The sequence below is a fragment of the Microbacterium sp. Root61 genome (genome assembly GCF_001427525.1).
Classification (GTDB): domain Bacteria; phylum Actinomycetota; class Actinomycetes; order Actinomycetales; family Microbacteriaceae; genus Microbacterium.
Genome location: NZ_LMGU01000001.1, coordinates 510,170 through 624,056, shown reverse-complemented (window position 1 = coordinate 624,056; position 113,887 = coordinate 510,170). Strand labels below are relative to the sequence as shown.

Sequence of the window (113,887 nt, the reverse complement as noted above, 5' to 3'; positions counted from 1 at the left end):
CGGCTCAGGGCCTTCACCTGAGGCTTGGCATCGGAGAGCACCTTCGGTGCGTCGGAGCCCATCCAGTCGGCGATCGCGTCCTTCACCTCGTCGGACCAGGTCGCCTCGACCGCGGATGCGAGCGTGGCCAGGCCCACGCGCCGGGGCAATCCGCCCTCGATAGTGAGGTCGAGACCGATCTCGCCGGTCGCGGTGCGGAGCCACTCCCCCAGAGCCGCGGCATCCGCCTCGACAGGAGCCGGCGCGCTGACCGTCGGCGCCGAACTGACGGGTGCCATCGCCTCGTCGACGCCGGTCGCCTCGAACACACGCGGGAGCAGGGTGCGGAACTCGAGACGGGCGAAGATGTCGCGCACCGCCTGCGCGTCGATCGGACGCACCTCGAGATCGGGGGGCGTGACAGGAAGCTCCACGTCGCGCAGCAGCCGGTTCAGGTTGCGGTTGCGGCGCACGGCGTCGATGTGCTCGCGCAGGTTGTTTCCCACCACGCCGGTGACCTTGTCGGCGTTGGCGAGCAGGTCATCGAGCGAACCGAACTGGGTGAGCCACTTGACGGCGGTCTTCTCCCCCACCTTCGGCACACCGGGCAGGTTGTCGCTCGTCTCGCCCACGAGGGCCGCGATGTCGGGGTACTGCCACGGCTCGACGCCGTACTTCTCACGCACGGCGGCGGGGTCGTAGCGCTTCAGCTGCGAAACCCCCTGCACGTTCGGGTAGAGCAGCGTGATGTCGTCGTTGACGAGCTGAATGGTGTCTCGGTCTCCCGAGCACACCAGCACGTGGTACCCGGCCGCTGCGCCTTCGGTCGCCAGCGTGGCGAGGATGTCGTCGGCTTCGAAGTCCTCTTTCTGCAGGACCTGGATGTTCATCGCAGCCAGGCAGTCCTGCAGCAACGGGATCTGGCCCTTGAACTCGCTCGGCGACTCGGAGCGGTTGGCCTTGTACTCGGGGTACTCCCGGGTGCGGAACGACTGCCGCGACGTGTCGAAGGCGACCGCCATGTGCGTCGGCTTCTCCGCCTTGATGAGGTTGATGAGCATCGCGAGGAATCCGTAGATCCCGTTCGTGTGCTGCCCGTCCTTGGTCGTGAAATTATCGACCGGGAGCGCGAAGAACGCCCGATATGCCAGCGAATGGCCGTCGACGACGAGAAGGGTAGGCTTTGCGGAGTCCGTCACCAGACCAGCCTAGCCAGGCTTACCGACACCCTCACGACGCCATTGGAGCACGTATGTCCGACCTCGCCGATCCCACCATGAACGCGATGGAGTGGGCCGTGCAGCGCGGCGCCGGTGCCCTCGCCGACAAGATGGGATTCCAGTGGGTCGAGTTCTCGATCGAACGGTCGGTCGCGACGATGCCGGTCGAGGGGAACACGCAGCCGGTGGGCCTGTTCCACGGTGGCGCGTATGTCGTACTGGGCGAGTCGCTCGGGTCGATGGCGGCCAACCTGTACGCCGGCGCCGGGCGTCTGGCGGTCGGTGTCGACATCAATGCGACTCACACGCGCTCGGCCACCAGCGGCCTCGTGACGGGCGTGTGCACCCCGATCCACCTCGGCCGCAGCATGACCGTCCACGAGATCGTCGTCTCCGACGATCAGGGCCGCCGCTGCTCCACGATCCGCATCACGAACATGATCAAGGACATGCCACGCCCCTGACCGGCCGGCCTTGATCGGCTCAATGAGAATCGGCCCGTCGCACGAGAATCAGTTGATTCTCGGGCGCCGGGCCGATTCTCGCGTCAGAGTCGGGCTCAGTCCTTCTTCGGGGCGAGCTGCTCGATGATCGCCTTGGCGACGTCCTGCATGGTCAGGCGGCGGTCCATGGACGCCTTCTGGATCCAGCGGAACGCCTCGGGCTCGGTGAGGCCCATCTTCTCGTTGAGGAGGCCCTTGGCGCGGTCGACGAGCTTGCGCGTCTCGAACCGCTCGACCATGTCGGCGACCTCGGCCTCGAGCGTGATGATCTGCTCGTAGCGGGCCAGCGCGATCTCGATCGCGGGAAGCAGGTCGTTCGGCGTGAAGGGCTTCACGACGTACGCGAGGGCGCCGGCTTCGCTGGCGCGCTCGACGAGCTCCTTCTGGCTGAACGCGGTCAGCAGCACGACGGGCGCGATGTGGTTCTTGCTCAGCTTCTCGGCGGCGCTGATGCCGTCGAGGCGAGGCATCTTGACGTCCATGATCACCAGATCGGGGCGCAGCTCCGTGGCGAGCTGAACGGCGGTCTCGCCGTCACCTGCTTCACCGACGACATCGAAGCCGTTGTCGCGGAGGATCTCGACGATGTCGAGGCGGATGAGCGACTCATCCTCGGCTACGACGACGCGTCGCGGGGCGGTGGTCGTCGGCTCAGGGGTTTCTTCGTGCTCAGTCACCATTGAATCCTACGGTATCGTCGTTCGCGAACGTGCTGGCCGGTGTGGCGGAATGGCAGACGCGACCGACTCAAAATCGGTTGCCCGTGAGGGCATGTGGGTTCGAGTCCCACCACCGGTACATCAAGAGAGGCTGTCCTCGCCAGAGGGCGGCCTCTGGCACCCCGCAAGCAAGCGGCCGTGTTGCGGCGTTTGCTCGGGGATATCCTCCTCGACCACTCCGGAGGCGGTATCGCCGACAACGCGTCCACCGATCACGTCGCACTGCTCGAGCGCGCTCTGAGGTGAATGCGTTCGCCCTGCTTGCCGAACAAACTGAGGAGCTCGACCGGCCCCGCGCCCGTTGCGCCGAACCAATGTGGATTCTTGGTGTCGAATTCGGCTGCTTCGCCGGTGCCCATGACGATGTCGTGCTCGCCGAGCACCAGTCGTAGTCGTCCTGAAAGCACGTAGATCCACTCGTATCCCGCGTGTGTACGAAGGACGGGAGTGCGGTCTGTAGCGGGGACGGTCATCTTGTAGGCCTGCGGCTCACCGTGATGGCCGGACAGCGGGGTGAAGGTGCGACCATCTGCTCGGGTCGTCTTCCGGGCCACACGCGGGTCCACGATACGGGGAGACATGACGATCTCGTCCAGGGGGAGCGCGAGGGCAGCGACGATGGGGAGCAGCAGTTCCAGACTCGGCTTGCGCTGACCTGACTCGAGGCGTGAGAGGGTGCTCTTCGAGATGCCGGTCGCCTGCGCCAACTGGTCCAGTGTGAGGTCCTTCTTGTGGCGGGCATGCCTCAGCCTCGGTGCGATCTGGCTCAACTCTGTCGCTACTCGTTGTGACGCACTCATGGACACAGGCAATCAGCGAATTCCGTTTTCGGCAACAGGATTCCCAGAACCGCCTCCCCCGGTGGCAACGTGCCTAGAGGAGGCCCGCACCTGCGGCCCATTCAGAGAAGGAGCGACACCATGTCATCGCCAACCGACCCGCCCGCGATCAACCCGCCGTCCATTCATGCTCGAGCGGTGATCACCTGGGTCGCCATCTTCCCGCTGGTCACACTCGGGTTCCTCGTCATGGCACCGTTCGCCGCCGACTGGAACCCCGTTCTACGCGCGTTCGTGCTGTCGGTGATCGTCGTGCCCCTCGCCGTGTACCTCGTCGTTCCGCAGTTGATGCGGATCTACGGCAGGATCCGCGGGGCACGTCGCTGAACCCGAGGCCGTCGACGGAAAAGACGCCCCGTCGGCGTAAAGAGGGACGGGATGCCTCGAATCGAGGCATCCCGTCCCTTCTGCAGTCGGCTACGCGCCGAAGAACTGGTTGCCCAGTGCCTTGCTCTTGAGGGCGTCGAACTCGCCTTGGCTGATGGTGCCGGCGTCCAGGAGCGCCTTGGCCTGCGCGATGTCGTCTGCCGGGCTGGTGGAGGCCTTCGGACGGTAGTCGTCGGCTTCCGCCACGATTCCGCGGTTCGCCCGCGCCCGTTCCGCCATGCCCTTGCCGCGAGCGATCAGGTAGACCAGGGCGGTGAGGAACGGCAGGAACACCAGGAAGATGATCCACAGCGCCTTCAGCCAGCCGTTGAGGGTGTGGTCGCGGAACAGATCCATGATGATCAGCACGACCACGTAGATGTAGGCGACGAAGTAGAACACCAGAAGGGTGTACCAGAGGAGATCCCAGATCATATGCGTCGCCTTTCATGCGAAACGGTCGCGCTCAGCATAGCGAGCGCGACCGTTCGACGGGTGGATCGGAAGCGGACTAGTCGCGCACCTGGTAGATGGGCGCCTTGCCGTGGACGGCGTCGCCGATCTTGTGGATGCGGATGTCGTTCGTCGATCCGATGATTCCTGGAGGGGAACCGGAGATCACCACGACCTTGTCGCCGACCTCTGCCAGGTCGTTGGACAGGAAGTAGTCGTCCACCTGGATGAACATGCGGTCCGTGTGGGCGACGTGCTCGACGAGCGTGGACTGGATGCCCCACGTCAGCGCCATGCGGCGACGGATCGCCGGGTCGGGGGTGAAGCCGACCATGGGGATGCGGGGACGCAGACGCGACATGCGACGCGCGGTGTCACCCGACTCCGTGAAGATGCAGAGATACTTCGCGTCGACGAACTCCGCGACCTCGAGCGCTGCGAGCGTGATCGCACCACCCTGCGTGCGGGGCTTGGTGTGCAGCGGCTGGATGCGCTCCAGGCCGTGCTCCTCGGTCGAGTCCACGATGCGGGCCATGGTCTCCACGACACCCACGGGGAACTTGCCCACGCTGGTCTCGCCGGACAGCATGACCGCGTCGGCGCCGTCGAGCACGGCGTTGGCGACGTCGCTCGTCTCGGCGCGGGTCGGGACCGGGTTCTCGATCATCGACTCGAGCATCTGCGTCGCGACGATGACCGGCTTGGCCATGCGGCGGCACAGTTCGACGGCACGCTTCTGCACGATCGGCACGGCCTCGAGCGGAAGCTCGACACCGAGGTCACCACGGGCGACCATGATGCCGTCGAAGGCGTCGATGATCTCCTCGAGGTTGTCGACGGCCTGCGGCTTCTCGATCTTGGCGATGACCGGCACACGCCGACCCTCTTCGGCCATGATCACGTGGACGCGCTGGACGTCCTTCGCGTCACGGACGAACGACAGCGCGATGATGTCGGCGCCGATCTGCAGACCCCAACGGAGGTCGGCCTCGTCCTTCTCGGACAGGGCAGGCACGTTCACGGCCACACCGGGCAGGTTGATGCCCTTGTTGTTGGACACGAAGCCGCCGACGATGACCTTGGTCGTGACGACGACGCCATCGGTCTCCACGACCTCGACACGGACCTTGCCGTCGTCGATGAGGAGGAAGTCGCCGGGCTTGACGTCGTGCGGAAGACCCTTGAACGTGGTGGAGCAGATCTCCCGCGTGCCCGGGATGTCTTCGACCGTGATCTTGAAGATGTCACCGGGGGCGAGCTCGTGGGGTCCGTCGGCGAACTTGCCGAGGCGGATCTTCGGTCCCTGCAGGTCGACGAGCACCGCCACGGGGCGGCCCGCGTCATCCGCCGCCTTCCGCACGTTCGCGAAGTTGGCCTCGTGCACGGAGTAGTCGCCGTGGCTGAGGTTCAATCGGGCGACATCGACACCTGCATCGATGATCGCGCGGACCATCTCATAGGTCGATGTGGCGGGTCCTAGTGTCGCGACAATTTTTGCGCGTCTCATCCGTATATACTCCGGGGTTTCGGGTCGGAAAGGCCTGGCAAGCCTACGCGTGCTGCAGGCCGATGGCGACATCGGTAGGGCGCACCGGCGCGGGTAGCGCCGTCTTGCCCATGAGGTATTCGTCAACATGTGCTGCGGCCGCGCGTCCTTCGGCGATCGCCCACACGATGAGGGACTGACCGCGGCCCGCATCCCCGGCGACGAAGACGCCGGAAGCGGTCGCCTGGTAATCGTCTGCGCGCTGGAGGTTGCCGCGGTCGGTGAACTGGGTGCCCAGCTGGTCAAGCACCGTCGTCTGCTCCGGGCCGGTGAAGCCCATCGCGATCAGCACGAGATCCGCGGGGATCTCGCGCTCGGTGCCGCTCTTCGGAACGCGACGACCGTCGACGTACTCGGTCTCGGCCACGCGCAGTGCGCGCACCTCCCCCACGTCGTTCGAGAGGAACTCGACGGTCGAGGCGAGGAATTCGCGCTCTCCGCCTTCTTCGTGGGCGGAGGACACCTCGAACAGGAGGGGCATCATCGGCCACGGCTGCGCCTCGGGACGTGTCCCGGGGGGCTGCTTGCCGATGGCGAGGTTGGTCACGCTGAGCGCGCCCTGGCGGTGCGCGGTGCCGATGCAGTCGGCACCGGTGTCGCCGCCGCCGATGACGATAACGTGCTTGCCCTCGGCCGAGATCTGGTGCGGCACGCGGTCGCCCGCGGTCGCCTTGTTCGACTCGACGAGGTACTCCATGGCGAAGTGCACGCCGGCGAGGTCGCGGCCGGGGATGGCGAGGTCGCGCGGCACTGTCGATCCAGTGGCGATCACGACGGCGTCGTACCGGTTGTGCAGGTCGTCCCACGTGATGTCGACGCCGATCTCGACACCGGCGCGGAACCGGGTTCCTTCGTCGCGCATCTGGCGCAGTCGCGCCTCGAGGTGGCGCTTCTCCATCTTGAAGTCGGGGATGCCGTACCGCAGCAGGCCGCCGATGCGGTCGTCCCGCTCGAACACGGCGACGGTGTGGCCGGCGCGCGTGAGCTGCTGTGCGGCCGCGAGGCCGGCAGGGCCGGAGCCGACGACTGCGACGGTCTTGCCGGTCAGACGGGCCGGGGGCTCAGGCTCGACCCATCCGTTGCCGAATGCGTCATCGACGATCGACACCTCGATCTGCTTGATCGTGACGGCCGGCTGGTTGATGCCGAGCACGCACGAGCTCTCGCAGGGAGCCGGGCACAGGCGCCCGGTGAACTCGGGGAAGTTGTTGGTCGCGTGCAGGCGCTCGATCGCCGAGCGGCCCTCGCCGCGCCAGGTCAGGTCGTTCCACTCCGGAATGAGGTTGCCGAGCGGGCAGCCCTGGTGGCAGAACGGCACACCGCAGTCCATGCAGCGGCCGGCCTGGCGGCGGAGCACGGCGGTGTCGCCGGGCTCGTAGACCTCTTTCCAGTCCATGATCCGCACGGGTACGGGACGACGGGCGGGAAGCTCGCGCTCCGTCACCTTCATGAAGCCCTTGGGGTCAGCCACCGGTCACCTCCAGGATGCGGGTCCAGACGACGTCGCCGTCGGGGTCGAGCCCCTCCGCGACCGCATCTTGACGGGTCTGCAGCACCGCCGCGTAGTCACGCGGCAGCACTCGGACGAAGTTGAGTGATTCGTTCTCGAAGTCGGCCAGCATGCGCCCAGCCAATGCCGAACCGGTCTCGGCGGCATGCTGCTCGAGCAGGTCGCGCAGGATCTCGACATCGCCCGAGCCGAGCTCGCCGAGTTCGAGTTCACCGGCCGCCAGCGCCTCGCGATTGACCAGCGCACGATCCAGCTTGTAGATGTACGCCGAGCCACCGCTCATGCCGGCACCGAGGTTGCGCCCCGTCTCGCCGAGGATGACCGCGAGCCCGCCGGTCATGTATTCCAGCGCGTGGTCGCCCACGCCCTCCACCACCGCGGTGGCGCCGGAGTTGCGGACGAAGAAGCGCTCGCCCACGACGCCGCCGAGGAACATCGTCCCCTGCGTCGCGCCGTAGCCGATCACGTTGCCCGCGATGACGTTCTGCGACGGGTCGAAGGTCGCCGTGCGCGGCGGCCGGATGACGATCTGGCCGCCCGACAGCCCCTTACCCACGTAGTCGTTCGAGTCGCCTTCGAGCCGCAGTGTGATGCCCGCGGGCATGAACGCGCCGAAGGACTGGCCCGCCGAACCCGTCAGGTTCAGTGTGATCGACCCGGACGGCAGGCCGTTCTCGCCGTGCACCTTGGTGACCCGGTTGCCGAGCATCGTGCCGACGGCGCGCGCCGTGTTGCGGATGGGTAGATCGAGGACGATCTGGCCGCCGTGTTCGATGACGCTCTGCGCCTGCGCGATGACCGGCACATCGAAGTGCTCGTCGAGCTCGTGGTCCTGCGCGCGGAAGTTGCGGCGCGGCTCGTCCTCGGAGAAGGCCGGGCCCTCCAGGATCGGCGTCAGGTCCAAGCCGTTCGCCTTCCAGTGGTCGACCGCACCGTTCACGTCGAGCAGCTCGTGGTGACCGACCGCCTCGTCCAGCGTACGGAAGCCCAGCTCGGCGAGGTACTCGCGCACCTCTTCGGCGATGAACTCCATGAAGTTGACGACGAACTCGGGCTTGCCGCTGAACCGCTCGCGCAGCACCGGGTTCTGGGTAGCCACGCCGACCGGGCAGGTGTCGAGGTGGCAGACGCGCATCATGATGCAGCCGGACACCACCAGCGGAGCGGTGGCGAAGCCGAACTCCTCGGCACCCAGCAGCGCGCCGATGACGACGTCGCGGCCGGTCTTGAGCTGCCCGTCGACCTGCACGACCACGCGGTCGCGCATGTTGTTGAGCATGAGGGTCTGCTGCGTCTCGGCCAGGCCGAGCTCCCACGGCGTACCTGCGTGCTTGAGCGAGTTCAGCGGGCTCGCGCCCGTGCCGCCATCGTGTCCGGAGACCAGGATGACGTCGCTCAGCGCCTTCGCAACGCCGGCGGCCACCGCACCGATGCCCGACTGGCTGACGAGCTTCGTGTGGATGCGTGCTTCGGGGTTGGAGCGCTTCAGGTCGAAGATGAGCTGCTTGAGGTCTTCGATCGAGTAGATGTCGTGGTGCGGCGGCGGCGAGATCAGCCCGACGCCCGCGGTCGCGTGGCGCGTCCGCGCGACCCAGGGGTACACCTTGGTGGGCGGCAGCTGACCGCCCTCCCCCGGCTTGGCACCCTGGGCGAGCTTGATCTGGATGTCGTCGGACTGCGTCAGGTAGAGGCTCGTGACGCCGAACCGACCCGATGCGACCTGCTTGATCGAGCTGCGACGCTGCGGGTCCAGCAGACGGTCGACGTCTTCGCCGCCCTCCCCCGTGTTGGACTTGGCGCCGATCGAGTTCATCGCGATGGCGAGCGTCTCGTGGGCTTCCTTGGAGATCGAGCCGTAGCTCATCGCTCCGGTGGAGAAGCGCTTCACGATCGACGACACCGGCTCGACCTCGTCCAGGGGCACCGGAGTGCGACCCGCGGTGCGCAGCGTGAACAGGCCGCGGAGGGTCTTCAGCTCGGCAGCCTGGTCGTCCACGAGCTTCGTGTACTCGCGGAAGATGTCGTAGCGCCGGGTGCGGGTGGAGTGCTGCAGCCGGAACACGGTGTCGGGGTTGAAGAGGTGCGGGGAGCCGTCGCGGCGCCACTGGTACTCGCCGCCGGTCCACAGCCGCTCGTGCGCACGTGCCGCGCCGTCCTCCGGGTAGGCGAAGTCGTGGCGGGCCTGGTTCTCGGCCGCGATCTGCTCGATGTCGATGCCGCCGAGCTTGGTCTCGGTGCCGGTGAAGTACGCGTCGATGAACTGCTGTCCGAGACCGATCGCCTCGAACACCTGGGCGCCCGCGTACGACCCCACCGTGGAGATACCCATCTTCGACATGATCTTCAGAACGCCCTTGCCGAGCGCGTAGATCAGGTTCTTGACAGCCTTCTCCGGCGTGATCCCGGTGATGTACCCCGCGCGGGCGAGGTACTCGACGGTCTCCATCGCCAGGTACGGGTTGACGGCGGATGCGCCGTAGCCGATCAGTGTCGCGACGTGGTGGACCTCGCGGACGTCACCCGCCTCGACGATCAGGCCGACCTTCATGCGGTTCTGCTGCCGGATCAGGTGGTGGTGGATGGCCGAGACCATCAGCAGCGACGGGATCGGGACGAGGTCCTTGTTCGAGTCGCGGTCGGACAGGATGATGAACTCCGCGCCGCCGGCGATCGCCTGATCGACCTCGGCGCACATCTCCGTGATGCGCTCCTTCATCGTGTGCGGGCCGGCGTCGAAGTGATAGAGCCCGCGGATGGTGACACTGGAGCGGTCAGGCAGCGCACGGTGGATGTGCTGGATCTTCGCGAGCTCGTCGTTGTCGATCACCGGGAAGTCGAGCGTCACCGACCGGGCGTGGTCCGGGCCCCACTCGAGGAGGTTGCGCTCAGGCCCGAGTCCGAGCTTCAGACTCGTGACGACCTCTTCGCGGATCGCATCCAGCGGCGGGTTGGTGACCTGCGCGAACTGCTGCGTGAAGTAGTCGAACAGCAGTCGCGGGCGCTCGCTGAGCACGGCGATCGGGGTGTCGCTGCCCATGGCGCCGAGCGGCTCCGCACCGTTCTGGCCCATCGGGGTCAGGAGGATGCGGACCTCCTCCTCGGTGTAGCCGAAGGTGCGCTGGCGACGTGTGATCGAGGCGATCGGGTGCACGATGTGCTCGCGCTCGGGGAGGTCGGCCAGACGCACTGTGCCCCGGTCGAGCCATTCCTGCCACGGCTCCATCTCGGAGAGCTGGGTCTTGATCTCGTCGTCCTCGATGATCCGGCCGGCGGCCGTGTCGACGAGGAACATCCGACCGGGACGCAGACGTCCGCGGCGCTTGATGCGCTCCGGAGCGAAGTCGAGCACACCGGTCTCGCTGCCGATGACGACGAGTCCGTCGGTGGTCTCGGTCCAGCGACCGGGGCGCAGGCCGTTGCGGTCCAGCGTCGCACCGACGAGCGTGCCGTCGGTGAAGATGAGGGCGGCCGGGCCATCCCACGGCTCCATCTGGAGCGAGTGGTAGTCGTAGAACGAGCGCAGCTTCGGCGCGATGTCGGCCTGCTTCTCGTATGCCTCCGGCACCATCATCATGATCGCGTGAGGCAGGCTGCGGCCGGTGAGGGTGAGCAGCTCGAGGACCTCGTCGAAGGAGGCGGAGTCGCTGGCGCCCACCGTGCAGATCGGCAACAGCGGACCGAGATCGCCGATGAGTTCGGACTCGAGCTGCGACTGGCGCGCCCGCATCCAGTTGCGGTTGCCGTTGACCGTGTTGATCTCGCCGTTGTGCGCGAGCATGCGCAGCGGCTGCGCGAGCGGCCAGGACGGGAACGTGTTGGTGGAGTAGCGCGAGTGCACGACGGCGAGCTCGGACGCGAAGCGCTCGTCCTGCAGATCGGGGAAGAACGGCTCCAGCTGCAGCGTGGTGACCATGCCCTTGTAACCGAGCGTGCGCGCGGACAGCGACACGAAGTACGCGTCCAGTTCGCGGCGCGCGCGCTTGCTCAAGCGATAGACGCGGCGGTCGAGGGCGATGCCCGACAGCACGGCCTGCCCCGGCGCTGCCGGAACCGACACGAACAGCTGCTCGAAGGCGGGGCGGGCGTCGAAGGCGAGTTTGCCGAGGTGCTCCGGCGCGGTCGGCACGTGGCGCCATCCGTGGATGAGGACACCCTCGGATGCCGCGATCCGCTCGATGCCGGCCTTCTGCTCAGCACGTGCGGCGTCATCCAGCGGCAGGAAGATCATGCCCGCGGCGTACTCCCCCACCGGCGGCAGGTCGAAGTCGACGACGGCACGCAGGAACGCGTCCGGCATCTGCGTCAGGATGCCGGCGCCATCGCCGGTTCCGGCGTCAGAGCCGATCGCACCACGGTGCTCGAGGTTGCGCAGCGCGGTCAGCGCGAGGTCGATGATGTCGTGCCCCGGCTCACCCCGCAGGGTCGCGACCATGGCCAGGCCACAGGCGTCCTTCTCGAAGGCGGGGTTGTACATCCCCTGCTTCGCGGGAAAATCACCGGGCGCCGGCATACCGACGGCGCTGTGACGGGGGGTCGATGACATTCCTACCGTCCTCACATTGATACTCAAGATGGGACGACGTCGGCCCTGTGCTAGCTGAAGTGCTCTCGCTACTTCGTGACGACGGTGCTTGTGGCGGTGCCCTCGATGGCTTCGGAGGTGGGCGGCTCGCTCACATCGACGAAGTCAGTGGTGTCTTGCGATTGTACAGTGTCGCCGCCCTTCCACTCGCGTCCCGTCATATACGGCGAAGGCTCGAATCCCGGGTGGCGGCGCTTCTGCACGAAGAAGATCACGAGGCCGACGATCACGCCGACGATCGCAGCCCACACGTTGGTGCGCAGACCGAAGTAGATCTCGCTCGGATCGATGCGGATCGACTCCCAGACGATGCGGCCGGAGCAGTACCAGATGAGGTAGATCGCGAACTGGCGGCCCCACTGCAGGCGGAACTTGTTGCCCACCCAGATGATGACGACGGCGCCGAGCAGGTTCCAGATCACCTCGTAGAGGAAGGTGGGGTGGAACAGCGTGCCGGCCTCGAGTCCGGGAGGGAAGGCGGAGTTGTCGCTGTCGATCTCCAGGCCCCAGGGCAGGTCGGTGGGCAGACCGAACAGCTCACTGTTGAACCAGTTGCCGAAGCGCCCGAGCGCCTGCGCGATGATCAGACCTGGCGCCAATGCGTCGGCGAATGTCCAGAATCGGATGCCGGTCCACTTGCAGCCGAGCCATGCACCCACGGCACCGCCGATGAGCGCACCGAAGATCGCGATGCCGCCCTCCCAGATGAAGAACACCGCCCAGGGGTTGGCTCCTTCGCCGAAGTAGAACCCAGGGTGCGTCAGCACGTGGAAGATGCGCGCGCCGATGATGCCGAAGGGCACGGCGATCAGCGAGATGTCGATGACCACCCACGGCTCGGCGCCGCGCTTGGTCAGGCGGTGATTCGTCAGCAGGACCGCGACGATGATGCCCGCGATGATGCACAGGGCGTAGAAGTGGATGCGCAGGGGACCGATGTCGATGTAGCTGACCGACGGGCTCGGGATACTGGCCACGACGCTGAGGGCGGCGTTCATCATGAAGGGATCATCCTTGCTGAGGGGGATGCCGGCGTGTGACCGACGAAGAGAGTCTAGTTCTGTGCGCCGAGAGACGTTCCCGCGGCAAGCGCGCGGGTCGTGGCGGCGAGTTCTTCGAGGCCGCCGTCACGCAGCGCGCGCACCAGTGCGGTGCCGACGATCGCGCCGTCGGCGTACTCGAGCACGCCGGCGATCTGTTCGGCGTTGGAGATGCCGATGCCGACGCACGCGTGCTCGACGCCGCGGGCGCGCAGCCGTCCGACAAGAGTGCGGGCGGCGGCATCCAACTCGGCCCTTTCCCCCGTGATGCCCATGGTCGACACGGTGTACACGAAGCCGGTCGAGTTCTGGATCACGAGATCCAGGCGCTCGTCGGTCGAGGTCGGCGCGGCGAGGAACACGCGGTCCAGGCCGGTGCGGATGCTTGCGTCGATCCAGTCCTGCGCGGCCTCGGGCGTGATGTCGGGCGTGATGAGCCCGGCGCCGCCGGCGGCGAGGAGGTCGTCGGCATACCGGTCGACGCCGTACTGCATGACCGGGTTCCAGTACGTCATGACCAGGACGGGCACGTCCACGCGGCGGGTGATCTCACGGACGGCGGTGAACAGGTCGCGCTGCCGGAACCCGGCCGCCAGGGCGGCCTGCGTGGCCTCCTGGATGATCACGCCGTCCATCACCGGGTCGGAGTACGGCGGGCCGAGCTCGATGATGTCGGCGCCGTTCTCCGCAAGGGTGACGGCGGCGTCGATGCTCGTCTGCAGGTCGGGGAACCCGACCGGCAAGTAGCCCACCAGGACGCCGCGCCCTTCGGCGCGTGCGGCGGCGATCGCCGCGGAGACCCGAGAGCTCATCGCTGGTCCTGCCCGTCGTAGAGGTGGAAGTACTGCGCAGCCGTGTCCATGTCCTTGTCGCCGCGGCCGGAGAGGCACACCGCGATCAGGGCGTCCGCACCCATCTCGCGGCCCATGCGGATCGCGCCGGCCAACGCGTGCGCGGACTCGATCGCGGGGATGATGCCCTCGGTCTCGGACAGCAGGCGCAGCGCCTGCATGGCCTCGTCGTCGGTCGCGGGGATGTACTCCGCGCGCCCGATCGAGGCGAGCCAGGAGTGCTCGGGGCCGACGCCCGGGTAGTCCAGGCCGGCGGAGATCGAGTGCGACTCGATCGTCTGCCCGTCCTCGTCCTGGAGCACGTAGGTCTTCGCACCGTGCAGGACACCGGGACGGCCGCGCTCGATGGATGCCGCGTGCCGGTCGGTGTCGACGCCGTCGCCGGCCGCCTCCACGCCGTAGAGCTTGACGCCCGCGTCATCCAGGAACGCGTCGAACATGCCGATCGCGTTGGAGCCGCCGCCCACGCACGCCACGACGGCGTCGGGCAGGCGTCCGGCCTCGGTCAGGAGCTGACCGCGGGCCTCCTCGCCGATGATCTTCTGGAAGTCGCGCACCATCGCCGGGAACGGGTGCGGGCCGGCCGCGGTGCCGAAGATGTAGTTGGTCGTCTCGACGCTGGCGACCCAGTCGCGGTACGCGTCGTTGATCGCGTCCTTGAGCGTGCGGGAGCCGGTCTTGACCGGGATGACCTCGGCGCCGAGGAGCCGCATCCGGGCGACGTTGAGCGCTTGGCGCTGCGTGTCGACCTCGCCCATGTAGATCGTGCACTCGAAGCCGAACAGGGCCGCCGCGGTCGCGGTGGCGACGCCGTGCTGCCCCGCACCGGTTTCGGCGATCACGCGCGTCTTGCCGAGCCGCTTGGTCAGCAGCGCCTGGCCGAGCACGTTGTTGATCTTGTGCGAACCCGTGTGGTTCAGATCCTCGCGCTTGAGGAAGATACGGGCACCGCCGGCGTGCTCGGCGAAGCGCTTCACCTCGGTGATGGCGGACGGACGGCCGGCGTAGCTGTGCAGGAGGCGTGCGAGCTCGGCCTGGAATGACGGGTCGACGATCGCGGTCTCGTAGACGGCGGTGAGCTCGTCGATGGCGGCGATGAGCGATTCGGGCATGTACCGTCCGCCGAATTCGCCGAAGAACGGCCCCTTGGCGTCGCGGAGGTTGGTCATGATGCTTCTCCCAGGAATGAGCGCAGGGTGGCGACCGGGTCGCCGGTCACCAGCGCCTCGCCGATGAGGACGACGTCGGCACCGGCTTCGCGATAGTGCGTCACGTCGGCGGGCGTGAGCACGGCCGATTCGGCGACCTTGATGGCGCCGGCGGGGATCAGATCCGCCACACGGCCGAACAGGTCGCGATCGAGCTCGAACGTCGACAGGTTGCGGGCGTTGACACCGATGAGCGTCGCGCCGATGTCGGCGGCACGCGCCACTTCTTCGGCCGAGTGGGTCTCGACGAGCGGCGTCATGCCCAGCTCGCGCACCAGCGCGTGCAGCTCGGCGAGCAGCGGCTGCTCGAGCGCCGCCACGATGAGCAGCACGAGGTCGGCTCCGGCCGCGCGGGCTTCGAGCACCTGGTACGGCGTGGCGATGAAGTCCTTGCGCAGCACGGGCAGACTCACGCCGGCGCGGACGGCTTCGAGGTCGGCCAGGCTTCCCTTGAACTTCCGGCCCTCGGTGAGCACCGAGATCGCCGAGGCGCCCCCCTGCTCGTACAGGCGGGCCTGCAGAGCGGGATCGGGAATGGTGGCGAGGTCGCCGCGCGAGGGGCTGGCCCGCTTGACCTCGGCGATGATCTTGACGCGGTCCGAGGGTGCCAGAGCGGCCCACGCATCACGCGCGGGCGCCTGGGCGAGTGCGAGCTTCTCGACGACCTCGAGGGGTCGTTCGGAGGCGCGTGTCTCTGCGTCCTCTACCGCGCCGGCCGTGAGGTCGGCGAGCATGTCAGTGCTCTTTCGCGATGTACTTGTCGCCGCCGACGCCGTAACCGGCCTTGGCCATGCCCCAACCGACCAGCAGACCGACGATCACGAGACCGGCAGAGGCCCAGACGAGCCAGGGCAGGTCGAGGAAGAAGGCCGTCGTGCCGATCGTGAACGCGACGAGCATGATGATCACGGCCGTCCAGGCAGCCGGCGAGTGACCGTGGCCGGGGTCGCCGATGGGGTTGCTCATGGGTCTCCTTGGGTGTGCAGGCGCGGCGAACCGCGCGCGGGGTCAGTCTAGCGGGGGTCAGCTCGTGGGGTCGTCGCCGCGCGACAGGTCGTCCCACGAATCGATCGCGTCGCGGGGGCGGGATGCCGCTGCCGACGTGGTGTCCGCGTCGGTCTGGTAGCGGCGACCGCTGCTGCGCCACGACCGCGCGGTGAAGAGGGTGAAGATGCCCGCGGCCAGCAGAACGAGCCAGCCGACGAGGGTGACATACGGCCAGGCCGTCGCGGTGATGGTCGCGATGAGGCCGCCGACCGCCTCCACACCGGCGATGCCGGTCGCCGCCGTCACGGTGGACGCCACGGCGGAGACAGGATGGGCGAAGGCGACCTGCGCGGTGAGCACGCCGAGCGTGGCCGCGATGGTGACCGTCATCGCGCCGAAGACCCAGCGCAGTACAGGTCCGACGATGGACAGTGCGGCGCCGAGCGCGAGCACGGCGAGGCTCAGCGCGGTCAATACCGGCACCGCTGCCGCACCCGGGATCGGGAGCGCCTGGTCCGGCGCCTCGGCGAGCGTGACGTTCAACCAGGTCTGCGTGGACGAGATCACGCCCAGCGCACCCGTGGCGACCGTCGCGACGACGGCGACCAGGCGCGCCCGGGCAGTGAGGGAACTCATGGCTGCGGCCCTTCCACAGGAGCGAGGTCGTCGGCGTCGAAGCATGTGCGGGTGCCGGTGTGGCAGGCCGGCCCGACCTGATCCACCTGCACCAGGATGGCGTCGCCGTCGCAGTCCAGCCGCGCACCGCGCACCAGCTGGATGTTGCCGGACGTGTCGCCCTTGCGCCAGTACTCCTGCCGCGACCGCGACCAGAAGGTGACGCGACCGCTGGTCAGCGTGCGGCGCAGGGCCTCGGCATCCATCCATCCGAGCATGAGGACCTCCTGCGTGTCCCACTGCTGGATGATGGCCGCGACGAGTCCGTGCTCGTTGAATGCGACCCGGGCGATCCGTTCGTCCACCGTCTCGGTCATCTGCGCACCTCGATGCCATCCGCGGCCATGGCCGCCTTCACGTCGCCGATCGACAGCTGACGGGAGTGGAACACGCTCGCCGCCAGGACGGCATCCGCACCGGCGTGGATGGCAGGAGCGAAGTCCTCCACCCGTCCCGCGCCGCCGGAGGCGATCACCGGCACGCTGGAGACCTCGCGCATCAGCGACACCAGCTCGAGGTCGAAGCCCTCCTTGGTGCCGTCGGCGTCGATCGAGTTGACCAGAAGCTCTCCGGCGCCGCGCTCGATGGCCTCGCGCGCCCACGCGAGGGCGTCCAGGGCGGTTTCGGTGCGCCCGCCGTGGGTGGTGACGACGAAACCCGAGGATGTCGCGGCAGAGCGCTTCACATCGAGCGAGAGCACGAGCACCTGTGCCCCGAAGCGGTCGGCGATGTCGTCGATGAGTGCGGGGCGCGCGATCGCCGCGGAGTTCACACCGACCTTGTCGGCGCCGACTCCGAGCAGCCGGGCAACGTCCTCGGCGGAACGCACTCCCCCGCCCACTGTCAGCGGGATGAAGACTTCCTCGGCAGTGCGGCGCACGACGTCATAGGTCGTGGCGCGCTCGTCCACGGTGGCAGTCACATCCAGGAAGGTCAGCTCGTCGGCGCCCTGGGCGAAGTACTCGCGCGCCAGCTCGACGGGATCGCCCATGTCGCGCAGATTCGCGAAGTTCACACCCTTCACGACGCGGCCGTCGGCGACGTCGAGGCACGGGATGACGCGGCGTGCGAGGCTCATCAGAGTCTCGCTGCGTGGATCTCGGTCACGAGGATCGCGCGGGCGCCGATCGCGTACAGCGCGTCCATGACCAGGTTGACGTTCTGGCGCGGGCTCATCACCCGGACCGCGACCCAGGCGGGATCGCGCAGCGGGGAGATGGTCGGCGACTCGATGCCCGGGGCCACGGCGATCGCATCGTCGATGAGCTCGGCCGGCAGGTCGTAGTCGATGAGCACGTACTGGCGGGCCACGAGCACGCCGCGCAGGCGGCGCAGCAGCGTGTCCAGCCCGTCCGGCTCCTGCACACCCGTGATCAGGACGGCATCGGACTCCAGCAGCACGGGGCCGAAGATCTCGAGTCCGGCCTGTCGCAGCGTCGTACCGGTCGAGACGACGTCGGCCACGGCATCCGCCACGCCCAGCTCGACGGCCGATTCGACCGCACCGTCCAGCGGCACCAGGTCCACGGCGATGCCGTGCTCGTCCAGGTACGCGTCCACCAGTCCGGGGTACGCGGTGGCCACGCGGTGGCCGTGCAGGTCCTTCAGCTCGGTGAACTTCCCCGGAGGGCCCGCGAAGCGGAACGTGGAGCCGCCGAACCCGAGGGCCTCGATCTCGCGGGCGCCCGGCATCCGCGCGTCCAGCAGCAGGTCGCGTCCGGTGATGCCCACGTCGAGAGCGCCGGAGCCGACGTACGTCGCGATGTCCTTGGGGCGGAGGTAGAAGAACTCGACGTCGTTGACCGGGTCGATGACGTGCAGGTCTTTGGGGTCGCGACGCCCCGTGTAGCCCGCCTCGGCGAGCATGGCGTGGGACGTCTCAGCCAGGGAGCCCTTGTTGGGCACGGCGATTCTCAGCATGGAGGAGTGTTCTTTCGGGTGAAGGGCTTCGGGTGGCACGAACCGATCACAGATGTCGGTAGACGTCTTCGAGCGTCAGGCCCTTGGCGAGCATCATCACCTGCAGGTGGTACAACAGCTGCGAGATCTCCTCGGCCGCGGCATCCGTCGACTCGTACTCGGCGGCCATCCAGACTTCGGCGGCTTCCTCGACGATCTTCTTGCCGATCGTGTGGACCCCTGCGTCGAGTTCGGCGATGGTGCCCGAACCCTCGGGCCGCTCGACCGCCTTGGCGGTGAGCTCGGCGAACAATCCGTCGAACGTCTTCACAATGCCAGGGTACCGAACTGACGGGCGCCCCAAGTGCCGAGTGACGCTCGCGCGATCAGTGCGCGTGCTGCTGAGCGGTCGAACGCAGGGCCGCAATGGCCGCGTCCGGGTCGTGGGCGCCGAACACGGCGGACCCGGCGACGAAGGTGTCGGCACCGGCTTCGGCGGCCTGCGCGATGGTGGACTCGCTGATTCCGCCGTCCACCTGCAGCCACACGGCCGAGCCGCGCCGCCGCGCTTCGGCGGACAGCAGTGCGAGCTTCGGCATGGTCTCGGGCATGAACGACTGCCCGCCGAAGCCCGGTTCCACGGTCATCACGAGGATCTGGTCGAACTCGTCGAGCACGTCGAACAGCGACTCGACCGGGGTGCCCGGCTTCACCGCGACGCCGGCGCGGGCTCCGATGGCGCGCAGGGCGCGGGCCAGGGCGACCGGTTCGGTGGCCGCCTCGAGATGGAAGGTGACCGATGCCGCGCCCAGCTCGGCGTAGCCCGGTGCCCAACGTGCGGGGTCATCGATCATGAGGTGGACATCGAGCGGCACCGGGCTGGTCGCCTGCACCCGTTCGACCATCTGCAGGCCGAACGTCAGGTTGGGCACGAAATGGTTGTCCATCACATCGACGTGCGCGAAGTCGGCCGTGCCGATCCGCGCGAGGTCCGCCTGCATGTTGACGAAGTCGGCGGCGAGGATGCTCGGGTTGATGCGGATGTCGGATGCGGGGCGGAACGCGTCGCTGAGGGTCACGAGTCCCATTATGGACGAGCCCGCTCCCCCGGCCGGAGCACCGTCAGACGCGGCGCAGGAGCGTGATCGACATGGCGTCGGTCCCGTGACGGTGCGGCCACAGCTGGGCGCGTCCGGACTCCTCCTTGGGGTCCGGCAGGTCGATCGAGTCGCCGGCGATCTCGCGCAGGACGGCGCGGGCATCGAGCTCTTCGAGGGCGTCGCCGTACTCACGACGGATGTCGGCGACCACGCCCGCGGTCTCCGCGAGGTGCGGCGAGCAGGTCACGTAGGCCACGATGCCGCCGCGCTTGAGCGCCGGGATCGTCGCCGCCAGCAGTCCGCGCTGCAGCTCCGTGAGTTCGGGTACGTCCGCCGGCGACTTGCGCCAGCGCGCCTCCGGGCGGCGGCGCAGCGCACCGAGGCCTGTGCAGGGCGCGTCCACGAGGATGCGGTCGTACGTGTCCGGCGATTCGGCCGCGCGCACCCGCCCGTCCTCCTCGGACACCGGGATCGTCCCGGGGATGCCCGCGATCGCGCGGCGGACGAGCCCGGCGCGGGTGGGCGAGATCTCGTTCGCCTCCAGCTGTGCTCCGTGCAGGAGCGCCTCCGCGCCCAGGATCGCGGTCTTGCCGCCCGGGCCCGCACACAGATCGAGCCAGCGCTCACCGGCGATGACCGGCGTGGCGCGGGTGAGTACGAGTGCGGCGAGCTGCGACCCTTCGTCCTGGACACGCAGTCGGCCTTCGGACGAGGTGATCATCGACTCCGGGTCTCCCCCGGGGAAGCGGAAGCCCACGGGCGAGTACGGCGTGCGACGTGCGTCTTCGGGCACCTCGGCGAGGCCGGGCAGGGCCGCCATGGTGACCCGCGGTGAAGCGTTGTCGGCCTCGAGCAGGGCTTCGAGCTCCGAGGCGCGCCCTTCGGCGGCCAGCGCACGGCGGAAGGCCCGCACGATCCACACCGGGTGCGAGGTGACCAGGCCGAGCCGCTCGTCGTCGGAGCGCGCGGACTCCTCGATGCGCGTCATCCACTCCCCCGGCGTGTCGCGCGAGACGCGCCGCAGCACCGCGTTCGTGAAGCCGGCGGCGCCACGGCTGCCCGCCTGCCGAGCGAGCTCGACGGACTCGTTCACGGCCGCATGGGAGGCGACGCGCGTGGACAGGAGCTGATGCACGCCGAGGCGGAGCGCGTCCAGGACGGGCGGATCGATCTCATCCACGGGCCGGTCCGCGGCTGCGGCGATGATGGCGTCGTAGGTGCCCTGACGGCGCAGCGTGCCGTAGGTCAGCTCGGTGGCGAGACCCGCGTCGGCCGTGTTGAGCCCGGCGCGTTCGATCGCGCGCGGGAGCAGCAGGTTCGCGTACGCATCCGACTCGTGCACCGCACGGAGGGTGTCGTACGCGACACGACGGGAGGATTGAACGACACTCATGAAGCCACCGGATTCTCGATGCGCAGACCCCGCCACCAGTCACCGGCCGCCATCGGCCCCTTGCCTGCGGGTTGAACTCGTAGCAGCGCGACAGGCGCCGTGGATGTGCCGACCAGGACGCGACGGTCGACGAAGGCGAGATGGCCCGGTGCGAGGACGGGAGCGTCCTGCGGGGCGGCTGCGGCCTCGAGGATCTTGACCCGCGCACCGTCGACGCTCGTGTGGGCGCCGGGTTCGGGCGTGACGCCGCGCACCCGCGCGAGCACGGTGCGGGCATCCTCCTCCCAGCGGATGCGACCGTCCTCGGCCGTGAGCTTCGCGGCGAAGGTCGGCTCGCCCTGCTGGGGCACCGCGACAGCAGTGCCGGCCGCGATGGCGTCGACGACGCTCAGGAGCAGGTCGGCGCCGGAGAAGGAGAGGTCGCTCAGCACGTCCGCCGCGGTGGCGCCGTCCGGGACGGGGTAGGTGGATTCGGCGAACAGGTCGCCCGCATCCAACTCGGGAACGAGCTGGAAGACGCTGGCGCCGGTGACCTCGTCCCCGGCGATCAGGGCACGCTGCACCGGAGCGGCACCGCGCCAAGCCGGCAGCAGCGAGAAGTGCAGGTTGATCCAGCCGTGGGCCGGCGCCGACAGCAGCGGTTCCCGCACCAGTCCGCCGTAGGCGACGATGACGCCGAGGTCGGGCTCCAGCGCCCGCACCGCGGCGGTGGCGTCCGCATCCAATCGGTCGGTCTTGATGACGGGGATGCCGAGCTCGTCGGCCAGGCGCGCCACCGGCGACGGCGTCAGCTCGCGCCGGCGGCCGAACGGCGCATCGCGGCGCGTCACGACACCGACGATGTCGTGAACGGATGCCGCGAGGGTCCGGAGTGAGGGGACGGCGGCATCGGGGGTGCCGGCGAAGACGAGACGCATCGGAGAGTTCCTCACAGATCGAGGTCGGGCAGGTCGACCCGGACTTTGAGTGTATTGCGGGGGCCCGGCGGGCGCCCCTTCGGGGCCTTGCGGGAGCGCCCGGCCTCGGCGACGACGGAGGCCCGCAGCGAGCCGGCGACGGCGCGGCCGAGCGCATAGTCGAACCGCACGAATGCGCGGGCGAGCGGCGCGGCCCCGACGACCGGCACGGCGACCGGACCGAGGATGGCGTCGTCGACGAGTTCGGGGACCGCGGTGCGCAGCTCCGCCAGGGCGGCGTCGACGGCACGGGGGACGCCCTCCACGGAGGCGACGCGCACCGTCGGCGGCATCCGCAGCGGCGCGCGGTCGGCGAGCTCACTGCGGGCGTAGGCGGACTGCGTCCAGGTCGCGAGGGCGCGCGCCACGGACCCCGTGACGCCGACGAGATGCACGGGCGAGCCGGGCGCGGCCAACGCCGCCGCGTTCGACCACCAGCGCAGGCATGATTCGCCGATGCGCAGGTCGTCGGCCATCAGCATCCGGTCGCCGTCGAGCAGGATCACGGTGCGGTAGCCGCCGATCGCGTGCGGTTCGGCACCGCGGGTCGCCACCACGAGCGCTGGACGACCGTCGACCTGGGAGACGGGGTGCTCGCCGTCCGCGACGATGATGCGGACGCCCGGGAACGCGCGGCCCAGTTCGTCGGCGGTGCGCTCGCTGCCGGCGGAGGCCATGCGCACGCGGACGGACTCGCAGTGCGGGCACTTCCACCCGTGCGCGGCGCGTCCGCACCAGCCGCAGTCCGGCACGGCACCGGGTCGACGAGCACGCAACGGGCCGGCGCAGTGCACACAGCGGGCCGGCCGTCGGCAGTCGGCGCACACCAGTACCGGTGCGTAGCCGGGGCGGGCCACCTGAACGAGCACCGGCCCTGTCTTGAGGGCCTCGCGCGCCGAGGCGAACGCCGCCGACGGGACGCGGGCAGACCGCGCCTCCCCCTCGTGCGTCGCGCTCAACACGACCCGCGGCGACTCACGACGGGTGGACGGCACCTCGCGAACCCAGCCCACCGCGACCAGCCGCTCGACGTCGGTGGTGCGCGTGTGGCCGGCGAAGACCACCCCGCATCCATCGAGCTCCTGGCGCACGAGCGCGGCGTCGCGGGCATGGACGCCGGGACTCAGCGGCTCCCCCAGCAGCGGATCGCCGTCGTCCCACATCGCGATGACACCGAGGTCATGCACGGGGGCGTATACGGCTGAACGGTTACCCACCACGATGCACGGGTCGGACGAGAGCGTGCGCAGGAACGACGCGTACCGGTCCGGACCGCTCTGCCGCGCATCCACGCGCACGACAGCGTCCGCGAGCCCGCGCGCCTCGAGCATGGCCTCGAGCTGGGCCTGGTCGCGATAGTCGGGGACGACGAGGATGGCGCTGCGCCCGCGGACGAGCGCCTGGGCGCCGACCGCGGCGAGCATCTCCGCCCACGCGCCGACCTCGACCGCCTCGGCGATCCGCACGGTGCGCGGCGGGGCATCCAGCGCCAGCCGTTCGCGCGCGTCGATGGCGTCCGCGAGACCGGGGTATGCGTCCAGCGTCGAGCCGATCCACGGCACCGCGCTGTCCGGGACGGCCGCCGGCTCCGCCGCCCCACGCGCCAGCCAGGCCTTCTCCGCACGCACCATCCGCTTCGGGATCGCCAGACGCAGGATGTCGCCGGCCGAGCCCGCGGCCCGATCGGCGGCCCGCCGGGCCAGGGCGTACAGCCCGGGAGTCAGGACCGGGACGGGCGAGACGACGGCCTCGAGCTCGGACAACGGACGCTCGGTCTCCACGGCATCCGCCACCTCGACGAGGTACGCGTCGACCATCCGTCCGGCGGACCGCAGCGGCACGCGCACACGGACGCCGGGCAGCGCCTCGTCCGCGAGCGACGGCGGGATCGCGTAGTCGAACAGACGATCCAGCTGCGGGAGCGGCGAGTCGATGAGGACGCGCGCGATGCGCCCCGCGGGCATGTCAGAGTCCGGCAGCGGCGCGGAGCTCTTCGACGCGGTCCAGACGCTCCCACGTGAAGTCCGGCAACTCACGGCCGAAGTGACCGTAGGACGCCGTCTGCGCGTAGATCGGGCGGAGCAGGTCGAGGTTGTCGATGATCGCCTTGGGGCGCAGATCGAAGACGGAGCGGATGGCGCGCTGGATGACGTCGTCATCCACGTGTCCCGTTCCGAACGACTCGACGTACACGCCGACCGGCTTGGCCTTGCCGATCGCGTACGCGACCTGCACCTCGAGGCGGTCGGCGAGTCCGGCTGCGACCGCGTTCTTGGCGACCCAGCGCATCGCGTACGCGGCGGAGCGGTCGACCTTCGACGGGTCCTTGCCGCTGAACGCACCACCACCGTGACGTGCGGCTCCGCCGTACGTGTCGATGATGATCTTGCGGCCGGTCAGACCGGCATCGCCCTTCGGCCCACCCGTGACGAACGGGCCGGCCGGGTTGATGTAGTACTTCACGTCGGGGAAGTCCAGGCCGGTCGTGGCGAGCACCGGATCGATGATCTCGGCCCGCACGAGGGCGCGCAGCTCGGTCTGGGAGATGTCGGGGTGGTGCTGCGTGGACAGCACGACGGATTCGACCGTCTTGGGCACGTTGCCGTCGTAGCCGAGCGTCACCTGGGTCTTGCCGTCGGGCCGAAGGAACGCGAGCTGACCCGACTTGCGCACCTCGGCGAGGCGCTCGGCCATGCGGTGCGCGGTCCAGCTCGCCATCGGCATGAGCTGCGGGGTCTCGGTGGTGGCGTACCCGAACATGATGCCCTGGTCGCCGGCGCCCTGAAGGTCGCGGGGGTCGATCGAGCCGTCCTCGCGGCGCTCGAACGCCTTGTTGACGCCGGCGGCGATGTCGGAGGACTGCGCGCCGATCGACACGCTCACTCCGCACGAGTCGCCGTCGAAGCCGGTCTCACTGGACGTGTAGCCGATGCGGTTCACGACGTCGCGGACGATCGCGGGGATCTCGACGTAGGCGCTCGTGGAGACCTCGCCCGCCACGTGCACGAGGCCGGTCGTCACGAGAGTCTCGACGGCGACGCGACCGACGGGGTCGTCGGTGAGGATCGCATCGAGGATGCTGTCCGAGATCTGGTCGCAGATCTTGTCGGGGTGTCCCTCGGTGACGGACTCGGACGTGAACAGACGCAGCTCGGTCATCGGTGCTCCAGGTCGGGTGTAATGGCTCCACAGTGTGACTGAGGCCCCGGACACGTCATGTCACGGGGCCTCAGACGCGCAGCGATCTACTCTGCGCGACGCAGGCGGAGCTTGTCCTCGTGGATCTCGTGCAGCGCGATGGTCAGCGGCTTGTCCTCGACGGTCGAGTCGACCAGCGGGCCGACGTTGTCGAAGAGGTTGCCCTCGTGCAGGTCGGAGTAATAGTCGTTGATCTGACGGGCCCGCTTGGACGCGTAGATGACGAGCTGGTACTTGGAATCGACCTTCTCGAGAAGCGAGTCGATGGGGGGATCAATGATGCCCTGGTTCGTTCCGGCCACGGAATAACCTCCTGGTTCGGCGACGGATGTCGATGGAAAGAAAGGTGGCGCAAGTCAGGCGCGCGAAAGCGGACGCGCAGGCGCCTGAGCCAATTCTACGACCTCTTGAGCGGCCGAGGCGACGTTGTCGTTCACAACGCGGTAGTCGAACTCGTTCTGCGCCGCCAATTCGACCTTCGCGGTGCGCAACCGGCGGGCGCGCTCCTCGGGTCCTTCGGTGCCACGACCGACCAGGCGCTGCACCAATTCGTCCCAGCTGGGCGGGAGCAGGAAGACGAGTGTGGCGGACGGTTCGGCGGCGCGCACCTGGCGGGCACCCTGCAGATCGATCTCCAGCAGTACGGTGCGCCCCTGCTCGAGAGCCTTCATGATCGGCCCGCGCGGCGTGCCGTAGCGGAACTTGTTGTGCACCGTGGCGTACTCCAGCAGCTCGCCGCCTGCGATCATCCGATCGAACTCGGCGTCGTCCACGAAGTAGTAGTGCTCACCGTCGACCTCGCCGGGTCGCGGCGCGCGCGTCGTCGCCGAGACCGACAGCAGGATCTCCGGGTGGTGCTCCTTGATATACGTCGCGACGGTGCCCTTGCCGACCGCGGTGGGCCCGGCCAGCACCACGAGGCTGCTGCGTCCGCCGCGCGGCTCCTGCTCCGGGAACCGGTCATCCAGGAACCGTTCCAGCGCGCGACGCTGGCGTGCGCCGAGGCCGCCGAGACGCTTCACGGGCGAGATGCCCAGCTCCGCGAGGATGCGGTCGCGTTTGCCCTCGCCGATGGCGGGGATGCTCGTGAGGAATTCGGTCACCCGCATGGCGCCGGCGGGCGCGGCGGGATCTGCCAGCGCGCGGCGGAGCAGCTCCTGCGGCGTGATCACGCGCATGGTGACATCGCGCTTGAGCGCGGCCCGCTCGCGACGTGCGGCGACGGCGCGGCGCGAGGCGGCGACCCGGTCGACCTCGGGAGGAGTCTGGCGGTCAGGCATGCGTCCCCGCGAACTGCGCGGCGTGCACGCGGATAGTGGCGGCGATATCGTCCGGACCGGCGGACAGGATGCTGCGGCTCTCGCTCGCGATCACCGTCGCCGCCGCCGCACCGAAACGGGCGGTGAGCTCACCGGCGCCCGCGCCCTGGAAGCCGAAGCCCGGGGCGAGGATCGGCGCCGGAGGCGTGAACGCTGTGAGGCCGGCCTCCACCCAGTCCACGGTGGCACCGATGACGAAGCCGAGGCTCCCCCACTCCCCCGCAGCGGTTGTTCCCGCGTTGCGGGCGGACACTTCGGACACGATGCCGGCCGAGACCGTCCCGCCAGTGGCGAGCGTCGCACGCTGGGTCTCGAACGCGTCGGCGTTGCTTGTCGCGGCGAGCACGAACACGCCCTTGCCGTGCTGCTCGGCGAGGGCGAAGGTGCCCTCCAGCGACCCGAGTCCGAGGAACGGGTTCGCGGTCATCGCGTCCGCCTCCAAGGGCGACCCGGGGGTCAGCCACGCCTCGGCGTAGGCGTCCATCGTCGATCCGATGTCACCGCGCTTCGCGTCGGCGATCACGAGCAGCCCCGCGGCGCGCCCCGCGGCCAGGACGTCCTCGAGCGCCGCGAAACCGGCCGAGCCGTACCGTTCGAAGAACGACACCTGCGGTTTGACGATCCCGACCTTGCCCGCGGAGGCCTCGACCACGCGCAGGCCGAACTCACGCGCACCGGCGGCCGAGGCATCCAGTCCCCAATCCCCGAGCAGCGACGGATGCGGATCGATGCCGACGCACAAGTGGCCGTAGGCATCGATCGCGCCGCGTGCGCGCTCCCCGAACCCGGTCATCCGCGCTGTTCCCTGTCGATCGCGTACTCCTGCAGGCTGCGCACCTGGAACCCGTCCTTCAGCACGCCCAGCGCGCTCACCGCGGCACCGAGCACGGCCATCGTGGTGAACAGCGCCTTGTCGCCGGCGACGGCCGCCGCGCGGATCTCGTAGCCATCGGCGCGCGCCATGCCGCCGCTGGGTGTGTTCACGACGATGTCGATCTCGCCCGCGTTGATGAGGTCGACGATGTTGGTCTCGCCGCTCTCCTGGGTCGCGGAGTACTTGTTCACGACGCGCACCTTGATGCCGTTGCGGGCCAGGATCTCTGCAGTGCCCTCGGTCGCGACCAGGTCGTAGCCGAGCTCTTGCAGGCGGTGTGCCGGAAGGATGACGGCGCGCTTGTCGCTGTCGGCGACCGAGATGAACACGGTGCCCGAGGTCGGCATGCCGCCGTACGCGGCATCCTGGCTCTTGGCGAACGCGGTCGGGAAGTCGCGGTCGATGCCCATGACCTCGCCGGTGGAGCGCATCTCCGGGCCGAGCACGGAGTCGACGATGCGGCCGTCCTTGGTGCGGAACCGCTTGAACGGCAGCACGGCCTCCTTGACGGCGACAGGGGCGTCCAGCGGAACGCGGGACCCGTCGCCTTCGGGCAGCATCCCCTCGACGATCAGATCGGCGATGGACGTGCCGGCCATGATGCGGCTCGCGGCCTTGGCGAGTGGGATGCCGAGCGCCTTGGACACGAACGGCACCGTGCGGCTGGCGCGCGGGTTGGCCTCGATGACGTAGAGCACGCCGGCGCTGATGGCGAACTGGACGTTCAGCAGCCCGCGCACACCGACGCCCTGCGCGATGGCAAGCGTCGCGACGCGGACGCGGTCGATGTCGGCACGTCCGAGCGAGACCGGCGGGAGGGTGCAGCTCGAGTCGCCCGAGTGGATGCCGGCCTCTTCGAGGTGCTCCATGACGCCGCCGATGTACAGCTGCTCGCCGTCGTAGAGAGCGTCGACGTCGATCTCGATCGCGTCGTCGAGGAAGCGGTCCACCAGGAGCGGCATGCCTTCGCCGATGATGACCTCACCCGCGGTGCGCACGAAGTAGTCGCGCAGGCTGGCGGTGTCGTAGACGATCTCCATGCCGCGGCCGCCGAGCACGAAGCTCGGGCGGACCAGCACCGGGAATCCGATGTCCTCGGCCACCGCGACGGCGCCGTCGACGTCGATCGCCGTGCCGTGGCGCGGCGCGATCAGGCCGGCCTCGTCGAGGATGTCGCTGAAGAGCTGACGCTCCTCGGCGAGGTCGATGGCCTCGGGGCTGGTACCCAGGATGTTGTAGCCCGCCTCCTGGATGCCCTTCGCGAGGCCGAGGGGCGTCTGACCGCCGAGCTGGCAGATCACGCCGAGGATCTCGCCGGACTGCGCTTCGGCGTGCAGGACCTCCAGCACGTCCTCGAGCGTGAGCGGCTCGAAGTAGAGCCGGTCACTCGTGTCGTAGTCGGTGGAGACCGTCTCGGGGTTGCAGTTGACCATGACGGTCTCGTAACCCGCGTCGGACAGCGCGAAGGACGCGTGCACGCACGAGTAGTCGAACTCGACGCCCTGGCCGATACGGTTCGGCCCAGAGCCGATGATGACGACCTTGGTGCGCTCGGAGGGCTGCACCTCGGTCTCGAAGTCGTAGCTCGAGTAGTGGTACGGCGTGAGCGCCGGGAACTCCCCCGCGCACGTGTCGACCGTCTTGTACACCGGGCGCAGGCTGAGCGCGTGGCGGATGCCGCGCACCTCACTCTCCGGGATCCCCCGGAGCTGCCCGATCTGCACGTCGCTGAAGCCGTGCTCCTTGGCGAGGCGGATCGTGTCGGCGTCGAGCTCGGCCGCGGCGTGCACGGTGTCGGCGACCTCGTTGATCAGCACGATCTGGTCGATGAACCACGGGTCGATCGCCGTCGCCTCGAACGCTTCGGCGGGCGTCGCGCCGAACCGCAGCGCCTGCTGCAGCACGACGATGCGTCCGTCGGTCGGGGTCTGGGAGACCTCGAGCAGCTCGTCCTTGGTGCGGGACTCCTCGCCCCAGTGGAAGCTCGAGCCGCGCTTCTCCAGCGACCGCAGGGCCTTCTGGAGCGCGGTGGAGTAGTTGCGGCCGATGGCCATCGCTTCGCCGACCGACTTCATGGTGGTCGTGAGGGTCGTGTCCGCCGCCGGGAACTTCTCGAAGTTGAACCGGGGCACCTTGACGACGACGTAGTCCAGCGTCGGCTCGAAGCTGGCCGGCGTCACCTTGGTGATGTCGTTCGGGATCTCGTCGAGGCGGTAGCCGATGGCGAGCTTCGCGGCGATCTTCGCGATCGGGAAGCCCGTCGCCTTGGACGCCAGGGCGGACGACCGCGACACACGGGGGTTCATCTCGATGACGATGATGCGCCCATTGGACGGATCGATGGCGAACTGGATGTTGCAGCCGCCGGTGTCCACGCCCACGGCGCGGATGATGTCGATGCCGATGTCGCGGAGCTTCTGGTACTCGCGGTCGGTGAGGGTCAGCGCCGGTGCGACGGTGATCGAGTCACCGGTGTGGACGCCCACGGGGTCGACGTTCTCGATGGAGCACACCACGACGGTGTTGTCCGCCGTGTCGCGCATGAGCTCGAGCTCGTACTCCTTCCAGCCGAGGATGGACTCCTCCAGGAGCACCTCGCTGGTCGGCGAGTCGTGCAGGCCGGCTCCGGCGATGCGACGCAGGTCGCGCTCGTCGTAGGCGAAGCCCGAGCCGAGGCCGCCCATGGTGAAGCTCGGGCGCACCACCAGCGGGTAGCCGAGCTCATCGGCGGCGGCGAGCACCTCGTCCATCGTGTGGGCGATGCGGGATGCCGCGACCTCCGCGCCGGCGTCCAGCACCAGCTGCTTGAAGATCTGGCGGTCCTCGCCCTTGTTGATGGCCTCGAAGTTGGCACCGATGAGCTCGATGTCGTACTTCTCGAGGATGCCGTGGTTGTGCAGGTCGATGGCGGCATTCAGCGCCGTCTGACCGCCCAGTGTCGGCAGAATCGCGTCCGGACGCTCCTTGGCGATGATCGTCTCGATGACCTGCCACGTGATCGGCTCGATGTAGGTCGCGTCGGCGAAGTCGGGGTCGGTCATGATCGTGGCCGGGTTGGAGTTGACCAGGATGACGCGGACGCCCTCCTCGCGCAGCACGCGGCACGCCTGGGTTCCGGAGTAGTCGAACTCGCAGGCCTGGCCGATGACGATCGGGCCGGAGCCGATGACGAGGACGCTCTTGATGTCGTCGCGCTTGGGCATCAGTTGTTGTCCTTCTGGGTTGCGATGACCATGTCCCTGAACCGGTCGAAGAGGTAGTTGGCGTCGTGCGGGCCGGCGGCCGCCTCCGGGTGGTACTGCACCGAGAAGGCCGGGATGTCGAGGGCGCGCAGGCCCTCGACCACGTTGTCGTTGAGGCCGACGTGGCTGACCTCGATCGCGCCGTAACCGTTCGGGCTGTCGAAGCTGCCCTCCAGCGGTGCCTCCACGGCGAAGCCGTGGTTGTGCGCGGTGATCTCGACGCGACCGGTGGTCTTGTCCATCACGGGCTGGTTGATGCCGCGGTGGCCGAACGGCAGCTTGTAGGTGCCGAGGCCCAGGGCGCGGCCGAGCAGCTGATTGCCGAAGCAGATGCCGAAGAACGGCAGGCGCTCGTCGAGGATCTCGCGCAGCAGGGCGACGTGGTCGCCGGAAGCGGCAGGGTCGCCGGGACCGTTCGAGTAGAAGACGGCGACAGGGTCGATCGCCTGGATCTGTGCGAACGAGACGTCCTGCGGCAGCACGTGCACATCGAATCCGCGGGCGGCGAGGTTCTCGATCGTGGCCTGCTTGACGCCGAGGTCGAGAACGGCGAGGTTGCCGATGCGCTCGCCTGTGGCCGGGGTGATCTCGGCCGAGGCGACGGAGACCTCCGCGGAGAGGTTCAGACCGGCCATCTGCGGGGCGTCCCCGACGATCCGGAGCTGCTCCTCGGCGTCGAGCGCCGCGGCCTCACCGGAGAAGATCCCGCCGCGCATGCTGCCGGCCGAGCGGATGTGACGGGTCACGGCGCGGGTGTCGATGCCGGAGATCCCGATGATGCCGTCGTTCACGAGGGCGTCGTCGAGCGACTCGTCGGCCCGCCAGTTGGATACGACGCGGGAGGGGTCGCGCACGATGTAGCCGGCGACCCAGATGCGGCGCGATTCGGGGTCTTCGTCGTTCATGCCGGTGTTGCCGACGTGCGGCGCGGTCTGCAACACGATCTGGCCGGCGTAGGACGGGTCGGTGAGGGTCTCCTGGTAGCCGGTCATGCCGGTGGCGAAGACCACCTCGCCGATCGTGGTGCCGCGGGCGCCGTAGGCGCGTCCGACATAGCGTGAGCCGTCTTCGAGAACGAGAACGGCGGGCTCTTTCGTGAGCAGCGAAGTCATGCGTCGCTTCCTGTCTGCGCCGGGCTGGAAGCCGGCGACGAGGTCGGGATGAGGGGAAGGATGGCGTCGGCCAGCGCACGGGCCGAGGCATCCTGAGGACGGAAGTAGGTGTCGACGATCGTGTCGGCGTCGATGTGCCAGGTGAGGCGGGTCAGCCCGTCGGGTTCGACCACTCGGTCGATCGCGACCGTGGACTGCCCGGCCGCGACGAGAACGTGCACCGGCAGGAACAGCCGCGGCGTGCCGGCCAGATCGAGCACGACCCCGGCGTCGGTCACGGTGACGACTCCGCGCGAGCGGAAGCCGAGGCCCTTGATGGCGAGACGCTCGAGCGGCTCGTCGTGCCGGGTCGTGGCGACGTAGAGCCCGGGGAACGCACAGAGGACGGTCGCGCCCGCGGGCGCTTCACCGATCGGAGCGGTCAGCCCCGCGTCGCGCTTCGTGCGTCGGCGCCATGCCCAGGCGAGCAGAACCAGCAGCAGCACCGCGACGAGGATCATCACGACCAGGGCGCCCTCGCGGGTCATGCGCGCACCTCGGCGGCGTCGCGGAGTGCCCCGTCGGCGACCGTGGGGCGACCGCGGAACAGCGTCCAACGCACCTCGCCGGGCAGTTCGCGCCCGAGGTACGGCGAGTTCACGCTGCGACCGTGCAGGTCCTCCGTGGAGAACGCGCGCACTGGCGCGGGGTCGTAGAGGGTGAAGGATGCCGGCATCCCGACCGCGATCGGGGTGCCGTGATCGTCCAGCCGACCGATGCGGGCGGGTGTCCGCGACATCACGCGCGCCACGTCCGACCAAGACAGCAGCCCGGTCTGCACCATGGCTTCGTGCACGACGCGCAGGGCGCTCTCGAGTCCGACCATGCCGTTGGCGGCCGCCTGCCATTCGCACGCCTTCGCCTCGGCGGGGTGCGGGGCGTGGTCGGTCGCGACGATGTCGATCGTGCCGTCGGCCAGGCCTGCGCGGACCGCCATCACGTCCTCTTCGCGACGCAGCGGTGGGTTGACCTTGAACCGGGCGTCGTAGCCGCGGGCGAGCTCCTCGGTGAGGAGCAAGTGGTGCGGGGTGACCTCGGCGGTGACGTTGACGCCGCGCTTCTTGGCCCAGCGGATGATGTCTACCGAGCCCGCCGTGGACAGGTGGCAGACGTGCAGCCGCGAGCCGACGTGCTCGGCCAGGAGCACATCGCGCGCGATGATCGACTCCTCGGCGACCGCGGGCCAGCCGGTGAGGCCGAGCTCCGCGGAGATCGTGCCTTCGTTGAGCTGGGCGCCTTCGGTGAGGCGCGGGTCCTGGGCGTGCTGGGCGATGACGCCGTCGAACGCCTTCACGTATTCGAGGGCGCGCCGCATGATCAGCGGATCCCAGACGCAGAAGCCGTCGTCGCTGAAGACGCGGACCTGGGCGCGGGAGGAGGCCATGGCGCCGAGCTCGGCGAGACGCTCGCCCTTCTGCCCGACGGTGACGGCGCCGATCGGCTGCACGTGCACGTAGCCGGCATCCTCGCCCAGCGCGAGCTCCTGCTCGACGACGCCCGCGGTGTCGGCCACCGGCGAGGTGTTGGGCATCGCGAACACGGCGGTGAATCCGCCCGCGGCCGCGGCGCGCGAGCCGGTGAGGATCGTCTCGGATGCTTCGTACCCGGGCTCGCGGAGGTGCGTGTGCAGATCGACCAGGCCGGGGAGGGCGATCAGCCCATCCGCGTCGATGACGGTCGCGCCGGCACGGCTGAGGCCGGAGCCGACCTCTTCGATGCGACCGTTCGCGACGACCAGGTCAGCACGGTCGGTGCCTTCGACGAGTGCCCCGCGGATGATGAGGACCTCGGCCTCTGACGAATGCGTCACAGCACGTTCTCCTTCTCTGTTTCTGCGCCTTGCCCGGCACGTTCACCGGCCAGCAGCAGATAGAGCACCGCCATCCGTACCGAGACGCCGTTGGTCACCTGTTCGAGCACTGTGGATCGCGGCGAGTCAGCAGCCTCTGCCGAGATCTCCAGACCGCGGTTCATCGGTCCGGGGTGCATCACCATGCTACCCGCCGGGAGGGCGTGAAGCCGACCCGGATGCAGCCCCCACCGGCGGGAATACTCCCGTTCAGTGGGGAAATATGCGGCGTTCATGCGTTCGAGCTGGATCCGCAGCATCATGAGTGCGTCGGGCTCCGCCGCGATGGCCTCGTCGAGGTCGTAGAGGATGCGCGCCGGCCAGGCCGAGACATCCTGCGGCACCAGTGTCGGCGGTGCGACCAGCGTCACGGAGGCGCCCAGGGTCGTGAGCAGCCACACGTTGGACCGCGCGACGCGCGAGTGCAGGATGTCTCCGACGATCGTGACCTTCAGACCGGCCAGGTCGCGCCCGCGGCTGTCGTCGCCGAACCGGCGCTTCCGGATCGTGAAGGCGTCCAGCAGCGCCTGCGTCGGGTGCTCGTGCGTGCCGTCGCCGGCGTTGACGACACCGGCGGTGATCCAGCCGCTCGTCGCCAGGGTGCGCGGCGCACCGGACGCTCCGTGGCGGATGACCACGGCATCCGCCCCCATCGCCTGGAGGGTCTGGGCGGTGTCCTGCAGGCTCTCGCCCTTCGAGACGCTCGAGCCCTTCGCTGAGAAGTTGATGACGTCGGCGCTGAGCCGCTTGGCAGCGGCCTCGAACGAGATGCGCGTCCGCGTGGAGTCCTCGAAGAAGAGGTTGACGACGGTCTTGCCGCGCAGCGTCGGGAGCTTCTTGATCTCGCGCTGCTGGGTGTCGGCCATGTCTTCGGCGACGTCGAGGATTCGCAGCGCGTCCTCGCGGGTCAGGGACTTGGTGTCGAGGAGGTGCCTCATGACTCGATCGTCACTCCTTCGATGCCGTCGACTTCGGCGAGGCGCACGTTGACGCGCTCGTCCCGGGCGCTGGGCAGGTTCTTGCCGACGAAGTCGGGGCGGATCGGGAGCTCGCGGTGTCCGCGGTCCACCAGCGTCGCGAGGCGCACGGCCGCAGGGCGGCCGATGTCCTGCAGCGCGTCCAGAGCGGCACGGATGCTGCGTCCGGAGAACAGCACGTCGTCCACCAGCACGACGACCTTGCCGTCGATGCCCCCCGCGGGGATCTGGGTGGGCTGCGGCGCCCGCGTCGGATTGCGGTGCAGGTCGTCGCGGTACATCGTGACATCGAGCGCCCCGACCGGGACGCTCATGCCGCCGAACTCGGTGACGAGCGAGCCGATCCGCTGGGCGAGTGTGACGCCGCGGGTCGGGATGCCCAGAAGCACCAGATTCTCGGGGCCCTTGTTGGACTCCAGGATCTCGTGAGAGATCCGAGTCAGGGCTCGGGCTATGTCCGCTTCATGCAGCACGGTGCGCGTGCTCATCCGCGCTCCCTTCTCCGTCTCACAGGACGGCGTTAAAGGTTGCTGAGGTTTGACTCCAGCCTACCGGACCCCGCGACCGCCGGTCCGCCCGGCCGCTCAGACCGCGGCGGGCGCGGTGGCCTCCGCGTGCAGCTCGTCCTCGACGGCGTGGGCACGGATCGGGTGGCCTTGTGTGGAGAGGCACTTGCCGGAGGCGAGGTCCCACTTCCAGTCGTGCAGACTGCAGGTCAGCACGCCGTCCTCGACCTTGGCGGTCTTGGACAGGTCGGCGCGCAGGTGCGGGCAGCGGCGCTGCACGATCCAGTCGCCCAGCTGCACGTCCTCGGTGACATCGGTCTGCTCGCCGTACCAGTTCTCGACGTACTCGATCCGGTCGCGCGAGAGGCACTTCATGAACGTGTAGATGAACTCGTTGAACTTGCCGACACGGCCCGCGGCGAACTGCATCGACAGGAAGATCGAGTTGGACCAATCGATCTCGTGGTCGCGGATGTTGGTCGAGACGAGATCGGCCGGGATGGTGAACCAATAACTGGTCTCCTCCCCCGCGTACTCGCGGACCTTGGCCTTCGGGAAGTCCACGACCATGTCGAGGTCGCCGATCGTGTAGCGCACGGGCCCGCCGACGCCGTCGCGGAAGATGCGGCCACGACGCAGCAGCGGCTCCCACCATTCCTTGATCGCGGCCAGCATCTCGGCCGGCGGGAGGATCGGGGCACGGGATGCCTCTTCCTCGGCGATCTCGGCCTGGCGCGTCGCGCGCTGCTGCTCGAGGTAGCCCCATTTGTCGTCGAACATCGCCTGGATCTCGGCATCCGTGAACAGCGTCTGCTCGACCGTCTGTTCGCCGTGCTCGATCGTGACAACGGTGCCCGGGATGAAGACGTGCCCAGTGTGCTGCGGCGATTCCTCGTGCAGACGCGCGATGAACTCGGCCTGGTCCGTGAAGATCGAGTCGTTCTCCTGGCCGAGGCCGTTGTAGCGGAACAGCTCGTCGCGGAGGAACATCGGCGGGCCGGCCATCGGGAACACGTGCGGCGCACCGACCTTCTCGATGTAGTACATCGCGCGCTTGTGCTGCGCTTCGCGCTTGAGGTGGGCGAAGTTGCGCTTGGCGTCCTCGGGCAGGTCGTAGACCATGGGCCACCAGATCGCACCGGAGAACTGCGTGAAGTACGCCTCCGGCTTCGAGAACGACAGCAGCGCCTCCAGATCCAGCGGGTGCGAGTCGTTCTGGTTCAGGATGCTGGCGGTGCCGTCGTCGATGGACAGGCTGGAATCGCCGATCGGTCCGTCGGAGGGGGCGCGCAGCGGCGTCACCATCATCCGCAGCGAACCGCGCTCGATGATCTCGCCCGCGGTCGTGTACGTGATGTTCGTGTATCCGAGGGCGCGCAGGTCAGTCTCGAGGTCATCCGTCGGGTAGTCCGGCAGCAGCACCTCGATGTCCTTCGGCACGTAGGTCTCCAGCAGCCACGGGTCGAAGTGGTCACGGTGACGGTGCGAGATGTAGAGGAAGTCGGCCTTGCCGTACGTCTCCCAGTCGAGAGCCCGGTTGTCGGGGAAGGGGAACCATGAGCCGTAGAAGGCCGACTTCACCCAGGGGTCGCACAGAATGCTTCCGCCGGTCGTTTCGATGAACATCCCGGCATGGCCGAGCCCAGTGATCCGCATGCGTCGATTCTACGTGAGGGGCGGTGGCGACCCCTGAGGGTGGGCCGTGCATAACCGCACCGATGGGGCGCCGTCGGTATCACCCGCCGCGCCGCCGCCTCCACCTTTGCGAGCATCTACAGCACGGGAAAGGACCGCGATGCGGAGCCTGCGCAGCCTGATCGGATCGGTGAACGCTCCCCGCGCGAGCAGATGGCTGCTCGCGACTGCGACGGTGCTGCTGACGGCCTGGTTGCAGGCGCACATCCTCCTCGCCGCCGTGCATGACGACGGGTCCACGGCCCGCCACGCGATCGCGGTCTACAACAGCGGGGACGTACGCGACCAGGTCTCCGGCGTCGTGGACTGGGCCCTGCAGACCGGTGGCGAGCTCAGCGGGTCCGGCGCAGCGCTGGCGCCCGCGCAGGCGGCCATCGCGACCGTCCTGGACTCCGGCCAGATCTCGGCGCCGGTCGCCGACGCGCTGGTGGGGGCGCTCATCCTGCTGCGCGACGATGCCCTGACCCAGTTCGCGACGGATGCCCCGACCCTGAGGGAACGACGTCGCGCCACGGCATCCGGAATCGCATCCGTGCCGACGGACGATCAGCCGGAGCGGACGACCCGTCCGAGCACGCCGTGGACGAACGAGCCCGAGTCGTCCGTGGAGAACTCCTTGGCCAGCTCGACGGCCTCGTCGATCGCGACACCCGAGGGCACCTCGTCGTTGTAGAGCAGCTCCCAGACGCCCATGCGCAGGATCGCGCGATCGACCGCGGGCATGCGGGCCAGCGACCAGTCCTTGGCGAAGGTGGTGATCTGCTCGTCGATCGCGTCGCGGTTGTCGATGACGCCGTCGACGATCTCCCGGGCATAGAGCCAGGAGGCCTCACGCGAGGGTTCGTTCACGGCGCGCTTGGCTTCGGCGGCGAGGATCTGCGAGAGATCGTCGCCACGGACGTCGGCCTGGAAAAGGATGTCGAGCGCGCGTTTGCGCGCCTTCGTGCGGGCGCTCAAAGGATCAGTTCACACGCCCGAGGTAGTCACCGGTGCGCGTGTCGACCTTGACCTTGGTGCCGGTCTCGAGGAACAGCGGCACCTGGATCTCGTAGCCGGTCTCGACGGTCGCGGGCTTGGTGCCGGCCGACGAGCGGTCGCCCTGCAGGCCGGGCTCGGTGTAGGTGATCTCCAGAACCACGGATGCCGGGAGCTCGACGTAGAGCGGGTTGCCGTTGTTCAGCGCGATCTGGACCTGCTGGTTCTCCAGGAGGAAGTTGGCGGCGTCGCCGACGACCGTGCCCGGAACGGTGAGCTGGTCGTAGTCCTCGACATCCATGAAGACGAAGGCGTCTCCGTCGTTGTACAGGTACGTGAAGTCACGGCGGTCGACGTTCTCGATCTCGATCTTCGCGCCGGCGTTGTACGTGCGGTCGACGGTCTTGCCCGAGACGACGTTCTTGAGCTTGGTGCGCACGAATGCACCGCCCTTGCCCGGCTTGACGTGCTGGAACTCGATGACGTTCCAGAGCTGACCGTCGATGCTGAGGACGACGCCGTTCTTGATGTCTGCGGTGGATGCCATGGGAGTGGGAGGTCCGTTCGTGTGGAGGTGGTGTCGGTGCTCGTGACTGTCGGAGCGCGATACCGACGGTCCATTCTACGGGATGCTGCGATGCGTCCCCTGGACGGCCGCCGCTAGTCGGTCGCCGTGCCGGTGATGAGGCTGATCAGCCGGTTCGTCGCGACGGCGTAGCCGGGCACGCCTTCGCCGATCACGTGCACGATGGCGACGTCCTTGACGTACGAGAAGTGCCGGAACTCCTCGCGCGCCATCACGTCGGAGATGTGCACCTCGGCCACCGGGAGCGCGACGCCGGACAGCGCGTCGCGCAGCACGACGGAGGTGTGCGTCAGCCCCCCGGGGTTGATCACGATGCCCGCGCACGTCTCGCGCGCCGCGTGGATCGCATCGATCAGCACGCCTTCGTGGTTGCTCTGGACCGCGTCGACCTCGAACCCGTGCGCGGCGGCGGTGCGCGTGACGAGTGCTTCGACATCCTGCAGCGTCTCGGAGCCGTAGATATCGGGCTCACGGATGCCGAGCAGATTGAGGTTGGGCCCGTTCACGAGCAGCAGGCGGCGAAGCACGGTCATGCTCGCACGATATCAGCGAGTGGCGGATGCCTCGGCTCAGGCCAGTCGCTTCGCCATCACGAGTTCCGGGCCGATCGGTCCGGTGAGCGTCTCGCCGGTCGGCGCGAACCCTGCACGACGGTAGGCGCCCTGCGCGCGGAGATTGTCGCGGTGCACGTCGAGATGGATCTCGCGCAACCCCAGAGTCGCAACCCAGGCGCCCGCCGCGGCGAGCAGGGCATCGATCGCTCCGGTACCGCGACCGGCCGGGTCCACGTAGACGCCGACGACGTCGGCGCGGCGGTCGTCGACGATCCGCCCGAGGTGGTCGCGCTGGCCCGTCGCCCGCACCAGCACGGACGCGGTGCCCACGACGTCGCCGTCGCTCACGGCGAGGAACTGCGCGACCGTCTCGCTCAGGGCGGCGTCCTCGGTGCGGGTGACCCAGAACTCCTCGGGATGCGCCGATGCGGATTCGTGGGTCTCCAGGAATGCGATTCCCGCGTCCGGGTCGGCGGTCGCCGCGAGGCGCAGCGACCTCACGAGCTCCCACTCGTCCGCGCGGATGCGCCGGACGGTGAGACTGGACTCCGGTGAATCGGTCATGCCACGCGGGTCAGCCCGCGATCTCCTGGTACGCCGCGAACAGCAGCGACTCGTCCGGCGCCTGGAGCACGGTCGGACGCGCGATGTCATCCAGGACGATGAAACGCAGCATCGCGCCCCGTGTCTTCTTGTCGCGCTTGATCGTCGCCAGGAGTTGCGGCCAGGCACCGCCGCGGTAGGTGGTGGGCAGCCCGAGGGTGGTCAGGATGTCGCGATGACGCTGGACCCCCTCATCCGAGAGCCGACCGGCCAGACGCGACAGTTCGGCGGCGAACATCATGCCCACCGAGATCGCCGCGCCGTGGCGCCACCGGTACCGCTCGGCGTGCTCGATCGCGTGCCCGACCGTGTGACCGTAGTTCAGGATCTCGCGGAGCCCCGCCTCGCGCAGGTCCTCCCCCACGACGCGGGCCTTCATCTCGATCGCGAGCTCGATGCAGCGTCGGAACGCCGGGCTGCGCGGATCGACCGCCGCCTCGGGATCGGCCTCGATGAGATCGAGGATCTCGGGTGCCCAGATGAAGCCCGCCTTGACGACCTCGGCGAACCCCGCCACGCGCTCGTTCGCGGAGAGCGAGTCGAGCACGTCCAGATCGCACAGCACGATGCGCGGCGCCCAGAAGGCGCCGACGAGGTTCTTGCCCTCGGCGGTGTTGACGCCGGTCTTGCCGCCGACGGCCGCATCGACCATGCCGAGCACCGTCGTGGGTACCTGGACGACCTCGATGCCGCGCAGCCAGGTCGCCGCGACGAACCCGGCGAGGTCGGTGACCGCTCCCCCGCCGAACCCGACGACGACGTCGGTGCGCGTGAAGTCGGCCTGACCCAGCACCTGCCAGCAGAACGCCGCGACTTCGATGCGCTTGCCCTGCTCGGCGTCGGGGATCTCGGCCAGCAGCACCTCGCGCTCGCCCATCAGGGACTCGCGAAGCTTCGCCGCCTCCGCGGCCAGGGTCGGCGGGTGCACGACGAGCACCTTGCGCGCTCCCGGCGGCAGAGCGGAACCCAGGTCGGCGAGCAGGCCTCGACCCACCAGGATGTCGTAGCTCGCGTCTCCTGCCACCGAGATGGTCGTGGTCTCGCTCATTCGCTTTCCTCCTGCTGCGGGCCGTGCGCCCATGCTGTGTTCGCCCAGTGGACGATCGCTTCGGTCACCGACTGCAGCGGACCGCTCGATGTATCGAAGGTCACATCGGCGAGTTCTTCGTAGATCGGGCGTCGTGCCTGCAGGATCTCGGTCCAGCGCGCCATCGCGTCGTCGGATTGCAGCAGCGGACGGTTGGTGTCGCGGATGCGGGAGGCGACGACGCGCGGCTGCACTGTCAAGAGCACGACATGGTGTTCGGCGAGGGCCGTTCGAGTCAGCGGGTCCAGGACTGCTCCCCCGCCCAGCGCCACGATGCCGCGACGCGAGAGTCCTTCGAGCACCGCTTCGCGCTCCCACTCGCGGAACTGCTCCTCGCCGTGCTCGGCGAAGATCTGCTCGATCGGACCATGAGCGCGTACGACGGCGATGTCCGAGTCGTAGAACTCGACGCCCAGAGCCTTCGCCGCGCGTCGGCCGATGCTCGTCTTGCCCGCACCCATGGGGCCGATCAGGACGATGGCGCGCCGTGGGGCTGTCATGCCCCCGCGAGAGCGATGTCGCTCTCGGCGGTCGTCTGCAGCGTCGCGGGGATGGCCGCGAGGTACGACTCCAGGTTGCGCCGCGTCTCGCCGACGCTGTCGCCGCCGAACTTCTCCAGCACGACCTCGGCCAGGACGATCGCGACCATGGCCTCTGCAACGACGCCTGCGGCCGGGACGGCGCAGACGTCGGAACGCTGGTGGTGCGCGGCGGCGGTCTCGCCCGTCACGACGTCGACCGTGCGCAGCGCGTGCGGGATCGTCGCGATGGGCTTCATGCCGGCGCGGACGCGCAGGACCGTGCCCGTGGACATGCCGCCCTCGGTGCCGCCGGCGCGGTCGCTGGAGCGCGTGATTCCGGATGCGGTGGCGAAGAGCTCGTCGTGCGCCTCGGAGCCGCGGCGGGTCGTGGTGACGAAGCCGTCGCCCACCTCCACGCCCTTGATGGCCTGGATGCTCATCAGCGCCTGTGCGAGCTTGCCGTCGAGGCGGCGGTCCCACTGCACGTGGGACCCGAGCCCGGGCGGCAGACCGTAGGCGAGCACCTCGACCACACCGCCGAGGGTGTCGCCGTCCTTGCGCGCGTCATCCACCTCGGCGACCATGCGGGCCGACGTGGCCGCGTCGAAGCAGCGGAGCGGATCGGCGTCCAGCAGCTCGACGTCGTCGGGCGACGGAAGCGCGGCGTCCTCGGGGACGCGCACCGGACCGATCGACAGCGTGTGGCTGACGAGACGGATGCCGAGCTCGGACAGGAACGCACGGGCGACGGCGCCGAGGGCGACGCGTGCCGCCGTTTCACGGGCACTCGCGCGCTCGAGGATGGGGCGCGCCTCGTCGAAGTCGTACTTCTGCATGCCGACCAGGTCGGCATGGCCGGGGCGCGGGCGCGTCAGCGCCGCACCGCGACCACGGGACTTCTCGGTCAGCTCGATGGGCTCCGGCGACATCACCTCGACCCACTTGGGCCATTCGGTGTTGCCGATGCGCAGCGCGATCGGGCTGCCCAGGCTGAAGCCGTGGCGCACGCCCGAGGAGATCGTGAGTTCGTCCTCCTCGAACTTCATCCGCGAACCGCGGCCGTAGCCGAGCTTGCGGCGCGCCAGATCAGCACGGATGTCGACAGAGGAGATCGGCACACCGGAGGGCAGGCCCTCCATGATGGCGACGAGTTCTGGGCCGTGCGATTCGCCGGCCGTGAGCACGCGGAGCATTCGACTAGTCTCCCACGACCGCAGAACGCATCGCGGCGAGCACGGCGCGTTCGTCGGTCAATTCGGTGTTGGGATCTCCCGAAACGAAGACCCGCACTTGCAGAACGGCCTGATGCAGCAGCATCCCGAGGCCGGAGATGGCGGTACCGCCGGTTCGCTGCCAGGCATCGGCCAGCGCCGTGGGCCATGTCCCGTAGACGACATCCAGCAGCGGGCCACCGGATGCGGCGAGTGATTCATTGACAGCCTCGGGCAGCGCGGTGTCCCCCGGCAGCGTGGCGATCGACAGCGCCACGGCGGTGAAGGCTCGGGCGGCGAGCGGGATGGCGACAACGGTGACGCCGAGGCGCTCCCCTAGGTCGATCAGCGGCGCGACGGCTTCGGGGCGCCGGGCGGCGACCTCGACCCGGCGCGCACCCAATTCGCTCAGCGCGACCAGCGCAGACGTCGCCGTCGCGCCGGCGCCGATGATGCGGGCGTCCGGCACCTCCGCGAGCCCGTGCTCCTGCAGGCTGCGCGTGATGCCACCGACGTCGGTGTTGAAGCCACGCGGACCGGGGGCCTCCAGGAGCAGTGTGTTGACGGCGCCGGTGAGCTCCGCGCGACGGTCCAGCGTTCTCGCCGCCGAGAACGCCTCCGCCTTGAGCGGGAACGTCACCGACAGGCCGCGCCATCCGTCATCCAGGGATGCGAGCGCGTCCGAGAACTCGGATGCCGCGACTCGGCGTCGATCGTACGTCCAGTCGAGTCCGAGCACGCCGTAGGCCGCCGCGTGCAGCTGCGGAGAACGACTGTGGGCGATCGGATCGCCCCAGACGGTCAGCCGCGTGCGGTCGGTCAGCACCCCGAGTCCGGGTGGTCGGAACACCAGGTCTGCATCTGCTTCACGTACTTCAGGTGCTCGGCGTAGGTGCTCGTGAAGATCGTCTCCCCGGTATCGAGGTTGACCGTGACGAAGTACAGCCACGGGCCGTCCGCCGGGTGCATCGCCGCGTCGATCGCGACGTCTCCGGGGTTCGCGATCGGGCCGATCGGCAATCCCGTGTGCACGTAGGTGTTCCACAGGTTCGGGTCGTTCAGTGCTTCCTCGGACGAACTGGCCGTGCCGTCGTGGATCTCGCCGTAGCCGTACTGGGCCGTCGAGTCCATCTGCAGCTTGCCGAAGGTCTCCTGGTTGCTCGGATCGAGACGGTTCTCGATCACCCGGGACACCTTGTAGAAGTCCTCCTCGAACCGCGCCTCGCGTTGGATGATCGAGGCGACGGTGAGGATGCGCTGGCGGTCATCCACCGGCACTCCTGCCGAGTCCAGAGACTGCACGGTGCGATCCACGAGCGTCTGGATGACCTGCGGGGCTGTCACGCCCGGGTCGAAGGTGTACGTGGCGGGGAACAGCCACCCCTCCAGGCTGTCGGCCGGCACGCCGTAGTCGGCAGGGTTCGCCACAGCCGCCTGGAAGTCCTCGAGCGGCAGCCCGGTACCCTCGGCCAGCTTGGGCAGCGACTGCTCGACCGTGAGGCCCTCGCGCAGCTGCGCGGTGTTCTCCAGCTTGTTCGCGGGGTCCAGCAGCGCGTTCAGCGCCGCCTCCGACGTCATCTGCTTCTGCAGCTTGAACGCGCCGGGTACGAACGGAGGGTTCAGCGAGTTGTCGATCAGGTAGTCGTAGAACGCGTCCGGCGTCTTCGTCACGCCCGCGTCGTAGAGGGTCTGCGAAATGGGGCCCCCGGTGTCGCCGGAAAGGACCGTCACGACCACCTCGCCGTTGGCGAGCCCGGCCTCGTAGTCCTTGGGCTCTTCCCAGCCCATCACCTCGCGGATCTTGTCCTCGTAGGTGTTCCACACCCACAAGCCGCCGGCGGCAGCGCCGCCGAGCAGCACCAGGATGATGCCGAGCGCGATCCAGCCGCCCTTGCGACGCTTGCGCTTGCTGGGAGGCGGGGGCGGCGCGCCCAGGTCATCGGTCGTGTGCGAGCCCGTGAACAGGTCCTCCAGCGACGCGGACGACACAGGCGTCGCGGAACGGGGCTCCGCGGGGCGCGGCGCCGGCGCAGCGGCCTGCGCGGGCGTTGCGGTCGGCGGGACGGGTGTCGGTGCCGGTGCTGCAGGTGCCGCAGCCTCGGTGGGCGCTCCGGCGGCTTCGGGCGCGGTCTCGGGGGCGCCGGCCCGCTCACTCGCCTCGCGGGCGGCGCGTCGCGACAGGGGCGCCGCGTGGTCGCCCTCCTCCGGCACGGACGGACCGGTGGCACCGGAGGCCGGAGACTCCGTCGCCGCCGCACGCGTGCTCATGGTGCGCGGATCAGGGAGTTTTCCGAAGAGATCCGCGAACGGATCATCGAACGGCGAGGAGGACTCGGGCATGATTCAGGCGGGCTCCTGGGCCGGGGGGACGGGGGTTCCGGGAGGTCGCCCGCTGTTCTTCTCCACGTCGAGAGCTTGCTGCAGCAGGACGACCGCGGCGACTTGATCCACAATGCTACGAGATGAACGCTGGGATCTGCCCGATTCGCGCAATGCCGCGTGTGCGGAGACCGTGCTCAGACGCTCGTCGACGAGCCTCACGGGCAGAGCGGATGCCGCGGCCAGCGCCGCGGCGAACTCCCGTGCGTCCCCGGTCGAGGCCGAGTCGCCGCCGCTCAGGCTGAGCGGCAGTCCTACGAGGATCTCCACGGCCGTGTGCTCCTCGGCCAGCACCAGGATGCGCGCCACGGAGTCGTCGTTGCGCGGCACCGTCTCCACCGGCGTCGCCAGCAGGCCGTCCGGGTCGGACCGGGCGACGCCGACGCGTGCCTTGCCCACGTCGATGCCGAGCCGGACCCCGCGACGGAAGCCGGTCACGCGCCTGTCGCCTCCAGGGCGCTGCGCACCGCAGTGAGCGCTGCGGGCAGTGCCGAGGCATCCGCTCCGCCGCCCTGCGCGACGTCGTCGCGCCCGCCGCCGCCGCCGCCGAGCACACCGGCGGCGATCTTCGCCAGGGCCCCGGCCTTGGCTCCCGCGGCGCGGGCACCCTCGTTGGTCGCAATGATGACGACCGGGCGTCCGCCCACGTCCGCGCCGAGCGCGACCACGGCCGGAGCCGAACCGAGCCGGTCACGCACCTGCAGCGCCAGAGTGCGTACGTCGTCGCCCGACCCGGCGGTGCCGATCGATGTCGCCACCAGGCGGTGCGGGCCGACGGTGGTCGCGGTCTCCGCCAGGGCGGGGGCGCGATCGGCCATCGCACGGGCTTCGAACGCGGCGATCTTCTTCTCGGCGGCCTTGAGGCTGGCTGCCAGTTCGGCGATACGGGCCGGAAGCTGCTCTCGCGGTGTCTTGAGAGTCGAGGTGAGCTGCGAGACGATCGCGCGCTCGGCAGCAAGGTCGCGGAAGGCGTCCAGGCCGACGAGCGCCTCGACGCGGCGGTTGGACGCGCCGACGGAGGATTCGCCGACGAGGTTGATCAGGCCGATCTCGGCGCTGGAGGACACGTGCGTGCCACCGCAGAGCTCGCGCGACCACGGCCCGCCGATGTCGACCATCCGTACGGTGTCGCCGTACTTCTCGCCGAACAGCGCCATGGCACCGGCCGCCTTCGCATCGTCGAGCGACATCACGCGCGTGGTGACCTCGAGGTTGTCGCGGACCGCGTTGTTGGAGATCTCCTCGATCTCGGTCCGCGTCTCGGGCGAGAGCGCCTGGCCCCACGTGAAGTCGAACCGCAGGTAGCCGGCACGGTTGAGCGAGCCCGCCTGGGCGGCGCTCTTGCCCAGCGTGTCGCGCAGCGCGGCGTGCACGAGGTGGGTCGCGGAGTGCGCCTGCCGGGCGGAGCGCCGGTTGGCGGCATCCACCACCGTCGTGGCGGGCGCGCCGATGCCGACTTCGCCGGCGGTGACCTCGACCGTGTGGCTGATGAGCCCCGCGACGGGGCGCTGCACGTCGATGACCTCGAGCTCGTAGCCTGGGCCGACGATGATGCCCTTGTCGGCGACCTGACCGCCGGACTCGGCGTACAGCGCGGTCTCGGCGAGGATGACCTCGACGATCTGGCCCTGGTGCGCGCGGTCGACCGACAGGCCGTCGACGAGCAGACCGAGGACGGATGACTCGGTCTCCAGGTCGGTGTAGCCGGTGAAGGTCGTCTCCCCCAGCGCGCGGAACTCGCGGTACACGCTGGTGTCGGCGAGGGCGCGCTTGCGGGCCTTCGCGTCGGTCTTGGCGCGCGTGCGCTGCTCGAGCATCAGGGTGTCGAACGCCGCACGGTCGACCGAGAGGCCGGCCTCTTCGGCGATCTCGAGCGTGAGATCGATCGGGAAGCCGTAGGTGTCGTGCAGGAGGAACGCCTCAGATCCGGAGAGCGTCGTGCCCCCGGCATCCTTCGTCTGCGTCACCGACTGGTCGAGGATCGTGGAGCCCGACGCGAGCGTGCGCAGGAAGGTCTCCTCCTCGGCGTACGCGTACGCCGAGAGCCGCGTGTACTCGGTCGCCAGCTCGGGGTAGGCGTCCTTCATCGCATCGCGCGAGGCGGGGAACAGCTCGGGGAACGTCGGACCGTCCACGCCCAGCAGGCGCATGGAGCGGATGGCGCGGCGCATCAGACGGCGCAGGATGTACCCGCGGCCCTCGTTGGACGGCGTGACGCCGTCCGCGAGCAGCATCAGCGAGGAGCGCACGTGGTCGGCGACGATGCGGAACCGCACGTCGTCCTCGTGCACGGCGCCGTAGCGGCGTCCGCTCAGCTCCACGGCACGGTCCAGGACCGGACGCACCTGGTCGGTCTCGTACATGTTGTCGACGCCCTGCTTGATGAACGCGATGCGTTCCAGGCCCATGCCGGTGTCGATGTTCTTCGCGGGCAGCTCGCCCACGATGTCGAAGTCGTATTTGGACCGCACGTTCGTGATCTCGTACTGCATGAACACGAGGTTCCAGATCTCGACGTAGCGGTCGTCGTCGGTGGCAGGGCCGCCGTCGATCCCGTACGCGGGACCACGGTCGAAGAAGATCTCCGAACAGGGTCCTGCGGGGCCCGGAAGACCGGTGCTCCAGTAGTTGGTGTCCTTGCCGAGGCGCTGAATGCGCTCTTCGGGCAGCCCGGCGATCTCGCGCCACAGGTCGAACGCCTCATCGTCGTCTTCGTAGACCGTGACCCACAGGTCCTTCGGGTCGAACGCGAGCCCGCCGTCCGCCTCCGCAGTGGTCAGCAGCTCCCACGCGTAGCGGATGGCGCCTTCCTTGAAGTAGTCGCCGAACGACCAGTTGCCCAGCATCTGGAAGAACGTGCCGTGGCGCGGCGTCTTGCCGACCTCTTCGATGTCGTTGGTGCGGATGCACTTCTGATTGTCCGCGGCACGCTTGTAGGGCGCCGGCACATCGCCGCTCAGGTACGGGATGAACGGCACCATCCCGGCCACCGTGAACAGGAGCGCCGGGTCATCCGTGACCAGCGAGGCCGAGGGGACGATGGTGTGCTCCCGCTTCTGGAAGAAGTCCAGGTAGCGGGCGGCGATATCAGCGGTCTTCATGCGTGAGGGTCCTCGTGCGGGCGAGCGGGACTCCCCCGGTGTCGGGGTCGTCGATGAGCGGTTTCTAGTCGGCGAGCTTCTTCGCCGCGTCGGAGGCGGCGTCCACGGCGTCGGATGCAGCGTCCTTGACGCCGTCCACGAGCTCGGTGAGACGCGACTCCTGGGAGTGATAGGCGTCACTCATGCGGTCGGTGAACTCCGCGATGCGGGCGTCGACCTCGGCGAGTACTTCGTGTCCGCGCGGGTCCTTGTTGACGAGGTGGGCCGCGACGAATCCACCGGCGATACCGAGCACGAACCAGAACAGGCTCTTCACAGTGACACTTCCTCGGAGATGGGGCCGCGGACGCGGCATCCTCCATCGTATGCGGAAACGACGAAGGGCGCCGGGATGAACCCGACGCCCTTCGTTTCGCTCGATGGAGTATTAGCGCGCTGCGTAATACTCAACGACGAGCTGGACTTCACAGGTCACGGGGACCTCGGCGCGCTTCGGGCGACGCACGAGGCGTGCCTGCAGCTTGTCGAGCTCGACCTCGAGGTAGCCCGGAACCGGGGGCAGGACCTCGGCGTGACCGCCGGCGGCTGCAACCTGGAACGGCTCGATGCCTTCGCTCTTCGCCTTGACGTGAATGACCTGGCCGGGCTTGACGCGGAACGACGGGCGGTCCACGGTCTGGCCGTCGACCAGGATGTGGCGGTGCACGACGAGCTGGCGAGCCTGAGCGGTGGTGCGGGCGAAGCCGGCACGCAGCACGAGGGCATCCAGACGCATTTCGAGCAGCTCGACCAGGTTCTCACCGGTCAGGCCATCCTTGCGACGGGCCTCGTTGAACGTGTTGCGCATCTGCTTCTCGCGGATGCCGTACTGCTCGCGCAGACGCTGCTTCTCGCGCAGACGGACGGCGTAGTCGCTGTCCTGCTTGCGCTTGGTGCGGCCGTGCTCACCCGGAGCGTAGGGACGCTTCTCGAGGTAGCGGGCGGCCTTCGGGGTCAGGGCGATACCGAGTGCGCGTGAGAGGCGGACCTTACGGCGGTCCTGGGACTTCGTGGTCACGAAGTTTTCCTTCCGATGACGCGGCCGTGACTTTCACGGCCTGCGGACGTATCTCCCCCGCCCTGCTCTCGAAGCGCACGCCGGGGCGCTGCGAAAGTGTGGTGTGGATGAGGGGATGCCCGAAAACTGGGTTTCGAGCCGATTCAGCTTACCAGGTCTCCCCTGGGCCACCTGTGCGGGCGCCGCATCGCCGGCCTCCACTCAACCGGAGACCTCGTGGGTCGTTCCGCTGGCGCCGATTGCCCGGCCTGGCGCCGACCGTTCCGTCGGAGATCACCACACCGGCGGATCGCACCGCGGCGCGTCGGCCCTTCGAAGTGGTGATCTCCGACGTTGTGGCGCGAAGCGCACGCCACCCGAGGGTGTCGCGCAGCACGCGGCAACAGACAGACCGGCCGACTACTTCCCGTCGAGGATGCGGCGGATCTTCTCGAGCCGCGCGGAGACGTCGCGCTCCTGCCCGTGGTTGGTCGGCGTGTAGTAACGCCGCCCCTTGAGCTCGTCGGGAAGGTGCTGCTGTGCCACGATCCCGATCTCGGTGTCGTGCGGATACCGGTAGCCCTTGCCGTGGCCGAGACGCTTGGCGCCCGGATAGTGCGCGTCGCGCAGGGGCGCCGGCACCCGGCCGAATCCTCCGGCGCGCACGTCGGCGATCGCCTGGTCGATCGCGAGGTAAGCGGCGTTGGATTTGGCGGTGGTGGCCAGATAGGCGGTCGCCTCGGCGAGCGGGATGCGGCCTTCGGGCATGCCGATGAACGCGACGGCGTCCGCGGCGGCGACCGCGATGACGAGCGCCTGCGGGTCGGCCAGGCCGATGTCCTCGGAGGCCGAGATGACCAGGCGCCGCGCGATGAAGCGAGGGTCTTCCCCGGCCTCGACCATGCGGGCCAGGTAGTGCATCGCCGCGTCGACGTCGGACCCGCGGATCGACTTGATGAAGGCGCTGATGACGTCGTAGTGCTCGTCACCCTGCCGGTCGTAGCGCAGCAGAGCGCGGTCGACCGCCTGTGCGATGAGCTCGGCGGTGATCACTCCGGGCGCGTCCTCGGCCGGCTCCGACATGGATGCCGCGGCCTCCAGCGCCGTGAGCGCGCGACGCGCATCACCCGAGGCCAGCCGGATCACCGCCGCGCGCGCGTCCGGCTCGAGCGTCGCCGCACCGGCGAGTCCGCGCGGATCCGTGACCGCACGGTCGATCAGCGAGCCGAGGTCGTCGTCGCTGAGCGAGCGGAGGGTCAGCAGCAGCGACCGGGACAGCAACGGCGAGATGACCGAGAACGAGGGGTTCTCCGTGGTCGCGGCGATGAGGATGACCCAGCCGTTCTCCACGCCGGGCAGCAGCGCGTCCTGCTGCGCCTTCGTGAACCGGTGGATCTCGTCGAGGAAGAGGATGGTCGACTGCCCGTACAGGTCGCGCTGCGTGAGCGCCTCCTGCATGACCTCCCGGACGTCCTTCACGCCCGCTGTCACGGCCGACAGTTCGACGAAGCGGCGGCCGGAGGAGCGCGCGATCGCCTGGGCGAGCGTGGTCTTGCCGGTGCCCGGCGGGCCCCACAGGATCACGGAGACGGCAGTGGTCGCGGCATCCGGATTCGCCAGAGCCACCAAGGGAGACCCCGGACGCAGCAGATGCCCCTGCCCCGCGACCTCGTCGAGCGAGATCGGCCGCATACGCACCGCGAGGGGCGTCTGCCCTTGGAAGAGCGCGGCGGAGGAGGTCACCCCTCCAGGCTAGTCGTGGGCTCCGACGCCACGGCCCGCGCAGTTTGGGCACACGTGCCCCGCGGCCATAGGATCGCGGGATCGATGCGGTCCAGCATCCGCTGACGAAGGAGGCCCCGTGGCTACGGGTGGTAAAGATCGCAGCACTCGCGAGGACCGCGAACGCGCCCGGGTCTACCAAGCGCGGGTGACCCTGCACGATGACCAGCAGCGTCGCCGTTCACGCGACAACCTGCTGGCCGGCATCGTCGGTGGCGTGCTCATCCTTGCCGTGGTGGGCGGTCAGATCGCCTATTACACGATGGGTCCCGGCGTTCCTGCTCCGAGCCCCTCGCCGACTTCGACCTCCACGCCCAGCCCGTCGCCGACCACATCGACGACCCCCACCCCTGAACCGTCCACAACGCCGTAGGCCGGTGCGGCAGACGCTGAGGCGCTGCGCGTATTAGGCTCAAAGCCGTCCATCCCCCACAGGCGGCGAGAGCCGCGATGAGGTGCATCACGTGACTGCCGACGCAGATTCCACTCCCGAACCCACCGAGACGCCGGCCGACCAGGCCGCGCCCGAGGTGGAGACCGCCGCGCTCCCGAGCGCCCCGACCCCGAGCCCTGCTCCGAGTCCACGACCGCCGATGCCGCGTGCGCCGTCCGCGCCCGTGCGTCCCGCCGCCGCTCCTGCGGCTCCTGAGGAGCCCTGGGGCCGGGTAGAGGATGACGGCACCGTCTCCGTGCGCGAAGGCGACGAGTGGCGCGTCGTCGGGCAGTATCCCGACGGAACGCCGGCCGAGGCCCTGGCCTACTTCGAGCGCAAGTTCTCCGATCTCGCCAGCGAGGTGACGCTCCTCGAGGTGCGTCACCGCCGTGGTGGCGCATCGGCCTCCGACCTGCGCGGCACGGCCAAGACGATCCAGGGCAAGATCGACGGCGCAGCCGCGGTCGGCGACCTGGCCCGCCTGAGCGCCCGCGTCGATGCCCTCACCGAGGAGCTCGCCGCAGAGTCCGAGACCGAGGCCGCTGCCGCGCGTGAAGCCGTCGACGAGGCCGTGCGCGTGCGCACCGAGCTCGTCGAGAAGGCCGAAGCCCTGGCGGCTCGCGATCCGCGCAGCATCCAGTGGAAGCAGACCTCCGCGGACATCGCGGAACTGTTCGACCAGTGGCAGTCGCAGCAGCAGAACGGTCCGCGCCTGCCCAAGGCTGCCGGTCAGCAGCTGTGGAAGCGATTCCGCGACGCCCGCTCGATCCTCGACAAGCACCGCCGTGAGTTCTACGCCGGTCTGGACGAGGAGCACAAGTCCGTGCGCGATCGCAAGACCCGTCTGGTCGAGAAGGCCGAAGCCCTCGCCCCGAAGGGCGAGGACGGCATCAACGCCTACCGCGAGCTGCTCGACCAGTGGAAGACCGCTGGGCGCGCCGGGAAGAAGGCCGATGACGCCCTGTGGGCTCGATTCAAGGCTGCCGGTGACGCGCTGTACTCCGCACGCGGCGAGCGTGAAGCAGCCGATGCCGAGGCATCCCGCGAGAAGATCGACGCGAAGCGCGAGCTGCTCGTCGAGGCGCGCAAGGTGTCCGACGTCACGGACACGGCCAAGGCTCGTGCCCAGCTGACCGCGATCCAGCGTCAGTGGGATGACATCGGCCGCATCTTCCCCCGCGACAAGGAGCGGGCGCTCGATGACGAACTGCGCAAGATCGAGCAGGGTGTCCGTTCGCGTGAAGACGTCGACTGGAAGCAGAACAACCCGGAGACCAAGGCGCGCACCAACGACATGACGCGTCAGCTCACGGACGCCATCGAGAAGCTCGAACAGGAGCTCGCAGCGGCCGAAGCATCCGGCGACAAGAAGGCGGCGGCCGAGACGGCCGAGGCGCTCGAAGCCCGCAAGGCGTGGCTGCGCGCCGTCGGCGGCTGAGCACTCCACACCAGCGCACCAGGGCGCGGTTGTCCACAGAAGTGGATGCCGCGCCCTCGGCGTATTCCGGCTGGGGCACGATGACTCCCATGCCTTCGCCGTACCTCTACTTCGCCGGTGGCCGCCTCTCGCAGGCGGAGCTGTCCGCGGCACGTCTCGACGGGCACGTCGTCGAGCTCGGCGAGGGCTACATCCCGGCGGACGCGATCGAGACGCGCGGACTGCGCGCCGCATCCCTCTCCGGGCTCCTCGGCGAGACGCTCGCAGCGACGCATCTGAGCGCCGCGTGGGTGCACGGGGCGCTGCCTGAGCCGCCCCTGCGGCACACTGTGCAGCGGGCGGTGGAGCGGCGTCTGCACCACGTGCTCGGGCGGCGCTTCGTCTACCGCGACCTGCAGGTCGACGAAGACGACCTGCAGCGCATCGGCGGGGTCCGCGTCACCTCCCCCGAGCGCACGCTCGCCGACCTGTCACGGATTCCCGACGACGAGTACGCGGCGGCCGCACGGCTGATGGCCGATCTGACTCCCGATCTCGCCTTCGATGCCGTGGCGTGGCTCGAGGGGCATGGTGCGCTCCCCCACAAACGTTCTGCTCTGGCGTTCCTGCGAGGCCTGGCGGCGCGGAATCAGGACGAGGTGACGCGGTACACGTCGTAGACCGCATCGATGCGCCGTACGGCGTTCAGCACGCGGTCCAAGTGGACGATGTCGCCCATCTCGAACACGAACCGGCTGAGAGCCAGGCGATCGTTCGTCGTGGACACTGTCGCCGACAGGATGTTGACGTGATGCTCGCTGAGCACGCGCGTGACATCGCTCAGCAGGCCCGAGCGGTCGAGGGCCTCGACCTGGATCTGCACGAGGAAGATGCTCTTGGTCGTCGGCGCCCACTCGACGTCGATGAGGCGCTGCGGGTCATCCATCAACGACTTGACGTTCGTGCAGTCGCTGCGGTGGACAGACACGCCGCTGCCGCGCGTCACGAAGCCGATGATCTCGTCACCCGGCACCGGCGTGCAGCACTTGGCGAGCTTGACCAGGATGTCTGGCGCCCCGCGCACGAGGATGCCCGAGTCGCCGTCGCGCGGACGGCGTGCCCGCCCGATCTGCGGCAGATCGATCGGACCGGTCGCGGTGTCGTTGGCGCTGACGAGCGAGGTGACCTTCTCGATCACGGACTGGGTGGAGACATGGCCCTCGCCGACGGCGGCGTAGAGGGCGGAGACGTCCTCGTACTTCAGCTGATGGGCGACCTCGGAGAAGGAGTCCTGGCTCATCAGGCGCTGCAGCGGCAGGTTCTGGCGGCGCATCGCGCGGGCGATGGCCTCCTTGCCCTGCTCGACGGCCTCTTCGCGGCGCTCCTTCGTGAACCAGCCCCGGATCTTGCTGCGGGCGCGCGTGCTCTTGACGAAGCTCAGCCAGTCCTGGCTGGGTCCGGCATCCGGGTTCTTGGAGGTGAACACCTCGACGACATCGCCGCTGGTCAGCTCGGACTCGAGCGGCACCAGGCGGCCGTTGACCTTCGCGCCCATGGTGCGGTGGCCGACCTCGGTGTGCACGGCGTAGGCGAAGTCGACGGGGGTCGCGCCGGCCGGAAGGCCGATGACACGACCCTTGGGCGTGAAGACGTAGACCTCCTTCGCGCCGATCTCGAAGCGCAGCGAGTCGAGGAACTCGCCCGGGTCTGCGGTTTCTGCCTGCCAGTCCGAGATGTGCGCGAGCCAGGCCATGTCGGCATCGAGCGACTTCGCGTCTGCCTTGCCGCTGCCGATCCGCTCCTTGTACTTCCAATGCGCCGCCACGCCGTACTCGGCCTGCTGGTGCATCTCGTTGGTGCGGATCTGGATCTCGACCGTGCGCCCGCCGGGACCGATCACGGTCGTGTGCAGCGACTGGTAGAGGTTGAACTTCGGCGTCGCGATGTAGTCCTTGAACCGACCGGGAAGCGGCGTCCAACGGGCGTGGATCGCCCCCAGCACCGCGTAGCAGTCGCGCACCGTGTTGACGAGCACACGGATGCCGATGAGGTCGTAGATGTCGTCGAACTCGCGGCCTCGCACGACCATCTTCTGGTACACGGAGTACAGCTGCTTGGGCCGGCCCTCGACGCGGCCGCGGATGCGCAGCTCGCGCAGATCCGACTCCACGGATTCGATGACGTTCTGCACGTACTGCTCGCGCTGCGGGGTGCGCTGCTTGACCAGGCTCTCGATCTCGACGTAGAGCTTCGGGTGCAGCACAGCGAACGAGAGCTCCTCGAGCTCGGACTTGATGGTCTGGATGCCCAGACGGTGCGCGAGCGGGGCGTAGATCTCGAGCGTCTCGGTCGCCTTGCGGCGGGACTTCTCCGGGGCGACGAAGCCCCACGTACGGGCGTTGTGCAGACGGTCGGCGAGCTTGATGAGCAGAACGCGGATGTCGCGGGACATCGCCACGATCATCTTGCGGACGGTCTCGGCCTGGGCGCTCTCGCCGTACTTGACCTTGTCCAGCTTCGTGACGCCGTCCACGAGCATCGCGACCTCGTCGCCGAACTCGGCGGTCAGCGTGTCGAGCCGATACTCGGTGTCTTCGACGGTGTCGTGCAGCAGCGCGGCGGCGATCGCCTTCGGGCCCAGCCCGAGGTCGGCGAGGATCTGCGCGACTGCGAGCGGGTGCGTGATGTACGGCTCGCCGCTCTGGCGCTTCTGTCCCTCGTGCGCACGATCCGCGACCGCGTATGCGCGCTCGATGATCGACAGATCACCCTTGGGGTGATGCGTGCGCACCGTGCGGAGCAGCAGCTCCATTCCGTCGCGACGGCCGGACCGCGAGAAGATGCGCGGAACGAGTCGCCGCAGCGAGGAAGATTGCGCGACAGGAGTGGTCTCGGTCACCCGCTGGCCCTCCCCTCCGCTGGATCAGTCAATCCTACGCCCGGGCGCCGGGCGGCCCCGCCGTCAGGCGGGGACGCCGGCGCGGACGCGGGCAGCCAGCACCCGCTCATCGCGCACCTTGAGGTCGGGCTCGCTCTCCCGAAGGAACGAGTACAACGGTGCGGCGACGAACAGCGTCGAGTACGCGGCGACGATGATTCCGACGAAGATCGACAGCGAGATGTCACTGAGGGTCTGGGCGCCGAAGGCGAACGCACCGATGAAGAGGATCGCACCGACCGGCAGGATCGCCACGACCGTCGTGTTGATAGACCGGATCAACGTCTGGTTGACGGCGAGGTTGACCGACTCTCCGAATGTTCGGCCCGACACTTCGCCGTCTTCGTGGGTATTCTCTCGAATCTTGTCGAAGACGACGGTGGTGTCATAGAGCGAGTACGACAAGATCGTCAGGAAGCCGATGACGGCGGCCGGAGAGATCTCGAAGCCGGCGAGAGCGTAGACGCCGATCGTGATGATCAGCACGTCGATGACGCCGACGATGGCCGCCGCGGACATCTTCCAGGTGCGGAAGTACAGCCCGAGGATGATGAAGGTCAGGGCGAGGAAGATCGCCAGTCCCCACAGCGATTGGCGCGTGACGTCGGCACCCCAGCTGGGGCCGATGAAGGACGCCGTCACCTCGCTCGTATCCACCTTGTACGCGTCGGCGAGTGCCGCGGTGACCAGCTGGGTCTCTTCGGGGCTCATCTGATCGGTCTGCACGCGCACCGCGCTGCTGCCGATGGTGGTGACCTTCGTTGCCACGCCCGGGACGACCGAATGCACGGCATCCGTCGCCTGCGACTGGTCGGGGTTGCTGAGCCCCGAGACCGTGAACTGCGATCCGCCCGTGAACTCGATCGAGAACTGCACGGGGCGCACGAGCGGCACCAGCACCGAAGCCAGCACCAGCACTGCGGCCAGGATGAACCACAGGCGGCGGCGACCGACGAACGGGAAGGATGTCTTGCCCGAGTAGAGGTCGTTTCCGAGTTGACTCATGGAGCGCATCAGTCGTCTCCCTCCTTGCGGGTGCCGGGTTGGGAGGCGTCGGTCTTGCTTGCGGACGTGAGTTCAGCGGCCTTGCGTTCGGCGATGGTCTGCCGTCGTTCCGCCTCACCGCGCGAGCGTGCGGTCTTGCGTCCCTGCGGCCCCTTGGCGGCGGCGACGGCGGGAGCGCGGAACTGTGCGCGCCCGCGGTAGACCGCACCGAGCGCCTCGGGGTCGAGTCCGGAGAGCGGATGCCCCGACCCGAAGAATTTCGTGCGTGCCAGCAGCTGCATCACCGGGTGGGTGAACAGGATGAAGATGAGCACGTCGATCACAGTGGTGAGCCCCAGGGTGAAGGCGAATCCCTTCACCGTGGAGTCCGCGAGGATGTACAGCACCACCGCGGCGAGGATGTTGATCGACTTCGAGATATAGATCGTCCGTTTGGCACGACCCCAGCCGTCCTCCACCGCACCGGTGATCGACTTGCCGTCGCGCAACTCGTCACGTATTCGTTCGAAGTACACGATGAACGAGTCGGCCGTGAAGCCGATCGAGACGATCAGACCTGCGACGCCGGCGAGCGACAGGCGGAAGCCCATGCGCCACGCCAGGATGCAGAGTGCGAGGTAGGTCAGCACACCCATCACGACCAGCGACGCGATGATCACGAACCCGAGGGCGCGGTAGGTGATGAGCGAGTAGATCGCCACGAGCACGAGACCGATGAGGCCGGTGATCAGACCGATCTGCAGCTGCTGGGACCCGAGGGTCGCCGAAATCGTGTCGGAGCTGACGACCTCGAAGCTCAGCGGCAGCGCGCCGTACTTGAGCTGGTCCGCCAGGGTCTTGGAGCTCTCCTGGGTGAAGCTGCCGGTGATGCTCGGGTTGCCGTCGAGGATGATCGCGTTCATCGACGGTGCGGAGAGCACGAGTCCGTCCAGGACGAAGGCGAACTGGTTCAACGGCGCCGTCGCACCGTAGAGGCGCTGGCTGATGTCGCCGAAGGTCTTCGTGCCCTCATCGTCGAACTTGAGGTTGACGGCCCACTGCCCGTTGTTGGACTGCAACCCGAAGGTGGCGTCCGAGATCGAGGAGCCGTCCAGTTCCACGGGTCCCAGGATGTACTTCGCCTGGTTGTTCGCGTCACACGTGATCAGCGGCTCGTCCTTGGGCGCGGACGCCGGGTCGTTCGCCGGATCGTTGCAGTCGTACGCCAGGAACTCGGCCTGCAGCTTGGGCGTGATCCACGACATGTCGCTGCCGCTGGTGGGCGACGCGGTCGGCGTGGCCAGCAGCGATGGGTCCGGAGTCGGGAACGGCGTCTCCTTGCCGTCCTCACCCACGTAGCTGGTGACCGGCTGACCCGTGAACAGCACCGCGCGCAGCTGCAGCTGAGCGGATGCCTGGATCCGCTGGCGCGTCTCCTCGTCCGCCTCGCCCGGAATCTGGACGACGATGTTCTTGCCGCCCTCGGTAGTGACATCCGCCTCGCCGACACCGGAGGCATCGACGCGCTGACGGATGATCGTCACGGCCTGATTCATCTGCTCGGTGGTCGGGTCGGCGCCATCGGTCGTCTGCGCCTGCAGGATGATCTGCGTACCGCCCTGCAGATCCAACGCGAGCTCAGGGCTCCACGAGCTCTGCTTGAACACGTAGACGCCGAGGGCGTTGATGCCGAACATGAGGGCGGTGATGACCAGAAGGCCGGTCAGCGCGCGCCAGGCATGACGGACGGGAGTGGAAGTCGCCAAGGAGAGTCAGCTTTCTCGGTCGCCCGCGAACGGGCGGTGATTTCAGGCTTGGGGCTTGCTGCCGGGCTCGGCGTCGGGATCGGTCGACTGCTCGAGGCTCTCGTCGACCTTGGTGACTTCGTGCTCGGCCTCATCGATCGACTCGATGGCGGGAGCGTCTGTGCCGGTGAACTCGTCCTCGGTCTCGACCGTGGGGGTCACGACGCGCAGGATGGCCTGGCTGTGGACCTTGATGTCGACGCCCGGGGCGATCTCGACAACGGCGGGCTGGTCGAGGTTCTCGGGGTCGAACTCGACGATCGTGCCGTAGAGCCCACCCTGGAGCAGGACTTCGGCGCCGGGGATGGTCTGACGGGCCTTGGCCTCCTGCTCGGTCTTCTGCTTGGCCATGCGGCGGCGCGAGCTCCAGAACATGAAGACGAGGAGGACGACCAGCAGGATGATCAGGCCGTAGTTTGCGAAGAAGTCCGCGATATTCATGGAGGTGTGGGCACCTTTCGAGTCAGGCGCGCCAGGCGGCACTGCCATGCATGAGGGGGTTCGGTCGAAGCCTTCAGCGATTATAGGTCATCGAGTCGGAGCGCATTCTCTGGGTGTGCCACACCCAGGTGCGCGTACGCCTCGGGCATCGCGATCCGGCCGCGCGGCGTGCGTCCCATGAATCCGATCCGAACGAGGTACGGCTCGACCACGGACTCGATGGTCTCGGGCTCTTCGCCGACCGCCACCGCGAGGGTGTTGAGTCCGACGGGTCCGCCGCGGAAGCGGCGCACGAGCAGTTCGAGGACGGCCTTGTCCAGGCGATCCAGCCCGATGGAGTCGACGTCGTAGAGGTCGAGGGCCGCATCCACGGTCGAGACGGCGACGGTATTGCCGAGACCGCTCGAATGCACGATGACATAGTCGCGGACCCGGCGCAGCAGTCGGTTCGCGATACGCGGTGTCCCCCGCGACCGACGGGCGATCTCGGAGCGCGCGGCTCGGGGCAGATCCACCCCGAGCATGCCGGCGGAGCGCTGGATGACGAGTTCGAGTTCGGCGGGGTCGTAGTACTCCAGGTGGGCGGTGAACCCGAAGCGGTCGCGCAGCGGGTTCGGCAGCAGCCCGGAGCGGGTCGTGGCGCCCACCAGCGTGAACGGCGCGAGCTCCAGCGGGATGCTGGTGGCGCCGGCCCCCTTGCCGACCATGATGTCGATGCGGAAGTCCTCCATGGCGAGGTACAGCATCTCCTCGGCCGAGCGCGCCATCCGGTGCACCTCGTCGATGAAGAGCACCTCCCCCGGCGTCAGGCTCGACAGCAGCGCGGCCAGATCTCCGGCGTGCTGGATAGCGGGCCCGCTGCTCAGCCGCAGCGGGCGCCCGCTCTCGTGCGCCACGATCATCGCCAAGGTGGTCTTGCCGAGCCCTGGAGGGCCCGACAGCAGGATGTGGTCGGGCGAGCGCTGCTGGATGCGGGCGGCGTCCAGGAGCAGCTGCAGCTGCCCACGCACCTTCTGCTGCCCGACGAACTCTGCCAGCGAACTCGGCCGCAGCGCGCCTTCGATCGCGAGTTCGGTCTCATCGACGGGTTCGTCGACTTCGCGCAGGTCATCCACCGATGGGCTCCTTGCGCGCGGGGCCGAGTACCGACAGCGTGAGGCGCAGCAGCGCGGGCACGGACGCACGGTCAGCCTCGGAGGCAGCGGCCGCGACATCCGCCACGGCTTCGGCCGCGATCCGCTCGGACCAGCCGAGCCCCATCAGCGCCTGCGCCACCTGCGCGGTGACATCGGGCACGGCGGACGGCCCGGTCGACACCCGGGAGCGCACGACGTCGAGCTTGCCCGCGAGCTGCACCACGATGAGCTTCGCGGTCTTGGGGCCGATGCCCGAGACCCGGCGGAACGGTGCGTCGTCGTCGGCGTCGACGGCATCCGCGATCTGCCCGATCGTCAGTGTCGAGAGCGTGCCGAGCGCCGCCTTCGGGCCGACGCCGGAGACGCTGAGCAGCTGCGTGAATACCGACAGCTCGTCGCGGGTCTCGAACCCGAACAGCGCGAGCGCGTCCTCGCGGACGATCAGGTACGTGTGCAGCAGGATCGTCTCTCCCAAGCGCGCGGTGCGCGCGACCTGTGAGGTCACCGCGACGTGGAAGCCCACGCCGCCGACATCGATGACGATCGCGTCCGAGTCCAGATGGACGGCGGTGCCGCGCAGCGAAGAGATCATGCGTCGAGCCTACGGAGTGTTTCGCAGTTTTGTTCTACCGACACACTCAACGTCGCGTGGCGCGTTCGGCATCGGCCCACGCGCGCTGCGCGGGGGTCAGCGCGCCGGCGGTCGCCGGGGTGCGCGGACCACCACGCCACGCGTGGCAGACGGCGATGGCGAGAGCATCCGCGGCATCCGCGGGCTGCGGCAGGGCGTCCAGGCGCAGGATGCGGGCGATCATCGTCTGCACCTGGCGCTTGTCGGCCGAGCCGTAGCCGGTGATCGCGGCCTTCACCTCGCTCGGAGTGTGCGTGGCCGTCGGCAGCCCGTTCTCACCCGCGACGAGTAGGGCCACTCCGCTGGCCTGCGCGGTACCCATGACGGAGTGGAGGTTCTGCTGGGCGAAGACACGCTCGACCGCCACGATGTCGGGGCGGTGCGCCGCGATCACCTCGCGGATTCCCGCGGCCAGGATCGCGAGCCGCTGCTCGATGGGAGCGTCGGGGCTGGATCGGATGACCCCGACGTGCACCAGCGAAGCGGATCGATCCCGCGTCACGTCGACCACACCGACACCGCACCGCGTCAGGCCCGGGTCGATGCCGAGCACGCGCAGTCGTCCGTCACGAGGGGTGGTCACTCCCCCACGCTACGCGCGGGGGCCGACGTCACTGGGCAGGCGCGCCCCGAGGGGGAACGCCTATTCGTCGTTCTCGAGCTCGGCCTGCACATCGGCGGTGAGGTCGAAGTTGCTGTAGACGTTCTGCACGTCGTCGCTGTCCTCGAGCGCGTCGATGAGGCGGAAGACCTTCCGCGCGGTGTCGGCGTCGACCTCCACCTTCAGGCTCGGCACGAACTCCACGTCGGCGGACTCGTAGTCGATGCCCGCCTCCTGCAGCGCAGTGCGCACCGTGACGAGGTCGCTCGGGTCGGTGATGACCTCGAACCCCTGCGCGTGGGGCAGGATCTCCTCCCCGCCGGCGTCGAGCACCGCGAGCATGACGTCGTCCTCGCTCACGCCTTCGCCGACGACGATGACGCCCTTGCGGTGGAAGTTGTACGCCACGCTGCCCGGGTCGCCCATCGTGCCGCCGTTGCGGGACATCGTCGTGCGGACCTCGGCGGCCGCGCGGTTCTTGTTGTCCGTGAGGCACTCGATGAGCAGCGCGACGCCGTTGGGGCCGTAACCCTCGTACATGATCGTCGCGTAATCGACGGACTCACCCGTGAGCCCGGCGCCGCGCTTGACGGCGCGGTTGATGTTGTCGATGGGGACCGACGTCTTCTTCGCCTTCTGGATGGCGTCGACCAGCGTCGGGTTACCCGAGAGATCAGCACCGCCCATCTTGGCGGCGACTTCGATGTTCTTGATGAGCTTGGCGAACGACTTGGCACGTCGCGAATCGATGATCGCTTTCTTGTGCTTGGTCGTCGCCCACTTGGAGTGGCCGGACATAAATTCCAGTGTAAGGGCCGCGCGGCGGCTCGACCGAGATCTACGACCCGGATGCGGCGATCTTCACCAGTGTCCGCAGGTTCCGGTTGGTCGTGGCGGCCTTGTACCGGGCCTTCGCGAGCACCTTCGCGAACGGCGTGTCGGTGGTCCTCCCCTTCGGCGGATTCCAGTAGACGACGTTCTCACCGGACGCGACAGGGTCGAGCTCCGAGGCGACGGATGCCGCCGCATCCGTCAATTCATCACGTGTCGCCTCGTCCACGCAGAAGAGCACCCACGGCTGCCGTGTCGCATCGGCGGCGTCGAACGGGAACGCGTCGATCGCCGCGCACAGCTCATCGAGGGTGACGAGCAGGATCCATGCCTCGTAGCCGAACCGCTCGCGCAGGCCCGCCTCGATGCGCGATTTCAGCGCCGCCCGGGTCTCGGCGGTGTCCGCGGCGGTGAAGCGGACGTTGCCGCTGGCGAGGTAGGTCGTGACCTCGTCCAGACCGAGTCCACGGAACACCTCGGCGAGGTCGACGGAACGGATGGTGATCCCGCCTACGTTGACTCCGCGCAGCAGTGCGACCCACTCGGTCATGTCAGGAATCTATCCGGTGCATCGCAAGTGTCAGGCCGCGCGGACCGTGTCGAGGAAGCGTTCGTGGAATCGGTGCTCCCCCGTGACCTCGGGGTGGAACGCGGTTCCCAACAGAACACCGCTCTGCACGGCGACGACGCGCCCGTCGGCGAGCGAGGCGATGCTCTCCACATCCGGCCCGACGCGCTCCACGAGCGGCGCCCGGATGAACACGGCATGCACGGCGGGTGCGCCGAGCAGGGGAACATCGAGGTCCGTCTCGAACGAGTCCACCTGGCTGCCGAACGCGTTGCGGCGCACCGTGATATCGAGGCCGCCGAACGTCTCCTGCCCCTCGATGCCGTCGGTGATCTCGTCCGCCAGCAGGATCAGGCCGGCGCACGTCCCGTACACCGGCATCCCCGCGGCGATCGCGGCACGCACGGGCTCGCGCATGCCGAAGGCGCGCGCGAGCTTGTCGATGACGCTGGACTCGCCGCCCGGGAGCACGAGGCCCTGCACGGACCTGAGCTCCTCGGGGCGGCGCACCAGCTGCACGTCGGCGCCCAGGGCCGTCAGGACTCGGGCGTGCTCGCGCACGTCGCCCTGCAGCGCGAGGACGCCGACGCGCGGCCGTGTCGCCATGCAGGTGCTACCAGCCGCGCTCGGAGAGGCGGTGCGGCGCGGGCAGGTCGGACACGTTGATGCCGACCATGGCCTCGCCGAGGCCGCGCGAGACGTCCGCGATGACCTTGGCGTCGTCGTAGAACGTGGTCGCCTTGACGATGGCCGCCGCACGCTCGGCAGGGTTGCCCGACTTGAAGATGCCCGAGCCGACGAAGACGCCGTCGGCGCCCAGCTGCATCATCATGGCTGCGTCGGCCGGGGTGGCCACGCCGCCCGCGACGAACAGCACGACCGGGAGCTTGCCGGTCTCGGCGATCTCGGCGACGAGGTCGTACGGCGCCTGCAGCTCCTTGGCCGCGACGTACAGCTCGTCCTTGGTCATGGAGCGCAGCACGTTGATCTCGCTGTGGATCTTGCGGATGTGCTTGGTCGCCTCGGAGACGTCGCCGGTGCCGGCCTCGCCCTTGGAGCGGATCATCGCCGCACCCTCGTTGATGCGACGCAGGGCCTCACCCAGGTTCGTGGCACCGCAGACGAACGGCACCGTGAAGCCCCACTTGTCGATGTGGTTGACGTAGTCGGCCGGCGACAGAACCTCGGACTCGTCGATGTAGTCGACGCCGAGCTCCTGCAGCACCTGCGCCTCGACGAAGTGCCCGATGCGCGCCTTGGCCATGACCGGGATCGAGACCGCCGCGATGATGCCGTCGATCATGTCGGGGTCGCTCATACGCGACACGCCGCCCTGTGCACGGATGTCGGCCGGCACGCGCTCAAGGGCCATGACGGCGACCGCGCCGGCATCCTCTGCGATCTTGGCCTGCTCGACGGTGACGACGTCCATGATGACGCCGCCCTTGAGCATCTCGGCGAGGCCGCGCTTGACGCGACCGGTTCCCGTGTCGACGCTGCTCATGGGGGTTCCCTTCGATGGGTCGCGGGATGAACCGCGACAGAGAGTGACAGGCCAACACTTTGACCTAGGCCAAAAGATAGCATGTACCGCACCGTAGGATCGGCACGATGAAGGACGGTGACATGGACCTCGAGATCAGCGGCGGATCGGCGTCGGAGATCGCCGACAGCCTGCGGGCGCTCGTGGAGCGCGGCACCCTCCGCCCGGGTGAGCCACTCCCCTCCGTGCGCGCGCTCGCCGAGACGCTCGGCGTGAACCGCAACACGGTCGTCGCGGCCTACCGCGAGCTCGCCCGCGTCGGGATGGTCGTCACGCGCGGCCGGGGCGGCACGCATGTCGCCGACCGGGCCGCGGTGGCTCAGGAGGGCTTCGCGATCGACAGCGTGCTGCGCGACGTGGGAACGGGCAATCCCGATCCCCATCTCATCCCCGATCCCCTGCGCGCCCTGGCGGGCATGGCGGGCAGGCCCGTCCTGTACGGCGAGCCCGTCATCGATCCCGGGCTCGAGGCCTGGGCGCGCGAATGGATGGCCCGGGACCTGGCTCCCGCCGCATCCATGCGCCTGACCATCACCAGCGGTGCGGCCGACGCGGTCGAGCGCCTGTTCTCCGATGTGCTGACGCGCGGCGATGCCGTCGCCCTCGAAGACCCCTGCTTCCTCACCAGCATCCACACCGTGCGCCTGGGCGGCTATCGCCCCGTGGCGGTACCGGTCGATGACGAGGGGATGACGGTGGCCGGGCTCCGCGCCGCGCTCGAGCAGGGCGTGCGGGCGGTCGTGTGCACGCCGCGCGCGCAGAATCCGACGGGCGCGAGCCTCACGGCGACGCGCGCGGCCGAGTTGCGCGCACTGTTGGCGGAGCATCCGTACGTCCTCGTGATCGAGGACGATCACTTCTCGATGCTCTCGCAGGCGCCGTTCCACTCGCTGATCGGCCCGGACCACCGCCGCTGGGCGCTCATCCGCTCCGTGTCGAAGTTCCTCGGCCCCGACATGTGCCTGGCGGTCACGTCCTCCGACCCCGAGACCGCCGACCGGCTCGCGATGCGCCTCACGCCGGGGACGACGTGGGTCAGCCATCTGCTGCAGCGTCTGACTCTCAGCCTCGTCACCGACCCGGACGTGACGGCGGGCATCGCCGCGGCGGGTGCACACTATGCCGCGCGCAATGCCGCGTTCGCCGCGCGCCTCACCGCACACGGTCTCCCGGCCACCGCCGGCGACGGCCTCAGTCTCTGGGTCGCGCTGACGGCGCCCGCCCGCCCCGTGACCGAGCAGCTGATGCGGCGCGGCTGGCTGGCGCGCAGCGGCGAGGACTTCCTGCTCGTCGACGAGGACTCCACCCAGCGCCTTCGCCTCACCGTCCACGATCTCGACGACACGGATGCGGAGCAGCTCGCCGTCGATATCGCCGCCGCGGTGCAGACCGTGCGCGCACGGCTCGCCGTGCGGGAAGTGGGATGATCGAAAAGTGAAGATCCTCTCGATCCAGTCCGCCGTCGCCTACGGACACGTGGGCAACTCCGCCGCCGTGTTCCCGCTCCAGCGCATCGGCGTCGAGGTCCTCCCGGTGTACACCGTGAACTTCTCCAACCACACCGGGTACGGCGCGTGGCGCGGTCCCCTGATCAGCCCCGACGACGTCCGGGAGGTCATCCTCGGCATCGAGGAGCGCGGCGTCTTCCCCCAGATCGACGTCATCCTCTCCGGTTACCAGGGCGGTGAGGGCGTCGCGGACGTGATCCTCGAGACGGTGGCGCGCGTGAAGGCCGCGAACCCCGCCGCGATCTACTCGTGCGATCCCGTGATGGGAAATGCGAAGTCCGGATGCTTCGTGGCACCCGCGATCCCCGTGCTGCTGCGCGATCGGGTCGTGCCCGCCGCCGACATCATCACGCCGAACCAGTTCGAGCTCGGGTTCCTCACGGACACACAGCCCGACACCCTGGAATCCACCCTGGCCTCGGTCGATCTGGTGCGCGCGACCGGCCCGCAGACGGTCCTCGTCACGAGCGTCGAGCGACCCGACCGCGAGGACGACTCGATCGAGATGCTCGCCGTCGACGACAGCGGCGCCTGGATCGTGCAGACCCCATACATCCCGATGAAGGCGAACGGCTCCGGCGACGTGACGGCCGCGCTCTTCACGGCCCACTACCGTAGTACCGGCGACCTCGCGGAGTCGCTGGCCCGCACGACCTCGAGCGTGTTCGACCTGCTCACCCGCACCCACGCGTCGGGCGAGCGCGAACTGCAGCTCATCGAGTCGCAGGAGGCGTACGCGCACCCGCGGATGCAGTTCACCGCGCGCCAGGTGCGCTGAGCCGAGCTACTGACCCCAGGCGTCGGCCACGGCGCGGCGCACGTCGCCGAGCAGCTGCGGCAGGGCCTTGGTCTTGGCGATGATCGGGAAGAAGTTCGCGTCCGACGCCCAGCGCGGCACGATGTGCTGGTGCAGGTGTGCGTCGACCCCGGCTCCCGCGATCGCGCCCTGGTTCATGCCCAGGTTGAAGCCGTCGCACCGTGACACCGTGCGCAGCACCCGCATCGCCTGCTGGGTGAGGGCGCCGATCTCGGCGACCTCCTCAGGCGTGGCCTCGTCGTAGGTCGAGATGTGGCGGTACGGGCACACCAGGAGGTGGCCGGAGTTGTACGGGAACAGGTTCAGCAGCACATAGGCGGTCTTGCCTCGCGCCACGATGAGTCCGTCTTCGTCCGACTTCTCCGGCGCCGCGCAGAACGGGCACACCTCGCGCAGCGGCTCTGGGCCGGCCTGGATGTACGCCATCCGGTGCGGCGTCCAGAGCCGCTGGAACTCGTCGGGGACGCCGGCCAGCGTGGCGGCGTCCTCCAACGAGTTCTCGGCATCCATCAGTCGAAGTCCTCGGCCGTGTGCACGAGCGCGTGCGTGTCGATGCTGGCACGGATGCGGCGCACGGCGTCGGCGATCGGCACACCGTTCTCCTGGGTGCCGTCGCGGAACCGGAACGAGACCGTGCCGGCGTTGCGGTCCTGCTCCCCCGCGATGAGGATGAGCGGCACCTTGCCGGTGGTGTGGTTGCGGATCTTCTTCTGCATCCGGTCGTCCGAGTGGTCGACCTCCGCGCGCACGTCGGCGGCGCGCAGCGTCGCGACGACCTCGTCGAGGTAGTCACCGAAGTCTTCGGCGACCGGCACGCCCATCACCTGGACGGGCGAGAGCCAGACCGGGAAGTCGCCGGCGTAGTGCTCGAGCAGGATCGCGAAGAACCGCTCGATCGAGCCGAAGAGGGCACGGTGGATCATGATCGGCCGCTTCTTCTGGCCGTCACGGTCGGTGTACTCGAGCTCGAACCGCTCGGGCAGGTTGGGGTCGACCTGGACCGTGGAGAGCTGCCAGACGCGTCCGATCGCGTCCTTCGTCTTGAGGTCGATCTTCGGCCCGTAGAACGCGGCCTCGCCGGGAACCTCGGTGAGCTTCAGCCCGCTCGCGACCGCGACGTTGCGCAGCGCGTTGGTGGAGTACTCCCAGAACTCCTCGGAGCCGATCCACTTGTCCTTCTCGTCATCGCGCATCGACAGCTCGAGCTCGAAGTCGCTCAGGCCGAAGTCGCGCAGCATCGAGATGACGAACTCGAGGACGTTGGTCGCCTCCTGCTCGAGCTGCTCCGGCGTGACGAACAGGTGCGAGTCGTCCTGGGTGAAACCGCGCACGCGGGTGAGGCCGTGCAGGGCACCGGAGAGCTCATTGCGATAGACGGTGCCGTTCTCGGCCAGACGCATCGGCAGGTCCCGGTAGCTGCGCGCACGCTCCTTGTAGATGAGGATGTGCATCGGGCAGTTCATCGGCTTCAGGTAGTAGTCCTGGCCGTGCTTGGTGATCTCGCCGTGCTCGTCGCGCTCCTCGTCCATCACGATCGGCGGGAACATGCCCTCCTTGTACGTGACGAGGTGGTTCGAGGTGAGGAACAGGTCCTCCTTCGAGATGTGCGGCGTGTACACGTAGGTGTAGCCGGCGGCCTTGTGGCGCCGCAGCGCGTGCTGCTCCATCTCCTGGCGCACCACGCCACCGCGCGGGTGCCAGACCGACAGGCCGGAACCGATCTCCTCGGGGAACGAGAAGAGGTCCAGCTCCTTGCCGAGCTTGCGGTGGTCGCGCTTGGCCGCCTCGGCCAGACGCTCCTGGTAGGCGCGGAGCTCGTCCTTCGTGGGCCACGCGGTGCCGTAGATGCGCTGCAGCTGGGGGTTCTTCTCGCTCCCCCGCCAGTACGCGGCGGCGATGCGGGTGAGGTCCCAACCGTTGCCGATCATGCGGGTGCTCGGCACGTGGGGGCCGCGGCAGAGGTCCTTCCAGACCGTTTCGCCGTCCTTGTTGACGTTGTCATAGATCGTGAGCTCGCCCGCGCCGACCTCGACCGAGGCGCCTTCGGCTGCTTCCTTGCCGCCCTTGAGCCCGATGAGCTCGAGCTTGAACGGCTCGTCCGCAAGTTCGACGCGCGCTTCGTCGTCGGTCACGACACGGCGGGTGAAGCGCTGGCCCTCGCGGACGATGCGCTCCATCTCCTTCTTGATGAGCTTCAGCGTCTCCGGGGTGAACGGCTCGTCGACGCCGAAGTCGTAGTAGAAGCCGTCGGTGATCGGCGGGCCGATGCCGAGGTTGGCCTGCGGGTTGATGCGCTGCACGGCCTGCGCGAGCACGTGCGCCGTCGAGTGGCGCAGGATGGCGAGACCGTCCGGGCTGCCGATCGTGACCGGCTCGACAGCATCCGTCGCCTGCACGGTCGTGGCGAGGTCTTTCAACTCGCCGTTGACGCGCAACGCGACGACGGTTCGATCGGGGAACAGGGCGAAACCGTCGGCGGGGTACGACACGTCCGACGGAAGGATGACGTCAGTCAAGGGAACTCTCCAAGAGTGTGGGTCTGGTCAAAGGCTACTCAGCTTCGGACGCAGCCCGCGTCCTGCCCGCTCAGGCCTGAGGCGTTCGCGTGCCGGCATCGTCGAGGAACGACCCGGCCGGGGTCGCCTGCTCGATGCGCACGACGAGTTCCATGGCGCCAGTCTATCGCCCACGCGCGCTGCCCCCACCGTCGCTCAGGCGAGGTGTTTGAGGGCCTCCCGACGGCTCAAGGGGCTCAGCTCGCAGGCGGCGACGAATGATCGCACCCAGTCCGGTTCCACACGCGCGTATTCGCGCAGCGCCCAGCCGATCGACTTGCGGATGAAGAACTCCGGGTCCGAGGCGTTGGCCTCGATCACGTACGTCAGCAGCCGGCGATCCACACGGATGCCGCGACCGAGCTGGGCGATGATGGCGATTCGGCGCATCCACATGTCCGCGTCCGTCGCCCACCCGCGCAGCAGGTCCGCCGTCGGCACCGGTCGCACGTCGAGCGCCTCCGCCAGGCGATGGGCCAGCTCGTCGGCGTAGTCCCACCAGCGTCCCGTCCGCACCATGTGCTCGACGAGCGGGATGACGTCGGGATCGGCCCGCAGACCCCGCACGCGCAGAAGCGCCATCGCCGCGTAGCGCTCTTCGCGATGGGATGCCTCGTCCCACAGCGTCGTGGCCGCCGCCAGCAGGGTCGCGGCATCCACCTCACCCTTCGCCGCCTGCCGCGCGATCCGTCGGGACTCGGGCACCGCCGCCCCGAGGAAAGGCATCTCCGACTTCATGTACGCCTGCTGGCCGGCGGCGCGCGCGGGGTCGGCGGCCGCGCGGAGTTGTGCGTGGACCGCGGCGACGATGTCACTCACGCGACGCCCGCGCGAGGACGCGATCGAGCTGCGCGGACAGAGTGCGCCACGCGCCGAGTTCGTACGAGAGCACCACCGACACCGGTGAGGCCAGCACCACGAGCAGGCAGGCCCACAGCGGACCGCCGACGGCGGCGAGACCGACCGCGACGACCGGCAGAAGCATGGTGGCCAACTGCATGACGCTGTTGCGCGGCAGCGTCGCGACGAGCCAGGCGTGCAGGAGGTAGAGCGAGACCATGAAGATCAGCACAGGGATCGCGATCGCCAGGATCGCGGTGAGCGTCGTCACCTCGTAGTGATCGTCATAGACGTAGCCGATGACGTGGAGTCCCGCGCCGACGGCGGCGATAGAGGCGAAGACGAAAAAATGGCCGTAGCCCCACGGGAAGGAGCGGTTGCGGCGCACCGCGAGGACCGGAGCCGACGGAACGAGGAAGTACGCCCACCACAGCGCGAACGTCAGCGCGATCCCCGCGCCGATGACCACGACGGTGTCGATCGTCCAGCCCTCGGCGGCCGAGATGGACTGCGCGGCCGCCAGCGTTCCCAGGACGGTTTCGCCGAGCGCGATGATCGCCAGCAGGCCGTAGCGCTCGGCGATGTGATGCGGGTGCCACGGCGTCATACCGCCGCCGCCGTGGGTGGCGCCCTTGACCTCCGCGACGACGGGACCGGCGAGTTCGAGGATCCAGAGGAACACCGCCGCCAGGAGGGTCCAGCCCACGTCGAGCGGCAGGACGGCGGTGAGGATCCACCCGGCCTGCGCGATGCTGACGAAGAAGGCGTACGTCAGCGCAACGGAGCGGTACTGCGGATCGCTGTACGCCGCGCGCAGCCACTGCGCGACCATGGCCAGCCTCATGACGACGTAGCCCGCGACCAGCAGCCCGTTGTCCAGCGGTTCGCCGCGATCGATCGAGGCGAACATCGGAGGGATGCCGATCGCCAGGACGATCACGCCCGTCATCTGCAGCATCGTCAGGAGCCGGAAGAGCCAGTCGTCCGTGTCGAAGGCCGAGGCGAACCACGAGTAGTTGATCCACGCCCAGATGATCGCACCCATCGCGAAGGCGAAGCCGCCGGTCGCGGCCAGTGGATGCCCGACCGCGATGCCGTGCGCGAGCTCACTGCCAGCCACCCCGAACGCCGCAACGAAGGTCAGGTCGAAGAGCAGTTCGAGGGGCGTCGCGGCACGGTGGTCCCCGTCGATGGTGCGGCCCGTCATCCTGCGCAGACCGTGGCGATAGTACGCGGCGGCGCGGTCCGAGGATTCTGCGTGTGTCACAGGCGCGCTCCCTTGATCCGAGGCATCCCCGCTCGTCCGGCGGTCCTCGACATCATGGCACCACGAACGGGTGCCGGGGCCGCTCATTTCCGGCCGGGCGTCCCGCGGTCTACCCCGGTACAGCCGCTCCCGGCAGAGCATCCACGAGAAGCTCTCCGTCGCGCACGACTGCTGTTCCCCCGACGAAGAGATGCTGGACACCCTCACTGGCGGCGGGCTGAAGGACGGTCCCCCGCTCACGTACCCGTGCCGGGTCGAACACGACGATGTCCGCGTCGGAGCCCACCTCGAGCCGACCCTTGCGACGGAATGCCGGAACGCTGCCCTCGAGGATCTGTGCCGGAAGGAGACTGGCCTTGCGGACGAATTCCGTGAGCGGGATGTCCTCCGCCGTGAGCAGCCGCTGGGCCTTGGCGAAGCATCCGGCACCCCGCGGATGCGAGCTGAGGCCGTCGGGAGCGGGCCACTCGTCGCCGCCGGGGTCGGGCACTCCCCTGACTCCGACGAGCGTGTCCGAGTCGGAGGCGATGGCCGTCTCGGGCGCCGCGACGGCGCGCATCAGCGCGGCGAGGTCTTCGGGTCGATCCTCATCGAGGAAGTCGATGGTGCAGAGCGCAGACGGATCCTCGGCCCGCAGCGCGGCGAGGTCGGCGAAGTCGCGGACCTTCCGGCCGTGTCCGAGGTGATGGATCGAGTCCGGGCGCAGGCCCTGATCGGCGAGCACCTCGGGCGCGAGGAACGCCGCCCCGATGTCGGTGCAGCCGTAGCCGAAGGGATAGACCTCGGTCGTGACACGGGTCCCCGCGGCCGCAGCCACCCGGATGCGCTCGATGACCTGCGCGATGCGCGCGTGCGAGGTGCTGTTCAGGTGGCACAGATGCACGTGCACGCCGGTGTCCTCGGCCAGTCCGATCAGCTCGTCCACCGCATCGAGGATGGTCGGCGGCGTCTCGGGGCTCATGGAGCGGGAGTGCACGAACAAGGGGACCTGCAGTCGCGCCGCGAGTTCGGCCACCGCGCGTACCTCCTCCGGCGGCGTCTGCGGCGCATAGCCGAGCAGCATCCCGATCCCGATCGCGCCGTGAGCCACCGCATCCTCCAGCAACGCGAGGATCCGGGCATGCTGCTCGGCTGTCGCCGCCTGCCCCCAGCGCTCGCCAGTGTGGTGGTCGCTGAACATCTTGAGACCCGACGCCGGGCCCGCGGGGTGGGCCTCATCGCGCAGTGGGGCGCCGTCGAGCACGTGCATGCGCGCCGCCGACCACGAGGCCGAGAAGCCGAAGTTCAGTGGCATCCCGTGCGCCGCCATCTTCGCGAGCAGCGGGCGCACCGGCAGCGCGCCGGCCTCGAGATCGAGCGCGGTCGTCACTCCGTCCAGCGCCTGCAGCCGCAGCCCCAGACGCGTCTGCGCGTGCGAGTGCAGGTCGATGAAGCCGGGCGCCACGACCAGGCCGGTGGCGTCCACGACCAGGTCCGCGTCGTCGGGGACCTGGCCGATGTGGGTGATCGTCCCGTCCTCGAACCGCAGGGCGATGACTTCGTTGCGTCCTGAGGCGGGGTCGATGACCCGCCCGCCGAGCACGTTGACGCGGGCGTGAGGCATGGTGATCTTCCCTAGAAATAGGTGCGGATGGCGCCGACGACGAGGTAGTGATCGTCGACCTCGGGGATGAGGCGCCATTTGTCGAAGGCCGTACACGGATGCGAGATCCCGAGACAGACGAGGTCGCCGACGTCCAGTGCCTCTGCCCTGTCGAGTGCGGCATACAAGTGCTGGTCGTTCATGCCGGTCACCCGCACGCCCGTCAACGGCGATTCGACGCCGTCCACGCGCCGGCGCAGCGCGACGGGGAACCCGGAATCGTGCGGTGCATCGCGCTTCCCGGCGCCCAGGATCGCGAGTTTGGGTTCGGGGCGCGAGAGGACGCGCGCCCACAGTTCGAGGGCCGGCTCCAGCGTGGCGCCGTTGAGGTCCGCCGTGGTGCCCGCGTACAGACCGTGGTCGTGGGTCAGATAGCACCCGCTGCGCAGCAGGATGCGCAGCGGCAGCCCGCGGACCTCGCTGCTCATCCGCAGGGCGTCCACCACGAGGTCGGGATACATCGACCCGCCGAACGACGCGATCGGCGACTCGGTGACGAGTCCGTCGCGAACGAACGCCGCCAGCGTGGACACGGCACCGTCGAGGTAGCGACGCACGGCCTCGCGACGGATTTCCTCGTCCTCGCCGGGCATGACGCCCTCGAACCCTTCGACGCCGCGGAGGGTCACCCCGGGGCTGGCATGCGCGCTGCGCGCCAGAGCGAGCGCGTGACTGGCCGAGCGCACCCCGGCGCGGCCGCCCGGATAGCCGAGCTCGATGAGCACATCGATCGGTCCGGCCTCGGGGTCGGCGGCGACGGCCGCCTCCGCCACGGCGATGCCGGTGAACGAGTCGATCACGATCGTGATGACGACACCGGCGGCCCGCGTCCGCTGGATCCAAGCCAGATCGTGCAGGTCGATGACTTCATTCGCGATCAGGATGGCGGTGGCCCCGGTCTCCGCGAACACGCGGGCCTGCGAGACATGCGCGACTGTCACCGCAGTGGCTCCGCTCGCGCGCTGGCGATCCCACAGCTGAGGACTCATGTGCGTCTTGCCGTGCGGAGCCAGCTCGACGCCCTCGTCGCGGCAGAATGCCGCCATCACGGCCAGGTTGTGCTCCAGGGCCGAACGACGCAGGGCGAGCACCGGGAAGGCGAAGTCCCCGTTCAGCAGGTTCCACTGCTGATCGGCGATGGTATCGACGGTGACACCGGCCACGGAGGGGAAGGATTTGTCCCTCCAGCCGACGACGTCATCGGTCGTGTCTGCGTGACCGTTCATCCTCGACGCTCCCTCCGTGACAGGTACCGCGACCAGCGTATTCAGCCGAATCTCCGGTCGTATAGTCAGAGCAGACGAACCAGGCATCCGAGTGTTGACCGATCGGACAAAGAGACCGCTCTTCGGCTAGGGCAGTCTGTGGGAAACGCTCGGAAGGAAGCCCAACGTGCACGTTTACATCTCGGTGGACATGGAGGGAATTGGCGGAATCGCCACTCTCAACCAGACCATTCGCGGCAACTCAGGCTATCCACGCGCCCAGACGCTCATGACCCTCGAGACCAACGCGGCGGTGCAGGGCGCGTACGACGCAGGCGCCACCCGTGTCACGGTGAACGACAGCCACGGCACGATGGACAATCTGCTGCACGAGGAGCTGGACCCGCGGGTCCGATTGGTGTTCGGCTCGCCCAAGGCCCAGTGCATGGCCGAAGGCCTGGACGAATCGGTGGATGTGGCCCTGTTCGTGGGCTATCACGCACCCGCCGGCCACGAGGGCGTCCTCGCCCACACCTTCTCCGGCCTCTTCACCCAGGTCCGGATCAACGGTCGCCCGGCTTCGGAGATGACCGTCAACGCCTTGTGGGCCGCATCCATGGGCGTGCCCGTCGGCCTGGTCACCGGGGACGACGTCATCTGCGGTCTCGCCGAGCAGGAGATGCCCGGCGTCGAGGTCGTCTCGGTCAAGGTGGCGCACGGTTGGACCGCCGCCGACGCCGTCGCGCCTTCGGTGGCCCGCGACGCGATCCGCGATGGCGCTTTCCGCGCCGTCACCCGGGCGGCGGAATTCACCCCGGTCGAACTGCCGGCCAACCTCCGCCTCGAGATCGACATGCCCACGCCGCTCGCCGCAGATCTGGCCGCGATGATGCCCCTCGTGGAGCGGGTGTCCGGTCGCGCCATCGGCGTCGACCTCACCGACCCGGCCGACGTCATCGGCGTGATCGTGGTCTGCTACGAACTCGCCTCCTCGGCCCAGCGCACCCTTTCATCCGTGCTCACGCGCGTGTGAAGGTCCGGCTGCGCCCGCGCAGCCGGACATCCTGCGGTCACGCCGGCCGTGACCTTCGACCCGAACGACGGCACCACCCGAACACCGAGCGTCACTCACACCCACACAGCACCACTGAGACCGGGAGCACCCCATGAAGCGCACAGGAAGAGCCACCGCAGTCGTCATCGCCCTCAGTACCGCCCTCGTTTTCACGGGTTGCTCGGCGAGCACCCCCGAGACCGGTGACGCGGAGAGCATCGTCACCGTCGCCCGTGCCGGTGATGTGACCACCCTCAACGCCGACGCGGTGGCCTCGAGCAAAGAAGGCTGGGAGACGCTGATGCTCGTGGCCAACTCGCTGTTCGCCTTCGACTCCGAGGGCACCATCCAGCCGCGCATCGCCGAGGGCTTCGAGTACAACGCCGACAACACGGTACTGACGGTCACCCTCCGTGATGACGTCACCTTCTCCGACGGGACGCCGGTCACCTCGGCGGACGTCGCCTTCACGATCGAGAACGCCAAAGAGGGCGAACTCCAGGGTGCGCTCTACCAGCGCATCGTGAACATCGAGACGCCCGACGACCAGACGATCGAGCTCACGTTCGAGGCTCCGTCATCCGCCGCGATCTTCAGTCTGGCCAGCTATGCCGTCGCGATCATCCCCGAGGACTTCGGCGGCAAGACCGAAGACGAGTTCTGGCAGGAGCCGGTCGCGGTCGGCCCGTACAAGGTCGCGGACTGGGAGCAGGGGGTGGGCATCACCCTCGTCCGCAACGACGAGTACTTCGGTGAGCCGGCGAGCATCGACCGCATCGAGTTCCTGACGGTGCCGGACGCGAACACCCGCCTGCTCCAGCTGCAGAACGGAACCGCGGACATCATCGACGCCGTCACGACGGCGCAGATCGATCAGATCACGCAGACCGACGGACTCAGCGTCGAGGAGTTCACCGCGGGCCAGAACTACTTCTTCACGATGAACACGACGGGTGAACCGTTCTCCTCGCCGGAGGCACGGCGCGCCGTCTCGCTCGGTATCGACCGCGAGTCGGTCGTCGAGGCGGCACTGGGCGGCCACGGCGTCCCCGGGGCATCCTTCGTGGTCCCGACCGCGGTGGGCGGGTTCGCTCCCGCTTTCGGCGCACTGTACGACCCCGCAGCCGCGAAGAAGGAGATGGCGGCGGCGGGCCTGGAGGGCGGGTTCTCGTTCGAGCTGATGTACACGAGCGGCGACCCGACAGTCGAGACCGCGCTGCAGGTCGTGCAGCAGAACCTCGCAGAGATCGGGATCACCGTCACCCTCGCAGGACTCGACAACGACGCCATCGCGGCGAAGGTCGAGGCCAACGACTGGGACGCGTACGTCGTGAACATCATCAGCGAAGCGGATGCGGGTGAGGTGCTGCAGTACTACGGCGCCACGAACGGCTTCTACGCCGGTGAGCAGGACATCATGGCCCAGATCGAGGCGTACAACGCGCAGGCGGATGCGGACTTCAGTGGCCAGGACGGCCGCAACGCGATCTTCGCCGACGCCCTCGACCTCATCGCCGACACCGCCGTGCAGGTCTCGATCATGGATCCTGCCCGTCTGTGGGGCGTGTCCGACGCAGTCAGCGATGTTCAGGCCCTCAACACGACCGGCGCTCTGGACTTCACGCGGCTCACGCTCGCGAAGTGACCCGATGATCGTGCTCGGGAGTCGTGAGGCAGGTTCGTGGAACGCCTGACCTATCTTCTCCGTCGGCTGGGGTATGCACTCCTCACGCTGATCGGAGTGGGCATCCTCCTCTTCTTCCTCATCCGGCTGATGCCCGGCAGCGCCGCACGGGCGATGCTGGGCGTCACCGCGACTCCCGAGCAGATCGCGGCGTTCGAGCACACGCTCGGGCTCGACCGGCCCGTCGTGGTTCAACTCGCCGACTACATCGGCGGGCTGTTCAGCGGAGACCTCGGCACCTCGCTGCTCTATCGCAAGCCCGTGTCGGACGTCATCGCCGGCGCATTGCCGGTCACGATCCAGCTCACCGTCTACGTGCTGGTGCTCAGCATCATCACGACGGTGACCCTGGCCTGGATCGCGGCAGCGAACCGGGGCGGAGCGGTGGACCAGATGATCCGCGCCATCCCCCTGATCGGGATCGGGATGCCGTCGTTCTGGATCGGCGCGATGCTGCTGTTCATCTTCGCCCTCACCCTGCGGTGGTTCCCCGTCGGCGGGTACGTGTCCGAGTTCCCCGGCAACCTGGTCACTTTGTTCCTGCCCGCGCTGACGATCACCATCGCCGTGTCCGCCATCCTCATCCGCAGCCTGCGCCTCGGCCTCATCGGCGTCCTGGAATCCGACCACGTCCTCACCGCGCGGGCCAAGGGAATGAGCGGGTTCCGCCTGATGATCTCGCACGTGCTTCCGAACGCGGCCATCCCGACCATCACCGTGCTCACCCTCGTGTTCGCAAGCCTCATCGGCGGCGCGCTCGTGGTCGAACAGGTGTTCGCGCTCCCGGGCCTCGGGTCGCTGATCATCGCCGGGTTCCGAGCCCACGACCTGCCACTGGTCATGGGCATCGCGCTCATCACCGCCGCGTTCGTGCTCGTGGCCAACGTCGCCGCCGACCTGGCGTACGTCCTCATCGATCCTCGGGTGGCCCTGCGATGACCGCGCTGACACGCCCCGCCGTGCTCACCCCCACCGCCCGCCGCAGGGGCCACCGACGCGGCCCCGGGCTCTGGATCGGCGTGGGCATCGCGGCCGTCTACGTCCTCGCCGCGATCGGCGCCCCGTGGCTGGCACCGTACGATCCGCTCGCCCAGGACATCCCCGCCGCCCTCTCCCCGCCCAGCGCCGCGCACCTGTTCGGCACGGACAACCTCGGTCGCGACGCGTTCTCCCGCGTACTGTTCGCCGCCCAGCTCGATCTGTTCATCGGCCTGACCGCGGCATCCCTCGCCTTCGTGATCGGCAGCTCAATCGGCCTCGCCGCCGGGTATGCCCGGGGCTGGGCGGATGTCGTACTCACGCGCGTGATGGATCTCGTCCAGGTCATCCCCGGCATCGTCATCCTGATCATGCTGCTGCTGATCTTCGGGGCCGGCACGGGCGGCATCATCTTCGCGCTCGCGGTGACCGGATGGGTCGCGTACGCCCGCCTGGTGCGCTCCGAGGTGTTCGTCGTCGAGGGTCAGGACTTCGTCCTGGCCGCCCGCCTCGCGGGGTTCTCCCCGATGCGTGTCGCCGTGCGGCACGTGCTTCCCAACGTCTGGCTGCAGGCCGTCGTCTACCTCACCTCCGACATCGTCCTGGCGATCGGCGCGGTCACCGCCCTCGGCTACCTCGGCATCGGCATCCAGCCGCCCACCCCGGAGTGGGGCGCGATGATCGCGGGCGGCCAACCGTACCTGCAGTCGGCGCCTTGGCTGACCGTCATCCCGGGCATCGTGGTCGCCGTCCTCGGACTCGGACTCGCGCTCATCTCGGACAACCTCACACACCGGACGGGAGGCCGACGATGAGTGAGCCGCTTCTGCAGGTCGAGAACCTCACCGTCACCCTGCATACCCCGCAGGGCGACCTGGTCGCGGCCGAGAACGTCAGCTTCGATGTGCTGCCCGGCGAGATGATGGGCCTGGTCGGCGAATCCGGCTCGGGCAAGAGCATCATCCTCCGCGCGATCATGGGGCTCCTCCCCCGCGAGGCGAGCGTGACCGGCCATGTGCGCTGGCGCGGCGTCGACTACATCGGTGCACCCGAGCGCCTGTGGAAGGCCCTGCGCGGTCGCCATATCGGCATGGTGTTCCAGGACCCGATGACGGCCCTCAACCCGATCCGTCGCATCGGCCCCCAGCTCGTCGAAGGCCCGCAGCGCATTCTCGGCTGGAGCCGTCGCGAAGCGGCCCGTCACGCCGTCGAGCTGCTCGAGTCCGTCCGCATCCCCGACCCGCAGCGCGTCCTGCGTCAGTATCCGCACGAGCTCTCCGGCGGGATGCGGCAGCGCGTCGTGATCGCCATGGCGATGGCCTGCGAGCCCGAGCTCATCCTGTGCGACGAGCCGACGACCGCGCTGGATGTCACAGTGCAGGCCAAGGTGCTGGATCTCATCGGCGAGCGGACCCGCACGATGGGCTCGGCCGTGATCCTGGTCAGCCACGACCTCGCCGTCGTCGCGCAGCTGTGCTCGTCCGTCCAGGTCATGTACGCGGGGCAGCTGGTCGAACGCGGACCGATCGACGACGTCTTCGCCGACCCGCGGCACGCCTACACCGCTGCGCTGCTCGGGTCCCTTCCCGACATCGACGCGGAGCGGCGCCGGCCGGTGTCGATCCCGGGTGAGCTGCCCGACAGGTTCCTGCGTCCGAGCGGATGCCGCTTCCACCTGCGCTGCAACGTCGCCGGCGAGGTGTGCCCAGACGAGGACTACGCGCTCCGGCAGGTCGGCGTCGACGCGCTCCTGTCCGCCGCACCCGGGCGCGGCGCGGACGACGCGCTCGAACGCGGCAGCGCGTGCTTCTACGACCTCGGGATCCCGGATGCGATCGCCGAACCCGCGATGGGAGGACGGCGATCATGACCCTGCCCATACTCGAGGTCGAGCACCTGAGCATGCGATTCCCGGTCAAGGGCGTCGCGCGGTGGCCGTGGCATCCGCGCCCGACCCGCACGGTCCTGGACGACGTGTCGCTCGTCGTCGAGCGCGGGGAGATCCTCGGCCTGGTCGGTGAGTCCGGCAGCGGCAAGTCCACGCTCGCGCGCTGCATCGTGGGCGTGTACAAGAGCGAGGGCAGCATCCGCATCGACGGGGAGAGCCTCCCCGCCCGCCCGAAGCCGGCCCAGCGCCGTCGCGTGCAGATGGTCTTCCAAGACCCGTACGCCGCGCTCAACCCCGCGCTCAAGGTCGGGCAGATCCTCGAAGAGCTGCTCGTGGTGCACTCGCTCGCGACCACGCGCACGGCCCCCGGCCGCGCGGAGGAGCTGCTCAGCTGGGTCGGGCTCGGCACGGACGTCATCGGCGTCCACCCCGGCGCCCTCTCCGGTGGCCAGCGTCAACGCGTCAACATCGCGCGCGCACTCGCCCTCGAACCCGAGCTGCTGATCGCCGACGAAGTGGTCTCCGCCCTCGACGCCTCGGTACAGGCCAGCGTGCTGAACCTGCTCCTGGACCTCCGCGACCGACTGAACCTGTCGATGGTCTTCATCAGCCACAACCTGGCCATCGTGCGCCAGGTGTGCGACCGGGTCGCCGTCATGCAGGACGGCCGGCTCGTGGAGACCGCCTCCACCGAACAACTCTTCACCGCAGCATCCCACCCGTACACGCAAGAACTGCTCGCCGCTGTTCCGCGCCTGCGCATCGCGCGCGGCGCCCAGAAAGGAATGTCATCGTGATCGATCTTCAGAAGTTCCTCGACAGCGGGATCGCCCGAAACGGCGTACCCGGGGCTGCCTTGGCCGTACTCACGCCGAACGGCGTCGAGGTCGCCGTGGCCGGCGTCATCAACGCCCGCACCGGTGTGCCCGTGCAGGAGGACACCCTGTTCCAGATCGGGTCGATCACGAAGGTGTGGACCTCGACGATCGCGATGCAGCTGGCCGCCGAAGGACTCCTCGACATCGACCAGCCGATCGTCGAGATCGATCCCTCCCTCGCCGTCGGCGGAGCGCCGGGCGCCGCGATCACGATGCGGCACCTGCTCTCGCACACGAGCGGCCTGGAGTGCGACCTGCTCCTGGACACCGGCCGCGGCGACGACGTCCTGGAGCGCTACGTCGAGCAGGTGCGCGATGAGCCGCTGATGCACGAGCCGGGCGAACTGTGGAGCTACTGCAACACCGGGTTCATCATCGCGGGCCGCGCGCTCGAGCTCGTCTCGGGCAAGACATGGGATCAGCTCGTGCAGGAGCGCATCATCTCGCCGCTCGGTCTGGAGCGCTCCGGCACACTGCCAGAGCAGGCGCTGCTGCACAGCGCGGCGGTCGGGCACGTGCACGCGCTCGGCGAGCCCTACCGGCCCGCCGACGCCTGGTTCTTCCCCCGCGCCGTGGGTCCCGCCGGCAGCGTCTTCACGAGCGTGCGCGACCTCGCTGCCTTCGGACGCCTCCACCTCGCCCCCTCCGACGTCCTGGCCGAGGAGGGCCTCGTCGCCATGCGCACCGAGGTGATCGCCTCGGAGGAACTCGTCCCCGGACTCACGGGCTGGGGCATCGGATGGGGTCGATTCCAGTGGGGCGAGGACACCGTCTACATCCACACCGGCGGCACCATCGGCCAGTACGCCTTCGTGGTGGTGCACCCCGGCAGCGGCTCGGTGATCGCCCTCCTCACCAACGGCGGCAACGCCGATGCACTGTCCTCCGAGGTGTACAACGCCATCGCGCCCGAGCTGTTCGGACTGCAGCCCGCGGGGCCCCGTGCGCCCGGGGTCACCCCCGCCGTCGACGCACCGTTCGGGGAGTACCTCCGCTACGGGTCCTCGATCGTGCTGCGCACCGGTGCCGATGGTCCCGAAGTCGAGCTCATCGAGGGCGAGGTGGAGACCGGCGACGGCGAGCACCGCGCGACCTTCCCCCTCCTCACCGACGCCGACGGCACCCTCACGGTCATCCCGCCGGGCTCCCCCGGCGCCACGCTGCTGCTCCCGTTCACCCTGCGCAACGGCAAGTCGGCGATCCTGGTCGGCACCCGGCTGTACGTCGCTGCGGCGGCGTGAGTCACGCCATGCAGGAGTTCGACCTCGCGCAGATGACGCGCGACCTGAAGGCGCTCGTCGAGACGGAGTCGCCGTCGAGCGACTTCGATGCACTCGCGCGCGGAGCCGCGACGGTGAGCGAAATCGGCACGAGGCTGTTCGGCGTGGCGCCGGTCGTCGTCGTCAACGACGGACGTCCCGAGGTCTCGTGGAGCTTCGGTGCGCCGACGGCGCGCACGGTGCTGGTCCTCGGCCACCTCGACACGGTGTGGCCGGTCGGCTCGCTCGCGGCGGAGCCCTGGCGGGTCGAGGACGGGCGTGCGTACGGGCCCGGCTGCTTCGACATGAAGGCAGGGCTGGTGCAGGCGCTGCACGCCGTGGCGAGCGTCCGCGACCGGGATGGCATCACCGTCCTGGTCACGTCGGACGAGGAGATCGGCGCGCCAAGTTCCGGCACGCGGATCGCCGCGGAGGCGGGCACCCACCGACGCACGCTGGTCTTCGAGGGCAGCGCGGACGGCGGTCGCATCAAGACCGCGCGGCGTGGCGTCTCGATGTACCGCGTGCATGTCACGGGTCGCGCGGCGCACGCCGGTCTCGAGCCATGGGCGGGGATCAACGCGACGGTCGAGCTCGCGGCGCAGGTGGCCGCCATCGCCGCGTTCGACCAGTCCCCCGATGGACCGTCCGTCACGCCGACGCTCGCTGCCGCGGGCTCGAGCAGCAACACCGTGCCGCAGAACGCCTGGGTGGATGTCGATGCCCGCTGCGTGACCGCGGACCAGCAGCGGGAGCTTCACGCGCGCATGCTGGCGCTGCGGCCCACGCTCCCGGGCGCCGGCATTCGCATCGACGGCGGGCCGCGGCATCCGCCCCTCGAAGAGTCCCAGACGCTCGAGGGCTATGCCGAGCTGGTCGAAGCGGCGGGGCGGCTGGGAGTTCCTGCTCCCGGGACCGCCCATGTCGGCGGCGCCTCGGACGGCAACCTCGCCGCAGCGATGGGTTCCATCGTCGTCGACGGTTTCGGGGCGGTGGGCGGCAACGCCCATGCGCCCGGCGAATGGGTCGTGCTCGAGGAGATGCCGCTGCGCGCGGCACTGGCCGCGGAGCTGATCCGCGGCATCCTCACAGATCGCGCACCAGACGGCGACGAGGTGTGATGACCACGCCGTCCTTCGTCCTCGTCGATGCGGCCAAGGCCGCGTCGGTCGCCCGCGTGCGGATCGAGAGTCTCAGCACGATGGCCGAGCTCAAGCAGGCGGATGCCGTGCTGCGCGAGATCTGGCGGGACGACAGCGCCCAGGCCGGCCCGATGCCGATCGCCGTCATGCGTGCGCTCGAGCACGCCGGATCGTATGTGCACGGTGCCTTCGACGCCGACGACGGACGGATGCTGGGGGCCTCCATCGGCTTCTTCTCGACGCCCGAGCAGCGCAGTCTGCACTCGCACATCACGGGCGTCCTGGCATCCGCCCACCGGGGCGGCATCGGGTACGCACTCAAGCTCCACCAGCGCGAGTGGTGCATCGCGCGCGGGGCACGCGAGATGACCTGGACCTTCGATCCGCTGGTCGCCCGCAACGCCTACTTCAACATCGTCAAGCTCGGCGCCGACATCGCCGAGTACCTCGACGACTTCTACGGGCAGATGGACGACCAGATCAACCGAGACGACCCGACCGACCGCGTGCTCGCGCGATGGCGATTCGACGTCCCCGCGCGAACGCTGCGTGCGCTGCCGCCCTACCGACGCCTCCTGACCTCCGGCGCGGATGGTGCACCTGTGCCCGTCTCGGACGAGACCCGCGGCGCGGCGATCATCGAAGTACCCGTCGACATCGAGGGGCTGCGTCTGATCAACCCCGCAGTGGCAGCCGATTGGCGCGCCGAAGTGCGTGCCGCATTCGCCCGCGCCGACGTGGAGGGCCTCGTCGTGGACGGGTTCGTCCGCGGCGTCGGTTACACCCTGGCCCCTCATTCCCCCTCCCGACCGACGAAGGACGGCTCCCCATGAAGATCGATCTCATCCGACTGCACCACGTGAAGCTGCCGCTGAAGGCCCCGTTCACGACCTCGTTCGCCACGCAGACCGAGCGCGACACGATGCTCGTCGAGGTCGTCTCCGACGGCGTCTCGGGCTGGGGCGAGTGCGTGACCATGGAGCATCCGTACTACTCCTCGGAGTACTCGGCAGGTGCGGTCGCCCTCATGACGGAGTACCTCGCCCCCCGCACACTGGGTGTCGACGTGCAGGCCGAGAGCGTGGCGGCCCTGTGGGAGAAGGTCGTCGGCCACCGGATGGCGAAGGCCGCGCTGGAGACCGCCATCCTGGATGCCCAGCTGCGCCAGACCGGCCGAAGCCTCGCCCACTATCTCGGGGCGACGGTGGACCGCGTGCCCTCCGGGGTGTCCGTCGGGATCCAGGACAGCATCCCGGAGTTGATCGACATCGTCGAGGAGTTCGTCGAGGCCGGCTACGTGCGGATCAAGATCAAGATCAAGCCCGGCTGGGACATCGAGCCGGTGCGCGCGCTGCGCGAGCGGTTCGGCGTCGGCCTGCCGCTGCAGGTCGACGCGAACTCGGCCTACACGCTGGCGGATGCCGGACACCTGCGTCAGCTCGACGAGTACGGCCTCATCCTGATCGAGCAGCCCCTCTACGAAGACGACATCCGCCTTCACGGCCGGCTCGCCGAGATGATGTCGACCCCGATCTGCCTGGACGAGTCGATCGTCTCAGCCCGCTCCGCGGCCGACGCCATCGCGCTCCGAGCCATGAGTATCGTCAACATCAAGCCGGGACGCGTCGGCGGCTATCTCGAGGCGCGCCGCATCCACGACATCGCTCAGGCGAACGGCATCGGCGCCTGGTGCGGCGGCATGCTGGAGAGCGGGCTGGGACGCGCAGCCAACGCCGCGCTCGCGGCCCTTCCGGGCTTCACGCTGCCCGGCGACATCTCCGCGTCCGACCGCTTCTACGCGCGCGACATCACCGAGCCGTTCGTGCTCGAGGACGGCTACATCCGCGTGCCTACAGGACCTGGCCTGGGCGTGGAGCCCATCCCGGAGCTGCTGGCCGCGGTGACGGCGCACGTCGACACGCTCGTCGGCTGATCCACCGCCACGTCTAGCATCAGAGAATGCTCGCCATGCCCCCGCTGTCGCGTTCCACTTTGGGACGGATGCTCGACGACCTAGGGCTGACGCTGTTGGACGTCGTCGTCGGCAGGGTCGATCCCGCCGTCGAGGTGCGGGCAGTGGTGATCCACGATCCGCTCGATCCGCCGGTGTACGGCCCCGGCGACGTCGTGCTCGGGGTCGGTCTGGCCGACCCCGAGCAGATCGTCGCCACCGCGCACGCACTCGGCGCCGCCGGCGGGGTCGCGCTGCTGCTCAAGCAGCCGGTGGAAGCGGATGACGCACTCGCCCGAGCCGCCGAAGAGCACCGCCTCGTCGTGCTCGGCGTGACGCACGGCGCATCGTGGTCGCGGGTATCGGCGATGCTCGCGTCCTCCCTGGGCATCGGCGAGAATCCGGGCGGCACATTCGTCGAGGTCGACGACCGCACGGATCTCTTCTCGCTCGCCAACTCGATCGCCGCCCTCATCGACGCACCCGTCACGATCGAGGATCTCAACTCGCGGGTACTGGCGTTCTCGGCCGATCAGGGTCAGGCCGATGAGTACCGCAAGAACGCCGTGCTCGGCCGGCAGGTGCCGGAGGACATCACCCTGTCGCTGAAGCGCGCCGGCCTCTTCGACCGTATCTACGCATCCGACCGCCCGGTGATGGTCAACGCGTCCGACATCGGGCTCGGCGACGAGCTGACCCCCCGTGCGGTGATGGCCGTCCGTGCCGGCAGCGAGCTGCTCGGCACGATCTGGGCGAGCATCTCGGAACCGCTGACGGCAGAGCGGGAGCAGGCGCTGACGGATGTCGCCAAGCCGGCCGCCCTGCTGATGCTCCGATCGCGGTTCCTGGTGCGTGGTCAGGATCGCGCACGCACCGAGACTGTCGAGAAACTTCTGGCCGGCGGCATCCCGGCGCGCGAACATGCCGCACGATTCGGCCGCGTCAGCGGTGCCTCCAGCGTCGTGGCGACCATGATCCGCAGCGGCGACGCCATGCTCGGCGGGGCGGAGGCCTCCGCCGCCACTCATTCCGAGATGCACCGCCTCGCCAGCGCGTTCGCGCTGCACGTCGGGGCGATGCATCCCCATGCCGTCACCGCGCTGCTCGGCAACACGGTCTACGCCGTGCTGCCCGTCTCGCCGGCCGACTCCCCCGCCGGACCCGACGCCCGCGGCACGATCGTGACCTCCATGCGCGAGTTCATCTCGCGCATCGGCACCCGCAGCGACGTGATCGTCGGCATCGGCAGCGCGGTGAGCGACCCGACGCAGCTCGCCGCGTCGCGAGCCGACGCCGATCGCGCGCTGCGCGTGGCGCGGGCGCGCGACCCGCGGGGTGTGAATTCCCGCGTGGCGTTCATCGAGGACGTGCAGGCCGCTGCCCTCATCGATCAGCTCGGCGACCTGATCGTCGCCGAGAACCGCTCACTCTCCGGTCCGCTCGCACGGATCACCGCGCACGATGCCGAGGGCGACGGCAAGCTGGTCGCCACGCTCCGCGCCTGGCTGGACGCCTTCGGCGACGTCGCCAAGGCATCGGGCGAGATGTACGTGCACCCCAACACCCTCCGCTACCGCCTGAAGCGCATCTCCCAGGTCGGCGGCATCGATCTCGACGATCCCGAGACGAGATTCGAGCTGATGCTGCAGATGCGGGTGTTCGGCACCTGATCGGCGGCGGCACTTCCTGGCCGCAGCGCGCGGGTGGACAATCGGTGCATGTCCGCCCGGTGGACTGATCGGTTTCGGCGGCAGCCGCAAGAATCGGATGCCGCGCTCGCTCGACGCGCCCAGATCCTTGCGACGGAGCATTGGGGATTGCTCGCCGCCCGCGGCACCGCGCAGAGCGAGGTGCTCACCAGGATCACGATCTACCTCACGCTCGTGTCCGCGGGACTCGTCACGATCGGCCTTCTCGGGCAGGCCTCCGGATTCCAGGGCTGGTTCGCGGCGTCGGCGCTTTCGATCCTCGGGTTCCTCTCCCTGATCGGGGTCCTGACCCAGATCCGCGTGATGAACGTCGGCGAAGAAGACATGATGTACGTCGTCGCGATGAACCGGTTGCGTGTGGCGTACAACGACCTCGACCCGGTGGTGGCCCACTACTTCCTTGCCGCATCTTCGGATGATCGAGAGGGGATGGAACGCACCTACTCATTTCTCCGCAGGCGATCCGCCAGCCATCTGATCGGGAGCTCCAACACGCTGATGATGGTCGTGAACGCTGTGGTCGTCGGGCTCACGGCCGGATCGCTCACCGCCGTGACGACAGGATCTCTCGCCGCTTCGATCGCCGTCGGCACCGCCGTCGGCGTCCTCCTCTTCGGCGGCAGCTTCTGGTACAGCGTCGCGACATTCCTTTCGACCTGGCGCAGGTACGAACCACTCAGGCGGAGTCCGGGTCCGTCGCCGAACTGGTGACAAAGCACCCGCTCGAATTCCTGTGCGGATCAGGGGGCGGCAGGGGTGAGGTCGGCCATCAGCTCCGGCGCGACCGACAGAGCGCGGAAGTCTGGCCCGAAGACGCGGCGGCAACCGTCGAGCTCGACGGTGAAGGGAGCCGTCGGCACACCCGCGACGACGGGATGGGCTTGGACGAACAGCGTGGCGCTGGCGCTGCAGGCAGGGTCTGCCGCAGAGGCCGTCCGGAGCGGGTCCACAATCGCGGCGGCTCTCACCGCATCGAGCTCGAACACTCGGGTGAACGCTCCCCCGTCGGTGAGCTGACCCAAGGTTGAGTCCGCAGGTTCCGCGGCGTAGACACACACACGCAGCCCCTCGACATCCGTTGGCTCGGGCAGTCGCGGCGGCTCCCAGGGGATGGTCGCTGTCTCGTTCGGCATCATGCCCGCCGGCGAGCCCTTGGCAGATTCGTCGCGCGGGGTGACGGCCGCGATCGTCATGACGGTGGCGCGCGTCGCGCACCCGGCCGCAGTCGCGACGGGCGAATCCGCCAACGAGACCGGGGTGAACCCGGCCTCGACGACATCGAGCCCCGCGAGTGCTGCGGCGACGGCCTCCGGCTTCGGCTGTGCGCACGCGGTGGCGGGGTATGACAGCCGGATGAAGTCGCCGCTGCCGCCTTCGGCCCACAGCTCGGGAACCACGACCAACATCGCGGGGCACGGACCGGGCCACGTCGGATCATTGTCCGCGTTGATTGCGGCAGTGAACTCGTCGAGGTTGCCTTCCATCTTCTCCAGGAGCGTGCCGGACCAGATCGTCCCGTCCGGGTGCTCCTGCGACGCCCAGATATCGCAGCGATACACGGCCACGGCATTGAACCCCGCCGGAATCGCTCCAGGTGCCGGTGCTTCGGTCGCATCCGTCGGGTCACCGCAGATCATGGAGTCCACCGGCGTCGCTTCGAGCCTCGGTACCGGAACGCCAGGGATTCCGCCGCACGCCGCCAGAGCCAGGACAGCGCCCAATGCGAGAACGACGCCGAAGAATCGGGGAATCCTCATCTCAACCGCCGTGCCCGTTGCCGCTCATCGCGGGCGTGCTCTCCTGGCTCCCGGCGGTCAGCGCTGCATGGAGCAAGGCCGCCCGCGCAGGGAGCGACGCGTGACGCGCAACCGTCCGTCGTGAAGCCATCGTGGATCCCCCATGCAAGGTGTCGGATTCACACTATGTCAGCGCCCCGTATTCGGTCGGCAACGAAAAGTGCTTGCGTCACCGCCGCCGTGACTCCCCCGTCACCCCAAATGTCGGGCGAAGAACCGTGCCGCGTCCTCCGCTCCGAATGATGGGATGCCGGTATGCCCGCCCATGTTGGCCTGCAGCGTCTTCTCCTGCGAGCCGAGCGCATCGAACAGGTCCAGCGCCATCCCGCGATCGTTCCCCTCGTCGTCCCATTGCAGCAGAACGTGGACTGGGACGGTGACACGGCGGGCGTCGTCGAACGTGGCTTGTGGAACGTAGCTGCCCGCGAACAGCCCCGCGGCGGCGATGCGGGGTTCGACCGCCGCCAGCCGGATCCCGATGGCGATGACTCCGCCCGAGTACCCGACCGGCCCCGTGATCTCGGGCAGTCCCAGGAGCGCGTCGAGGGCGGCCTGCGCCTCGGGGACTGCTTGCTTGACCAGCGGCAGGACCAGCCTCTCGACGATCTCGTCGACCGGCTCGCCTGCGGTCAGCGCCCGCTGCAGATCGGCACGAGCACGCTCGACGTCGGGCAGTGGCGGCCGTTCACCACCGCCGGGGAGTTCGATCGCGGCGGCGGCGAAGCCTTCCGCGACCGTGCTGCGGGCCCTGCCGGCCAGACGGGCGTACATCCGACGCAGCCCCCCGGGATGGCCCATGAGGATGAGCGGCGCAGGGGCGGATGCCGGTGTCCAGAGGATGCCTGGGATGTCGCCGAGGAGGAATTCGCGCTCGAGAATGTCGTCGTCGAGGCGTCGTTCGGAGGTGACGTACATGGTCGTGCCTTTCGGGAGTGCTCTGTGAGGGGCGCTCCCGGACGACCTACCGTCCGACCGTGACTCCAGGAAGGAGCACCCACGTCGATTCGTTCACGGGGACCACCTCCACTTCGCTCGCACGGACACCGTGGAGCCTAGCAAGCGCGCCGGGGTTCCGGCATCCCTCTGGCTGCGCTCTCCAGCCTTGGTCGGCAGGTGGGCCTCCCCGCTCAGCGCGCCACGCCGAGGTAGTCGAGGACGGGCTCCAGCCCCGCTGTGTCGTCCGCGTAGTGATCGATGAGGACGGCGCTCATCCCGGCCGCGAGTGCACCGGCGATGTCCTGCTCGGGGTGGTCGCCGACGAACAGGCACTCGTCTGGAGCCGCTCCGAACTGCCCGGCCAGCGCGTCGAAAGCACTGCGGTCCGGCTTCCACACGCCCAGCGCCTCCGCGGTGAGGACGAAGTCGATCTGCTCGTATAACCCGATCGCCCGCAGCTTCGCGACTTGCTGTCCTTGACGGCCATTGGTCAGAATTCCCACCTGCACGCCTCTGCTGCGAAGCTCGGTGAGCACTCGCGCGGCATCCGAGAATGCCCGCCACGCCCCGCGATACTCGCGCAGGTACTCCTCGAAGAGCCGATCGAGATCGTCGGCACCGTCCGGGAGTGCGACGCCGAGAGCAGGCAGAACCGTCTCGAGTCGATACCGGCGCTGCTCCTGGAAACTGATCTGACCGGTCCGCCACCGCTCGAAGCCGGTCTCCTCAGCCGCGAACCAGACCGCCCGCACGGCGTCCGACGGCTCGACCCCCAGATACCGAAGGAACACGTTCACTCCATCGGTGGCCGATCCCAGATGGTCGAAGAGCGTTCCATCGAGATCGAATCCGACCGCGCGAATCTCCGTCACAAGTGTGATGCTACGGGTCCCGCACATCTGGCGACGATCCGATTCGCCGAACAGCACGCAGCCGGCTCAGTCAGGCAACTGGTCATCGATCGTCGTGATGTGGTCTGGGCAGAGGAACTTCACCGACAGCAGAGCGTGCGCGCCCGTCTCATCCTCGAAACCGGGGTGAGCCGTCTCGTAGTCGAGACTGAGATTGACGATGTTCCCGCCGGCATCCAATGCCACGCAGTAGCCGTAGCCGTCGTCGATGAGCACGGTCGTCGTGCGCTCCTCGAGCAGCCGTGGCGCGTGTATCCTCATCTGCGCGATGAACCCGTCCTCGTCCACACCGAGCACCCCGGCCGCCGCGACCCCGCCGTTCATGGCCGGTGCGGCTGCTTCCCGATGCGGCGGCGTCGCGCTGCACGACGCCAGCAAACCGGCAACGCACAGCGCTGCCAGCGCATGGAACCATCGGGGGGGATGCCACGAGCGTCAAGATATCAGGCGCCGGGGACACCCTCGGCGAAACTGAACACGCCGTCTCGATCCAACTCGGTTCCAGCGGGCGAGATATGCGGGATTGCTGGCCACAAACGCAGAAAACCCCCGGAATTCCGGGGGTTTTGTCTGTGCGCGATACTGGGATCGAACCAGTGACCTCTTCCGTGTCAGGGAAGCGCGCTACCGCTGCGCCAATCGCGCCCGTAAGGGCTATTCACTTTTCCAACCTAAGTCGGGAGTGGAGGTGGCGACGGGATTCGAACCCGTGTAAACGGCTTTGCAGGCCGGTGCCTAGCCGCTCGGCCACGCCACCACGTGTGTTTGGAACCCACGTGCTTTCATGTCTCCGAGAAGACATACTGCACTCGAGCGGATGACGAGACTCGAACTCGCGACCCCAACCTTGGCAAGGTTGTGCGCTACCAACTGCGCTACATCCGCATGTTCCCGAATCGCTCCGGGCACTTGAATGACTTTAGCCGATCCTGGGCCACGTGCAAAACCAGCGGACGCCCGAGCGTGTCGCGCCACCCTGGTTCGTGGCATCCAGTTCCATCCGGTAATATCGGTAACCGGCCCACGGGCCATTGGGCGATTGGCGCAGTTGGTAGCGCGCTTCCTTCACACGGAAGAGGTCGTGGGTTCGAGTCCCGCATCGCCCACCGCAGAACCCCGGGAAATCACGAGATCCCGGGGTTTTCCCGTTCCTCCGTGGCCGCGAGCAGCGCGGCGAGCGGTGCCGGTATCCGATCCAATCGGACCGCAGCCGCCATGAGGCGCGCGTAACGAAGTTTGTTACCACTGCGACCGCCGAAGAATCGTGCGAGCTGCTGCTCCGGGGCACGACCGCGTTGAGCGGGTTGCTGCTGGAGTCGGCGGAACGATTCGAGTTCGGATTCTCCATCGATCAGCGCCTCGACGGCCTTCAGTCCGAGCGCACGCACGAACTCGGCCTCCAGATCGGGGTCGCAGACGAACACCTCGTCGAGGACCCGCGCGAAGTCCCCGCGTTCGGCGCGATCCACCAGCCCGAGCAGGCGCAACCCTGGCAGTGCGCGTACGGCGCGCTGAGCACCTTTGGAGCCGCCGACCGCCACGACCCGCGGTGCGGGCATCCCGAGCCGTTCAGCGAGCGTCTCGACCGCCACGCGATCGCTGTCGCCCTCGACCAGGATCACCGGTGCCGGCATTGAGATTCCATCGGCGTCAGGGGGCTCAGCGCCCGACGGCCCACCCGTAGCGCTTGTGCAGCGCGTCCGCGACGCGCACGAAGCGGTCCAGATCCAGAGCGGATGCCTCGCGCCGCAGGCCGTCGACGTGCACGCTGTAAACCTGTTCGATGTCGATCCACGACGGTCGCCCCTGCACGTCCCAGGGACCGGAGCCGATCGACAGGAAGTCGCGGTCGCCGTCGTGCGCCTTGCTGGTCAGACGGACCGCGAAGACGCGTTCGGCCGACTCGCGACCGATGACCAGCACCGGGCGGTCCTTGCCGCGGCCGTCGTTCTCGGCGTAGGGCACCCACGTCCACACGATCTCCCCCGCATCCGGGTCACCGTCTTTGTCGGGCGCGTAGGTGATCGTGACGCCGTTCCGGCCGGGCGGGGCGATCTCGATCGTCGCCGTCCCGGCATCATGGCCCGGCGCGTGCACGGGCGCGACCGTCGTCGTCGCGCGGGGCTTCGAACCGAACAGCCGGGACACGAAGCCGAGGAAGGAGGAGGTCTGTGCCACAGGGTCACACTAACCTCGCACACGCCACAGGGGCGCCACGGTTTCCCGTGACGCCCCTGTGGGGTGGAATGCGAGTCGTCAGACCCGCTCGGCGAGGAGGTAGCCCTCTTCGCCGTGGACGACGGTGTCGACACCGGCGATCTCGTCCTCGTTCTTGATGCGGAATCCGATCGTCTTCTCGATCGCGAAGCCGATGGCGTAGGCCAGGACGAAGGAGTAGATCAGGACGCCGAAGGCGGCGATCGCCTGGAGGATGAGCTGCTCCGCGTTGCCGCCGACGAACAGGCCGGTCTCGGTGGCGAAGAAGCCGAGGTAGAGCGTTCCGATGAGACCACCGACCAGGTGGACGCCGACGACGTCGAGCGAGTCGTCGAAGCCGAGCTTCCACTTCAGCTCCACCGCGAGGGCGCAGACGACACCGGCGACGACACCGAGCAGCAAGGCCCAGCCGGGCGTCAGGTTGGCGCAGGCCGGGGTGATGGCGACCAGGCCCGCGACGGCACCCGTGGCGGCGCCGACCGACGTGGCCTTGCCGTCCTTGAGCTTCTCGACGACGAGCCAGCCGATGATGGCGGCAGCCGTGGCACCCAGCGTGTTGACGATGATGAGGCCGACCGAGGAGTCCTCGGTGCCCAGTAGGCCGAAGGTGCCCTCAGCGCCGGCGTTGAAGCCGAACCAACCGAACCACAGCAGCGCCGCACCGAGCATCACCAGCGGCACGTTGTGGGGCTTCTGGATGCCCTTCTGGAAGCCGATGCGCTTGCCGAGCACCAGCGCGAGCGCCAGGGCCGCCGCACCGGCGTTGATGTGCACCGCGGTGCCACCGGCGTAGTCGATGACGTTGGTCGAGAAGCCGAAGGTCTCGCCCAGGCTCATGATCCAGCCGCCGCCCCAGACCCACGCCGCGACGGGGAAGTAGACGAGCGTCGACCACACGAACGCGAAGATCATCCAGGAGCCGAACTTCGCGCGGTCCGCGATGGCGCCGGAGATCAGGGCGACGGTGATGATCGCGAAGGTGGCGCCGAAGGTGGCGCCGACGAGCGTGTCGTTGTCGGCGTTGGCCAGGCCGAAGTCAGAGAACGGGTTGCCGGCGAACGCCCACGTGCTGTCGACCGCGCTCATGTTGAATCCGTACAGGATCCACAGAACGCTGACGAGCCCGAGCGCACCGAAGCTCATCATCATCATGCTGACGACGCTCTTCGCCTTGACGAGGCCGCCATAGAAGAACGCCACTCCCGGCGTCATAAGTAGAACCAGAGCCGTCGCTGTGACGGACCAGGCGAGATTTCCGCTGTCCATGAGAATCCTCATCCATGTGTCGTGTGACTAGACCCCGTGATGCCGCGACTCGGGTGGCGGCTTGTTCGGGCGAGGCCAGTCTCGCGACTGAGGATTACCGGCGGCGTGCAGGTCGTGTTTCGCTCCGGTTACGTCGAGGCGTCCCGGGTAAACATCACGTTTCCGGATGCCGGGGAGTGAGCGTGGATTCGCTCCATCACTCGTGTGTGAGGGCGACCAATCGCGAGATGGCGCGGAGGTACTTCTTGCGGTATCCGCCGGAGAGCATCTCGTCGCCGAAGACCTGGTCCAGCGAGACGCCGGTCGAACGCAGCGGAATCTGCTCGTCGTAGGCACGGTCGATGAATGCCACGAAGCGCAGCGCCGAGGACTGGTCCTCCAGCTGCACCACGTCGCGGATGCCGATGACGGCAAGGCCCTCGATCAAGCGGATGTAGCGGCTCGGGTGCACCTTCGCGAGGTGCTCGACGAGGGTGAGGAAGGCGTCGTCGGACACAACCGCGGTGGTCGCGGCTTCCGAGAGCACACGCTCGTACTCGGCGTCGGTCAGCACGGCGGCGTGCCCGTCGATCGCACGCTGGCGGTAGTCCGTGCCGTCGATGCGGATCGTCTCGAAGCTGGCGCTCATCGCGTGGATCTCGCGGAGGAAGTCCTGCGCGGCGAACCGGCCCTCGCCGAGGGCGTTGGGCGGGGTGTTGGATGTCGCGGCCAGGCGGGTGCCGGAGGCGACCAGCTCGCCGAGCAGCCGGGTCATGACCATCGTGTCGCCCGGGTCGTCCAGCTCGAACTCGTCGATGCAGATGAGGTCCGACCCGCGGAACAGCTCGACCGTCTTCTGGTAGCCGAGCGCGCCGACCAGGGCCGTGTACTCGATGAACGAGCCGAAGTACTTCCGTCGCGCCGGCATCGCGTGGTAGATCGAGGCCAGGAGGTGGGTCTTGCCCACGCCGAACCCGCCGTCCAGGTACACGCCGGGCTTGAGCTCGGGAGTCTTCTTCGCCCGGCGGAACAGCCCGCCACCGCGCGTCGGTGCGGCAGAGGCCCCGGCGAACGCCATCAGCGTCTCCTTCGCCTCCTGCTGCGACGGATAGGCGGAGTCGACGCGGTACGACTCGAACGTCGCCCCGTCGAACTGCGGCGGCGGAACGAGTGCGGCGACCATCTCGGCGCCGGACACCTGTGGGAGGAGATCGCCGATGTGGACGATCCCGGAGCGTACCGAGGTCGAGGTCATAGCGGCATCCTGTGTCGGTGTCTTACGGAAAGGGAGTGGGGCCCGCCCGCAGAATCTAGGCTGGAGGGGACGGTGTCCACCCTACGCCGTCGTGATCCGTGTCCTGATTCCGGGGCAAGACCAGAGGAGCGCCCGTGAGCGTCGAATTCGACACCTCATCCGCCAAGTTCGCCGACTACGCCGAACCGGGTCGCCTGGTCACCGGACAGTGGCTGCAGGATCGTCTCGGCCAGCCCGGACTCGTCGTCGTCGAATCCGATGAGGACGTCCTGCTTTACGAGACCGGCCACATTCCGGGCGCGGTCAAGGTCGACTGGCACACCGAGCTGAACGACCCGGTCGTGCGCGACTACGTCGACGGCGCGGGCTTCGCCGAGCTGCTCAGCCGGAAGGGCATCTCCCGCGACGACACGGTCGTCATCTACGGCGACAAGAACAACTGGTGGGCCGCCTACGCCCTGTGGGTCTTCTCGCTCTTCGGTCACGAAGACGTGCGCCTGCTGGACGGCGGACGCGACAAGTGGATCGCCGAGGGCCGTCCGCTGACGACGGATGCCACGCCCGTGACGCCGACCGATTACCCGGTCATCGAGCGCGACGACTCCGTGCTGCGCGCGTACAAAGACGACGTGCTCGCGCACCTGGGCAATCCCCTGATCGACGTGCGCTCGCCCGAGGAGTACTCCGGTGAGCGCACGACCGCTCCCGCCTACCCCGAAGAGGGCGCACTGCGCGCCGGGCACATCCCCTCGGCGCAGAGCGTGCCATGGGCCCGTGCGGTGGCCGAGGACGGCGGCTTCAAGCCGCGCGCCGAGCTGGACGCCATCTACCGCGACGGCGCCGGACTGCGCGACGGCGACCAGATCGTCGCCTACTGCCGCATCGGTGAGCGCTCCAGCCACACCTGGTTCGTGCTGCAGCACCTGCTCGGCTTCGAGAACGTCCGCAACTACGACGGCTCCTGGACCGAATGGGGCAGCGCCGTGCGCGTGCCGATCGTCACGGGCACCGAGCCGGGCGCGGTGCCCACGGGCCGATAGCAGCGCCATCCAGGCTGCGGTCGACGCGGTCGTGGGAGAATGGTCGGGATGACTGAGACGACTCTTCCCGACACGCTCGCCGAGATCCGTGCGGACTTCCTCGAGCTGCCGGAGGCCGACCGGCTGCAGCTGCTGCTGGAGTTCGCGTACGAGCTGCCCGCGGTGCCCGCCGAGTACGAGGGGCATCCGGAGCTGCAGGAGCGCGTCGTGGAGTGCCAGTCGCCGGTGTACATCATCGTCGAGGTCGACGCGGAGGGCATCGTCGCGATGCACGCGACCGCACCGATGGAGGCTCCGACCACCCGCGGGTTCGCCAGCATCCTGGTCCAGGGCATCAGCGGACTGACGGCCGACGAGGTCCTCGCGATCCCCGACGACTACCCGCAGAGCATCGGGCTCACGCGCGCGGTCTCCCCGATGCGCATCGCCGGCATGACCGGCATGCTGATGCGCGCCAAACGCCAGGTGCGCGCCAAGCTCGCCGTCTGAGTCCGCTCAGCCTTCGGCAGCAGTGCGCTCCGGGGCGAGGCCGTGTGCGGCCACCCACGTGCGGATGCGGGAGTTCCACCGCTCCTGGTCGTAGTTCCACAGCTTGGTGTGCCGCGCCACGTCGAACACTTCGAGCTCGACGAGGTCGGGGCGCTCCCGCAGTAGCGCGTGCGAGGCATCCGACGGCACGAATCCATCGTCGTCGCTGTGCAGGATGAGGATCGGATGCTGCAGCTCGGCCGCGCGCGCCACCACATCCAGGCGGTCGAAGGGAATGCGTCCGCCGACGCCGGTCACCGTGCCGGCCCACTCGGAGTCCAGAGCGCCCATCGCCAGGCCCGTCACGGGACGTGGCAGGTGCAGCTGCTTGGCCTGGTAGTCCAGCACGACGCGCCAGTCCACGACCGGCGAATCCAGCACGAGACCGACGATCATGTCGCGGTGCGGCGAGTTGAGATCGAGCTGCAGCGTGATCGCGCCGCCCATCGACCAGCCCATCAGGATGACCCGGCGGGCGCCCCGGCGGCGGGCGAAGCCGACGGCAGCATCGACATCGCGCCATTCCGTCGCGCCGAGCGCGTAGGTGCCGGCGCGACTGCGCGGCGCTTCGCCGTCGTTGCGGTAGGAGACCACCAGCGACGTGATGCCCAGGTCGTGGAACACCGGGACCGCGCGCAGGCACTCGGAGCGGGTGGTGCCGCGCCCATGGACCTGGATGACCCAGACGTCCGTCTCCTCGGGGGCCGGGAACAGCCAGGCGGGACACGGTCCGACTGTCGAGCCGATCAACTCGGACGTGAACGGCAGATGCAGTTCTTCGGGGCGGGAGAAGTACCAGCCGCTGAAGGCAGCCTGGGGTGCGAGCGTAGAGCCCTCCGCGATGTGGGTGAGCAGCTTTCGCTTCACGCTCTTGCCGTCTTCGGCGAGCACCGATCCGAGCTTGACGTACTGCTCGGTGCCGCTGGTGAACAGGCCGTAGCGCCCCGGGAGCTCGGTGTCGGCGGAGCGCGCCAGAGTGATCGTCTGCGCGGCGGTGTCGAGTCCGAGGATGCGGGTGTCTGCTTCGCGCACCGCGGGGGTGACGACGCGTCGGGCGATCTTCAGCGACGCGAATCCGAGCACGGCCAGCACCGCGACCAGAGCAGTGCTGAGCACGGTGAGCGCGGCCTTTATGCCGGCTATTGCAACGGGAGTGGCGCCGCGTCCTGCGGCGCGCCTGGGGGCGAGCATCGAGGCATCAGCCTAGTCTGTCGACGTGGCTGAGCATCGTCGACCGATGACTCCTCTGACTTTCGCGCGTGCGGAGCACGAGGTGCGGAACACGGCGTTCCGCGATGACATCGTCGTGCGCGAGATTCCTGCGCCGACCGGGCTCGCCCCGGACACGCTCGCTCTCGCCGGCGACATCCGCCCGGAGGTGGAGGGCATCGACTCTCCGTACGGATCGGGCCGGTTCATCCTCCTGCACGACGCGGAAGAGCCCGCGCAGTGGGAGGGGGCGTGGCGGATCGTGTGCTTCGCGCAGGCCCCGCTCGAGTCCGAGATCGGCACCGATCCCCTGTTGGCGGATGTCGCGTGGTCCTGGCTGATGGATGCCCTGGACTCGCGCGGCGCGCTCTATCACTCGGTGTCGGGCACAGCCACGAAAACTCTGTCCAAAGGATTCGGCTCGCTGGCCGACGAGGGCGACGGTGCACAGATCGAGTTGCGGGCCTCCTGGTCCCCCTCGGGCAGCATCGTGCCGCACGTCGAAGCCTGGGCCGAACTCGTCTGCATGCTGGCGGGTCTCCCGCCCGGATCTGAAGGGATCGCCGTGCTTGGAGCGCGAAGGTCACCGCGTGGTTGATTACATCGTCATCGAGGATGCCGCATCCCTCGAGGAAGCCGCCCGCGCGCTCGCCGCAGGGACGGGTCCCGTGGCGGTGGACGTGGAACGGGCATCCGGATTCCGCTACTCGCAGCGTGCCTATCTGATCCAGATGTTCCGGCGCGGCGCGGGCGTCTTCCTGTTCGACCCGCCCGCCATCGGGGATGTCAGCGCCTTGCAGCGCGCCGTCGGGGATGTCGAGTGGGTGCTGCACGCGGCAAGTCAGGATCTCCCGTCGCTCCGCGAACTCGACCTCGTCCCCACGACGATCTTCGACACGGAGCTGGCAGCGCGTCTGCTCGGCCACGAGCGCGTCGGGCTCGGCGCAGTGGTCGAGGACACGCTCGGCATCACCCTCGCCAAGGAGCACTCGGCGTCGGACTGGTCGACCCGGCCGCTCCCCCAGTCGTGGCTGGAATACGCGGCACTCGATGTCGAGCACCTCATCGACGTGCGCGACGTCCTCGTCGAGGAACTCGCCGAGCAGGGCAAGACCGAACTCGCCGCCGAGGAGTTCGAGGCTGTGCGCGTGCGTGAGCCCCGCCCGCCGCGCGAGGACCCGTGGCGCCGGCTGAGCGGCCTGCACACCGTCCGTGGCCGCCGGTCGCTCGCGATCGCCCGTGCACTCTGGACCGCTCGCGAGGAGTACGCCCGGGAGCAGGACGTCTCCCCCGGCCGACTCGTCCCCGACCGCGCGCTGGTGGCCGCCGTGCAGGCGGATCCGCAGTCCAAGGCCGATCTGGCCCGTATCAAGGAGTTCAACGGTCGCGCGAGTCGCACTCAGCTGGACCGCTGGTGGGCCGCCATCGAAGCGGGCCGCGCCTCGAGCGAGCTGCCTCCTGAGCGCGCTCCGGGCAGTGGCGAGAGCATCCCCCCGCCCCGGGCATGGGTCGATCGCAACCCCGCTGCGGATGCCCGGCTCAAGGCGGCACGCCCCGTGGTGGAGGCGCATGCCGAGACCATGAACATGCCGACGGAGAATCTGCTCACCCCCGAGCTGCTGCGTCGCGTCGCGTGGGCGCCGCCCGCCGAGATTTCGGCAGAGACCATCGGCGACGCGTTGGCGGATCTGGGCGCTCGTCGCTGGCAGATTGCAGAAACTGCACAGCTGATCGCTGATGCCTTTGTGGGATCCGTGCAAACCCCTCCGACGACGGCGGAAGAGGCTTCGTAGGTTCACCCCAACCGATTCCCGGCCGCTCCCACGCGAATCTAGGCTGGTGTCATCCCTATTTTTGGAGGCAGAGTGGCCGAGATCTCGGACGTCTTCTTCGTCGATGGAATGCGTACGCCCTTCGGGCGTGCCGGCGAAAAAGGCCAGTACTGGAACACCCGATCCGACGACCTGGCGGTCAAGGCGACCATCGGTCTGATGGAGCGCAACCCGAAGGTCCCCGCCGACCGCATCGACGACTTCGCGCTGGCCGCGACGTCGCAGACCGGCGATCAGGGCCTCACCCTCGGACGCTCGGTGGCCATCCTCTCCGGATTGCCGCAGACCGTCCCCGGCTTCGCGATCGACCGCATGTGCGCGGGTGCGATGACCAGCGTCACGACCATGGCGGGCGCGATCGGCATCGGCATGTACGACTTCGCCCTCGCGGGCGGCGTCGAGCACATGGGCCGCCACCCGCTCGACGGCAGCAACATCGATCCGAACCCGCGGTTCGTGACCGAGAAGCTCGTGAGCGCCGACGCGCTGAACATGGGCATGACGGCCGAGCGGCTGCACGACCGGTTCCCCGAGCTGACGAAGGAGCGCGCCGACCGGTTCGGCATGCTGAGCCAGCACAAGGCGCAGGCCGCGTACGACGCGGGCAAGTTCCAGCCCGACCTCGTGTCCGTCGCCGTCAAGGGCGCGGATGGCGCCTGGGGCCTCGCGACCGAGGACGAAGGACGCCGCCCCCAGACCACGATGGAAGGTCTGGCCGCGCTGAAGACCCCATTCCGCCCGCACGGTCGCGTGACCGCCGGTACCTCCTCGCCGCTGACCGACGGCGCGACCGTCAGCCTGCTGGCCGGCGGCGGTGCCGTCAAGGAATTCGGTCTCGAGCCGAAGATGAAGCTCGTCTCCTTCGCCTTCGCCGGCGTCCAGCCCGAGGTCATGGGCATCGGCCCGATCCCCTCCACGGAGAAGGCGCTGAAGAAGGCCGGTCTGACGATCAAGGACATCGGGCTCTTCGAGCTCAATGAGGCCTTCGCCATTCAGGTGATCTCGCTGCTGGATCACTTCGGCATCGCCGACGACGACCCGCGCGTGAACCAGTGGGGCGGCGCGCTCGCGCTCGGACACCCGCTGGCGGCATCCGGCGTGCGTCTGATGATCCAGCTCGCAGCGCAGTTCAAGGAGCGCCCCGACGTGCGCTACGGCCTCACCGCGATGTGCGTGGGCCTCGGGCAGGGCGGCTCCGTGATCTGGGAGAATCCGCACTACAACGGCAAGAAGAAGTAGGACGACCCGGATGACGAACTACGACGACATCGACTTCTCCGCGCTCGACGCCCTCACCGAGGGAGAAGTGGTGACGCACTCCCCCGTGCGCGACATCCGCCTCGCCTCCGGCAAGGTGCTCGCTCTGATCACGCTCGACAACGGACGCGATCACAACCGACCGAACACGCTCGGCCCGGCGACCCTCAAGGAGCTCGGTGAGACCCTCGACGGTCTCAAGACCCGGGCGGCCGCCGGCGAGATCCACGCGGTCGGCATCACGGGGAAGCAGTACATCCTCGCGGCCGGAGCCGACCTCTCCGATATCTCGAAGGTGCCCTCCCAGGACATCGCCCGCAAGATCGCACAGCGCGGCCACCAGGTGCTCGGCAAGCTCTCCGAGCTCGGCGTGCCCTCGTTCGCGTTCGTGAACGGCCTCGCACTCGGCGGCGGACTCGAGATCGCCCTGAACTCGACGTACCGCACGGTGGATGCCTCGGCAGCCGCGATCGCGCTGCCCGAGGTCTTCCTCGGCATCATCCCCGGATGGGGCGGCGCGTACTTGCTGCCGAACCTCATCGGCATCGAGAACGCGCTCGAGGTCGTGGTGTCCAACCCGCTCAAGCAGAACCGCATGCTCAAGCCGCAGCAGGCGTTCGACTACGGGATCATGGACGCCATCTTCCCGGCTTCGACGTACCTGGAGAGCTCGCTGAAGTGGGCCGACGGCGTGCTCGACGGCGCGATCAAGGTCGTCCGCAAGAACGAGCCCGGCAAGATCGAGCGGCTCACCAAGTGGCCCATCGCGATCAAGATGGCCCGCGGCATGCTCGAGAGCCGCATCGGATCTGTGCCGAAGTCGCCCTACGCCGCGCTCGACCTGCTCGACGCGGCCAAGAGCGGCACCAAGGCCGACGGTTTCGCCCGTGAGGACGAAGCGCTGTCCGAGCTCGTGGTCGGCGACCAGTTCGCGGCATCCATGTACGCGTTCGATCTCGTGCAGAAGCGCGCGAAGCGCCCGGTCGGCGCACCCGACAAGGCACTGGCCAAGCGCGTGACGAAGGTCGGCATCATCGGTGCGGGCCTGATGGCCAGCCAGTTCGCGCTGCTGTTCGTGCGTCGCCTGCAGGTGCCCGTGCTCATCACCGACCTCGACCAGGCGCGCGTGGACAAGGGCCTCGCGTACATCCGCGACGAGATCGGCAAGCTCGAGGCCAAGGGCCGCCTGGACGGCGACCAGGCCAACAAGCTCCGCGCGCTCGTGCACGGCACGACCGACAAGTCCGAGTACGCGGACTGCGACTTCGTCATCGAGGCCGTGTTCGAAGAGGTCGGCGTCAAGCAGCAGGTCTTCGCGGAGATCGAGCCGATCATCGCCGAGGACGCGATCCTCGCGACGAACACCTCGTCGCTGTCGGTCGAGGAGATCGGCGCCCACCTGGCTCACCCCGAGCGTCTGGTCGGCTTCCACTTCTTCAACCCGGTCGCGGTCATGCCGCTGATCGAGATCGTGAAGACCCCGCAGACGAACGAGGCTGCGCTGTCGACGGCGTTCGTGGTGGCCAAGGGCCTGGGCAAGAACGCGGTCCTGACCGCGGATGCGCCCGGCTTCGTCGTGAACCGCCTGCTGGCCAAGGTCATGGGCGAAGCGGCGCGTGCCGTCTACGAGGGCACCCCGCTGCTGACCGTGGAGAAGGCGTTCGCACCCCTCGGCCTGCCGATGACGCCGTTCCAGCTCATCGACCTGGTCGGCTGGAAGGTCGCCGCGCACGTGCAGGACACGATGGCGCACGCGTTCCCCGAGCGGTTCTTCGCATCGGAGAACTTCCACCAGCTCGCCGAGCTGCCGGAGGTCGTCGAGAAGGACAAGCACGGCAAGGTCACCGGCTGGACCAAGGCGGCACAGAAGGTCCTCGTCGCGGGCAGCACCCCGGCGAGCGAAGCCACCATCCTGCAGCGCGTGCAGGACGGACTCGCGCAGGAGATCAAGATCATGCTCGACGAGGGCGTGGTCCCCGAGGTCGAGGACATCGACCTCTGCCTGATCCTCGGCGCCGGCTGGCCCTTCATCGACGGTGGGGCCTCCCCCTACCTCGACCGCGAGGGCGCGTCCGAGCGGGTCTTCAACGACACGTTCCATCACCCCAAGATCCTGGGTGTCGCCTCGCGCTGAGCGCGGAGCACATGAGAGGGGCGGATGCTGCGGCATCCGCCCCTCTTCGTTCACCGCCCCCGTGGTATCTTCTGAACATGTTCAGTTCCGATGCGAAACCATCGTCGAAGAGCGAGCGGACCCGGGCGCTGCTCAGCGCCATCGCCGTCCGTTCGTTCCGTGAGCGCGGCTACGAGGAAACGACGATCCGACTGATCGCCGAGGAAGCGGGCGTGTCGGTCGGGACGACCCACTACCACTTCCCCACCAAGAACCACTTGGTCCAGGAGCTGTACCTCGATGTGCAGCAGGCGCACCGGGCAGCTGCCGAACCTCTCCTGGCAGGCGAAAGCGATCTCATCGAACGCCTGCGCATCGTCTACCGCACCGGCATCGACGGCCTCGCGCCGTTCCACGAGTTCGCACCGGGATTCCTGTCCGCGGCCGTGTCGCCCCGCTCCCCGATCAACCCGCTCTCGGAGGACTCCACCGCAGCCCGCAGCATCGTCGAAGGCCTGTTCACCGAGGCTGTCACCGGCGCGAAGAACGGGCTGCCCGATGAGTTCGAGGAGCGCCTGCCCGGAGCGCTCTTCCTCGGACACCTGCTGCTCGCGCTGTTCTGGGTCTACGACAAGTCTCCCGGTCAGGCCCGCACGTACAGCCTGCTCGATCGTGGGCTCGCCCTCCTGCGGCTGTCATTGCCGCTCACGCGCCTTCCTCTGCTGCGCGGCCCCTTGCGCGGCCTGCTCGACCTGGTCGCGGAGGTGAGAGCATGAGCACACTGGAAGCGAGCGAGGCGACCGTGTCGCCCCGGACCGAAGACGAGCCGATGGCGTTCACCAGGGACGAGCTCACCGCTGGGGGTTTGTGCGTCTGGGTGACCTACGTCATCCTCCTGCTGGTGGCACTCACGGTCACCATGATCGTCGCGAGCTTCACGGCGTTCGATCGCACCACGTTCCCCCAGAGTCTGCTCGCCTTGCCACTCGTGCTGTTCATGGCAGGCTTCTTCGGTGGCTGCATCTCCTTCGTGGTCATGCTGATCGGACTGCCGCTGGCATGGCTGATCGGGCGGGGACTGCAGCGCGAGCCACTGATCGGCATCCACCTGCTCGCCTACACCGTGCTCGGCACAGTGGTGGCAACCACCGCATTCCTGCTGCTCTCTGCCACGGCATGGGGCACTTTCCTCGCCCCCGCGAGCTTCCTGGGGCTCATCATCGCCATGCCCGCGGTGGTCGCCGTCCCGCTCGGGTGGTGGCGTAACCTGCGACGGATCCGCCGCACCGAAAATCCGCCGCCTCCGCCGCCTGCCAAGCCACGTCGAATCGACCCGGACGCCGCGTACGAGGACTCCCTGTAGCGAGTCCTACGCCTCGTGGCGGTGGGAGAACTCCGGGAGGGTGATCTCGCTCGTCGCGGGGCGCGCCACCGGGATACGGGTGCCGAGCACCTGGGCCACGACGTCGTGCGCGATCTTGGCCGCGGTCAGGCCCGCGTCATCCAGGATCTGCTCGCGCGTCGCGTGCGCGATGAACTCATCGGGCACGCCCAGCTCATCCACCGCGGTGTCGACGCCGGCTTCGCGCAGTACCTGCCGCACGCGCGTGCCGATACCGCCGACGCGGATGCCGTCCTCCAGAGTGATGACCAGCCGATGGGATGCCGCGAGCTCGATGATCGACGGCTGCACCGGGATGACCCACCGGGGGTCGACGACGGTGGCACCGATGCCCTGCGCGCGCAGACGTGTGGCCACCTCGACGGCGAGGTGGGCGAACGGCCCGATGCCGACGATGAGAACATCCTCGGCACCGTCGCGGACGAGCACGTCCACGCCGTCGGTCAGTCGTTCGATGGCGGGCAGCGGCGCGCTCACACCGCCCTTGGGGAAGCGGATGACGGTGGGCGCGTCATCGACCGCGACAGCCTCACGCAGCTCTTCCTGGAGGCGCTCAGCGTCGCGCGGGACCGCAATGCGGATGTGCGGCACGAGCTGCAGCATCGCGAGGTCCCAGATGCCGTGATGACTGGGGCCGTCGGGCCCGGTGACGCCCGCGCGATCCAGCACGAACGTGACGCCGGCATCGTGCAGCGCGACATCCATGAGGACCTGGTCGAACGCCCGGTTCATGAACGTCGCGTACATCGCGACGACGGGATGAAGCCCACCGAAGGCGAGGCCCGCGGCGGAGGCGACGGCGTGCTGCTCGGCGATGCCGACGTCGTAGACGCGATCGGGGAACTGCTGGGCGAACGGAAGCAGTCCGGTGGGGCGGAGCATCGCGGCGGTGATCGCGACGATATCCTCGCGCTCCTCGCCGATCGCGCGCAGCTCGGACGCGAACACGTCGGTCCAGCCGGTGCTGCTCGAGCCGCCGATCGCCTCTCCCGTGACGGGGTCGATGTGACCCACCGCGTGGAACTGGTCGGCCTCGTCGTCGAGGGCGGGCTGATAGCCACGACCCTTCTCCGTGATCGTGTGCACGATGACGGGCGCGCCGTACTCCTTGGCGAGCTCGAGAGTCTCGATCAGGGTGGGCAGATCGTGGCCGTCGATCGGGCCGAGGTACTTGATGTCGAGGTTCGAGTACAGCGCCGCGTTGTTCGTGAACCGCGACAGGAACCCGTGCGTGCCGCCGCGCAGACCGCGATACATCGCGCGCGCCGCCGGCCCCAGCTTGCGCGAGAGGCCCTCGGAGCCGCGGTGCAGGTTGCGGTACGTCTCGGCGGTGCGCACCCGGTTGAGGTAGCGCGCCATCCCGCCGATCGTCGGCGCGTACGAGCGGCCGTTGTCGTTGACGATGATCACCAGGTTGCGATCGTTGTCGTCCGAGATGTTGTTCAGGGCTTCCCAGGTCATGCCGCCGGTGAGGGCGCCATCGCCGACCACGGCGACGACATGGCGATCCTTGCGGCCCGTGCGGGTCAGGGCCCTTGACACGCCATCGGCCCAGCTCAGCGAGCTGGAGGCGTGCGAGGACTCGACGACGTCATGGGCGCTCTCGGAACGCTGCGGATAGCCCGCGAGGCCCCCGCGGGAACGCAGTTCGGAGAAGTCCTGGCGGCCGGTGAGCAGCTTGTGGACGTACGACTGGTGGCCCGTGTCGAAGATGAACGGGTCGTTCGGCGAGTCGAAGACGCGGTGCATGGCGAGCGTCAGCTCGACCACGCCGAGGTTCGGCCCGAGGTGTCCCCCCGTGCGCGCCACGTTCTCGATGAGGAACTCGCGGATCTCTCCCGCCAGCTCCTGGAGCTCGTCGACGGTGAGCGAATCGAGGTCGCGAGGACCTGTGATCGACGTCAGCCGGGTCATCCGCGCTCCCTTCCCGGTCGTGTTCCGATTCTATCCACCGAGCCTGCACGTCGCCTCGACGGTCAGGCTGTGATTCTCTGTCCGCAGACATGCGAATGGCCCCGGATGCAGGCATCCGGGGCCATTCGGTCACTCAGACGAGCGAACGCAGCACGTACTGCAGGATGCCACCGTTGCGGTAGTAGTCGGCCTCACCGGGCGTGTCGATGCGGACGACCGCGTCGAACTCGACCGTTTCCTTGCCCGGTGCGGAGAACTCGCTCGGGGTGGCCGTGACCTTGACCGTCTTGGGCGTGACGCCCTCGTTCAGCTGCTCCAGGCCCGTGATCGAGACGATCTCGGTGCCGTCGAGGCCGAGCGACTCCCAGCTCTGACCGGCGGGGAACTGCAGCGGCACGACGCCCATGCCGATGAGGTTCGAGCGGTGGATCCGCTCGAAGCTCTCGGTGATGACAGCCTTGACGCCCAGCAGGCTCGTGCCCTTGGCCGCCCAGTCGCGCGACGAGCCGGAGCCGTACTCCTTGCCGCCGAAGACGACGAGCGGGGTGCCCTGTGCCTGGTAGTTCTCGCACGCGTCGAAGATGAACGACTGCGGGCCGCCCTCCTTCGTGAAGTCGCGGGTGTAGCCGCCCTCGACGACAGCGCCGTCGTTGACCGCCGACACCAGCACGTTCTTCAGGCGGATGTTCGCGAACGTGCCGCGGATCATGACCTCGTGGTTTCCACGGCGCGAGCCGTAGGAATTGAAGTCCTTCTGCCTGACGCCGTGGTCCATCAGGTACTGCGCGGCGGGGGTGCCCGCCTTGATGTTGCCGGCCGGGCTGATGTGGTCGGTGGTGACCGAATCGCCCAGCGTCGCCATGACGCGTGCACCGGTGATGTCCGTGACAGGAGTGAGATCCATCGACATGCCGTCGAAGTACGGCGCCTTGCGGACGTACGTCGAGTCGGCATCCCATTCGAAGACCGGACCGGTCGGGGTCGGCAGGCTCGTCCAGCGCTCGTCACCGTCGAACACGGTGGCGTACTGCTTGATGAACTGCTCGCGCGAGATCGAGTGGTCGATGACGTCCTGGACCTCTTCCGGCGAGGGCCAGATGTCCTGGAGGAACACGTCGTTGCCATCGAGGTCCTTGCCGAGGGCGTCGGTCTCGAAGTCGAAGTTCATCGACCCGGCGAGGGCGTACGCGACCACGAGCGGCGGCGACGCGAGGTAGTTCATCTTCACGTCGGGGCTGATGCGGCCCTCGAAGTTGCGGTTGCCCGAGAGCACTGCGGTCACGGCCAGGTCGTGGTCGTTTACGGCGGCGGACACCTCTTCGATGAGCGGACCCGAGTTGCCGATGCAGATGGTGCAGCCGTAGCCGACGGTGAAGAAGTCGAGGCCCTCGAGAGCCTTGTCCAGGCCGGACTTCTCGTAGTAGTCGGTGACGACCTTCGAGCCGGGGCCGAGCGTCGTCTTGACCCATGGCTTGCGCTTCAGGCCCTTGTCGACGGCCTTCTTGGCGAGCAGGCCCGCCGCGATCATGACCGACGGGTTGGACGTGTTGGTGCAGGACGTGATCGCCGCGAGCGTGACTGCGCCGTTGTCCAGCATGTAGACCTCGCCGTCCGGCGTGGTCACCTGGACCGGCTTGGACCAGGCCGCGTGGTTGCCCGAGTTGATGTGCACCGGACGCGTGGTCGCCTTCTCATCCCCCGGAACCTGACCGGGGTCGGAGGCCGGGAACGAGTGCTTCGACTCGAGGTCGACGATGTCGTCGCTCGTGGTAGCCGAGGCGTAGTTCAGGATGTCCTGGCCGAACTGCTGCTTCGCCTCCGAGAGGAGGATGCGGTCCTGCGGGCGCTTCGGTCCGGCGATCGAGGGCACGACCGTGGACAGGTCGAGCTCCATGTACTCGCTGAACGTGGGCTCGCTGTCGGCGTCGTGCCATAGCCCCTGAGCCTTGGCGTAGGCCTCGACGAGGGCGACGGTCTCTTCCGGACGCCCAGTGAGCCGGAGGTAGTCGATCGTGACGTCGTCGATCGGGAACATCGCGGCAGTGGAGCCGAACTCCGGGCTCATGTTGCCGATCGTGGCGCGGTTCGCGAGCGGCACCGAGCCGACGCCGGCACCGTAGAACTCGACGAACTTGCCGACGACGCCGTGCTGGCGCAGCAGCTCGGTGATCGTCAGCACGACGTCGGTCGCGGTCACGCCGGCCGGGATCTCGCCGGTCAGCTTGAAGCCGACGACGCGCGGGATGAGCATCGACACGGGCTGGCCGAGCATCGCGGCCTCGGCCTCGATGCCGCCGACGCCCCAGCCGAGCACGCCCAGGCCGTTGACCATGGTCGTGTGCGAGTCGGTGCCGACACACGTGTCGGGGTAGGCGCGCAGCACGCCGTTGACGTTGCGGTCGTAGATGACCTTCGCCAGGTGCTCGATGTTGACCTGGTGCACGATGCCGGTTCCCGGCGGGACGACCTTGAAGTCGTCGAAGGCCGTCTGGCCCCAGCGCAGGAACTGGTACCGCTCGCCGTTGCGCTCGTACTCGATCTCGACGTTGCGCTCGAGGGCGTTCTCGCTGCCGAACAGGTCGGCGATGACGGAGTGGTCGATGACCATCTCGGCGGGCGAGAGCGGGTTGATCTTCTTGGGGTCTCCCCCGAGGGCTTCGACCGCCTCGCGCATGGTGGCGAGGTCGACGATGCAGGGCACACCGGTGAAGTCCTGCATCACGACGCGAGCGGGCGTGAACTGGATCTCGGTGTCGGGCTCGGCCGCGGCATCCCACGATCCGAGTGCTTCGATCTGCTTCTTCGTGACGTTCGCGCCGTCCTCGGTGCGAAGGAGGTTCTCCAGCAGCACCTTGAGGCTGAACGGGAGCTTCTCGTAGCCCGGGACCGTCTCGATCCGGAAGATCTCGTAGTCGGTGCTGCCGACCGTCAGGGTGCTCTTCGCACCGAAGCTGTCAACCGTGGACACGTGTGTCTCCTTCGTCGGCGGCGGGGACGGGCGTGTGGCCCGGCATCCCTATCTTTCTCCCCATCTGCGGCGGCGGCTAGTGAGGTTCACCTAACCACGAAGGGAGAGAAATTTATCTTGATGTCAAGATAAATGTATCACTTTGGGGTCGGCGGGTAGAGCGCGCGCACGGCGAGCCATGTCACTGCCACGAGCGGCGCGAACAGCGGCAGGCCCATGATGAGCTTCAACGTGCCGAGCGCGGTGACGTTGTCCGCGAAATACAGCGGCAGCTGCACGATCAGGCGCGCGGCGAACAATCCCGCCCAGGCGATGGCGAGCCAGAAGAACACGCGCTTCTTGCGCTTGTCCTGCCGCCACGCGGTGCCCTCGTTCATCAGGAACCCGACAGCGAGGCCGATCAGCGACCACCCGATGAGCGCCGAGATCAGGAACGCGGAGCCGTAGATGACGTTGGTGACGAACCCGGGGATGAAGTTGTTGCTCGCCTCGCCGGTGAACACGGCGAACCCTGCAGCGACGCCCGCCGCGATCAGGCCGCTCAGCGCCGCCGTGACCGGCTGGCGCATGATCAGGCGCACCACGGTGAACACCGCGGCGATCCCGAGCGAGAGCCCCAGCGACAGCCAGAGGTTTCCGTCGCCGGTCGCCGGATCGATGGTGACCGTGTAGACGACGATGAAGATCAGGCCGGGCAGGACGGATTCGAGCATGCCGCGCCAGCCGCCCATCGCCTTCCACACCACATGCCCGGTGGACTTGCCCTCGGAGGGGTCGAGTCCGGCGCGCCGGGCGGCACCGCCGAGGGCGGCTCCGAGGAGCTCGGATGCGGATGCCTCGGGTGCCGGCGGCGTCAGGCCGGGCGCGTCGCCACTGCCGGCGGCGCGGTCGTCCGGATCGCGGGTGTCGGGATCGCTCACGCCACGCCCGGGGTCGCCGGCATGCGCAGCGGGATCAGGTCGCGGGGAGGCATCGGGGTGCCGCCGCGCACGACCACGATCGAGCGGAAGAGATCCTCGACCTTGGCTGCGGCATCCACGTCGCTGGCCGCCGCGCCGCCGATCACACCGCGCAGGAACCAGCGCGGTCCGTCGACGCCGATGAAGCGGGCAAGGCGCTTGCCTGCGACGCCGTCCGCTCCGGCGATGACGGGTACCTCGGCGAGCAGCTCCGGTCCGAGCGGACCTTCGCGCTCCTCGACACGGCCGCCCTGCTGGCGGATCTGGGCGCGGATCTGCTCGCGCGTCTCCTCCCACAGTCCGCTCGTTCGCGGCGCCGCGAACGGCTGGACCTGCAACGTGGAGTCGGCGTAGTCGAGACCCACCGCGACGATGCGCTTGGTCTGCTCCTCGACCTCGAGGCGGAGATTCAGCCCCTCGCGCGGGAGGATCTTGATGCCGCCGAGGTCGATGTACGGGCGGACCGGGTTGGCCTCGGACTCGTCGAACGGTCCGTCGGCGGCGCGGTTGAGCGACGTCGGTGCGGGCGCGCTCTCGGCGCCCGATTCGTCGGGGGTTGTTGCGTCGGTCATGCTTGAACTCCTCGATCGGTGGTGTACCCGGTGGAGCCGAAGCCCCCCGCTCCGCGGAGACTCTCCGGGAGTTCCTCGACCGGGATGAACTGTGCACGCGAGACCGGCATCACGATGAGCTGGGCGATGCGATCGCCGACCGCGATGTCGTAGGCCTCGGTGGTGTCGGTGTTCAGCAGCGTGACCTTGAGCTCGCCGCGATAGCCCGCGTCCACTGTGCCGGGCGAGTTGACGATCGTGATGCCGTGCTTGGTGGCCAGACCGCTGCGGGGAACCACGAAGGCGACGTAGCCGTCGGGCAGCGCGATGCGCACTCCGGTTCCCACCAACGCGCGCTGTCCGGGTTCGAGGCGGAGCGCTTCGGCCGAGACGAGGTCCGCCCCCGCGTCACCGGGGTGCGCGTAGGCCGGAACCTGGGGGGCGATAATGAGGACATCCACGGTTTCGGTCACGCAATGAGGGTAGTGCAGATGGCAATGCGGAGTATCCGACGAGAATCGCGCGTCACGTACCGCGAACGCCTGAGCCCGTCGCTCTGGCTGATGATCAGTGCCGCAGTGGCGGCGCCGATGGTCGCGCTCGTGTTCGTGCGCATCGACACCACCCTGGCGCTGGTGATCGGCGCGGTCGTCGGCGTCGCGATCGTCGCGCTCATGGTGGCGGGTTCGCCCATCGTCGAAGTGCGCGACGGCTGGCTGCGCGTCGGTCGCGCGCGCATCGAGGTGCGCTGGCTCGGTGACGCTCAGACGCACACCGGTGAGGACGCGCGGATGGCGCGCGGTCCTGGTCTCCACCCCCGCTCGTGGCACATGCTGCGCGGGGGCATCGACGGTATCGCGGTGATTCAGATCACCGACCCGGACGATCCGACGCCGTCCTGGGTCATCTCCTCGCGGACGCCGGACCGATTGGTCGCGGCCATCCGTCGCGAGCAGTCCTACGCTGCACACTCCGTGCAGATCGGGCCGTCGGAGCCTTCGTGATCGAGCTGCGAACGGTGCTTCACGAGGAAGCAGTTCGCACACGTGAATTCGTCTTCCTGCGCGGGCAGGACGACGACATCGAGTTCGAGGTCGGACAGGTCCGCGCCGGGCAGCTCGAAGCCGGACGGGTTGTCGGCGTCTTCGACGTCGACCGAACCTGAGAGTTTGTCGGGAACACGCTCCTTGAGGGCCTCAATCGACTCACTGTCGTCCTCGGTCTTGCGGGGGGCGTCGTAATCCGTGGCCATGCGTTAGCGTCTCTACTTCCCAGAATCTTGTGTTCGTTGCCCCTGCGGGCGGCCATAGTTTGCACGACCCCACGCCTTTTCGCAAATGCAACTTTCACCGCGAGTGAATTCCGGGGCCGGCACGAGCGTGAAACTCGCGGCACGCCCGCGATATTCCCGGCCGCGGCGCCGCACTGTGACAACATGGCCAGCACACCGCCGGATCGGAGAGGCGTTTCGCATGGAACAGCTCAAAGTCATCGGAACCGAGGACGACGCGCTCGTCCTCGCGACCGAGTCGGGCGAACGATTTTCGCTCGCCATCGATGACGTGCTGCGCGGCGAGCTCCGCCGAGCACGTCGCGAGCACGAAGGCGATGCCCCGCACCGTCGACCCAGCCCCCGCGAGATCCAGGCGCACATCCGCGCCGGGCTCTCGACCGAGGAGACCGCCAAGCTCCTCGATGCCCGCATCGAGGACATCGTTCGCTTCGAGGGGCCGGTGATCGCCGAGCGCGAGCACATCGTCGGCCAGGCACTGTCCGTCCCCGTCCTGCTGGGTGCGGAGCTCGAGCCGGACGCCCTGCCGACCTTCGGCGCGGCCGTCCGCGCGAAGCTGGCCGAGGCCGGTGCCAGCGGTGAGCGCTGGACGAGCTGGAAAGAGCCCACCGGGTGGGTCGTCAAGCTCGAGTTCACCGCGAACGAGGTCGACCACGACGCGCGCTGGGGCTTCGACCCGCGCCGCACGACGCTGTCGCCCCAGAACGCCGACGCCATTCAGCTCTCGCGTCAGGGATCGCTGCCGGAAGGGCTGATCCCCCGGCTGCGCGCCCTCGAGGTGCCGCTCGCGAAGGACGAGTCACGTTTCGACAGCGCCGCATTCGGACCGCGACGTATGCCGGACCCGGAAGCCGACATGGAGACTCCGGACGTGCCGTCCCCCGTCACCCGCGCGGTGCAGCAGGCGGCCATCAAGCGTGCTCCCGACACGACGGTGACCTCGGCAGAGACCGCAGACCTGCTCGAGGCGCTGCGGCGCCGTCGTGGCCAGCGCGAGCCGCTCCCGGGCATCGAGACGACGACCAGCGCACCCTCCGCGCGTTCGCAGTCACCCGTGGCACTGTTCGACGCGCTCGAGCCGGGCTACGTCGAATCTCCGCGCGAGAACACCGAGCCCGAGGCACCCGCGCAGAGCGAGATCGAGCGCACAGCGGCCGCCAATGAGGCGGCGGGCCGGCGCAAGGGCCGCACGTCGATGCCGTCGTGGGACGAGATCGTGTTCGGCGCCCGCACGGACGAGAACTAGACCGCTCTCAGGCGAACGCTCCCAGGCGCACGAGCGGAACGGTCCGCTCCTCGTCGGTGAGCGAGCCGTGCTGTCCGATCATCTTCTGGGCGGCCTTGTCGAACAGGCGGTCGTCGTAGTACGCGACGGCGGCACGCGGCGCGACCAGGACGTTTCCGATGCGATCGCGCACGGCGATGTCCACGACCGGGCCGAACAGGCCGGCGGCGATCGCCTCATCGCGCGTGATGACCCAGGAACGTGACGATTCCGACGCGCGCCACACCTCGGCGACCCGCTCGGCGGCGCCGTCCTCGGCGTAAAGATGCAGCATCCGCGGTTCGCCGCCGATGAGGCGCACGCCGTCGAGCAGCTCCGATCCCTCCGACAGCAGCAGGTGCCGGTGCCGGGGGACATCGACCATGCCGTGATCGGCGGTCACGATCGCGCCGACGCCCGGTGCGAGGGCCGTAGACAGGGTCCGTGCGGCGCTGTCGACCCGCTCCAGGCCCGCCGCCCACGCATCCGACTCCCAGCCCAGCTTGTGACCGAGGCCGTCCAGGTCGGGCACGTACAGGTACACGAGACTGCCCGGGTTGCTGTTCGCGAGGTCCGCGGCGATCCGCGCGCGATCGCCCACATCGTCCGCGGTCGCGAACTGTGCACCGCGGAGGGTGGCTTCGGTGAACCCCGACCCGACGTACTCGGCACGCGAGACGACGAACGTCGGGCGCCCCGCATCGGACTCGCGTTCGAACAGCGGCTGCGCACGCTGCCAGGTGGTCGGCGAGAGACGGTCGGTCTCCCAGCCCTTGAGCTGGTTCGGAACCGAGTCCGTGCCCGGCACCCGCACCCGGTAGCCGACGATGCCGTGCTCCCCCGGCCAGGTGCCGGTCAGCAGACTCGTCAGCGCGGCCGCCGTCGTGGACGGGAACACCGTACGGGCGACGTCCTTCTTCGTCATGGCCGCGGCGAGGAATCGCGCATGACCCGCGCGAACCGCGAGATTGCGCGCACCGAGGCCGTCGACGACGAAGACGATGGCGCTGGATGCCGGGGCG

At 68.7% G+C, this 113,887-nt stretch carries 108 protein-coding genes and 5 tRNA genes (2 of these 113 cut by a window edge); 31 read left to right on the top strand and 82 right to left on the bottom strand.

Annotation, left to right across the window (positions count from 1 at the left end; all coding sequences use genetic code 11):
* A protein-coding gene (gene polA, locus ASD65_RS03025; protein ID WP_056218283.1) for a DNA polymerase I crosses the window boundary here: on the bottom strand, positions 1-1,178 show its start. 1,462 nt of this gene lie to the left of the window's left edge; the window shows 1,178 of its 2,640 coding nt (coding positions 1-1,178); it begins with the start codon at positions 1,176-1,178; the stop codon falls past the left edge of the window.
* A 53-nt stretch (positions 1,179-1,231) separates the two neighbouring features.
* Here polA and ASD65_RS03020 point away from each other — a divergent pair, with 53 nt between their 5' ends.
* On the top strand, positions 1,232-1,663 hold the full coding sequence (locus ASD65_RS03020; protein WP_056218280.1) for a hotdog fold thioesterase: 432 nt from the start codon (positions 1,232-1,234) through the stop codon (positions 1,661-1,663).
* 95 nt (positions 1,664-1,758) lie between these two features.
* Here the strand turns inward: ASD65_RS03020 and ASD65_RS03015 are convergent, their stop codons facing one another.
* A complete protein-coding gene (locus tag ASD65_RS03015) occupies positions 1,759-2,382 on the bottom strand; it encodes an ANTAR domain-containing response regulator (protein ID WP_056218276.1) in 624 nt (207 codons plus the stop codon).
* A gap of 35 nt (positions 2,383-2,417) precedes the next feature.
* Between ASD65_RS03015 and ASD65_RS03010 the strand changes: the two genes are divergently transcribed.
* A tRNA-Leu gene (locus ASD65_RS03010) sits at positions 2,418-2,500 on the top strand.
* Positions 2,501-2,633: 133 nt separating this feature from the next.
* On the opposite strand, the gene ASD65_RS03005 is transcribed toward ASD65_RS03010, so the two are convergent.
* Positions 2,634-3,221, bottom strand: a complete 588-nt coding sequence (locus tag ASD65_RS03005; RefSeq protein WP_056218273.1) for a helix-turn-helix domain-containing protein — start codon at positions 3,219-3,221, stop codon at positions 2,634-2,636.
* A gap of 120 nt (positions 3,222-3,341) precedes the next feature.
* Here ASD65_RS03005 and ASD65_RS03000 point away from each other — a divergent pair, with 120 nt between their 5' ends.
* Positions 3,342-3,587 carry a hypothetical protein gene (locus ASD65_RS03000; RefSeq protein ID WP_056218270.1) on the top strand — a complete coding sequence of 82 codons (246 nt, stop codon included), beginning with the start codon at positions 3,342-3,344 and terminating at the stop codon, positions 3,585-3,587.
* Between the two features lie 90 nt (positions 3,588-3,677).
* Here ASD65_RS03000 and ASD65_RS02995 read toward each other — a convergent pair whose 3' ends face one another.
* The 43 genes from ASD65_RS02995 to ASD65_RS02780 all read right to left on the bottom strand — a co-directional run bounded on the left by ASD65_RS02995 (position 3,678) and on the right by ASD65_RS02780 (position 50,433).
* Positions 3,678-4,061 (bottom strand): SHOCT domain-containing protein, encoded by a 384-nt coding sequence (locus ASD65_RS02995; protein ID WP_056218267.1) that lies wholly within the window; start codon positions 4,059-4,061, stop codon positions 3,678-3,680.
* 76 nt (positions 4,062-4,137) lie between these two features.
* The gene (gene pyk / locus ASD65_RS02990; protein WP_056218263.1) at positions 4,138-5,586 is read right to left on the bottom strand and encodes a pyruvate kinase; all 1,449 of its coding nucleotides are present in this window, start codon (positions 5,584-5,586) and stop codon (positions 4,138-4,140) included.
* 43 nt (positions 5,587-5,629) lie between these two features.
* Complete coding sequence (locus ASD65_RS02985) at positions 5,630-7,096, bottom strand: glutamate synthase subunit beta (RefSeq protein ID WP_056218259.1); 1,467 nt, start codon at positions 7,094-7,096, stop codon at positions 5,630-5,632.
* Positions 7,089-11,678: a glutamate synthase large subunit gene (gltB, locus tag ASD65_RS02980; protein WP_056218256.1), complete on the bottom strand. Its 4,590-nt coding sequence runs from the start codon at positions 11,676-11,678 to the stop codon at positions 7,089-7,091. The genes ASD65_RS02985 and gltB overlap by 8 nt, the downstream gene beginning before the upstream one ends.
* 68 nt (positions 11,679-11,746) lie before the next feature.
* Positions 11,747-12,718, bottom strand: coding sequence for a prolipoprotein diacylglyceryl transferase (lgt, locus tag ASD65_RS02975; protein WP_056218253.1), 972 nt, complete (start codon positions 12,716-12,718; stop codon positions 11,747-11,749).
* A gap of 53 nt (positions 12,719-12,771) precedes the next feature.
* The gene (gene trpA / locus ASD65_RS02970; protein WP_056218250.1) at positions 12,772-13,569 is read right to left on the bottom strand and encodes a tryptophan synthase subunit alpha; all 798 of its coding nucleotides are present in this window, start codon (positions 13,567-13,569) and stop codon (positions 12,772-12,774) included.
* The gene (gene trpB, locus ASD65_RS02965; protein WP_056218247.1) at positions 13,566-14,777 is read right to left on the bottom strand and encodes a tryptophan synthase subunit beta; all 1,212 of its coding nucleotides are present in this window, start codon (positions 14,775-14,777) and stop codon (positions 13,566-13,568) included. Before trpB ends, trpA begins: the two co-directional genes overlap by 4 nt.
* Positions 14,774-15,550, bottom strand: a complete 777-nt coding sequence (trpC, locus tag ASD65_RS02960) for an indole-3-glycerol phosphate synthase TrpC (RefSeq protein WP_056218243.1) — start codon at positions 15,548-15,550, stop codon at positions 14,774-14,776. The genes trpB and trpC overlap by 4 nt, the downstream gene beginning before the upstream one ends.
* Position 15,551: 1 nt before the next feature.
* Positions 15,552-15,782 (bottom strand): DUF6704 family protein, encoded by a 231-nt coding sequence (locus tag ASD65_RS02955; protein ID WP_056218240.1) that lies wholly within the window; start codon positions 15,780-15,782, stop codon positions 15,552-15,554.
* 57 nt (positions 15,783-15,839) lie between these two features.
* The gene (locus tag ASD65_RS02950) at positions 15,840-16,439 is read right to left on the bottom strand and encodes a Trp biosynthesis-associated membrane protein (protein ID WP_056218236.1); all 600 of its coding nucleotides are present in this window, start codon (positions 16,437-16,439) and stop codon (positions 15,840-15,842) included.
* Positions 16,436-16,795: a phosphoribosyl-AMP cyclohydrolase gene (hisI, locus tag ASD65_RS02945; RefSeq protein ID WP_056218232.1), complete on the bottom strand. Its 360-nt coding sequence runs from the start codon at positions 16,793-16,795 to the stop codon at positions 16,436-16,438. Before hisI ends, ASD65_RS02950 begins: the two co-directional genes overlap by 4 nt.
* Positions 16,792-17,556: an imidazole glycerol phosphate synthase subunit HisF gene (gene hisF / locus ASD65_RS02940; protein ID WP_056218227.1), complete on the bottom strand. Its 765-nt coding sequence runs from the start codon at positions 17,554-17,556 to the stop codon at positions 16,792-16,794. Before hisF ends, hisI begins: the two co-directional genes overlap by 4 nt.
* Complete coding sequence (gene hisG / locus ASD65_RS02935) at positions 17,556-18,398, bottom strand: ATP phosphoribosyltransferase (RefSeq protein ID WP_056218222.1); 843 nt, start codon at positions 18,396-18,398, stop codon at positions 17,556-17,558. Before hisG ends, hisF begins: the two co-directional genes overlap by 1 nt.
* A 46-nt stretch (positions 18,399-18,444) precedes the next feature.
* Entirely contained in the window at positions 18,445-18,708 is a 264-nt protein-coding gene (locus ASD65_RS02930; RefSeq protein ID WP_056218217.1) for a phosphoribosyl-ATP diphosphatase, read from the bottom strand.
* 55 nt (positions 18,709-18,763) lie between these two features.
* On the bottom strand, positions 18,764-19,456 hold the full coding sequence (rpe, locus tag ASD65_RS02925; RefSeq protein WP_268778121.1) for a ribulose-phosphate 3-epimerase: 693 nt from the start codon (positions 19,454-19,456) through the stop codon (positions 18,764-18,766).
* 43 nt (positions 19,457-19,499) lie between these two features.
* Positions 19,500-20,870 carry an RsmB/NOP family class I SAM-dependent RNA methyltransferase gene (locus ASD65_RS02920; protein WP_056218213.1) on the bottom strand — a complete coding sequence of 457 codons (1,371 nt, stop codon included), beginning with the start codon at positions 20,868-20,870 and terminating at the stop codon, positions 19,500-19,502.
* The gene (gene fmt / locus ASD65_RS02915; RefSeq protein ID WP_056218210.1) at positions 20,867-21,787 is read right to left on the bottom strand and encodes a methionyl-tRNA formyltransferase; all 921 of its coding nucleotides are present in this window, start codon (positions 21,785-21,787) and stop codon (positions 20,867-20,869) included. Before fmt ends, ASD65_RS02920 begins: the two co-directional genes overlap by 4 nt.
* Positions 21,788-21,798: 11 nt before the next feature.
* Positions 21,799-23,790 carry a hypothetical protein gene (locus tag ASD65_RS02910; protein ID WP_056218207.1) on the bottom strand — a complete coding sequence of 664 codons (1,992 nt, stop codon included), beginning with the start codon at positions 23,788-23,790 and terminating at the stop codon, positions 21,799-21,801.
* A 1-nt stretch (position 23,791) separates the two neighbouring features.
* Positions 23,792-24,985: a methionine adenosyltransferase gene (gene metK / locus ASD65_RS02905; RefSeq protein ID WP_056218204.1), complete on the bottom strand. Its 1,194-nt coding sequence runs from the start codon at positions 24,983-24,985 to the stop codon at positions 23,792-23,794.
* A gap of 86 nt (positions 24,986-25,071) precedes the next feature.
* On the bottom strand, positions 25,072-25,326 hold the full coding sequence (gene rpoZ / locus ASD65_RS02900; RefSeq protein WP_056218201.1) for a DNA-directed RNA polymerase subunit omega: 255 nt from the start codon (positions 25,324-25,326) through the stop codon (positions 25,072-25,074).
* Between the two features lie 54 nt (positions 25,327-25,380).
* Positions 25,381-26,304 (bottom strand): guanylate kinase, encoded by a 924-nt coding sequence (gmk, locus tag ASD65_RS02895; protein ID WP_056218196.1) that lies wholly within the window; start codon positions 26,302-26,304, stop codon positions 25,381-25,383.
* A complete protein-coding gene (pyrF, locus tag ASD65_RS02890; RefSeq protein ID WP_056218193.1) occupies positions 26,297-27,136 on the bottom strand; it encodes an orotidine-5'-phosphate decarboxylase in 840 nt (279 codons plus the stop codon). Before pyrF ends, gmk begins: the two co-directional genes overlap by 8 nt.
* On the bottom strand, positions 27,133-30,420 hold the full coding sequence (carB, locus tag ASD65_RS02885; RefSeq protein WP_056218189.1) for a carbamoyl-phosphate synthase large subunit: 3,288 nt from the start codon (positions 30,418-30,420) through the stop codon (positions 27,133-27,135). The genes pyrF and carB overlap by 4 nt, the downstream gene beginning before the upstream one ends.
* Complete coding sequence (gene carA / locus ASD65_RS02880; RefSeq protein WP_056218186.1) at positions 30,420-31,571, bottom strand: glutamine-hydrolyzing carbamoyl-phosphate synthase small subunit; 1,152 nt, start codon at positions 31,569-31,571, stop codon at positions 30,420-30,422. Before carA ends, carB begins: the two co-directional genes overlap by 1 nt.
* Positions 31,568-32,098, bottom strand: coding sequence for a PH-like domain-containing protein (locus ASD65_RS02875; RefSeq protein ID WP_056218183.1), 531 nt, complete (start codon positions 32,096-32,098; stop codon positions 31,568-31,570). Before ASD65_RS02875 ends, carA begins: the two co-directional genes overlap by 4 nt.
* Complete coding sequence (locus tag ASD65_RS02870; RefSeq protein ID WP_056218178.1) at positions 32,095-33,420, bottom strand: dihydroorotase; 1,326 nt, start codon at positions 33,418-33,420, stop codon at positions 32,095-32,097. The genes ASD65_RS02875 and ASD65_RS02870 overlap by 4 nt, the downstream gene beginning before the upstream one ends.
* Complete coding sequence (locus tag ASD65_RS02865; RefSeq protein WP_056218175.1) at positions 33,417-34,397, bottom strand: aspartate carbamoyltransferase catalytic subunit; 981 nt, start codon at positions 34,395-34,397, stop codon at positions 33,417-33,419. The genes ASD65_RS02870 and ASD65_RS02865 overlap by 4 nt, the downstream gene beginning before the upstream one ends.
* On the bottom strand, positions 34,394-34,924 hold the full coding sequence (gene pyrR / locus ASD65_RS02860) for a bifunctional pyr operon transcriptional regulator/uracil phosphoribosyltransferase PyrR (RefSeq protein WP_056218171.1): 531 nt from the start codon (positions 34,922-34,924) through the stop codon (positions 34,394-34,396). Before pyrR ends, ASD65_RS02865 begins: the two co-directional genes overlap by 4 nt.
* Before the next feature lie 96 nt (positions 34,925-35,020).
* Positions 35,021-36,598: a Rieske 2Fe-2S domain-containing protein gene (locus ASD65_RS02855; RefSeq protein WP_056218168.1), complete on the bottom strand. Its 1,578-nt coding sequence runs from the start codon at positions 36,596-36,598 to the stop codon at positions 35,021-35,023.
* 585 nt (positions 36,599-37,183) lie between these two features.
* Complete coding sequence (gene nusB / locus ASD65_RS02845; protein WP_056218162.1) at positions 37,184-37,594, bottom strand: transcription antitermination factor NusB; 411 nt, start codon at positions 37,592-37,594, stop codon at positions 37,184-37,186.
* Between the two features lie 4 nt (positions 37,595-37,598).
* A complete protein-coding gene (gene efp, locus ASD65_RS02840; RefSeq protein WP_056218159.1) occupies positions 37,599-38,159 on the bottom strand; it encodes an elongation factor P in 561 nt (186 codons plus the stop codon).
* 113 nt (positions 38,160-38,272) lie between these two features.
* Positions 38,273-38,731: a type II 3-dehydroquinate dehydratase gene (locus ASD65_RS02835; RefSeq protein WP_056218156.1), complete on the bottom strand. Its 459-nt coding sequence runs from the start codon at positions 38,729-38,731 to the stop codon at positions 38,273-38,275.
* Positions 38,732-38,767: 36 nt separating this feature from the next.
* Positions 38,768-39,316, bottom strand: coding sequence for a GNAT family N-acetyltransferase (locus ASD65_RS02830; RefSeq protein WP_056218152.1), 549 nt, complete (start codon positions 39,314-39,316; stop codon positions 38,768-38,770).
* A 10-nt stretch (positions 39,317-39,326) separates the two neighbouring features.
* Positions 39,327-40,403, bottom strand: coding sequence for a 3-dehydroquinate synthase (aroB, locus tag ASD65_RS02825; protein ID WP_056218149.1), 1,077 nt, complete (start codon positions 40,401-40,403; stop codon positions 39,327-39,329).
* Positions 40,400-40,942, bottom strand: a complete 543-nt coding sequence (locus ASD65_RS02820; RefSeq protein WP_056218144.1) for a shikimate kinase — start codon at positions 40,940-40,942, stop codon at positions 40,400-40,402. The genes aroB and ASD65_RS02820 overlap by 4 nt, the downstream gene beginning before the upstream one ends.
* Entirely contained in the window at positions 40,939-42,156 is a 1,218-nt protein-coding gene (gene aroC, locus ASD65_RS02815) for a chorismate synthase (protein WP_056218141.1), read from the bottom strand. The genes ASD65_RS02820 and aroC overlap by 4 nt, the downstream gene beginning before the upstream one ends.
* Before the next feature lie 4 nt (positions 42,157-42,160).
* On the bottom strand, positions 42,161-43,024 hold the full coding sequence (locus tag ASD65_RS02810) for a shikimate dehydrogenase (protein WP_327041613.1): 864 nt from the start codon (positions 43,022-43,024) through the stop codon (positions 42,161-42,163).
* Positions 42,994-44,442, bottom strand: coding sequence for an endolytic transglycosylase MltG (mltG, locus tag ASD65_RS02805; protein WP_235566592.1), 1,449 nt, complete (start codon positions 44,440-44,442; stop codon positions 42,994-42,996). Before mltG ends, ASD65_RS02810 begins: the two co-directional genes overlap by 31 nt.
* Before the next feature lie 75 nt (positions 44,443-44,517).
* Positions 44,518-44,991, bottom strand: a complete 474-nt coding sequence (gene ruvX, locus ASD65_RS02800; protein WP_056218132.1) for a Holliday junction resolvase RuvX — start codon at positions 44,989-44,991, stop codon at positions 44,518-44,520.
* Positions 44,988-47,654 (bottom strand): alanine--tRNA ligase, encoded by a 2,667-nt coding sequence (alaS, locus tag ASD65_RS02795; protein WP_056218130.1) that lies wholly within the window; start codon positions 47,652-47,654, stop codon positions 44,988-44,990. Before alaS ends, ruvX begins: the two co-directional genes overlap by 4 nt.
* Before the next feature lie 64 nt (positions 47,655-47,718).
* Complete coding sequence (locus ASD65_RS02790; protein WP_056218124.1) at positions 47,719-47,970, bottom strand: hypothetical protein; 252 nt, start codon at positions 47,968-47,970, stop codon at positions 47,719-47,721.
* A 111-nt stretch (positions 47,971-48,081) separates the two neighbouring features.
* Positions 48,082-48,711 carry a 30S ribosomal protein S4 gene (rpsD, locus tag ASD65_RS02785; RefSeq protein WP_056218121.1) on the bottom strand — a complete coding sequence of 210 codons (630 nt, stop codon included), beginning with the start codon at positions 48,709-48,711 and terminating at the stop codon, positions 48,082-48,084.
* Between the two features lie 399 nt (positions 48,712-49,110).
* Positions 49,111-50,433: a replication-associated recombination protein A gene (locus ASD65_RS02780; RefSeq protein WP_235566591.1), complete on the bottom strand. Its 1,323-nt coding sequence runs from the start codon at positions 50,431-50,433 to the stop codon at positions 49,111-49,113.
* 187 nt (positions 50,434-50,620) lie between these two features.
* Between ASD65_RS02780 and ASD65_RS18675 the strand changes: the two genes are divergently transcribed.
* The 3 genes from ASD65_RS18675 (at position 50,621) to ASD65_RS02770 (ending at position 53,002) form a co-directional block, all read left to right on the top strand.
* On the top strand, positions 50,621-50,845 hold the full coding sequence (locus ASD65_RS18675; protein ID WP_235566590.1) for a hypothetical protein: 225 nt from the start codon (positions 50,621-50,623) through the stop codon (positions 50,843-50,845).
* A 220-nt stretch (positions 50,846-51,065) separates the two neighbouring features.
* The gene (locus tag ASD65_RS02775; RefSeq protein WP_056224405.1) at positions 51,066-52,343 is read left to right on the top strand and encodes a DUF349 domain-containing protein; all 1,278 of its coding nucleotides are present in this window, start codon (positions 51,066-51,068) and stop codon (positions 52,341-52,343) included.
* 89 nt (positions 52,344-52,432) lie between these two features.
* A complete protein-coding gene (locus ASD65_RS02770; protein ID WP_056218118.1) occupies positions 52,433-53,002 on the top strand; it encodes a type IV toxin-antitoxin system AbiEi family antitoxin in 570 nt (189 codons plus the stop codon).
* Here ASD65_RS02770 and ASD65_RS02765 read toward each other — a convergent pair.
* The 11 genes from ASD65_RS02765 to pdxS all read right to left on the bottom strand — a co-directional run bounded on the left by ASD65_RS02765 (position 52,972) and on the right by pdxS (position 63,761).
* The gene (locus tag ASD65_RS02765; RefSeq protein ID WP_056218115.1) at positions 52,972-55,221 is read right to left on the bottom strand and encodes a RelA/SpoT family protein; all 2,250 of its coding nucleotides are present in this window, start codon (positions 55,219-55,221) and stop codon (positions 52,972-52,974) included. The two genes, ASD65_RS02770 and ASD65_RS02765, sit on opposite strands and share 31 nt — an antisense overlap.
* 63 nt (positions 55,222-55,284) lie before the next feature.
* The gene (gene secF, locus ASD65_RS02760; RefSeq protein WP_056218112.1) at positions 55,285-56,274 is read right to left on the bottom strand and encodes a protein translocase subunit SecF; all 990 of its coding nucleotides are present in this window, start codon (positions 56,272-56,274) and stop codon (positions 55,285-55,287) included.
* Positions 56,274-58,010 carry a protein translocase subunit SecD gene (secD, locus tag ASD65_RS02755; RefSeq protein ID WP_056218108.1) on the bottom strand — a complete coding sequence of 579 codons (1,737 nt, stop codon included), beginning with the start codon at positions 58,008-58,010 and terminating at the stop codon, positions 56,274-56,276. Before secD ends, secF begins: the two co-directional genes overlap by 1 nt.
* Before the next feature lie 42 nt (positions 58,011-58,052).
* The gene (locus ASD65_RS02750; protein WP_056218105.1) at positions 58,053-58,490 is read right to left on the bottom strand and encodes a preprotein translocase subunit YajC; all 438 of its coding nucleotides are present in this window, start codon (positions 58,488-58,490) and stop codon (positions 58,053-58,055) included.
* Positions 58,491-58,570: 80 nt separating this feature from the next.
* On the bottom strand, positions 58,571-59,605 hold the full coding sequence (gene ruvB / locus ASD65_RS02745; protein ID WP_056218103.1) for a Holliday junction branch migration DNA helicase RuvB: 1,035 nt from the start codon (positions 59,603-59,605) through the stop codon (positions 58,571-58,573).
* Positions 59,598-60,218, bottom strand: a complete 621-nt coding sequence (gene ruvA, locus ASD65_RS02740) for a Holliday junction branch migration protein RuvA (RefSeq protein ID WP_056218096.1) — start codon at positions 60,216-60,218, stop codon at positions 59,598-59,600. Before ruvA ends, ruvB begins: the two co-directional genes overlap by 8 nt.
* Positions 60,219-60,264: 46 nt before the next feature.
* The gene (gene ruvC, locus ASD65_RS02735; protein ID WP_235566589.1) at positions 60,265-60,840 is read right to left on the bottom strand and encodes a crossover junction endodeoxyribonuclease RuvC; all 576 of its coding nucleotides are present in this window, start codon (positions 60,838-60,840) and stop codon (positions 60,265-60,267) included.
* Positions 60,841-60,900: 60 nt separating this feature from the next.
* Positions 60,901-61,656 (bottom strand): YebC/PmpR family DNA-binding transcriptional regulator, encoded by a 756-nt coding sequence (locus ASD65_RS02730; RefSeq protein ID WP_056218090.1) that lies wholly within the window; start codon positions 61,654-61,656, stop codon positions 60,901-60,903.
* A 40-nt stretch (positions 61,657-61,696) separates the two neighbouring features.
* A complete protein-coding gene (locus tag ASD65_RS02725) occupies positions 61,697-62,239 on the bottom strand; it encodes a DUF1697 domain-containing protein (RefSeq protein ID WP_056218087.1) in 543 nt (180 codons plus the stop codon).
* A gap of 30 nt (positions 62,240-62,269) precedes the next feature.
* The gene (gene pdxT, locus ASD65_RS02720) at positions 62,270-62,863 is read right to left on the bottom strand and encodes a pyridoxal 5'-phosphate synthase glutaminase subunit PdxT (RefSeq protein WP_056218084.1); all 594 of its coding nucleotides are present in this window, start codon (positions 62,861-62,863) and stop codon (positions 62,270-62,272) included.
* Positions 62,864-62,870: 7 nt separating this feature from the next.
* The gene (gene pdxS / locus ASD65_RS02715) at positions 62,871-63,761 is read right to left on the bottom strand and encodes a pyridoxal 5'-phosphate synthase lyase subunit PdxS (RefSeq protein WP_056218081.1); all 891 of its coding nucleotides are present in this window, start codon (positions 63,759-63,761) and stop codon (positions 62,871-62,873) included.
* A gap of 122 nt (positions 63,762-63,883) precedes the next feature.
* Here pdxS and ASD65_RS02710 point away from each other — a divergent pair, with 122 nt between their 5' ends.
* Positions 63,884-65,227, top strand: coding sequence for an aminotransferase class I/II-fold pyridoxal phosphate-dependent enzyme (locus ASD65_RS02710; RefSeq protein WP_082561851.1), 1,344 nt, complete (start codon positions 63,884-63,886; stop codon positions 65,225-65,227).
* Between the two features lie 7 nt (positions 65,228-65,234).
* The gene (gene pdxY / locus ASD65_RS02705; RefSeq protein WP_056218077.1) at positions 65,235-66,086 is read left to right on the top strand and encodes a pyridoxal kinase PdxY; all 852 of its coding nucleotides are present in this window, start codon (positions 65,235-65,237) and stop codon (positions 66,084-66,086) included.
* A gap of 6 nt (positions 66,087-66,092) precedes the next feature.
* Here pdxY and ASD65_RS02700 read toward each other — a convergent pair whose 3' ends face one another.
* From ASD65_RS02700 to ASD65_RS02675, 6 genes are all read right to left on the bottom strand, one after another.
* The gene (locus ASD65_RS02700; protein WP_056218075.1) at positions 66,093-66,635 is read right to left on the bottom strand and encodes an HIT family protein; all 543 of its coding nucleotides are present in this window, start codon (positions 66,633-66,635) and stop codon (positions 66,093-66,095) included.
* Positions 66,635-68,641, bottom strand: coding sequence for a threonine--tRNA ligase (gene thrS, locus ASD65_RS02695; RefSeq protein WP_056218072.1), 2,007 nt, complete (start codon positions 68,639-68,641; stop codon positions 66,635-66,637). Before thrS ends, ASD65_RS02700 begins: the two co-directional genes overlap by 1 nt.
* 195 nt (positions 68,642-68,836) lie before the next feature.
* On the bottom strand, positions 68,837-69,499 hold the full coding sequence (locus ASD65_RS02690) for a DNA alkylation repair protein (protein WP_082561548.1): 663 nt from the start codon (positions 69,497-69,499) through the stop codon (positions 68,837-68,839).
* Complete coding sequence (locus tag ASD65_RS02685; protein WP_235566588.1) at positions 69,492-70,787, bottom strand: low temperature requirement protein A; 1,296 nt, start codon at positions 70,785-70,787, stop codon at positions 69,492-69,494. The genes ASD65_RS02690 and ASD65_RS02685 overlap by 8 nt, the downstream gene beginning before the upstream one ends.
* Before the next feature lie 109 nt (positions 70,788-70,896).
* Complete coding sequence (locus ASD65_RS02680; RefSeq protein WP_056218064.1) at positions 70,897-72,390, bottom strand: amidohydrolase family protein; 1,494 nt, start codon at positions 72,388-72,390, stop codon at positions 70,897-70,899.
* Positions 72,391-72,401: 11 nt separating this feature from the next.
* Positions 72,402-73,655 (bottom strand): alanine racemase, encoded by a 1,254-nt coding sequence (locus ASD65_RS02675; protein WP_056218062.1) that lies wholly within the window; start codon positions 73,653-73,655, stop codon positions 72,402-72,404.
* 166 nt (positions 73,656-73,821) lie between these two features.
* Here ASD65_RS02675 and ASD65_RS02670 point away from each other — a divergent pair, with 166 nt between their 5' ends.
* From ASD65_RS02670 to ASD65_RS02615, 12 genes are all read left to right on the top strand, one after another.
* Positions 73,822-74,667, top strand: coding sequence for a M55 family metallopeptidase (locus tag ASD65_RS02670; protein ID WP_056218059.1), 846 nt, complete (start codon positions 73,822-73,824; stop codon positions 74,665-74,667).
* A 133-nt stretch (positions 74,668-74,800) separates the two neighbouring features.
* Complete coding sequence (locus tag ASD65_RS02665; RefSeq protein ID WP_056218057.1) at positions 74,801-76,333, top strand: ABC transporter substrate-binding protein; 1,533 nt, start codon at positions 74,801-74,803, stop codon at positions 76,331-76,333.
* 36 nt (positions 76,334-76,369) lie between these two features.
* On the top strand, positions 76,370-77,311 hold the full coding sequence (locus ASD65_RS02660) for an ABC transporter permease (protein ID WP_056218054.1): 942 nt from the start codon (positions 76,370-76,372) through the stop codon (positions 77,309-77,311).
* Positions 77,308-78,165, top strand: a complete 858-nt coding sequence (locus ASD65_RS02655; RefSeq protein WP_056218051.1) for an ABC transporter permease — start codon at positions 77,308-77,310, stop codon at positions 78,163-78,165. Before ASD65_RS02660 ends, ASD65_RS02655 begins: the two co-directional genes overlap by 4 nt.
* On the top strand, positions 78,162-79,220 hold the full coding sequence (locus ASD65_RS02650; RefSeq protein WP_056218044.1) for an ABC transporter ATP-binding protein: 1,059 nt from the start codon (positions 78,162-78,164) through the stop codon (positions 79,218-79,220). The genes ASD65_RS02655 and ASD65_RS02650 overlap by 4 nt, the downstream gene beginning before the upstream one ends.
* Complete coding sequence (locus ASD65_RS02645) at positions 79,217-80,035, top strand: ABC transporter ATP-binding protein (RefSeq protein WP_056218036.1); 819 nt, start codon at positions 79,217-79,219, stop codon at positions 80,033-80,035. The genes ASD65_RS02650 and ASD65_RS02645 overlap by 4 nt, the downstream gene beginning before the upstream one ends.
* On the top strand, positions 80,032-81,357 hold the full coding sequence (locus ASD65_RS02640) for a serine hydrolase domain-containing protein (RefSeq protein WP_056218033.1): 1,326 nt from the start codon (positions 80,032-80,034) through the stop codon (positions 81,355-81,357). The genes ASD65_RS02645 and ASD65_RS02640 overlap by 4 nt, the downstream gene beginning before the upstream one ends.
* Positions 81,358-81,365: 8 nt before the next feature.
* Positions 81,366-82,496, top strand: coding sequence for a M20/M25/M40 family metallo-hydrolase (locus ASD65_RS02635; protein ID WP_056218029.1), 1,131 nt, complete (start codon positions 81,366-81,368; stop codon positions 82,494-82,496).
* The gene (locus ASD65_RS02630) at positions 82,496-83,350 is read left to right on the top strand and encodes a hypothetical protein (protein ID WP_056218026.1); all 855 of its coding nucleotides are present in this window, start codon (positions 82,496-82,498) and stop codon (positions 83,348-83,350) included. The genes ASD65_RS02635 and ASD65_RS02630 overlap by 1 nt, the downstream gene beginning before the upstream one ends.
* Positions 83,347-84,450 (top strand): o-succinylbenzoate synthase, encoded by a 1,104-nt coding sequence (gene menC / locus ASD65_RS02625; protein ID WP_056218024.1) that lies wholly within the window; start codon positions 83,347-83,349, stop codon positions 84,448-84,450. The genes ASD65_RS02630 and menC overlap by 4 nt, the downstream gene beginning before the upstream one ends.
* A 26-nt stretch (positions 84,451-84,476) precedes the next feature.
* Positions 84,477-86,138: a PucR family transcriptional regulator gene (locus ASD65_RS02620; protein WP_082561543.1), complete on the top strand. Its 1,662-nt coding sequence runs from the start codon at positions 84,477-84,479 to the stop codon at positions 86,136-86,138.
* 48 nt (positions 86,139-86,186) lie between these two features.
* Complete coding sequence (locus ASD65_RS02615; protein ID WP_156378768.1) at positions 86,187-86,888, top strand: hypothetical protein; 702 nt, start codon at positions 86,187-86,189, stop codon at positions 86,886-86,888.
* Between the two features lie 29 nt (positions 86,889-86,917).
* Here the strand turns inward: ASD65_RS02615 and ASD65_RS02610 are convergent, their stop codons facing one another.
* The 7 genes from ASD65_RS02610 to ASD65_RS02580 all read right to left on the bottom strand — a co-directional run bounded on the left by ASD65_RS02610 (position 86,918) and on the right by ASD65_RS02580 (position 90,705).
* Positions 86,918-87,823, bottom strand: coding sequence for a hypothetical protein (locus ASD65_RS02610; RefSeq protein WP_056218014.1), 906 nt, complete (start codon positions 87,821-87,823; stop codon positions 86,918-86,920).
* Between the two features lie 342 nt (positions 87,824-88,165).
* Positions 88,166-88,888, bottom strand: a complete 723-nt coding sequence (locus ASD65_RS02605) for a dienelactone hydrolase family protein (RefSeq protein WP_056218012.1) — start codon at positions 88,886-88,888, stop codon at positions 88,166-88,168.
* Between the two features lie 212 nt (positions 88,889-89,100).
* Positions 89,101-89,781, bottom strand: a complete 681-nt coding sequence (locus ASD65_RS02600; RefSeq protein ID WP_162248465.1) for an HAD family hydrolase — start codon at positions 89,779-89,781, stop codon at positions 89,101-89,103.
* A gap of 66 nt (positions 89,782-89,847) precedes the next feature.
* Positions 89,848-90,144: a hypothetical protein gene (locus ASD65_RS02595; protein WP_056218004.1), complete on the bottom strand. Its 297-nt coding sequence runs from the start codon at positions 90,142-90,144 to the stop codon at positions 89,848-89,850.
* A gap of 249 nt (positions 90,145-90,393) precedes the next feature.
* Positions 90,394-90,465: transfer RNA gene (locus ASD65_RS02590), tRNA-Val, on the bottom strand.
* A gap of 38 nt (positions 90,466-90,503) precedes the next feature.
* Positions 90,504-90,577 (bottom strand) — tRNA-Cys (locus ASD65_RS02585).
* A gap of 55 nt (positions 90,578-90,632) precedes the next feature.
* A tRNA-Gly gene (locus tag ASD65_RS02580) sits at positions 90,633-90,705 on the bottom strand.
* Positions 90,706-90,853: 148 nt separating this feature from the next.
* Here ASD65_RS02580 and ASD65_RS02575 point away from each other — a divergent pair.
* Positions 90,854-90,926, top strand: a tRNA-Val gene (locus tag ASD65_RS02575).
* 18 nt (positions 90,927-90,944) lie between these two features.
* On the opposite strand, the gene ASD65_RS02570 is transcribed toward ASD65_RS02575, so the two are convergent.
* From ASD65_RS02570 to zapE, 4 genes are all read right to left on the bottom strand, one after another.
* Positions 90,945-91,454 (bottom strand): hypothetical protein, encoded by a 510-nt coding sequence (locus tag ASD65_RS02570; RefSeq protein WP_056218002.1) that lies wholly within the window; start codon positions 91,452-91,454, stop codon positions 90,945-90,947.
* A 25-nt stretch (positions 91,455-91,479) separates the two neighbouring features.
* Positions 91,480-91,998, bottom strand: a complete 519-nt coding sequence (locus tag ASD65_RS02565; RefSeq protein WP_056217998.1) for a type II toxin-antitoxin system PemK/MazF family toxin — start codon at positions 91,996-91,998, stop codon at positions 91,480-91,482.
* Positions 91,999-92,076: 78 nt separating this feature from the next.
* The gene (locus tag ASD65_RS02560) at positions 92,077-93,303 is read right to left on the bottom strand and encodes an ammonium transporter (protein WP_056217995.1); all 1,227 of its coding nucleotides are present in this window, start codon (positions 93,301-93,303) and stop codon (positions 92,077-92,079) included.
* 196 nt (positions 93,304-93,499) lie between these two features.
* Positions 93,500-94,537 (bottom strand): cell division protein ZapE, encoded by a 1,038-nt coding sequence (zapE, locus tag ASD65_RS02555; RefSeq protein ID WP_056217994.1) that lies wholly within the window; start codon positions 94,535-94,537, stop codon positions 93,500-93,502.
* Between the two features lie 134 nt (positions 94,538-94,671).
* Between zapE and ASD65_RS02550 the strand changes: the two genes are divergently transcribed.
* On the top strand, positions 94,672-95,577 hold the full coding sequence (locus ASD65_RS02550) for a sulfurtransferase (protein WP_056217991.1): 906 nt from the start codon (positions 94,672-94,674) through the stop codon (positions 95,575-95,577).
* A 48-nt stretch (positions 95,578-95,625) separates the two neighbouring features.
* A complete protein-coding gene (locus ASD65_RS02545; protein ID WP_056224399.1) occupies positions 95,626-96,066 on the top strand; it encodes a SufE family protein in 441 nt (146 codons plus the stop codon).
* Between the two features lie 6 nt (positions 96,067-96,072).
* Here the strand turns inward: ASD65_RS02545 and ASD65_RS02540 are convergent, their stop codons facing one another.
* Positions 96,073-97,296: an alpha/beta hydrolase family protein gene (locus ASD65_RS02540; protein ID WP_056217989.1), complete on the bottom strand. Its 1,224-nt coding sequence runs from the start codon at positions 97,294-97,296 to the stop codon at positions 96,073-96,075.
* A gap of 46 nt (positions 97,297-97,342) precedes the next feature.
* Between ASD65_RS02540 and ASD65_RS19280 the strand changes: the two genes are divergently transcribed.
* The 6 genes from ASD65_RS19280 to ASD65_RS02510 all read left to right on the top strand — a co-directional run bounded on the left by ASD65_RS19280 (position 97,343) and on the right by ASD65_RS02510 (position 103,879).
* On the top strand, positions 97,343-97,912 hold the full coding sequence (locus ASD65_RS19280; RefSeq protein WP_056217986.1) for a DUF3000 domain-containing protein: 570 nt from the start codon (positions 97,343-97,345) through the stop codon (positions 97,910-97,912).
* Positions 97,905-99,107 (top strand): ribonuclease D, encoded by a 1,203-nt coding sequence (locus ASD65_RS02530; RefSeq protein ID WP_056217983.1) that lies wholly within the window; start codon positions 97,905-97,907, stop codon positions 99,105-99,107. The genes ASD65_RS19280 and ASD65_RS02530 overlap by 8 nt, the downstream gene beginning before the upstream one ends.
* Before the next feature lie 72 nt (positions 99,108-99,179).
* Complete coding sequence (locus ASD65_RS02525) at positions 99,180-100,385, top strand: thiolase family protein (protein WP_056217982.1); 1,206 nt, start codon at positions 99,180-99,182, stop codon at positions 100,383-100,385.
* 10 nt (positions 100,386-100,395) lie between these two features.
* Positions 100,396-102,537, top strand: a complete 2,142-nt coding sequence (locus ASD65_RS02520; protein WP_056217978.1) for a 3-hydroxyacyl-CoA dehydrogenase NAD-binding domain-containing protein — start codon at positions 100,396-100,398, stop codon at positions 102,535-102,537.
* A gap of 77 nt (positions 102,538-102,614) precedes the next feature.
* Positions 102,615-103,292, top strand: a complete 678-nt coding sequence (locus ASD65_RS02515) for a TetR/AcrR family transcriptional regulator (protein WP_056217975.1) — start codon at positions 102,615-102,617, stop codon at positions 103,290-103,292.
* Positions 103,289-103,879 carry a hypothetical protein gene (locus ASD65_RS02510; RefSeq protein WP_056217973.1) on the top strand — a complete coding sequence of 197 codons (591 nt, stop codon included), beginning with the start codon at positions 103,289-103,291 and terminating at the stop codon, positions 103,877-103,879. Before ASD65_RS02515 ends, ASD65_RS02510 begins: the two co-directional genes overlap by 4 nt.
* Positions 103,880-103,885: 6 nt before the next feature.
* On the opposite strand, the gene dxs is transcribed toward ASD65_RS02510, so the two are convergent.
* The 5 genes from dxs to dut all read right to left on the bottom strand — a co-directional run bounded on the left by dxs (position 103,886) and on the right by dut (position 110,783).
* Complete coding sequence (gene dxs / locus ASD65_RS02505) at positions 103,886-105,832, bottom strand: 1-deoxy-D-xylulose-5-phosphate synthase (RefSeq protein WP_056217971.1); 1,947 nt, start codon at positions 105,830-105,832, stop codon at positions 103,886-103,888.
* 133 nt (positions 105,833-105,965) lie between these two features.
* Positions 105,966-108,800: an aconitate hydratase AcnA gene (gene acnA / locus ASD65_RS02500; RefSeq protein ID WP_056217967.1), complete on the bottom strand. Its 2,835-nt coding sequence runs from the start codon at positions 108,798-108,800 to the stop codon at positions 105,966-105,968.
* Positions 108,801-108,937: 137 nt separating this feature from the next.
* Positions 108,938-109,720, bottom strand: coding sequence for a DUF3159 domain-containing protein (locus tag ASD65_RS02495; protein WP_056217964.1), 783 nt, complete (start codon positions 109,718-109,720; stop codon positions 108,938-108,940).
* On the bottom strand, positions 109,717-110,331 hold the full coding sequence (locus ASD65_RS02490; RefSeq protein ID WP_056217962.1) for a DUF3710 domain-containing protein: 615 nt from the start codon (positions 110,329-110,331) through the stop codon (positions 109,717-109,719). The genes ASD65_RS02495 and ASD65_RS02490 overlap by 4 nt, the downstream gene beginning before the upstream one ends.
* Positions 110,328-110,783: a dUTP diphosphatase gene (gene dut, locus ASD65_RS02485; protein ID WP_056217959.1), complete on the bottom strand. Its 456-nt coding sequence runs from the start codon at positions 110,781-110,783 to the stop codon at positions 110,328-110,330. Before dut ends, ASD65_RS02490 begins: the two co-directional genes overlap by 4 nt.
* Positions 110,784-110,801: 18 nt before the next feature.
* On the opposite strand from dut, the gene ASD65_RS02480 reads away from it, so the two are divergent.
* Complete coding sequence (locus tag ASD65_RS02480) at positions 110,802-111,314, top strand: DUF3093 domain-containing protein (protein WP_327041585.1); 513 nt, start codon at positions 110,802-110,804, stop codon at positions 111,312-111,314.
* Here ASD65_RS02480 and ASD65_RS02475 read toward each other — a convergent pair.
* A complete protein-coding gene (locus ASD65_RS02475) occupies positions 111,269-111,562 on the bottom strand; it encodes a DUF4193 domain-containing protein (RefSeq protein ID WP_056217952.1) in 294 nt (97 codons plus the stop codon). The two genes, ASD65_RS02480 and ASD65_RS02475, sit on opposite strands and share 46 nt — an antisense overlap.
* A gap of 220 nt (positions 111,563-111,782) precedes the next feature.
* Between ASD65_RS02475 and sepH the strand changes: the two genes are divergently transcribed.
* Entirely contained in the window at positions 111,783-112,847 is a 1,065-nt protein-coding gene (sepH, locus tag ASD65_RS02470) for a septation protein SepH (protein WP_056217948.1), read from the top strand.
* Positions 112,848-112,854: 7 nt separating this feature from the next.
* On the opposite strand, the gene ASD65_RS02465 is transcribed toward sepH, so the two are convergent.
* Positions 112,855-113,887 carry the 3' portion of an alkaline phosphatase family protein gene (locus ASD65_RS02465; RefSeq protein ID WP_056217946.1) on the bottom strand. It continues 98 nt past the right edge of the window, so the window shows 1,033 of its 1,131 coding nt (coding positions 99-1,131); its start codon lies beyond the right edge, outside the window; the stop codon is at positions 112,855-112,857.

What these genes read in the sequence shown, in the direction of transcription:
- trpA (WP_056218250.1), bottom strand. Translation starts at nt 13,569, where the DNA reads ATGAGCTCTCGGGTCTCCGCGGCGATCGCCGCCGCACGCGCCGAAGGG.
- ASD65_RS02510 (WP_056217973.1), top strand. Translation starts at nt 103,289, where the DNA reads ATGAGCACACTGGAAGCGAGCGAGGCGACCGTGTCGCCCCGGACCGAA.
- ASD65_RS02995 (WP_056218267.1), bottom strand. Translation starts at nt 4,061, where the DNA reads ATGATCTGGGATCTCCTCTGGTACACCCTTCTGGTGTTCTACTTCGTC.
- fmt (WP_056218210.1), bottom strand. Translation starts at nt 21,787, where the DNA reads ATGCGTCTCGTCTTCGCCGGCACCCCCGATGCCGCCGTCCCCTCACTC.
- ASD65_RS02620 (WP_082561543.1), top strand. Translation starts at nt 84,477, where the DNA reads ATGCTCGCCATGCCCCCGCTGTCGCGTTCCACTTTGGGACGGATGCTC.
- zapE (WP_056217994.1), bottom strand. Translation starts at nt 94,537, where the DNA reads ATGACCTCGACCTCGGTACGCTCCGGGATCGTCCACATCGGCGATCTC.
- ASD65_RS02630 (WP_056218026.1), top strand. Translation starts at nt 82,496, where the DNA reads ATGACCACGCCGTCCTTCGTCCTCGTCGATGCGGCCAAGGCCGCGTCG.
- ASD65_RS03020 (WP_056218280.1), top strand. Translation starts at nt 1,232, where the DNA reads ATGTCCGACCTCGCCGATCCCACCATGAACGCGATGGAGTGGGCCGTG.
- ASD65_RS02595 (WP_056218004.1), bottom strand. Translation starts at nt 90,144, where the DNA reads ATGAACGGCGGGGTCGCGGCGGCCGGGGTGCTCGGTGTGGACGAGGAC.
- ASD65_RS02570 (WP_056218002.1), bottom strand. Translation starts at nt 91,454, where the DNA reads ATGCCGGCACCGGTGATCCTGGTCGAGGGCGACAGCGATCGCGTGGCG.
- gmk (WP_056218196.1), bottom strand. Translation starts at nt 26,304, where the DNA reads ATGCCTGACCGCCAGACTCCTCCCGAGGTCGACCGGGTCGCCGCCTCG.
- ASD65_RS02770 (WP_056218118.1), top strand. Translation starts at nt 52,433, where the DNA reads ATGCCTTCGCCGTACCTCTACTTCGCCGGTGGCCGCCTCTCGCAGGCG.
- dxs (WP_056217971.1), bottom strand. Translation starts at nt 105,832, where the DNA reads ATGACCCGGCTGACGTCGATCACAGGTCCTCGCGACCTCGATTCGCTC.
- ASD65_RS02680 (WP_056218064.1), bottom strand. Translation starts at nt 72,390, where the DNA reads ATGCCTCACGCCCGCGTCAACGTGCTCGGCGGGCGGGTCATCGACCCC.
- ASD65_RS02655 (WP_056218051.1), top strand. Translation starts at nt 77,308, where the DNA reads ATGACCGCGCTGACACGCCCCGCCGTGCTCACCCCCACCGCCCGCCGC.
- ASD65_RS02700 (WP_056218075.1), bottom strand. Translation starts at nt 66,635, where the DNA reads ATGGATGCCGAGAACTCGTTGGAGGACGCCGCCACGCTGGCCGGCGTC.
- gltB (WP_056218256.1), bottom strand. Translation starts at nt 11,678, where the DNA reads ATGTCATCGACCCCCCGTCACAGCGCCGTCGGTATGCCGGCGCCCGGT.
- aroC (WP_056218141.1), bottom strand. Translation starts at nt 42,156, where the DNA reads ATGCTCCGCGTGCTCACGGCCGGCGAATCGCACGGCCCAGAACTCGTC.
- pdxT (WP_056218084.1), bottom strand. Translation starts at nt 62,863, where the DNA reads ATGGCGACACGGCCGCGCGTCGGCGTCCTCGCGCTGCAGGGCGACGTG.
- carB (WP_056218189.1), bottom strand. Translation starts at nt 30,420, where the DNA reads ATGCCCAAGCGCGACGACATCAAGAGCGTCCTCGTCATCGGCTCCGGC.
- trpC (WP_056218243.1), bottom strand. Translation starts at nt 15,550, where the DNA reads ATGCTCGCCGACCTCACGGCCGGCGCGGTAGAGGACGCAGAGACACGC.
- ASD65_RS02480 (WP_327041585.1), top strand. Translation starts at nt 110,802, where the DNA reads ATGGCAATGCGGAGTATCCGACGAGAATCGCGCGTCACGTACCGCGAA.
- ASD65_RS19280 (WP_056217986.1), top strand. Translation starts at nt 97,343, where the DNA reads ATGACTCCTCTGACTTTCGCGCGTGCGGAGCACGAGGTGCGGAACACG.
- pyrR (WP_056218171.1), bottom strand. Translation starts at nt 34,924, where the DNA reads ATGAGCACGCGCACCGTGCTGCATGAAGCGGACATAGCCCGAGCCCTG.
- ASD65_RS02750 (WP_056218105.1), bottom strand. Translation starts at nt 58,490, where the DNA reads ATGAATATCGCGGACTTCTTCGCAAACTACGGCCTGATCATCCTGCTG.
- ASD65_RS02665 (WP_056218057.1), top strand. Translation starts at nt 74,801, where the DNA reads ATGAAGCGCACAGGAAGAGCCACCGCAGTCGTCATCGCCCTCAGTACC.
- ASD65_RS02830 (WP_056218152.1), bottom strand. Translation starts at nt 39,316, where the DNA reads ATGACCGATTCACCGGAGTCCAGTCTCACCGTCCGGCGCATCCGCGCG.
- ASD65_RS02820 (WP_056218144.1), bottom strand. Translation starts at nt 40,942, where the DNA reads ATGACAGCCCCACGGCGCGCCATCGTCCTGATCGGCCCCATGGGTGCG.
- ASD65_RS03000 (WP_056218270.1), top strand. Translation starts at nt 3,342, where the DNA reads ATGTCATCGCCAACCGACCCGCCCGCGATCAACCCGCCGTCCATTCAT.
- hisI (WP_056218232.1), bottom strand. Translation starts at nt 16,795, where the DNA reads ATGACCGAGACGGTGGACGAACGGATCGCCCGGGTCGCATTCAACGAG.
- hisF (WP_056218227.1), bottom strand. Translation starts at nt 17,556, where the DNA reads ATGAGCCTCGCACGCCGCGTCATCCCGTGCCTCGACGTCGCCGACGGC.
- ASD65_RS02955 (WP_056218240.1), bottom strand. Translation starts at nt 15,782, where the DNA reads ATGAGCAACCCCATCGGCGACCCCGGCCACGGTCACTCGCCGGCTGCC.
- aroB (WP_056218149.1), bottom strand. Translation starts at nt 40,403, where the DNA reads ATGAGCGAGACCACGACCATCTCGGTGGCAGGAGACGCGAGCTACGAC.
- ASD65_RS02910 (WP_056218207.1), bottom strand. Translation starts at nt 23,790, where the DNA reads ATGCCCGCGGGGCGCATCGCGCGCGTCCTCATCGACTCGCCGCTCCCG.
- ASD65_RS02650 (WP_056218044.1), top strand. Translation starts at nt 78,162, where the DNA reads ATGAGTGAGCCGCTTCTGCAGGTCGAGAACCTCACCGTCACCCTGCAT.
- menC (WP_056218024.1), top strand. Translation starts at nt 83,347, where the DNA reads ATGAAGATCGATCTCATCCGACTGCACCACGTGAAGCTGCCGCTGAAG.
- ASD65_RS02490 (WP_056217962.1), bottom strand. Translation starts at nt 110,331, where the DNA reads ATGACCGACGCAACAACCCCCGACGAATCGGGCGCCGAGAGCGCGCCC.
- mltG (WP_235566592.1), bottom strand. Translation starts at nt 44,442, where the DNA reads ATGAGCACGCGTGCGGCGGCGACGGAGTCTCCGGCCTCCGGTGCCACC.
- metK (WP_056218204.1), bottom strand. Translation starts at nt 24,985, where the DNA reads ATGACCGAGCTGCGTCTGTTCACGTCCGAGTCCGTCACCGAGGGACAC.
- ASD65_RS02920 (WP_056218213.1), bottom strand. Translation starts at nt 20,870, where the DNA reads ATGAGTGTCGTTCAATCCTCCCGTCGTGTCGCGTACGACACCCTCCGT.
- ASD65_RS02615 (WP_156378768.1), top strand. Translation starts at nt 86,187, where the DNA reads ATGTCCGCCCGGTGGACTGATCGGTTTCGGCGGCAGCCGCAAGAATCG.
- ASD65_RS02865 (WP_056218175.1), bottom strand. Translation starts at nt 34,397, where the DNA reads ATGAGGCACCTCCTCGACACCAAGTCCCTGACCCGCGAGGACGCGCTG.
- ASD65_RS02540 (WP_056217989.1), bottom strand. Translation starts at nt 97,296, where the DNA reads ATGCTCGCCCCCAGGCGCGCCGCAGGACGCGGCGCCACTCCCGTTGCA.
- ASD65_RS02520 (WP_056217978.1), top strand. Translation starts at nt 100,396, where the DNA reads ATGACGAACTACGACGACATCGACTTCTCCGCGCTCGACGCCCTCACC.
- alaS (WP_056218130.1), bottom strand. Translation starts at nt 47,654, where the DNA reads ATGAAGACCGCTGATATCGCCGCCCGCTACCTGGACTTCTTCCAGAAG.
- ASD65_RS02605 (WP_056218012.1), bottom strand. Translation starts at nt 88,888, where the DNA reads ATGTACGTCACCTCCGAACGACGCCTCGACGACGACATTCTCGAGCGC.
- carA (WP_056218186.1), bottom strand. Translation starts at nt 31,571, where the DNA reads ATGACTTCGCTGCTCACGAAAGAGCCCGCCGTTCTCGTTCTCGAAGAC.
- hisG (WP_056218222.1), bottom strand. Translation starts at nt 18,398, where the DNA reads ATGCTGAGAATCGCCGTGCCCAACAAGGGCTCCCTGGCTGAGACGTCC.
- secF (WP_056218112.1), bottom strand. Translation starts at nt 56,274, where the DNA reads ATGCGCTCCATGAGTCAACTCGGAAACGACCTCTACTCGGGCAAGACA.
- ASD65_RS02645 (WP_056218036.1), top strand. Translation starts at nt 79,217, where the DNA reads ATGACCCTGCCCATACTCGAGGTCGAGCACCTGAGCATGCGATTCCCG.
- pyrF (WP_056218193.1), bottom strand. Translation starts at nt 27,136, where the DNA reads ATGACCGGGTTCGGGGAGCGCGCACGCGGCGCGATCGATGCCTACGGC.
- ASD65_RS02835 (WP_056218156.1), bottom strand. Translation starts at nt 38,731, where the DNA reads ATGACCGTGCTTCGCCGCCTGCTGCTCGTGAACGGGCCCAACCTCAAT.
- ASD65_RS02730 (WP_056218090.1), bottom strand. Translation starts at nt 61,656, where the DNA reads ATGTCCGGCCACTCCAAGTGGGCGACGACCAAGCACAAGAAAGCGATC.
- ASD65_RS02560 (WP_056217995.1), bottom strand. Translation starts at nt 93,303, where the DNA reads ATGGACAGCGGAAATCTCGCCTGGTCCGTCACAGCGACGGCTCTGGTT.
- ASD65_RS02635 (WP_056218029.1), top strand. Translation starts at nt 81,366, where the DNA reads ATGCAGGAGTTCGACCTCGCGCAGATGACGCGCGACCTGAAGGCGCTC.
- lgt (WP_056218253.1), bottom strand. Translation starts at nt 12,718, where the DNA reads ATGATGAACGCCGCCCTCAGCGTCGTGGCCAGTATCCCGAGCCCGTCG.
- ASD65_RS02515 (WP_056217975.1), top strand. Translation starts at nt 102,615, where the DNA reads ATGTTCAGTTCCGATGCGAAACCATCGTCGAAGAGCGAGCGGACCCGG.
- trpB (WP_056218247.1), bottom strand. Translation starts at nt 14,777, where the DNA reads ATGACCAACCTCCGCGACGCCAAGGGGCCGTTCTTCGGCGAATTCGGC.
- pyk (WP_056218263.1), bottom strand. Translation starts at nt 5,586, where the DNA reads ATGAGACGCGCAAAAATTGTCGCGACACTAGGACCCGCCACATCGACC.
- efp (WP_056218159.1), bottom strand. Translation starts at nt 38,159, where the DNA reads ATGGCATCCACCGCAGACATCAAGAACGGCGTCGTCCTCAGCATCGAC.
- ASD65_RS02710 (WP_082561851.1), top strand. Translation starts at nt 63,884, where the DNA reads ATGGACCTCGAGATCAGCGGCGGATCGGCGTCGGAGATCGCCGACAGC.
- ASD65_RS02950 (WP_056218236.1), bottom strand. Translation starts at nt 16,439, where the DNA reads ATGAGTTCCCTCACTGCCCGGGCGCGCCTGGTCGCCGTCGTCGCGACG.
- ASD65_RS02675 (WP_056218062.1), bottom strand. Translation starts at nt 73,655, where the DNA reads ATGAACGGTCACGCAGACACGACCGATGACGTCGTCGGCTGGAGGGAC.
- ASD65_RS02775 (WP_056224405.1), top strand. Translation starts at nt 51,066, where the DNA reads ATGCCGCGTGCGCCGTCCGCGCCCGTGCGTCCCGCCGCCGCTCCTGCG.
- ruvA (WP_056218096.1), bottom strand. Translation starts at nt 60,218, where the DNA reads ATGATCTCTTCGCTGCGCGGCACCGCCGTCCATCTGGACTCGGACGCG.
- ASD65_RS02475 (WP_056217952.1), bottom strand. Translation starts at nt 111,562, where the DNA reads ATGGCCACGGATTACGACGCCCCCCGCAAGACCGAGGACGACAGTGAG.
- pdxS (WP_056218081.1), bottom strand. Translation starts at nt 63,761, where the DNA reads ATGAGCAGCGTCGACACGGGAACCGGTCGCGTCAAGCGCGGCCTCGCC.
- sepH (WP_056217948.1), top strand. Translation starts at nt 111,783, where the DNA reads ATGGAACAGCTCAAAGTCATCGGAACCGAGGACGACGCGCTCGTCCTC.
- ASD65_RS02725 (WP_056218087.1), bottom strand. Translation starts at nt 62,239, where the DNA reads ATGACCGAGTGGGTCGCACTGCTGCGCGGAGTCAACGTAGGCGGGATC.
- ASD65_RS03015 (WP_056218276.1), bottom strand. Translation starts at nt 2,382, where the DNA reads ATGGTGACTGAGCACGAAGAAACCCCTGAGCCGACGACCACCGCCCCG.
- ASD65_RS03005 (WP_056218273.1), bottom strand. Translation starts at nt 3,221, where the DNA reads ATGAGTGCGTCACAACGAGTAGCGACAGAGTTGAGCCAGATCGCACCG.
- ASD65_RS02545 (WP_056224399.1), top strand. Translation starts at nt 95,626, where the DNA reads ATGACTGAGACGACTCTTCCCGACACGCTCGCCGAGATCCGTGCGGAC.
- ASD65_RS02875 (WP_056218183.1), bottom strand. Translation starts at nt 32,098, where the DNA reads ATGACCCGCGAGGGCGCCCTGGTCGTGATGATCCTCGTCGCGGTGCTG.
- ASD65_RS02855 (WP_056218168.1), bottom strand. Translation starts at nt 36,598, where the DNA reads ATGCGGATCACTGGGCTCGGCCATGCCGGGATGTTCATCGAAACGACC.